General features: G+C 60.3%; 108 protein-coding genes and 6 pseudogenes (2 of these 114 running past the window's edge). 80 read left to right on the plus strand and 34 right to left on the minus strand.

What is annotated here, in order from left to right; genetic code table 11:
* The 21 genes from ACRWA7_RS06775 to ACRWA7_RS06875 all read left to right on the plus strand — a co-directional run.
* Positions 1–747 carry the 3' portion of an ABC transporter permease gene (locus ACRWA7_RS06775; RefSeq protein ID WP_438392006.1) on the plus strand. 54 nt of this gene lie to the left of the window's left edge, so only the last 747 of its 801 coding nucleotides appear in the window; its start codon lies off the left edge, out of view; its stop codon occupies positions 745–747.
* A 161-nt stretch (positions 748–908) separates the two neighbouring features.
* Positions 909–1,820, plus strand: coding sequence for an ABC transporter substrate-binding protein (locus ACRWA7_RS06780; RefSeq protein ID WP_438392007.1), 912 nt, complete (start codon positions 909–911; stop codon positions 1,818–1,820).
* Between the two features lie 11 nt (positions 1,821–1,831).
* On the plus strand, positions 1,832–2,761 hold the full coding sequence (locus ACRWA7_RS06785) for an adenylyltransferase/cytidyltransferase family protein (RefSeq protein WP_438392008.1): 930 nt from the start codon (positions 1,832–1,834) through the stop codon (positions 2,759–2,761).
* A 117-nt stretch (positions 2,762–2,878) separates the two neighbouring features.
* Positions 2,879–4,543, plus strand: a complete 1,665-nt coding sequence (locus ACRWA7_RS06790) for an FAD-binding protein (protein ID WP_438392009.1) — start codon at positions 2,879–2,881, stop codon at positions 4,541–4,543.
* Entirely contained in the window at positions 4,540–4,740 is a 201-nt protein-coding gene (locus ACRWA7_RS06795) for a 4Fe-4S binding protein (protein WP_438392010.1), read from the plus strand. The genes ACRWA7_RS06790 and ACRWA7_RS06795 overlap by 4 nt, the downstream gene beginning before the upstream one ends.
* Complete coding sequence (locus tag ACRWA7_RS06800) at positions 4,737–4,994, plus strand: hypothetical protein (protein WP_438392011.1); 258 nt, start codon at positions 4,737–4,739, stop codon at positions 4,992–4,994. Before ACRWA7_RS06795 ends, ACRWA7_RS06800 begins: the two co-directional genes overlap by 4 nt.
* 660 nt (positions 4,995–5,654) lie before the next feature.
* Positions 5,655–6,431, plus strand: coding sequence for a GntR family transcriptional regulator (locus ACRWA7_RS06805; RefSeq protein WP_438392012.1), 777 nt, complete (start codon positions 5,655–5,657; stop codon positions 6,429–6,431).
* Positions 6,428–8,179, plus strand: a complete 1,752-nt coding sequence (locus ACRWA7_RS06810; RefSeq protein ID WP_438392013.1) for a fumarate reductase/succinate dehydrogenase flavoprotein subunit — start codon at positions 6,428–6,430, stop codon at positions 8,177–8,179. The genes ACRWA7_RS06805 and ACRWA7_RS06810 overlap by 4 nt, the downstream gene beginning before the upstream one ends.
* Positions 8,180–8,190: 11 nt before the next feature.
* Complete coding sequence (locus tag ACRWA7_RS06815) at positions 8,191–8,436, plus strand: 4Fe-4S dicluster domain-containing protein (protein WP_299716525.1); 246 nt, start codon at positions 8,191–8,193, stop codon at positions 8,434–8,436.
* Positions 8,437–8,485: 49 nt separating this feature from the next.
* The gene (locus ACRWA7_RS06820; protein WP_438392014.1) at positions 8,486–9,910 is read left to right on the plus strand and encodes an ABC transporter substrate-binding protein; all 1,425 of its coding nucleotides are present in this window, start codon (positions 8,486–8,488) and stop codon (positions 9,908–9,910) included.
* Between the two features lie 38 nt (positions 9,911–9,948).
* Positions 9,949–10,818: an ABC transporter permease gene (locus ACRWA7_RS06825; protein WP_438392015.1), complete on the plus strand. Its 870-nt coding sequence runs from the start codon at positions 9,949–9,951 to the stop codon at positions 10,816–10,818.
* The gene (locus tag ACRWA7_RS06830; RefSeq protein WP_438392016.1) at positions 10,815–11,612 is read left to right on the plus strand and encodes an ABC transporter ATP-binding protein; all 798 of its coding nucleotides are present in this window, start codon (positions 10,815–10,817) and stop codon (positions 11,610–11,612) included. The genes ACRWA7_RS06825 and ACRWA7_RS06830 overlap by 4 nt, the downstream gene beginning before the upstream one ends.
* A 54-nt stretch (positions 11,613–11,666) precedes the next feature.
* Positions 11,667–12,662 (plus strand): HEAT repeat domain-containing protein, encoded by a 996-nt coding sequence (locus ACRWA7_RS06835; RefSeq protein WP_438392017.1) that lies wholly within the window; start codon positions 11,667–11,669, stop codon positions 12,660–12,662.
* Positions 12,659–12,949, plus strand: a complete 291-nt coding sequence (locus ACRWA7_RS06840) for a gamma-butyrobetaine hydroxylase-like domain-containing protein (RefSeq protein ID WP_438392018.1) — start codon at positions 12,659–12,661, stop codon at positions 12,947–12,949. Before ACRWA7_RS06835 ends, ACRWA7_RS06840 begins: the two co-directional genes overlap by 4 nt.
* On the plus strand, positions 12,946–13,845 hold the full coding sequence (locus tag ACRWA7_RS06845; RefSeq protein WP_438392019.1) for an ABC transporter ATP-binding protein: 900 nt from the start codon (positions 12,946–12,948) through the stop codon (positions 13,843–13,845). Before ACRWA7_RS06840 ends, ACRWA7_RS06845 begins: the two co-directional genes overlap by 4 nt.
* Positions 13,846–13,927: 82 nt before the next feature.
* A complete protein-coding gene (locus ACRWA7_RS06850; protein ID WP_438392020.1) occupies positions 13,928–14,911 on the plus strand; it encodes an ABC transporter substrate-binding protein in 984 nt (327 codons plus the stop codon).
* A gap of 16 nt (positions 14,912–14,927) precedes the next feature.
* Entirely contained in the window at positions 14,928–15,677 is a 750-nt protein-coding gene (locus ACRWA7_RS06855; protein ID WP_438392021.1) for an ABC transporter permease, read from the plus strand.
* A gap of 22 nt (positions 15,678–15,699) precedes the next feature.
* Positions 15,700–17,106 carry an allophanate hydrolase gene (locus tag ACRWA7_RS06860; RefSeq protein WP_438392022.1) on the plus strand — a complete coding sequence of 469 codons (1,407 nt, stop codon included), beginning with the start codon at positions 15,700–15,702 and terminating at the stop codon, positions 17,104–17,106.
* A gap of 502 nt (positions 17,107–17,608) precedes the next feature.
* Positions 17,609–18,019: a transposase gene (locus ACRWA7_RS06865; RefSeq protein ID WP_438392023.1), complete on the plus strand. Its 411-nt coding sequence runs from the start codon at positions 17,609–17,611 to the stop codon at positions 18,017–18,019.
* Positions 17,929–18,426 carry an IS5 family transposase gene (locus tag ACRWA7_RS06870; RefSeq protein WP_438392828.1) on the plus strand — a complete coding sequence of 166 codons (498 nt, stop codon included), beginning with the start codon at positions 17,929–17,931 and terminating at the stop codon, positions 18,424–18,426. Before ACRWA7_RS06865 ends, ACRWA7_RS06870 begins: the two co-directional genes overlap by 91 nt.
* A 1,031-nt stretch (positions 18,427–19,457) precedes the next feature.
* On the plus strand, positions 19,458–20,429 hold the full coding sequence (locus tag ACRWA7_RS06875) for an IS701 family transposase (RefSeq protein ID WP_438392024.1): 972 nt from the start codon (positions 19,458–19,460) through the stop codon (positions 20,427–20,429).
* Here ACRWA7_RS06875 and ACRWA7_RS06880 read toward each other — a convergent pair.
* The 3 genes and pseudogenes from ACRWA7_RS06880 to ACRWA7_RS06890 form a co-directional block, all read right to left on the minus strand.
* A pseudogene (locus ACRWA7_RS06880) lies at positions 20,415–21,110 on the minus strand (IS30 family transposase); the annotation flags it as partial. The gene ACRWA7_RS06875 and the pseudogene ACRWA7_RS06880 sit on opposite strands and share 15 nt — an antisense overlap.
* 22 nt (positions 21,111–21,132) lie before the next feature.
* Positions 21,133–22,310 (minus strand): IS3 family transposase gene (locus tag ACRWA7_RS06885; protein WP_438391945.1). Its coding sequence is split into 2 segments (ribosomal slippage): positions 21,133–22,043 and positions 22,043–22,310, totalling 1,179 coding nucleotides; the frame shifts between segments, so codons are not numbered across the junction.
* A gap of 64 nt (positions 22,311–22,374) precedes the next feature.
* Entirely contained in the window at positions 22,375–22,695 is a 321-nt protein-coding gene (locus ACRWA7_RS06890) for a transposase (RefSeq protein ID WP_438392025.1), read from the minus strand.
* Positions 22,696–22,744: 49 nt separating this feature from the next.
* Between ACRWA7_RS06890 and ACRWA7_RS06895 the strand changes: the two are divergent.
* A pseudogene (locus tag ACRWA7_RS06895) lies at positions 22,745–23,035 on the plus strand (transposase); the annotation flags it as partial.
* 541 nt (positions 23,036–23,576) lie between these two features.
* Here ACRWA7_RS06895 and ACRWA7_RS06900 read toward each other — a convergent pair.
* Positions 23,577–24,686: an IS110 family transposase gene (locus tag ACRWA7_RS06900; protein WP_438392830.1), complete on the minus strand. Its 1,110-nt coding sequence runs from the start codon at positions 24,684–24,686 to the stop codon at positions 23,577–23,579.
* 554 nt (positions 24,687–25,240) lie between these two features.
* Positions 25,241–25,927: an XRE family transcriptional regulator gene (locus ACRWA7_RS06905; protein ID WP_438392026.1), complete on the minus strand. Its 687-nt coding sequence runs from the start codon at positions 25,925–25,927 to the stop codon at positions 25,241–25,243.
* 250 nt (positions 25,928–26,177) lie between these two features.
* Here ACRWA7_RS06905 and ACRWA7_RS06910 point away from each other — a divergent pair, with 250 nt between their 5' ends.
* The 28 genes from ACRWA7_RS06910 (at position 26,178) to ACRWA7_RS07045 (ending at position 61,089) form a co-directional block, all read left to right on the plus strand.
* The gene (locus ACRWA7_RS06910; protein ID WP_438392027.1) at positions 26,178–27,329 is read left to right on the plus strand and encodes an ABC transporter substrate-binding protein; all 1,152 of its coding nucleotides are present in this window, start codon (positions 26,178–26,180) and stop codon (positions 27,327–27,329) included.
* Positions 27,330–27,344: 15 nt separating this feature from the next.
* Positions 27,345–28,583 (plus strand): LLM class flavin-dependent oxidoreductase, encoded by a 1,239-nt coding sequence (locus tag ACRWA7_RS06915; RefSeq protein WP_438392028.1) that lies wholly within the window; start codon positions 27,345–27,347, stop codon positions 28,581–28,583.
* A gap of 54 nt (positions 28,584–28,637) precedes the next feature.
* On the plus strand, positions 28,638–29,939 hold the full coding sequence (locus tag ACRWA7_RS06920) for an LLM class flavin-dependent oxidoreductase (protein ID WP_436181488.1): 1,302 nt from the start codon (positions 28,638–28,640) through the stop codon (positions 29,937–29,939).
* Positions 29,923–30,882: a hypothetical protein gene (locus tag ACRWA7_RS06925; protein ID WP_436181489.1), complete on the plus strand. Its 960-nt coding sequence runs from the start codon at positions 29,923–29,925 to the stop codon at positions 30,880–30,882. The genes ACRWA7_RS06920 and ACRWA7_RS06925 overlap by 17 nt, the downstream gene beginning before the upstream one ends.
* Before the next feature lie 53 nt (positions 30,883–30,935).
* Positions 30,936–31,943 (plus strand): ABC transporter substrate-binding protein, encoded by a 1,008-nt coding sequence (locus ACRWA7_RS06930; RefSeq protein ID WP_438392029.1) that lies wholly within the window; start codon positions 30,936–30,938, stop codon positions 31,941–31,943.
* A 31-nt stretch (positions 31,944–31,974) separates the two neighbouring features.
* Positions 31,975–32,841, plus strand: a complete 867-nt coding sequence (locus tag ACRWA7_RS06935) for an ABC transporter permease (RefSeq protein WP_436181491.1) — start codon at positions 31,975–31,977, stop codon at positions 32,839–32,841.
* A 26-nt stretch (positions 32,842–32,867) separates the two neighbouring features.
* The gene (locus tag ACRWA7_RS06940) at positions 32,868–33,599 is read left to right on the plus strand and encodes an ABC transporter ATP-binding protein (RefSeq protein WP_438392030.1); all 732 of its coding nucleotides are present in this window, start codon (positions 32,868–32,870) and stop codon (positions 33,597–33,599) included.
* 122 nt (positions 33,600–33,721) lie between these two features.
* Positions 33,722–36,019, plus strand: coding sequence for a TonB-dependent receptor (locus tag ACRWA7_RS06945; RefSeq protein ID WP_438392031.1), 2,298 nt, complete (start codon positions 33,722–33,724; stop codon positions 36,017–36,019).
* A 535-nt stretch (positions 36,020–36,554) separates the two neighbouring features.
* A complete protein-coding gene (locus ACRWA7_RS06950; protein WP_436181494.1) occupies positions 36,555–37,244 on the plus strand; it encodes an energy transducer TonB in 690 nt (229 codons plus the stop codon).
* Between the two features lie 75 nt (positions 37,245–37,319).
* Complete coding sequence (locus ACRWA7_RS06955) at positions 37,320–38,237, plus strand: MotA/TolQ/ExbB proton channel family protein (RefSeq protein ID WP_436181495.1); 918 nt, start codon at positions 37,320–37,322, stop codon at positions 38,235–38,237.
* Positions 38,238–38,265: 28 nt separating this feature from the next.
* A complete protein-coding gene (locus ACRWA7_RS06960) occupies positions 38,266–38,691 on the plus strand; it encodes an ExbD/TolR family protein (RefSeq protein WP_436181496.1) in 426 nt (141 codons plus the stop codon).
* 8 nt (positions 38,692–38,699) lie between these two features.
* On the plus strand, positions 38,700–39,128 hold the full coding sequence (locus tag ACRWA7_RS06965) for an ExbD/TolR family protein (RefSeq protein WP_436181497.1): 429 nt from the start codon (positions 38,700–38,702) through the stop codon (positions 39,126–39,128).
* Between the two features lie 58 nt (positions 39,129–39,186).
* Positions 39,187–40,395, plus strand: a complete 1,209-nt coding sequence (locus tag ACRWA7_RS06970) for a tetratricopeptide repeat protein (protein WP_436205383.1) — start codon at positions 39,187–39,189, stop codon at positions 40,393–40,395.
* Positions 40,396–40,507: 112 nt separating this feature from the next.
* On the plus strand, positions 40,508–41,506 hold the full coding sequence (locus tag ACRWA7_RS06975) for a succinylglutamate desuccinylase/aspartoacylase family protein (protein ID WP_436205384.1): 999 nt from the start codon (positions 40,508–40,510) through the stop codon (positions 41,504–41,506).
* A 467-nt stretch (positions 41,507–41,973) separates the two neighbouring features.
* Positions 41,974–42,525, plus strand: coding sequence for a GNAT family N-acetyltransferase (locus ACRWA7_RS06980; RefSeq protein ID WP_438392032.1), 552 nt, complete (start codon positions 41,974–41,976; stop codon positions 42,523–42,525).
* Positions 42,526–42,585: 60 nt separating this feature from the next.
* Entirely contained in the window at positions 42,586–43,545 is a 960-nt protein-coding gene (locus tag ACRWA7_RS06985; protein ID WP_436181501.1) for an ABC transporter substrate-binding protein, read from the plus strand.
* A gap of 136 nt (positions 43,546–43,681) precedes the next feature.
* The gene (locus ACRWA7_RS06990) at positions 43,682–46,180 is read left to right on the plus strand and encodes a TonB-dependent receptor plug domain-containing protein (protein ID WP_438392033.1); all 2,499 of its coding nucleotides are present in this window, start codon (positions 43,682–43,684) and stop codon (positions 46,178–46,180) included.
* Between the two features lie 137 nt (positions 46,181–46,317).
* Positions 46,318–47,319, plus strand: coding sequence for an LLM class flavin-dependent oxidoreductase (locus ACRWA7_RS06995; RefSeq protein ID WP_438392034.1), 1,002 nt, complete (start codon positions 46,318–46,320; stop codon positions 47,317–47,319).
* A 37-nt stretch (positions 47,320–47,356) separates the two neighbouring features.
* A complete protein-coding gene (locus ACRWA7_RS07000; RefSeq protein WP_438392035.1) occupies positions 47,357–48,679 on the plus strand; it encodes an LLM class flavin-dependent oxidoreductase in 1,323 nt (440 codons plus the stop codon).
* A 31-nt stretch (positions 48,680–48,710) separates the two neighbouring features.
* Positions 48,711–50,522: an amino acid ABC transporter permease/ATP-binding protein gene (locus ACRWA7_RS07005; protein ID WP_438392036.1), complete on the plus strand. Its 1,812-nt coding sequence runs from the start codon at positions 48,711–48,713 to the stop codon at positions 50,520–50,522.
* Between the two features lie 44 nt (positions 50,523–50,566).
* Positions 50,567–51,511 carry an ABC transporter substrate-binding protein gene (locus ACRWA7_RS07010; RefSeq protein WP_438392037.1) on the plus strand — a complete coding sequence of 315 codons (945 nt, stop codon included), beginning with the start codon at positions 50,567–50,569 and terminating at the stop codon, positions 51,509–51,511.
* 59 nt (positions 51,512–51,570) lie between these two features.
* The gene (locus ACRWA7_RS07015) at positions 51,571–52,611 is read left to right on the plus strand and encodes an LLM class flavin-dependent oxidoreductase (RefSeq protein WP_436181507.1); all 1,041 of its coding nucleotides are present in this window, start codon (positions 51,571–51,573) and stop codon (positions 52,609–52,611) included.
* A 635-nt stretch (positions 52,612–53,246) separates the two neighbouring features.
* Positions 53,247–55,703 carry a TonB-dependent receptor plug domain-containing protein gene (locus ACRWA7_RS07020; RefSeq protein WP_438392038.1) on the plus strand — a complete coding sequence of 819 codons (2,457 nt, stop codon included), beginning with the start codon at positions 53,247–53,249 and terminating at the stop codon, positions 55,701–55,703.
* 224 nt (positions 55,704–55,927) lie between these two features.
* Entirely contained in the window at positions 55,928–56,272 is a 345-nt protein-coding gene (locus tag ACRWA7_RS07025) for a DUF3088 domain-containing protein (protein WP_436181509.1), read from the plus strand.
* A gap of 84 nt (positions 56,273–56,356) precedes the next feature.
* A complete protein-coding gene (gene argE, locus ACRWA7_RS07030) occupies positions 56,357–57,607 on the plus strand; it encodes an acetylornithine deacetylase (RefSeq protein WP_438392039.1) in 1,251 nt (416 codons plus the stop codon).
* Positions 57,608–57,667: 60 nt separating this feature from the next.
* The gene (locus ACRWA7_RS07035) at positions 57,668–59,029 is read left to right on the plus strand and encodes an LLM class flavin-dependent oxidoreductase (RefSeq protein WP_438392040.1); all 1,362 of its coding nucleotides are present in this window, start codon (positions 57,668–57,670) and stop codon (positions 59,027–59,029) included.
* A 3-nt stretch (positions 59,030–59,032) separates the two neighbouring features.
* Positions 59,033–59,545, plus strand: coding sequence for a GNAT family N-acetyltransferase (locus ACRWA7_RS07040; RefSeq protein WP_438392041.1), 513 nt, complete (start codon positions 59,033–59,035; stop codon positions 59,543–59,545).
* Positions 59,542–61,089, plus strand: coding sequence for an MFS transporter (locus ACRWA7_RS07045; protein WP_438392042.1), 1,548 nt, complete (start codon positions 59,542–59,544; stop codon positions 61,087–61,089). Before ACRWA7_RS07040 ends, ACRWA7_RS07045 begins: the two co-directional genes overlap by 4 nt.
* A gap of 217 nt (positions 61,090–61,306) precedes the next feature.
* Here the strand turns inward: ACRWA7_RS07045 and ACRWA7_RS07050 are convergent, their stop codons facing one another.
* From ACRWA7_RS07050 to ACRWA7_RS07060, 3 genes are all read right to left on the minus strand, one after another.
* Positions 61,307–62,314, minus strand: coding sequence for an adenosine kinase (locus tag ACRWA7_RS07050; RefSeq protein WP_438392043.1), 1,008 nt, complete (start codon positions 62,312–62,314; stop codon positions 61,307–61,309).
* Between the two features lie 159 nt (positions 62,315–62,473).
* Positions 62,474–63,175, minus strand: coding sequence for a riboflavin synthase subunit alpha (locus ACRWA7_RS07055; RefSeq protein WP_438392044.1), 702 nt, complete (start codon positions 63,173–63,175; stop codon positions 62,474–62,476).
* 32 nt (positions 63,176–63,207) lie between these two features.
* The gene (locus ACRWA7_RS07060) at positions 63,208–63,396 is read right to left on the minus strand and encodes a hypothetical protein (protein ID WP_414969240.1); all 189 of its coding nucleotides are present in this window, start codon (positions 63,394–63,396) and stop codon (positions 63,208–63,210) included.
* A gap of 279 nt (positions 63,397–63,675) precedes the next feature.
* Between ACRWA7_RS07060 and ACRWA7_RS07065 the strand changes: the two genes are divergently transcribed.
* From ACRWA7_RS07065 to ACRWA7_RS07075, 3 genes are all read left to right on the plus strand, one after another.
* On the plus strand, positions 63,676–65,007 hold the full coding sequence (locus ACRWA7_RS07065; RefSeq protein ID WP_438392045.1) for an NtaA/DmoA family FMN-dependent monooxygenase: 1,332 nt from the start codon (positions 63,676–63,678) through the stop codon (positions 65,005–65,007).
* 465 nt (positions 65,008–65,472) lie between these two features.
* Positions 65,473–66,021, plus strand: a complete 549-nt coding sequence (locus tag ACRWA7_RS07070; RefSeq protein ID WP_414969242.1) for a glutathione peroxidase — start codon at positions 65,473–65,475, stop codon at positions 66,019–66,021.
* Positions 66,022–66,121: 100 nt separating this feature from the next.
* Positions 66,122–66,904, plus strand: coding sequence for a phytochelatin synthase family protein (locus tag ACRWA7_RS07075; RefSeq protein WP_438392046.1), 783 nt, complete (start codon positions 66,122–66,124; stop codon positions 66,902–66,904).
* Here the strand turns inward: ACRWA7_RS07075 and ACRWA7_RS07080 are convergent.
* Positions 66,903–67,084, minus strand: a pseudogene (locus tag ACRWA7_RS07080) (MetQ/NlpA family ABC transporter substrate-binding protein); the annotation flags it as partial. The gene ACRWA7_RS07075 and the pseudogene ACRWA7_RS07080 overlap by 2 nt on opposite strands.
* 251 nt (positions 67,085–67,335) lie before the next feature.
* On the opposite strand from ACRWA7_RS07080, the gene ACRWA7_RS07085 reads away from it, so the two are divergent.
* The 4 genes from ACRWA7_RS07085 to ACRWA7_RS07100 all read left to right on the plus strand — a co-directional run bounded on the left by ACRWA7_RS07085 (position 67,336) and on the right by ACRWA7_RS07100 (position 71,094).
* The gene (locus ACRWA7_RS07085) at positions 67,336–68,139 is read left to right on the plus strand and encodes an HAD-IIB family hydrolase (protein WP_438392047.1); all 804 of its coding nucleotides are present in this window, start codon (positions 67,336–67,338) and stop codon (positions 68,137–68,139) included.
* Positions 68,140–69,000: 861 nt separating this feature from the next.
* Entirely contained in the window at positions 69,001–69,147 is a 147-nt protein-coding gene (locus ACRWA7_RS07090) for a hypothetical protein (RefSeq protein WP_438392048.1), read from the plus strand.
* A gap of 16 nt (positions 69,148–69,163) precedes the next feature.
* Positions 69,164–69,736, plus strand: a complete 573-nt coding sequence (locus ACRWA7_RS07095) for a 6-pyruvoyl trahydropterin synthase family protein (RefSeq protein WP_438392049.1) — start codon at positions 69,164–69,166, stop codon at positions 69,734–69,736.
* On the plus strand, positions 69,730–71,094 hold the full coding sequence (locus ACRWA7_RS07100) for a dihydroorotase (RefSeq protein WP_438392831.1): 1,365 nt from the start codon (positions 69,730–69,732) through the stop codon (positions 71,092–71,094). Before ACRWA7_RS07095 ends, ACRWA7_RS07100 begins: the two co-directional genes overlap by 7 nt.
* Positions 71,095–71,117: 23 nt before the next feature.
* Here the strand turns inward: ACRWA7_RS07100 and hisI are convergent, their stop codons facing one another.
* Complete coding sequence (gene hisI, locus ACRWA7_RS07105) at positions 71,118–71,585, minus strand: phosphoribosyl-AMP cyclohydrolase (RefSeq protein WP_438392050.1); 468 nt, start codon at positions 71,583–71,585, stop codon at positions 71,118–71,120.
* Here hisI and ACRWA7_RS07110 point away from each other — a divergent pair.
* Complete coding sequence (locus tag ACRWA7_RS07110) at positions 71,584–71,856, plus strand: hypothetical protein (RefSeq protein ID WP_438392052.1); 273 nt, start codon at positions 71,584–71,586, stop codon at positions 71,854–71,856. The genes hisI and ACRWA7_RS07110 overlap by 2 nt on opposite strands.
* A 119-nt stretch (positions 71,857–71,975) precedes the next feature.
* On the opposite strand, the gene ACRWA7_RS07115 is transcribed toward ACRWA7_RS07110, so the two are convergent.
* The 4 genes from ACRWA7_RS07115 to ACRWA7_RS07130 all read right to left on the minus strand — a co-directional run bounded on the left by ACRWA7_RS07115 (position 71,976) and on the right by ACRWA7_RS07130 (position 75,289).
* On the minus strand, positions 71,976–72,497 hold the full coding sequence (locus ACRWA7_RS07115) for a Fur family transcriptional regulator (RefSeq protein ID WP_438392053.1): 522 nt from the start codon (positions 72,495–72,497) through the stop codon (positions 71,976–71,978).
* 48 nt (positions 72,498–72,545) lie between these two features.
* Positions 72,546–73,436, minus strand: a complete 891-nt coding sequence (locus tag ACRWA7_RS07120) for a PIG-L deacetylase family protein (RefSeq protein ID WP_438392054.1) — start codon at positions 73,434–73,436, stop codon at positions 72,546–72,548.
* A 42-nt stretch (positions 73,437–73,478) separates the two neighbouring features.
* Positions 73,479–73,940 (minus strand): SET domain-containing protein, encoded by a 462-nt coding sequence (locus ACRWA7_RS07125; RefSeq protein ID WP_438392055.1) that lies wholly within the window; start codon positions 73,938–73,940, stop codon positions 73,479–73,481.
* Positions 73,941–74,281: 341 nt separating this feature from the next.
* Complete coding sequence (locus ACRWA7_RS07130) at positions 74,282–75,289, minus strand: CobW family GTP-binding protein (protein WP_438392056.1); 1,008 nt, start codon at positions 75,287–75,289, stop codon at positions 74,282–74,284.
* A 101-nt stretch (positions 75,290–75,390) separates the two neighbouring features.
* Between ACRWA7_RS07130 and ACRWA7_RS07135 the strand changes: the two genes are divergently transcribed.
* The 5 genes from ACRWA7_RS07135 to ACRWA7_RS07155 all read left to right on the plus strand — a co-directional run bounded on the left by ACRWA7_RS07135 (position 75,391) and on the right by ACRWA7_RS07155 (position 79,561).
* Positions 75,391–76,380, plus strand: coding sequence for a metal ABC transporter solute-binding protein, Zn/Mn family (locus ACRWA7_RS07135; RefSeq protein ID WP_438392057.1), 990 nt, complete (start codon positions 75,391–75,393; stop codon positions 76,378–76,380).
* Between the two features lie 22 nt (positions 76,381–76,402).
* Positions 76,403–77,206: a metal ABC transporter ATP-binding protein gene (locus tag ACRWA7_RS07140; protein ID WP_438392058.1), complete on the plus strand. Its 804-nt coding sequence runs from the start codon at positions 76,403–76,405 to the stop codon at positions 77,204–77,206.
* Positions 77,207–77,211: 5 nt separating this feature from the next.
* The gene (locus ACRWA7_RS07145; RefSeq protein WP_438392059.1) at positions 77,212–78,123 is read left to right on the plus strand and encodes a metal ABC transporter permease; all 912 of its coding nucleotides are present in this window, start codon (positions 77,212–77,214) and stop codon (positions 78,121–78,123) included.
* 2 nt (positions 78,124–78,125) lie between these two features.
* Entirely contained in the window at positions 78,126–78,941 is an 816-nt protein-coding gene (locus ACRWA7_RS07150; protein ID WP_438392060.1) for a metal ABC transporter permease, read from the plus strand.
* Positions 78,942–79,072: 131 nt separating this feature from the next.
* Positions 79,073–79,561 (plus strand): Fur family transcriptional regulator, encoded by a 489-nt coding sequence (locus ACRWA7_RS07155; RefSeq protein ID WP_438392061.1) that lies wholly within the window; start codon positions 79,073–79,075, stop codon positions 79,559–79,561.
* Between the two features lie 12 nt (positions 79,562–79,573).
* Here the strand turns inward: ACRWA7_RS07155 and ACRWA7_RS07160 are convergent, their stop codons facing one another.
* The 4 genes from ACRWA7_RS07160 to ACRWA7_RS07175 are packed head-to-tail and all read right to left on the minus strand — an operon-like array spanning position 79,574 to position 83,727.
* Positions 79,574–80,302: an energy transducer TonB gene (locus ACRWA7_RS07160; RefSeq protein WP_438392062.1), complete on the minus strand. Its 729-nt coding sequence runs from the start codon at positions 80,300–80,302 to the stop codon at positions 79,574–79,576.
* 13 nt (positions 80,303–80,315) lie between these two features.
* Positions 80,316–80,720: an ExbD/TolR family protein gene (locus tag ACRWA7_RS07165; RefSeq protein WP_438392063.1), complete on the minus strand. Its 405-nt coding sequence runs from the start codon at positions 80,718–80,720 to the stop codon at positions 80,316–80,318.
* Complete coding sequence (locus ACRWA7_RS07170) at positions 80,717–81,352, minus strand: MotA/TolQ/ExbB proton channel family protein (RefSeq protein ID WP_438392064.1); 636 nt, start codon at positions 81,350–81,352, stop codon at positions 80,717–80,719. The genes ACRWA7_RS07165 and ACRWA7_RS07170 overlap by 4 nt, the downstream gene beginning before the upstream one ends.
* A 23-nt stretch (positions 81,353–81,375) precedes the next feature.
* Positions 81,376–83,727, minus strand: a complete 2,352-nt coding sequence (locus ACRWA7_RS07175; protein WP_438392065.1) for a TonB-dependent receptor — start codon at positions 83,725–83,727, stop codon at positions 81,376–81,378.
* A 310-nt stretch (positions 83,728–84,037) separates the two neighbouring features.
* Between ACRWA7_RS07175 and ACRWA7_RS07180 the strand changes: the two genes are divergently transcribed.
* Positions 84,038–84,856: a hypothetical protein gene (locus tag ACRWA7_RS07180; RefSeq protein WP_438392066.1), complete on the plus strand. Its 819-nt coding sequence runs from the start codon at positions 84,038–84,040 to the stop codon at positions 84,854–84,856.
* 321 nt (positions 84,857–85,177) lie between these two features.
* On the opposite strand, the gene ACRWA7_RS07185 is transcribed toward ACRWA7_RS07180, so the two are convergent.
* The 3 genes and pseudogenes from ACRWA7_RS07185 to ACRWA7_RS07195 form a co-directional block, all read right to left on the minus strand.
* Entirely contained in the window at positions 85,178–85,405 is a 228-nt protein-coding gene (locus ACRWA7_RS07185; protein WP_438392067.1) for a GNAT family N-acetyltransferase, read from the minus strand.
* Between the two features lie 580 nt (positions 85,406–85,985).
* A pseudogene (locus ACRWA7_RS07190) lies at positions 85,986–86,162 on the minus strand (helix-turn-helix domain-containing protein); the annotation flags it as partial.
* Positions 86,163–86,280: 118 nt separating this feature from the next.
* Positions 86,281–87,279, minus strand: coding sequence for a LysR substrate-binding domain-containing protein (locus tag ACRWA7_RS07195; protein WP_438392068.1), 999 nt, complete (start codon positions 87,277–87,279; stop codon positions 86,281–86,283).
* A 157-nt stretch (positions 87,280–87,436) separates the two neighbouring features.
* On the opposite strand from ACRWA7_RS07195, the gene ACRWA7_RS07200 reads away from it, so the two are divergent.
* The 5 genes from ACRWA7_RS07200 to ACRWA7_RS07220 all read left to right on the plus strand — a co-directional run bounded on the left by ACRWA7_RS07200 (position 87,437) and on the right by ACRWA7_RS07220 (position 92,327).
* On the plus strand, positions 87,437–88,546 hold the full coding sequence (locus ACRWA7_RS07200; protein WP_438392069.1) for a trans-sulfuration enzyme family protein: 1,110 nt from the start codon (positions 87,437–87,439) through the stop codon (positions 88,544–88,546).
* A 36-nt stretch (positions 88,547–88,582) separates the two neighbouring features.
* Positions 88,583–89,422: an ABC transporter substrate-binding protein gene (locus ACRWA7_RS07205; RefSeq protein WP_438392070.1), complete on the plus strand. Its 840-nt coding sequence runs from the start codon at positions 88,583–88,585 to the stop codon at positions 89,420–89,422.
* Between the two features lie 3 nt (positions 89,423–89,425).
* On the plus strand, positions 89,426–90,076 hold the full coding sequence (locus ACRWA7_RS07210; protein ID WP_438392071.1) for an amino acid ABC transporter permease: 651 nt from the start codon (positions 89,426–89,428) through the stop codon (positions 90,074–90,076).
* Positions 90,073–90,843 carry an amino acid ABC transporter ATP-binding protein gene (locus tag ACRWA7_RS07215; protein ID WP_438392072.1) on the plus strand — a complete coding sequence of 257 codons (771 nt, stop codon included), beginning with the start codon at positions 90,073–90,075 and terminating at the stop codon, positions 90,841–90,843. Before ACRWA7_RS07210 ends, ACRWA7_RS07215 begins: the two co-directional genes overlap by 4 nt.
* Before the next feature lie 320 nt (positions 90,844–91,163).
* Positions 91,164–92,327: a porin gene (locus ACRWA7_RS07220; RefSeq protein WP_438392073.1), complete on the plus strand. Its 1,164-nt coding sequence runs from the start codon at positions 91,164–91,166 to the stop codon at positions 92,325–92,327.
* A 365-nt stretch (positions 92,328–92,692) separates the two neighbouring features.
* On the opposite strand, the pseudogene ACRWA7_RS07225 reads toward ACRWA7_RS07220, so the two are convergent.
* Positions 92,693–93,028: pseudogene (locus ACRWA7_RS07225) on the minus strand (IS630 family transposase); the annotation flags it as partial.
* 166 nt (positions 93,029–93,194) lie between these two features.
* Between ACRWA7_RS07225 and ACRWA7_RS07230 the strand changes: the two are divergent.
* The gene (locus tag ACRWA7_RS07230; protein WP_438392074.1) at positions 93,195–93,731 is read left to right on the plus strand and encodes an MFS transporter; all 537 of its coding nucleotides are present in this window, start codon (positions 93,195–93,197) and stop codon (positions 93,729–93,731) included.
* 642 nt (positions 93,732–94,373) lie between these two features.
* Here ACRWA7_RS07230 and ACRWA7_RS07235 read toward each other — a convergent pair.
* The 5 genes from ACRWA7_RS07235 to ACRWA7_RS07255 all read right to left on the minus strand — a co-directional run bounded on the left by ACRWA7_RS07235 (position 94,374) and on the right by ACRWA7_RS07255 (position 98,734).
* On the minus strand, positions 94,374–94,700 hold the full coding sequence (locus tag ACRWA7_RS07235) for a RidA family protein (RefSeq protein WP_438392075.1): 327 nt from the start codon (positions 94,698–94,700) through the stop codon (positions 94,374–94,376).
* 38 nt (positions 94,701–94,738) lie between these two features.
* The gene (locus ACRWA7_RS07240; RefSeq protein ID WP_438392076.1) at positions 94,739–96,172 is read right to left on the minus strand and encodes an FAD-dependent oxidoreductase; all 1,434 of its coding nucleotides are present in this window, start codon (positions 96,170–96,172) and stop codon (positions 94,739–94,741) included.
* Positions 96,169–96,462 (minus strand): (2Fe-2S)-binding protein, encoded by a 294-nt coding sequence (locus ACRWA7_RS07245; protein ID WP_438392077.1) that lies wholly within the window; start codon positions 96,460–96,462, stop codon positions 96,169–96,171. Before ACRWA7_RS07245 ends, ACRWA7_RS07240 begins: the two co-directional genes overlap by 4 nt.
* Positions 96,455–97,555, minus strand: a complete 1,101-nt coding sequence (locus tag ACRWA7_RS07250) for an NAD(P)/FAD-dependent oxidoreductase (RefSeq protein WP_438392078.1) — start codon at positions 97,553–97,555, stop codon at positions 96,455–96,457. Before ACRWA7_RS07250 ends, ACRWA7_RS07245 begins: the two co-directional genes overlap by 8 nt.
* An 87-nt stretch (positions 97,556–97,642) precedes the next feature.
* The gene (locus tag ACRWA7_RS07255; RefSeq protein WP_438392079.1) at positions 97,643–98,734 is read right to left on the minus strand and encodes a transporter substrate-binding domain-containing protein; all 1,092 of its coding nucleotides are present in this window, start codon (positions 98,732–98,734) and stop codon (positions 97,643–97,645) included.
* A 134-nt stretch (positions 98,735–98,868) separates the two neighbouring features.
* Between ACRWA7_RS07255 and ACRWA7_RS07260 the strand changes: the two genes are divergently transcribed.
* The 5 genes and pseudogenes from ACRWA7_RS07260 (at position 98,869) to ACRWA7_RS07280 (ending at position 102,312) form a co-directional block, all read left to right on the plus strand.
* Positions 98,869–99,825, plus strand: coding sequence for a LysR substrate-binding domain-containing protein (locus tag ACRWA7_RS07260; RefSeq protein ID WP_438392080.1), 957 nt, complete (start codon positions 98,869–98,871; stop codon positions 99,823–99,825).
* 44 nt (positions 99,826–99,869) lie between these two features.
* Positions 99,870–100,046: pseudogene (locus ACRWA7_RS07265) on the plus strand (transposase domain-containing protein); the annotation flags it as partial.
* A gap of 15 nt (positions 100,047–100,061) precedes the next feature.
* Positions 100,062–100,592: a hypothetical protein gene (locus tag ACRWA7_RS07270; RefSeq protein ID WP_438392081.1), complete on the plus strand. Its 531-nt coding sequence runs from the start codon at positions 100,062–100,064 to the stop codon at positions 100,590–100,592.
* Positions 100,593–101,003: 411 nt separating this feature from the next.
* A complete protein-coding gene (locus ACRWA7_RS07275; RefSeq protein ID WP_438392832.1) occupies positions 101,004–101,078 on the plus strand; it encodes a hypothetical protein in 75 nt (24 codons plus the stop codon).
* 56 nt (positions 101,079–101,134) lie between these two features.
* Positions 101,135–102,312 (plus strand): IS3 family transposase gene (locus tag ACRWA7_RS07280; RefSeq protein WP_438391945.1). Its coding sequence is split into 2 segments (ribosomal slippage): positions 101,135–101,402 and positions 101,402–102,312, totalling 1,179 coding nucleotides; the frame shifts between segments, so codons are not numbered across the junction.
* 935 nt (positions 102,313–103,247) lie between these two features.
* Here the strand turns inward: ACRWA7_RS07280 and ACRWA7_RS07285 are convergent.
* The 5 genes from ACRWA7_RS07285 to ACRWA7_RS07305 all read right to left on the minus strand — a co-directional run bounded on the left by ACRWA7_RS07285 (position 103,248) and on the right by ACRWA7_RS07305 (position 108,168).
* A complete protein-coding gene (locus tag ACRWA7_RS07285) occupies positions 103,248–103,712 on the minus strand; it encodes a hypothetical protein (RefSeq protein WP_438392082.1) in 465 nt (154 codons plus the stop codon).
* Positions 103,699–104,280, minus strand: a complete 582-nt coding sequence (locus ACRWA7_RS07290; protein WP_438392083.1) for a nucleotidyltransferase domain-containing protein — start codon at positions 104,278–104,280, stop codon at positions 103,699–103,701. The genes ACRWA7_RS07285 and ACRWA7_RS07290 overlap by 14 nt, the downstream gene beginning before the upstream one ends.
* Before the next feature lie 401 nt (positions 104,281–104,681).
* On the minus strand, positions 104,682–104,894 hold the full coding sequence (locus tag ACRWA7_RS07295; protein ID WP_438392084.1) for a hypothetical protein: 213 nt from the start codon (positions 104,892–104,894) through the stop codon (positions 104,682–104,684).
* A complete protein-coding gene (locus tag ACRWA7_RS07300; protein WP_438392085.1) occupies positions 104,891–107,203 on the minus strand; it encodes a ParB/RepB/Spo0J family partition protein in 2,313 nt (770 codons plus the stop codon). Before ACRWA7_RS07300 ends, ACRWA7_RS07295 begins: the two co-directional genes overlap by 4 nt.
* Positions 107,204–107,334: 131 nt before the next feature.
* Entirely contained in the window at positions 107,335–108,168 is an 834-nt protein-coding gene (locus tag ACRWA7_RS07305; protein WP_438392086.1) for a DUF932 domain-containing protein, read from the minus strand.
* A gap of 765 nt (positions 108,169–108,933) precedes the next feature.
* Here ACRWA7_RS07305 and ACRWA7_RS07310 point away from each other — a divergent pair.
* The 4 genes from ACRWA7_RS07310 to ACRWA7_RS07325 all read left to right on the plus strand — a co-directional run bounded on the left by ACRWA7_RS07310 (position 108,934) and on the right by ACRWA7_RS07325 (position 111,200).
* Positions 108,934–109,059 carry a hypothetical protein gene (locus ACRWA7_RS07310; RefSeq protein WP_438392087.1) on the plus strand — a complete coding sequence of 42 codons (126 nt, stop codon included), beginning with the start codon at positions 108,934–108,936 and terminating at the stop codon, positions 109,057–109,059.
* Between the two features lie 191 nt (positions 109,060–109,250).
* On the plus strand, positions 109,251–109,661 hold the full coding sequence (locus ACRWA7_RS07315; protein WP_438392088.1) for a hypothetical protein: 411 nt from the start codon (positions 109,251–109,253) through the stop codon (positions 109,659–109,661).
* Between the two features lie 630 nt (positions 109,662–110,291).
* Entirely contained in the window at positions 110,292–110,573 is a 282-nt protein-coding gene (locus tag ACRWA7_RS07320) for a hypothetical protein (RefSeq protein ID WP_438392089.1), read from the plus strand.
* Positions 110,574–110,753: 180 nt separating this feature from the next.
* Positions 110,754–111,200, plus strand: coding sequence for a hypothetical protein (locus ACRWA7_RS07325; RefSeq protein WP_438392090.1), 447 nt, complete (start codon positions 110,754–110,756; stop codon positions 111,198–111,200).
* A 765-nt stretch (positions 111,201–111,965) separates the two neighbouring features.
* Here ACRWA7_RS07325 and ACRWA7_RS07330 read toward each other — a convergent pair.
* Together ACRWA7_RS07330 and ACRWA7_RS07335 are read right to left on the minus strand one after the other, a co-directional pair.
* Positions 111,966–112,589, minus strand: a complete 624-nt coding sequence (locus ACRWA7_RS07330) for an RES family NAD+ phosphorylase (RefSeq protein ID WP_438392091.1) — start codon at positions 112,587–112,589, stop codon at positions 111,966–111,968.
* The gene (locus ACRWA7_RS07335; RefSeq protein WP_438392092.1) at positions 112,586–113,554 is read right to left on the minus strand and encodes a hypothetical protein; all 969 of its coding nucleotides are present in this window, start codon (positions 113,552–113,554) and stop codon (positions 112,586–112,588) included. The genes ACRWA7_RS07330 and ACRWA7_RS07335 overlap by 4 nt, the downstream gene beginning before the upstream one ends.
* A gap of 548 nt (positions 113,555–114,102) precedes the next feature.
* Here ACRWA7_RS07335 and ACRWA7_RS07340 point away from each other — a divergent pair.
* Positions 114,103–114,287 carry the beginning of a dUTP diphosphatase gene (locus ACRWA7_RS07340; protein ID WP_438392093.1) on the plus strand. Its footprint extends 472 nt past the window's final position, so only the first 185 of its 657 coding nucleotides appear in the window; its start codon is at positions 114,103–114,105; its stop codon lies beyond the right edge, outside the window.

Below are 114,287 nucleotides of genomic sequence, written 5' to 3' on the forward strand. Positions count from 1 at the left end.
AACATCGCGCTGGCCGCGGGAGTATTCATCGCGCTGCTCGGGTTGTGGGAGTTCGCCGCCCGCACGAACCTGGTCGACCCACTGTTCTCCAGTTCGCCCTCGCGTATCGTCACGGCCAGCTCGGAGATGCTTCGCGGCGGCGACCTGCCGCGTAACCTGGCCGCCAGCGCACAGGTTTTCGGGGTTGGCTTCGGGCTGGCGGTTGCGTTCGGGGTGCCTATCGGCGTTCTGCTTGGGTGGTTCAAGCCTGTCAATCGCGCGTTCAGCCCCCTGGTGTCCGTGCTCTATACCACGCCGCACATTGCGATGATGCCGTTGTTCATCATCTGGTTCGGCCTGGGGCTTGGCTCGAAGGTGGCGCTGGTGTTGCTGAGCGCGATTTTTCCGCTGATAGTCAATATGCAGGTGGCCATGACGAATATCGATCGCGAGTTCACCGCGGTCGGACGCGCGTATGGCGCAACCCAGTGGCAGTTGTTTCGCACTATTGCGCTGCCATCGTCTGTGCCGTTTCTCCTGACTGGTCTGCGCCTCGCCGTTGGCCGCGCATTGCTGGGCGTGGTCGCGGCTGAAGTGTTCGGCGGCTCGACAGGGATTGGCTACATGATCGAATACGACGGGGCGACGTTCAGGATCGACGACGTGTTCGTCGGCGTGGTCATCATCGCCGTCTTCGGTGTCGTGATGAATCGCGCGCTTCATTATCTGAACCGCAAGGTTGATGGCTGGCGCCTGAACGACGCCTGAGCCAGATTTGAGCGGCGCAACCCACTATGAGAATCAGCGTGATATCCAAGACGAAGCTGTTGGCCACATCGATATTAATTTCGGTTTCCTTATGGCCGTTCGCCACTCGCGCCGCGGATGCGCAGGCACCGCTTACGACCATTCGCTTCAGCGAGTTGGGTGTGTCGCTTGGTGACCTGTACCAGCAGATGGCCATTGATCACGGTATCTATAAGGCGCAGGGCATCGACCTGCAGATTGTCCTTTTTCTGCGCGGCGGCCCGGAATCGATCGCAGCCGCGGCCAGCAATCAGGTGGACATGGGCAGCGTCGGTACGCCGATCCTGACCGGTATCAGCCGCGGACTGCACCTCAAGGTGGTCGGCGCGCCGGCATACCGGGCTCAGCCGTTTGTACTGGTGGCACGTCCCGAGATTTCGAGCGTCGCCGAACTTAAGGGCCGCGACGTGGCGTTCGGCGAGGCGGGCGGTGGCGCCACGGAGGCTGCCGCCTACATCTTCAACGCGGAGAAGGTCGATATCAATTCGGTCAGAAATGTGGGGGGCGGGTCGACCGCCACCAGTTACCTGGCGCTGAAGGCTGGGCGCGTAGCGGCCGTGATCATGACCGAGCCCAATGTCACGCAGGCGCAGTACGATCATATCGGCCACGTGCTGGCGCGCGGCGAGGACTACTTCGGGCGTTACGAGCACAGCTATATTTTCGCTACCCAGGCGTTCATCGATGCGCATCCGGATGCGGTGCGGCGTTTCTTCATCGCGAACCGCGAGGCGATCCGTTATGCACGGACGCACCAGGACGAACTCATCGCGCTCGCCAAGACCAAGCTGAATCTCAGCGATGCCGTGATCCGCGCCTCGCTCGCACGTTTGCTGCCCCGCTGGGACGACAGCGGCGCGATCGACCCGCAAGGTTTGCTCAATGCGGTGAAGATCGTCCAGCAACTGGGCGATATCAACAAGGATTACCAACCGTCGCTCGCGCAAATTGCCGATCTGCGCTTCGTAGCGCCTGATTCGGCGCCGACGGTTGCGTTCGAGGCGCCCGGAAAGAGCGCGGCGCCGGCGCGCTGAGTGACGCTCCCATGAAACTTTTTCGCGGCCTGCCGGACAGTACGCAACGCGTGCCGAGCGTGTTGACGATCGGCAAGTTCGATGGCGTGCATCGCGGACATCAGGCCTTGCTCTCCCGCGTATGCGAGAAAGCCGGGGAGATGGGCGCGGCGGCGACGGTATTGACCTTCGAGCCGCATCCACGCGACTTCTTCGCGCAGCGGGAGCATGGCGATACTGTCCGAGCGCGCTGGGCAGTTCCGCGCGTGGCCAATCTGCACGACACGCTCGAAGCGCTTGCCGGGGCCGGAATCGGGCGCGTGATCGTGCATCCATTCGACGCGCACTTTGCGGCGATCCGGGCGGAACAGTTCATCCACGACATCCTGGTGCGGGGACTCGAGGTCAGGTCGATCCTGGTCGGTCATGATTTCTGTTTCGGCGCGGGACGCAATGGTGATCTGGCCATGCTGATACGCGCGGGAAAACGGCATGGTTTTGACGTGCATGCAATCGACCCGATTATGCAGGGCAGCGTGCGCATCTCCTCGTCCGGCGTACGCGAGGCGCTGGCACATGCCGATTTTCCGCTTGCACGCGAACTTTTGGGCCGTTCCTACGCGGTGTCGGGACGGCTGGCGCCGCTCGATACGTGCGATGCACGATACGGCTTTCCGGAGTTGGAGTTTATCGGCCTCGAGCGCAGCGCGCTGCCCGCAGGAATTTACTCGGTATACCTGCATACCCAGGCAGCATTAGCGGTGGCCGCCACGATCCGCGTGAAGCACGATGCGAAAGCGGGCGCGTCAGCCCGCCCGCGAGTGTGCCTGACGGCGCTAACGCGAGAGAGTTGGCCGGCTCACCTGTCGACGCGCGAGCGCGTGCGGGTCGAGTTCGTCTCGTTGCTGAACAAGGAAACCGCTCTGCTCCCACAGCATCTGCGGGCAGGCGTTGTCGCTTGAGCGCGCGCCGCTGAGCACCGACGTGGCGACTTGACAGCATCAGTGAGGAAGAGCGGATGCGATCGAACAGGCGGTCAATCCAGAGGATGTCTACGGTCAGTTCGTAAGGAGAAAACGATGGCGATCAATTCACTTTTGCAATTCAGGCGTCCCACGGACGAGGCCACCTACGACGTCAGCCACGTAGCTGACGTGCTCGTCATCGGCGGCGGTCCCGCCGGCGCCTGGGCCGGCCTTGCTGCGGTGCGCGCCGGCGCGCGCGTGGTGGTCGTGGACAAGGGATATCTCGGCACATCCGGCACTCAGGCCGCGGCTGGAACCGGCGCGTACTACATTAAGCCCGATGACGCCGAGCATCGGCACGGGATGATCAACGCGCGCCTGTCCATTGCATTCGGTTTTGCGGAAACGGCCTGGATAAAAAAAGTGTACGACCAGAGCTTCATCAATCAGGATCTGATGTCCCGCTGGGGGTATGCGTTTCCGAAGACCCAGGACGGCAACCAGGAGCGCTGGGGCGGAATGCGCGCCGGAGATGCGGTCCTGTTCCTGCGCAAGCAATTGGAGAAGCACGGCGTCACGATCCTCGATCACAGCCCCGCGCTCGAATTGTTGTTGAGCGATGGTGTCGCGGCGGGTGCAACCGGCGTGAACCGCAAGACCGGGGCGAACTGGATTGTGCGTGCCGGCGCGGTCGTGCTGTCAACCGGCGGCACGGCGTTCAGGTCGGGGATTGCCGGAGGCAACAACAACACGGGCGATGGTTATCTGATGGCGGCAGAAGCGGGCGCGCAGTTCTCAGGGTTGGAGTTCAGCGGACAGTACGGCATCGTGCCAAAAGGCAGCGCCTGTTCCAAGACCGCGGTGTACGGTAGTGCAACGATGTCCGACGCATATGGCAACGAAGTGTCGCGCGGCAAGGGCTCGACCATGGCCGAAATCAAAACGGGCCATCTCTACTGCAAGCTGGACAAGTATGACGAGCGGGGGAGGCAACGGATCCAGGCTTCGCAGCCCATGACGTTCCAGTATTTTCAGCGTTATCTTCCAATCGACCCGTTCAAGGATAACTATGAGGTCGAGCATATCCTGGAAGGCACGATCCGCGCATCGGGCGGCATTGAAGTGAGCGCCGGCGCGGCGACGACGGTGCCAGGATTGTTTGCCGCTGGCGACACCACGTTACGCGAAAAGCTCATGGGCGCAAATCAGTCCGGCGCCGGACCGGCTACCGCCTGGGCCCTGGCATCCGGATCGTGGGCGGGACATTCCGCGACCCTCTTCGCACGCCGGTTGGGTGAGGCGGCCTCGACGCGCAAGCTGAGCGTTCCGAGCGGTGGCGTGGCCGCCGGGTTGCGTCCCGCACAGCGATATCGCGAGGATCTTGACGTCAACGCCGTCATCACCGGCGTGCAAGAGGAAACCTTGCCGGTCGCCAAGTTCTATCGCCGAGATGGCCAAGTCATGCAGGCGTCGCTGGCTAAGCTCGACGGACTATGGGCCGATGTAAGCGCGAGCCTCGCGGCCGATCCGCAACTGCAGGGTGCCGCTTACGCCCGCTCGCTGATTCGCGCACGAGAAGCGGCGGCCATGGTCGCGACCGCGCGGTTGATTTTCACGAGCGCTCTCGAACGAAAAGAAAGTCGCGGCCTGCATCGCCGCTCGGACTATCCGGCGATGGTCGATGGGCAGTACAGCCATGTGGTGGTCGGCGGTGTCGATCGCATCTGGGTCAAGCGAAAGGCGGTGCTCAACGCCTATGTGGAGGCGAAGGCGTCGTGATCGAACTCGTCCTGGAAGATCGTTGCTCGACGTGCGGCACCTGTGCGCAAATCTGTCCCACCGACGTGTTCGACTGGACCGAGGGACAGGCTCCTATACCGCACGTCAGGAGGAGTGCCACACATGCTACCTGTGTGAGGCGCATTGCCCGTCTGATGCGCTTTTCGTCGGTCCGTTGCGCACGCGTCGCGCGGTGACACGAGAAGAGGTGCTGCAGTTGAACGTACTTGGTAATTTTCGGCGGGCCTTGGGCTTCGACCAACACGAGCCGGGAAGCTACGCCTATGGCGAGCCGCTGATCACCGTCGACGGCCCGGAGGCCGCCGTGCCGCAGCGGCGTGAGACGAGCGGCCCCAATGCGGCGATCTATGCGGCGCCTGCCGTAGCGGCACGAAGCGGCCTGGTCGATATCAGCAAACGCGAGCCGATCAAGCAGGAGGTCTTGTTCTGACCGTATGAGGTCGGCAGCTCAGGGTATTGAGACTCCACTCCGAGATTCCACGCTGCTCAGGCGACGCAAGGGTCCGTTGCGAGAATGTCTGGGTGCTTCTCCAGAAGCTGAACTGCGAGGCGGGGCCCTGCCGCGTCATATTTCCCTGTTCTTCCTTCGCCACAGAACCCCGACAAGACGTGCCGTCGGATGTAGCGGGCGTGAGGATCGCCGGATTGACTGGACCTCGCTACTGTGCGAGCTGATCAGCACATAGCCGATCGCACCAACACTTAACAATGCACCGCCAACGATGAAGCTCCGACGTCCGGTCGATTTAGTATTTTGTTCGGAGGTGCCGAATCCTTGGGATGACTACCACACGTCGGTTGATTCCTTCGAGTTTCTGGTAGGAGCGTGGACACGCGTGTCGGCGTCTGCTTGAAATGCATTTCCGTCAACGCAACGAGGCGCGACGGATGACAAATGTAAACCGGACGGGGAACGTTGACATATCCCAACGACAGATTCGTGAGAAAAATATGACACGGGCATCGCAAGCGCTGTGCGGAAGCTGCACCGAAAATCAACGACTCTGCTTTGATCGATATCAGAAAATCTTGGTTGGTCGGATTTATCGGCGTGTTTAGACTCCATTTCATCTTGTCATAACAAGCCGAAATGACCGCTCCCACTGCCACTCTGCTGCCGCTATCAGCGGCACCGCTATACGCCCGGTTAAAGGAAATGCTGCGCGCCCGCATTCTTGACGGGACGTATCCGCCGCACGGGCAGATGCCCTCCGAGCACGAGCTCTGCGCAATGTTCGAAGTCAGCCGCATCACGGTTCGCCAGGCGCTTGGCGATCTGCAAAAAGAGGGGCTGCTTTTCAAGATTCATGGTAAGGGGACGTTTGTTTCAAAGCCCAAAGCCTTTCAAAACGTAACGTCGTTACAAGGCTTTGCTGAAGCAATGTCGTCGATGGGATATGAAATCATCAATCAGTTGCGCACGTTCAAGGTAGTCAAGGCCGATCGCCACGTCGCGAGCCGTCTGAAGATTGCCGAGGGATCGGGAGTGGTTGAAATCCATCGAGTCCGGCTGCTCAACCGGGCGCCCGTTTCGCTGGAAATCACCTACGTTCCCGAGGCGCTTGAAAAGCGCCTGTCGAATGCCGACCTCGTGACTCGCGACATCTTCCTGATCCTTGAGAACGACTGCGGACTTGCGCTCGGTCACGCCGATGTATCGATCGACGCGATTCTCGCCGACGACGAAATCGGCGCCGCGCTGCAAGTAGAGGAGGGCAGTCCGGTGCTGAGGATCGAACGCCTCACCCACTGCGCGGACGGGACGCCTATCGACTATGAATACCTTTATTTTCGGGGCGATGCATTCCAGTACCGGATGCGTATCGACCGGGAAAAGAAACGCAGGAATGCGAGGAAAGCGCGATGAATACACATGTTCTCGAATATGACGTCGTGGTGGTGGGCGGCGGAACGGCGGGACCCATGGCCGCCGTGAAAGCGAAGGAACGCGATCCGTCGCTCAGGGTGCTGCTGCTGGAAAAGGCCAACGTCAAGCGCAGCGGCGCAATCTCCATGGGCATGGATGGACTCAATAACGCGATTGTTCCCGGGCACGCCACGCCCGAGCAATACACGCGGGAGATCACCATCGCGAACGACGGTATTGTCGATCAGTCGGCGGTGTACGCCTATGCGCGGCATAGCTTCAAGACGATCGAGGAGCTGGATCGCTGGGGTGTGAAATTCGAGAAGGACAGCACGGGTGACTACGCGGTCAAGAAGGTGCATCACATGGGTTCTTATGTGCTGCCCATGCCGGAAGGGCACAGTATCAAGAAGGTGCTTTATCGTCAGTTGAAACGCTCCCGTGTCGCCATCACCAACCGGATTGTCGCGACACGGCTTCTGACCGATGCAACGGGACGGGTCTGCGGTGTCATGGGCTTCGACTGCCGCACTGCCGACTTTTATATCGTTCGTGCGAAGGCTGTGATCCTGAGTTGTGGCGCCGCGGGTCGGCTGGGATTGCCGGCATCGGGATACCTGATGGGCACTTACGAGAACCCGACCAACGCAGGTGACGGCTACGCCATGGCGTATCACGCTGGCGCTGCGCTTTCCAACCTCGAGTGTTTCCAGATCAACCCGCTTATCAAGGACTACAACGGTCCGGCTTGCGCGTACGTGACCGGACCGCTTGGCGGCTTCACGGCGAACGGAAAGGGCGAGCGCTTCATCGAATGCGACTACTGGAGCGGCCAGATGATGTGGGAGTTTTACCAGGAACTGCAAAGCGGCAATGGGCCGGTGTTCCTGAAGCTCGATCATCTGGCAGAGGAAACGATCAAGACGATCGAAGACATTCTGCATACCAACGAGCGTCCGAGCCGCGGGCGTTTCCATGCAGGACGAGGGACGGATTACCGGCAGCAGATGGTCGAGATGCATATTTCGGAGATCGGCTTTTGCAGTGGGCATAGCGCGTCGGGCGTGTATGTCAACGAGCGCGCAGAGACTACGGTGGCGGGTTTATATGCAGCGGGCGACATGGCCGCGGTACCGCACAACTACATGCTCGGGGCGTTCACTTACGGCTGGTTCGCCGGATGGAACGCGGCCGGCGACGTCGCGGGCCGCGAGTTGTCGCCGCTAGACGATGAACAGGTTGCAGCAGAGCGGCAACGCATCTATGCGCCACTCGAACGCGAATCCGGGCTTGCGCCGGCGCAGGTCGAATACAAGCTGCGGCGCATGGTGAACGATTATCTGCAGCCACCCAAGGTCACGCGAAAGATGGAGATCGGGCTGCAGCGGTTCAAGGAGATCAGCGCGGATATCGGCGAGATGAAAGCTGACAATCCGCACGAACTGATGCGCGCAGCAGAGGTGCGGGCGATCCGCGATTGTGCGGAAATGGCCGCACGTGCGTCGCTCTTCAGGACCGAAAGCCGCTGGGGGCTTTATCACCACCGGGTGGATTATCCGCAGCGTAACGACAGCGAGTGGTTCTGCCATACGCACCTCTACAAGGATGAGTTCGGCAGGATGACGAGCGTGAAACGCCCGGTCGAGCCCTACGTGCTTCCGCTCGACAACGACGAAAGCAATGCCTATCAAAAGTTGCGCATCGGCGAGCGTGTGTCCACGGATGCAGCCGTGCCGGAATCTGCCTGAACGGAGCCTCCATGTCCTATACGACCCATGAAATTTTTCAGCGCAGCACGGCGCCCGTCACCGTCGATGAAGACAAATGCATCGCTGACAAGGGCTGCACCGTCTGTGTGGATGTGTGTCCGCTCGACCTGCTGGCTATTGACGTCTCCAAGGGCAAGGCCTACATGAAGTTCGATGAATGCTGGTACTGCATGCCGTGCGAACAGGACTGCCCGACCGGTGCGGTCAAGGTCGAGATTCCTTATTTGCTGCGCTGACGCGGTGTTCAGAATCGCGGCGTACCCACTCTCTACTCGGGGTTGAGCAATGAACTGTCGGAAACTGATTCGCGCTTCCATAGCGCTTACGTTCGTCATGGCGTCATTAAGCGCGCGGGCGGAAACCATCCGCGTGGCTATCGGCACGCAGGACACCACGATCAATTGCGCAACCGGCGGCCTCATGATCCGGGAGCTGCATCTGCTCGATAAATTCCTTCCGCACGATGGAAAATACAAGGACGTCCAGTACGACATCCAGTGGAAGGACTTCACATCCGGTGCGCCGCTGACTAACGAAATGGTGGCGGGCAAACTCGATTTCGGCGCGATGGCGGACTTTCCCGGCACGCTCAACGCGGCAGCATTCAAGAAAGCGGGTAAGAAGAGCGAGTTCATCACGGTCTTGTCCGGGAGCACTGAGGGCAGCGGCAATGGCATTGTTGTCCCGACCGGGTCACCGATTCGTTCTCTTGCCGACCTGAAGGGCAAGACGATCTCCGTGCCGTTCGCATCGACTGCGCACAGCATGCTGCTCCGTGCGATCAAGGCGCAAGGCTGGGATCCGGACACCGACGTCAACATCATCACGCAAGCGCCGGAAGTGGCGGGCAGTGCGCTGAAGGCGCACAAGATTGACGCGCACGCCGACTTCGTTCCGTTCGCTGACCTGTTCCCGTACCGCGGCTTCGCGACCAAGATCTATGACGGTTCACAAAGCCACGCACCGACCTTCCATGGCGCGCTCGTCGACGCGGACTACGCAAAGAAGTACCCGGAAATTGTTGTGGCCTATTTGCGCGCGACCATCGAGGCAAATCGCCTGATGGCGCAGGATCCGGAAAAGTACAGCCTGTTGATCGAGAAAGTGACGGGCATTGAAGCACCGGTCGATTACCTGTATCACGGGCCGCTCGGCTTGCAGACCCGGGACCTGACCTGGAAGCCGGAGTATCGCCAGGCAGTGGCGAGCGCGATCGACACACTCAAGCTGCTGAAAAAGACCGACGTCGAACTCGATGCGAGCAGCATTATTGACGACCACTTTATCCGCGAGGCGTTCAAGCAGTCAGGCCTCGACTACGACGCCGCGCTAAGGAACAACGCGAAGCAGCCGTTGACGGCCAATGACGCGCAAACGGGCAAGCGGATCACCGCTTTCAACGATGTCGCGCAAGTGTGGGTCGAAGGTGAAGACCCCGTTCGCAGTTACGCGCAACCGCAAGAAGCTTTCAGCGCGCAGGAAGCATTGACGAAGGAAGGCAAAACCGTGCGCGCGGTGTTTGTGCAGGATCACGCGAGCGGGCTGAAGCTATTGGCCGGGCAAGCCTGGTATGTCCGCTCGGGCAAGGGGCAGATTGCAGCCTTCCTGCTGCGCGCCAGTGCAGATGATTTCGCAAAAAAGGTCAGCGGCCAAGTCTCGGACTATGCGTCGGTTCGCGCTGATGCGGCTCAGGCCGTGGCCGCACGCTGACGCGTAGCGGGTCCGACGTGTTCTACAGGAAATCGATAATGGCCACTTCGTTCGAAAGCACCGAAAGCCGCGACTTGCCGGCGCTTGACCGAGCGCGTTCGTCGGCGGTGTCTGAGGTGTCGAACCGCACGCCTGTCAGCCGTTCGATCTGGCGTTGCGCGTCACTTGTCGCCTGCCTCGGTCTGTGGCAGATCGCGACGCAATACAAGATCTCGCTCGGCTTCGTGACAATGGCGAATGTGCCCGCACCGACGGATGTCGCGCAGGCCTTCTGGCACCTGTTGCATTCACCCAAGCTGCCGATGCACTTGTTCGCTAGCATCGTGCGGGTGCTGGTTGGATTCAGCGCGGCGGCTATGGTGGGAGTCGGATTTGGCTTGGCCATCGGCCGGTATCGCGCGTTCGAAGATTCGGTGCTGCCCTCGCTGGAAGTGCTGCGGCCCATTCCTGCCGTAGCATGGATTCCGTTGGCGATCCTGATGTTTCCATCGTCGGAGATGAGCATGATGTTCATCACGTTCATTGGCGCGCTGTTCCCCATTTTGCTCAATACCATTCACGGCGTGGAAGGTATCGACCCGCGCCTGGTCGCCACCGCGCGAAGCCTTGGCACGATACGCTTGTCGCTATTCAGCGAAGTGATTGTGCCTGGCGCGGCTCCGGCCATCCTGACGGGTTTGTCTATCGGCATGGGCACTGCGTGGTTCTGCCTGATCACGGCCGAGATGATCGCGGGACAGTACGGGATCGGCTATTTCACGTGGGAGTCGTACACCTTGCAAAACTATGCGGATATCGTCGTCGGCATGCTGCTGATCGGCGCGCTTGGCATGGGCAGCAGTGTGCTTGTCAAGAGACTCGGGCTGGTGCTGATGCCGTGGTACCGGCTGAGCGAGGCACGTCGATGAGTACCGTATCAAGTAACGTGTTGACCGGAGCGACCCTGGGTCGTGTGGATGTGCGTTCTTTGAGCGTTGACGTGGGCTTGTCGAGCGAACGATTTACGGCGCTGGACCATCTGGATTTCACTATCGTGCCGGGCGAATTCGTCTGTGTGCTTGGACCGTCTGGTTGCGGCAAGTCGACCTTGCTCGGCGCTGTCGCGGGACATGTGACCGCAACCCGCGGCGAGATCGCGGTCGATGGCGAACGGGTCGCTGGCCCGCATCGAAACCGTGGTCTCGTGTTTCAGCAGCACACGTTGTTTCCGTGGAAGCGGGTGATCGACAACGTTGCGTTCGGACTGAAGATGAGTGGGCTCGGCCTGGAGGAGCGGCATCGCGAGGCGCGTGCGCTGCTCGAACTTGTCGGCTTGCAGGGATTCGAAGCGCGTTATCCGGTGCAACTGTCGGGTGGCATGCAGCAGCGGGTGGAGATTGCGCGCGCGCTGATCAACCGGCCGCACATCCTCCTGATGGACGAACCGTTTGGCGCACTCGACGCGCAAACGCGCCGGATGATGCAGAGCCTGTTGCTCGATGTGTGGGCGCGCATGCGCACGACGGTGATGTTCGTGACTCACGACATAGACGAGGCGTTGTTCCTGGCCGATCGCATTCTCGTGCTGTCGCGCCGGCCCGCGCGAATCGTCGCCGATATCGTGGTGCCGCTCGCCCGTCCACGCAATGACGAGAGCACGGTCGCGGCCGAGTTCGTCGACATCAAGCGCCGTTGCCTTGCGCTGCTGCGCGAAGGGACCTGATCTTGCGTTCCACGCAATCCCGATTGTTCAATGCTTCAAAAGAAAACTTGGCCCATGACTGCTTTCTCTCCGCTGACTTTCGACCCCGACGCACTCGATCCCGAAGCAACGGTCCTGCTGCCGCGCCTGTCCGATGCCGACCCTGTGGTCCGCCGCATCGCGCTCCTTGAACTCGCGGATCTGGAGGATGAGAACCTGTTGCCGCCGATTGTCCAAGCGCTTCGCCATGACGATTCGGCTGATGTCCGCCGCGAGGCGGCGCGTGTGCTGGCGGCCTGGGAAGGAGCGGAGGTTGTCGACGCGCTGTGCCAGACTCTTCTCGACCTCGATGAAGCGGTGCGCCTCGCGGCGGCTCAAAGCCTCTCGGAACTCAAGGAAGTGACTTCTGGCCACGTGCTGCTCGAATGGGTCGCCAATCCAGACTCGTTTGTGCAGGCCGCGATACTCCGTGCATTGCGTGAGTTGCGGCTAGCCGATGCCCTGGACCCCGCTTTGCGAGCACTCTCGCATCCGCTGGCGTCGGTGCGTCTGGAGGCCGTCGGCGTCGCAGGCTGGCTCAAGGACGAGCGCGCACTCGCGCAGCTCGCCCAGGTAGCCGCAGGGGACGCCGATCCCGACGTGCGCCGGGCCGCAGTGGGTTCTTTGGGACTGGGCTCGGAGCCTGCGGAAACCATCGTCGATGCGTTGCTCAGTGCGTTGCGCGACGACGCCTGGCAGGTGCGTGAGGAAGCCGCCGCGACGCTTGGCAAGCTGCGCGCTGGCCAAGCCCGCGACGCGTTGATCGCGTCGCTCGACGATCCTTACTGGCAGGTCAGGCTGAAGTCCGCGCGAGCGCTCGGACGGTTGCGTGACCCGGGCGCGGGAGCCGCGCTTGGCCGGCTGCTGTCGCATTCCATCAGCAATCTGCGCAAGGAAGCGGCGCTTGCGCTCGGCGAACTCGGCGACCGTAGTTTGCTGCCGGCCCTGCAAACGGCCCAAGGCGACCCTGATCCGGAAGTACGCAAGGCTATTCGCATCGCGCTGCAACAGATCGAAGGTCTTCCGGCATGAACGTACCCGAACGCATCGACCTTGATTCGCGGGCGCATACTCTAACGCTCCACTGGCCGGACGCGCCGGCGCAGTGTCTCAGTGATGCGGCCTTGCGCCGTGAATGCCCATGCGCGGCGTGCCGTCGCATTCGTCTCACTGCGGGTTTCGTGCAGGCAGCCGAGGACGTCAAAGTCGTGGACATTCATTCGATGGCGTATGGCGTGCAACTCATCTTCAGCGACGGTCACGGGCAAGGAATTTTCCCTTGGCAGTTTCTCGAAGAACTTGGGACAACTTTGGAATGACACGCGCTCTCGGACACCTTCTGGTTGACAGGCTCTCGGTCGAATTCGCGCCACGCGCGGGACGCTGGCCGTGGCAGCGCGCAGGCGTAGCGACGCGAGTACTCGACGACGTTTCTATAGAAGTCGCGCCTGGTGAATTTGCCGTCGTGGTAGGGCCCTCAGGGTGTGGCAAGTCTTCGCTGCTCAACGCGGTCGCTGGATTTCAGACACCAGCGTCCGGCAGTGTCAGCATTGACGGTGAGCGTGTGATATCGCCGGGAGCCGATCGGGGTGTCGTGTTCCAGCAATATTCGCTGTTCCCCTGGATGACCGTACGTTCGAATGTCGAGTACGGCCTCAAGCTAAAAGGCGTGCCGTCGGCGCAACGCTTGGAACGCGCCCGCTCGTTACTGGCGATGGCCGGGTTGTCGAACATCGAGACGTATTTCCCCGAGCAGCTTTCGGGCGGCATGAAGCAGCGCGTGGGCATTCTGCGCGCGCTGGCGACCACGCCGCGTATTCTGTTGATGGACGAGCCGTTCGGCGCCCTTGACGCGCAGACCCGCACGATCATGCAGCAGTTGCTGACGACCATGTGGCGCAAGCTGGACTTGTCCGTACTGTTCATTACGCACGACATCGACGAAGCGGTGTTCCTGGCCGATCGAATTTATGTCATGACTGCTCGTCCAGGACGCATCAAGGAGATTGTGCCGGTACCGCTTGCCCGTCCGCGCAATGAAGCTACCCTGGAGTCGATGGAGTTCTTCTCGATCCGGTCCCGGCTGCTTTCGCTGATCCGGGAGGAAAGTCAGAAAGCATTCGAGACGGAGGCTCAGATATCGCTGCCGGGAACGGCGGTAGGCGAGGGCATTGAGGCAAGTTCATCGTCGATCCTGACAACGACGCTTGACTGACGCACCGTTTCTCGCGACAAATGCTTACTGTCCCGCTTTAAAGCAATGACACCTGTACCAACGCCATCGGGAAATTTAATATATGTTCAGTATCACAAAACAATTGTTCGTCTCGGGAATTTTAATCACCGCTCTGCAAGTGACGGGCAACGCGGCCGAGACTGTTCGACTCGCTCAAAATCTGGCTCCTATATCCGGCCTCGTGATCATTGCGCAGGAACAGCATTTCTTCGAGAGGAACGGCCTCGATGTCCAGGTCAGCAACTTCAGCAGCGGCCGGCAGGCACTGGAAACCGTGCTTGGCAACGGCGCCGATGTGGCCACCACCGCCGAAGCGCCTATTACGGCGGCGGCGCTCGCCGACCAGAAGATCGCACTGCTCGCAAGGATGGAATATTCCGACGACAAGACGCTTACCCGCAGCGCCGCGCGGATCACAACGCCAGCCGATCTCAAGGGCAAGCGCATCGGGTTTTCGGCGGGGACTGGCAGCGAAATCTATACGGGCATGCTGCTCAAGCGCGCAGGACTAACCCCGGCGCAGGTTCAGTTGGTGAACCTGCGTCCTCAGGACATGCCGGCTGCGCTCGCCGGGGGCAGTATCGACGCTTACAACAGCTGGGAGCCGTTCATCGCGAACGGCAAGAAAGCGCTCGGTGACGCTGCCAGGGAGCTTCCGGCCAAGGGCGTCTACGCCGAGACGTTCAACCTTGTCGTTCAGCAAACTTATCTGCAGGCGCATCCCGCAGTGGTGGTCGCGTTCCTGCGCTCGGTCGTCGAGGCCGAAACGTGGCTGAAGGCGCATCCCGATGATGCCATCACTTCCATCGCGCAGGCGACCCATATGGAACGCGCCGATCTTGCCTCGATCTGGCATGACTACGTGTTTGATGTGGTGCTCGACCAGCGTACGCTCGACACGCTCAAGCAACATGCTCAGTGGCGCCTGGCAAGCGGCAACGCGCCAGCCGGGGCGACGCTCCCGGATTTCCGCAACATCATTTTCAGTGCGCCCCTGGCCCAGGTGGACAAGACGCGGGTCCGGCTGCCCGCAGCGTCGGAATAGGCCGCGGATAACCGGGATGAAACACGCTCCATTTGCCGCGAAATTGATTTCGCTGCCCTTATTCTTGCTGCTATGGCAGGCGCTGTGCCAGGTGGATCTTGTCAATCCTCTGTTGTTTCCTCCGCCGACGCGCGTGATTGCCGCGTTATATCGCTATCTCGGTGCAAAGGAAGGATGGACTGATATTGGCGCTAGCGTCGAGCGAGCAGTTATCGGTTACGCGGCCGGCGCGTTGTCCGGTATCGCGATCGGCTTGCTTAGTGGTTCGAACCGTATTGCGGCGGGGTTGCTCACCCCCGTGTTCCAATTGCTGCGCCCGGTCCCGCCAATCGCTTTCGTGCCGATTGTGATCGTCTGGTTCGGACTGAGCGAACTGGGGAAGTGGTTCCTCGTGTTCTGGGGCGTGTTTTTCACCGTGTGGCTTGCTACGCATCTCGGTTTGCAACGCGCAAATCTTACCTATGTGCGGGCGGCGCAGGCACTGGGTGCGACGCGTCGCCAGGTGTTGTGGACCGTGCAGTTACCCGATGCACTGCCGTTTGTGTTTGTCGGGTTACGCACCGCGATCACAATCGCCTTTTATGCGCTGGTATCGGCGGAGCTGGCGGGTGCGTACGCGGGCGTCGCCTACCGTCTTGAGATCACGCAACAGAACCTGCAGATCGCCACGATGATGGCGGGATTGCTGGTCCTGGGATTTTTATCATCGCTGGCGGATCGTCTTTTCGAGATGATTTCGCGCCGTGTCGTTCACTGGTCTTCCTGACTCTTCCCGCCCCGAGCCTTTAATGCATTCTTCGTCACTGAGCCTCGATTTCAACAGCCTGAAGCGCGCCTACGCCGATGGTTCCTGGACGCCGTCGAGCGTAATCGATGAGGTCTATGGACGGCTGGCACATCGTGCCGGCGATCACGTCTGGACCCATGTGGTGCCGCGCGAGGTTGCATTGGCCGCTGCGGCCCGGTTCGAACGCTCGCGGGCCGGCGGCTCGAGCTTGCCGTTGTACGGTATCCCGTTCGGGGTGAAAGACAACATCGATGCAGCCGGATTGCCGACGACCGCAGGATGCCCCGCGTTCGGCTATGAAGCCACACAGTCGGCGGTTGTTATCGAGCGTCTCGAGGCCGCGGGTGCCATCCTGATCGGCAAGCAGAGCATGGATCAGTTCGCCACGGGTTTGGTCGGCATCCGCTCATTGTCAGGCTACTGCCGCAATCCGTTCGACTCCCGCTACATCCCGGGCGGTTCGAGTTCAGGCTCGGCGGTCGCTGTCAGCACGGGCCAGGTCTCGTTCTCGATCGGGTCGGACACCGGCGGCTCCGGTCGCGTTCCAGCGGCGCTGAACAACATCGTCGGGTTGAAGCCGACGCCGGGGCTTGTCAGCATGCGTGGATTTGTCTATTGCAACCGTAGTTTCGACGTCGCGCCGGTATTCGCGCTCACCGTGCAGAACGCCGCCGATGTGCTCGACGTCATTGCCGGATCCGATCCGACGGATCCATTCTCGGTCGACCATCCGTCAGCCACAGCGCATCGTGGAACGACGCCCTTGCGCTTTGGCGTGCCACACGCCGAAGACCTGAAATTCTTCGGCAATGATGCGGCCCATTCGTCGTATCTTGCATCGCTCGACGTGCTTCGCTCTCTAGGGGCGCAAGAAGTCCGGATTGACTACAAGCCGTTCGTCGACGCTGGCCGGCTTGTGTTCGGGAGCGCATTCATCGCCGAGCGCTGGCTTACGTATCGCGACGTGATCTCCCGCTATCCCGACTCGGTTCACCCGGCGGTGCGCGCGTCGATCGAGGCGGCGCAAAACTACAGCGCCGCCGATGCGTTCCAAGCGCTCTACACGCAGCGAACGCTGACGCGCTACGCGGCGCAGCTGTTTCAGACTATCGATTTTCTTGCGCTGCCTACTGTCCCGACCATTTACCGTTGCGATGACGTCGAGCGGGACCCGCAAAGCCTGAATGCGAACATGGGATATTACACGTACTTCGCGAATCCGCTCAACCTGGCGGCAATGAGCGTGCCGGCCGGTTTTACGCCGGACGGCCTGCCTTTCGGCTTGTCGCTGGTCGGCCCCGCATTCAGCGAACGCGCGCTGGTATCGACTGGGCGTCGAATCGAAAAGGCGATCGCGGGATCGCTTGGAGCGACCGGTTTGCATGTAGCACCCAATCAATACGATTAGTCGGGCAGCTTCACCACTGACGCGCGGGTCTTGCCGACGGCGTTTAACGACATCATGGAGCTCGCGAAGCGCACGCCGGCAGACCATGTAAACACGCTGCCGGAATGTGGCCCGGCCAGACGCGAAGGCGTTTTCAGAATCACCGACGCGGTGAACTCAAGGTCCCGACTGCGAGCACGATGAAAGTCAGGATGTGCACTCGCTCAAGGGGGTATAGAAATGGTGAATTGGGCGGATGGGGAAATAGCATTTCGCCGGGGCGAAAAAATGAACTATCCATACAAGTCGATCGTTTACCTGAACAAATCAGGAGCGTCGCGACTTTCTCGCTACGCGTCGCCTGACCGGTGTTCTCAGCGACTGCGGTGCTTCATTGGCAAGCATTCGAGATCTTGCGTTTTTTACACAAAGGGCTAAGAGGGCAGTTCAAAAAGAGCTCGGAAGGGCTGTTTACTTTTCCACGAAACGGTTAACCTTGGATACCTGAACAACGGATCAAGGAATGCCGGCACCTATCATCGATGACCAATTGTGGGCACTGATCGAACCGCTACTTCCACCGCCCAAACCGCGACGCCAGCGATACCCTGGAAGGTTGCCGGTCTCGGACCGTGCAGCACTCAATGGCATCCTGCTTGTGCTGAAGACAGGAATGCGATGGAACCATCTGCCGACCCGGTTGGGCTTCGGCTCTGGAGCGACTTGTTGGCGTCGGTTGCACGACTGGCAGCAGGCCGGGGTGTGGGACAAGCTGCACGGGCTACTGCTCGACAAGCTGCGCGAATCTGGCCAGCTCGATTTCTCATATGCGGCTGTCGATTCATCGTCCGTGCGAGCCGTTGGGGCGGGCCAAAAACTGGGCCAAACCCCACCGATCGCGCACGACCAGGGTCCAAACACCACGTCCTCGTAGACGCGAACGGCGTTCCTGTCAGCGCGATCGTGACCGGCGCGAACCGCAATGATGTCACGCAACTGCTGCCGCTGGTCGACGCTATCCCGCCGATTCGCGGCACACGCGGCCGACCGCTTCGCAAACCCAAGGTCATCTACGCCGACCGTGGCTATGACTCCGACTCGCATCGCCGCCAACTTCGCGAGCGTGGAATCAGACCGGTCATCGCCAGGCGCCGCACCGAACACGGCAGCGGTCTCGGCAAGTTCCGTTGGGTCGTTGAACGGACTCATTCGTGGCTCCATGGTTTCCGGCGTCTTCGCATTCGCTTCGAGCGCCGATCTGACATTCACGAAGCATTCCTCAAACTAGCCTGCTCACTCGTCTGCTGGAACATCTTCAGCCGAACTGAGCAGCCTTTTTGAACTGCCCTCTAAGTTTTCAGCTCCCGTTTCAGATCGGGGCAACCGGCGGCTATGCTGTCAATGCATTTAGACAACCGTCATCAGTCGTGTGGTGCAGTTTTGCTGGCACGTGTTGATGTCCGGGAATGTCCGACTTTTTTCGCGGTAGCGCGCACATGGATACCTTACATCATGCTCCGGGTACTTTGCACCCATCGTTCATACCACCGAAGCTGGTGCCTGAATTGCTGGTCGCGGATTTAAATATACGCCTGTGGCTCTGGCGGGATCTCTGCAGCTTCGCGGTCGTAGCTGGATAACGGCTTGCGCTGGAGACACTGCTCGGGCGAAGTGCGAACTTCCAGATCAGCGTAGGGACGCTTGCGCCGATACTCGAAGCGTTGGGAAGTGTCGACTGACCTTATTCCTGGCTCCCGAGCAAAAGTGGTATCGCACTGGCGGAGTTGAGGTGGGAGCGCATCAATTCCTGGTTCACGACTTGGACGGCTATCTTGTGCGACTCTCGGCCATCCTGGACAGCGACAAGTTCGAGGCGCGACCAACGAATAACGCAAGCGGTGCCGGGTTTTGCAGGGCGCACGCGCTAAGCGCTGTGGCGCGGCCAGTTCACCATCTTCGATAACCCGTTCCGCTATTACGCAAAATCGCTTCGCAAGAGAAGGAGCGTGTTGAATTCCAGATACACCCCATTTCTCCGACCGAGTTCGATCAACTGATACTTCTCTGACGCCACCTGCACTCAGCGGGTGAGTCGTTCCCGGACACATCGGTCATCCGCTCAGTATGGACCGAGCTCATGGACGGTCCTGGCCATGCCTTGTTCGATGGCGATAGGATGGCGAGTTGATTTCCAACTGCACTCTGACTGTCATACCAATCTCACACATGGCTGCAGGCGCTAGGGCGGCTTGGAGAACGTCGGGACTCTGGCGCTCGTCGCAGGAATAGCTACGGCAAAGCAGTGCTTAGTACCACTGTGTTACAAAATAAGGCATTATTCGCTTATCTTCAAGCACATTGTGAGGAGAGCGATGGAAACTACTTCGAAGAGATTCGAGGAGTATGTGTCCCTGATGGCTCAGTCGCTTGGGCACGCTGATCGTGTCGAGCCTTTTCGTGGCTACTGTACGGGCTTGATGTTGCCGGTCAAACGCAAGAGCGTTGAGCCCATGGCTGCGCATCTGTCACCGGACCGGGTGCGCTCGGAACACCAGCGCCTGCATCACTTTGTAGCCGATGCACCGTGGTCTGATCAGGCGGTGCTTGATACGGTGCGCGGTTACGTACTTGAGCGAGTAAGCCGGCGCGCGGGTTCGCCTGAGGCGCTGATTATTGACGATACCGGCTTTCCGAAGAAGGGCAAGCACTCGGTCGGGGTCGCTCGGCAATATTGTGGCCAGCTCGGGAAACAGGACAATTGCCAGGTCGCAGTCAGCGTCTCGCTTGCAAATGAACGCTTCAGTCTGCCGGTGCGCTATCAGCTGTATTTGCCGCAAAGCTGGGCCGATGACGCAGACCGGCGCAAGGCGGCCAAAGTGCCTGAAGCGCTTGAGTTCGTCACCAAACCGGCGCTCGCCTTGCAACTGCTTGAAAACCTCGTAGAGGTGCAACCCCTACCGCAACTGGTTCTGGCCCATGCCGGTTACGGGGCGAGCACCGAGTTCCGCGAGCAGCTCACGCAGATGGGCTTCACGTATGTGGTCGGGGTGACAGGCGCGGTCAGCCTGCAGACGCAAGCTCAGGCGCCGCTGCAGGAAAAAGAGCTGGCCACGCAGTTGCCGTCGCGGCGCTTTCGCACCGTCACATGGCGAGAAGGCACCAACGCTGCCTTGTCGTCGCGCTTTGCAGCAATACGGGTGCACTGCGCCTCGCGCGCAGCCCAGCCATCTGAGACCGCCGAGGAACAATGGTTGCTCGTCGAGTGGCCCAGAGAAGAGCTGGAGCCGACCAAATACTTGGCGGTCTCAAGTCGAAGTGCAACAACTGGTCTAATGTTTAGATGACGTTGCGAGATCCGCTGCTTTTAGTGTCGCGGCAAATACCTCGAAGGGTGAATGAAACGCATGCGTAGCGCGAGGGCGGTTGTTCAAGCTGTCTGCAATGACGTCGAGGTCGGCCTGACTATGGACGGAAAGGTCGGTGCCTTTGGGCAAGTACTCGCGCAACAGGCCGTTGGTATTTTCACAAGTTCCTCGCTGCCACGGGCTGTGTGGATCGCAAAAATAGACATTCACGCCTGTTTGAGCGGCAAGTTCTTGATGCCGTGAGAGTTCACGCCCCTGGTCGTAAGTGAAGCTGTGACGCAAGTGCTCGGGGATCGAGTTGAGCTTGGCGGAGAAGCCAGCCAGTGCAGATTCGGCTGTGGCATCGTCCATCTTAGACAGCAGCACTAGACGGCTGGTTCTCTCCACCAACACGCCCACTGAAGAGCGATTGCCTTCGCCTTTAATGAAGTCGCCCTCCCAGTGCCCGGGCATCACGCGATCCTCTATTTCAGGTGGGCGCACGTGAATGCTGACCATATTTGGAATTTGCCAGCGGCGATCACTACCCCGTGTCCGCGACATACGGGCGCGATGAGCACGACGCAAACAAGCGATGAGTTGACGCCGTAGTTCGCCGCCTGGGTGGGCGTAGATAGTGGTGTAAATCGTTTCGTGCGAGACCTGCAAAGTCGGATCGTTTGGGAACATACGCTTGTGGTGGTCAAGTTATTTCGGACAGGTTGTTAGGTACTTTTACTGTCATTTTGGCCTCGTAGGCGCTGGGCGACAGATAGCCCAAAGTCGAGTGCAAGCGCACCGGATTGTAGAAAGCGACGATGTAGTGGTTGATGTCGCGCCGTGCCTCATCGTGGTTGGCGTACTGGCTCTGCCACACGCGTTCCATCTTCAGGTTCAGAAAGAATCTCTCCATCACAGAATTGTCCCAACAATTGCCTTTTCGACTCATGCTGCAAACCACGCGATGCTGCTTGAGCAAGGCCTGGTACTCGTCGCTTGCGTACTGGCTGCCACGGTCCGAATGGAGTATCAATCCTGGCGCTGGGCGACGTTGCTGCAAGGCTTGATCCAGTGCCGAGACGACCAATCCAGCCGGCATGGTCGGCGCCATCGCCCAGCCCACCACCTTGCGTGAATACAGGTCCAGCACCACCGCCAGGTAAAGCCAACCTTGGGCGGTGCGGATGTACGTTATGTCGGACACCCACGCCAGGTTGGGCTGTGCCACCTCAAATTGCCGGTCCAGCACATTCTCGGCCACTGGCAGCGTGTGACGACTGTCGGTGGTCGAAACGAATTTACGTTTCCAGTTCGTACGCAAGTCCATTTCGCGCATGAGCGTACGCACGCGATGACGCCCAATGCGCAGTCCCTTGGCTCGCAGCGTATGCATGACACGTCTGCTACCGTAGTTCCTGCCGCTGGCGGCGAAGGCCGCCCTGACGTGTGTTTGCTCTTGCACACGCTCGGGGCTGGGCCGCGCCTGCCGGTGTGTGTAATAGCCCGAGCGACTCACCTCCAATAGCCGGCACGCGTGACTGACCGAGACGGCCTTCTCTTGCAAGTGAGCGACCACTCGATAGCTCACTTCAGTTCCCGTGCAAAGAAGGCCGACGCTTTTTTTAGTATGGACACGTCCTCGCGCAATTGCCGGTTCTCCATTTCGAGTTGCCGGATGCGTTGTTGTTCGGCCGTCAGCGGCTTACCCTCTCCGGGGCCGCCGGCACGCTCCGCGTCGTACTGGGCCACCCAGCGACGCACGGCTGTCTCAACAAGGTCCATCGACCGGCAAACCTCGCCCACCGATAACCCTTGGTCCCTTACCATACGTACCACTTCCAGCTTGAAGCTGGCGTCAAATTGTCGGCGCCTTTTTGTCATTTACTCTTTTCCCTCATCGATTCAGCATTGTCCGCCTATCGACCTGTCCGAGGAAATTAGACCACTACAGCTTGAGGACTCCAGAGATTTGCTGAGGCGACCAACGCCACTCCAGCAGCGTGAGGACGACCCTCCAGCAAGCGCTGTGAGGCCCGAGTTTGGGCGCGACCGCACTGTTGGATCGTCGGGCCGAACTGAGTGCGTGCGCCGCTGCTGGGACATAACCAAGCACAGAACTATTGCGCCTGAGTTCGCGGCTAAGGGTAGAGGCCGAGCGCCCGAGTATTCGGGCCATGGCCCGAATACTAGAACCCCGTTGACGTAGGCTCGCAATCTCCAAACGTTCCTCAGCTTGCAACTGCTCGTACTGATTTGCTTTATGCATTACAACACCTTATACGCTTTGGTGTTGCGCTTCAATTTTGAGCCCGCCCTTCCTCAGCACGTTGCCGGCTGACACGCCGATCAAGGAACTCGTGCGACTTGCAAAACTGCGCTGGCGCATTGAGCGCGATTATCAGGAGCTCAAGCAGGAACTCGGCCTGGGGCACTTCGAGGGACGAAGCTGGCGCGGCTTTCATCATCACGCGACGCTGTGCATAGCCGCTTATAGCTTTCTCGTCACCGAACGCCTGGTGGCGCAAAAAAAAACTCCAGCCCATCGGCTACCCGGCGAAGTGCCTTCCTTACCCGAGGGCTTCCGGCCCCGGGGCGCCCCTGCGTAAGCAACGCCATGTGCCGGACTCCATTACAACGCTGCGACTGAGCTTGCTGCCGCGCTGCTTGCCCGTCTCGAACGGTGCCCGTGCTGCGGCCGGAAAATCGAGTAGTTGTTAACACAGTAGTATTTCTATGGGGCATTGAAAGTCAAGCCCTTAGCGATCTGTTTCCCGTGGGTCAGTTACCTCCTTTGAGGGTACTGCAAGTTGTCCACGGCCGACCAGCGGGTCGCCTCACGACCACGACGCTGGCCGGCGGTGGACAACTTGCACGAGCTAGTGTGTCTGATTCATATTCGGAGTCCTTCTTATAAAGCCACACTTCAACACGAGTTAGGTCGGAGTGTTTGATGTCCGGGCAACCGCCCCCGGACTAACTTCTATCCGTGCCGGCGCCAGGCCGGTCACCTCATACCACATGCGCACAGCGCTGGAACCACTCCGTTACCGACGCGCCCCATCTAGAACTACGATTACCCGCCGGGCAACCCTACTACTGTCCGGGCGCGCTGACCTTCAGGCCCTGTCGTCGATCGATATTCGCCGCTCAGCTCGCAACCGTGTTGCCGCCGTGTGACTTGAGTGTTGCCCCGCGCGGAATCTCACCCTGTTCCAGATAGCGCCACAAGGCGATCGACAGACGGCGCGCAAGCGCTACTATGCCGATGCGTCGCATGCGCTTGCCGCCTCCCGCGAAGCGCTCGTTGAACCACTGGCTCAGCTGGCTGCCCGGCTGGAAGCGCAGCCAACTCCAGGCGAGTTCCACCATCAGCCATCGCGCCCGTTTGTTGCCGGCCTTGCTGATACCCTGCTCGACCTCACTGGTGCCACTTGCGTAAGGTGTCGGCGCCAGACCCAGGCAGCCGGCGACTTCACGGCGGTTATGAAACTGTCGCCAGCCGAACAGTTCCTTGACCAGGGTCCACGCACTTCCGGTGCCGATACCCGAGAGCCGTGACAGCACCGCGATTACGGGTTGTGCGCCGCTGCGAACCTGTTGCTTTTGCTGCGCTTCAAGCATCCTGATCTGCCTGGCGACAAGCGAGAGCCGCTCGAACTCGCGCTCGATCTCGGCCCGCAAACCCGGCAACAGTTGCCCGGCCTGCTGAGCCCACCACGGCGCCCACGTGCGCCCACCGATGCGCTCGCCCCGCAGATTGTGCAGCACCAGCAGCGAGCGGATCCGGTTGCTGTGTGCGGTGCGCTCCTGCCGCAGGCGCTCGAGTTCCCGATGCACGCGTCGCTCATCTTCCTGCTCGGGTGTCGGGATCCGTGCGATCGCCCACACCCGCCGCTCACCTCCGTAGTAACGCATCAGCATTGACAGCAGCTTGTCACTGTCGAGTCGATCCGTCTTCGCACGGCGTGCCCGCCGATTTACTTCGATACTGGCCGGATCCACCACCAGGTTGACAATCCCGTGTGCGCTCAGCCAGCGGTGCAGCCAGAAGCCGTCTCGCCCGGCCTCATAGCAACTGCGAACCGGGGCATCGGCTGCCAGGTGGCAGCGCGCCCTGGCCTTGGCGATCGCCCTCAGGACCGCTGTCGTATCGCCGGCCGCCACCGTACACCGGCTCGGCGCGCGCACCCCGTCACCCAGTGACAGCTTCCAGCTCCTATCACCTAATTCGAAGGCGACATACAGCCGGCCAACGATCGTTGTATCTTGCCCTCGAAGGCCGTGTTAGGCGCGTCCATTTGCATGCTCCTTTAGAAAAACGAGTGTCAGAATCCTCGTTTTACTCCCGGGAGCTTGCTTTCGCTGGCCCCTTCCATAGTATCTAGGGGATTGGCATCCAGTTGATCGACTGGTTATTACAAGGTCATGCTGCTTACAGGAAGAAAGGCTAGAACGACTGACTGCCCGACATCAACATGTTCGGTGCCGTTATTCGTCAGCGAGCGGATGGCTGTATCAACAAACGGACGGAATACGCCTCATGATCCCGCGAACAGCCGACAACGGCACGAGTCGACAGCGGGGGCAGCAGCGGGAAGGCGCCGTCCCGCTGTGCAGATAGACCAGTAGCTTCGCGATCTTTGAGCCAGTACGCGCCCGCGGCCCTACCTGATACATCCCCGTTGCTACAACCATGACGGCATCAGATGTGGCCCCCGAGTGGATGAGCGATACCCACGCGTTGAGGTGCCGATACTTGATCGAACGATCTTTGCCCGGTCCATCACTCGCTCATGCCTGGCATGCCGGGATTAAAGCAAACTACCTCGCCACACGATCTTCCCGACAACTTCAATTTCGCTAGTTGAGGCGTCGCTCACGGCATAGTTCGGGTTGTCGCTGAGCATGCGTACCCTGTTGCCCAACTGGCGCTGCATACGCTTGATCATCAGCGCTCCCGAATCCTTGATCACAAATAAGTCGCCGTCGGATATTTCGACCTGAGCCTGATCCATCAGGATCGTATCTCCATTGCGAATCGTCGGTTCCATGCTGTTTCCGCAGACGTAGAGCGCAGAAAGCTCTTTTGCGTCGAGCCCGTGCTGACCGAGCCACGCCCGACAGAACGCCAGTCCCGACAACTTGCCGTTAAGTGCAAGTAATCCTTCCTTCCTGGGCACGTCGTTGGCGTTGAACAGCGGCAGCCGGGTCAGGGTCGTCGGCGTCGCCGGCTTGTCGCTCAACATGCCTTCGCCGGTCATCAGCCATAGCAAGCTGACGTTGGCCGCCTCCGCCAAGGCGATCAGGATTTTCCGGGTCGGCTCCCCTCCATTGAGATAACGCTGAAGACCACTTTGCGAGATATTCGCTCGCTTCGCGAGCGCACTGGCGTTCCCAACCAGCGTAATAGCCATCTTCAGCCGGTCGACAAACGTCTCCGGCGACTCCCCGATATTCAGATCTTCTGCTTCATCCAACTCGGCAATGCTCGATTGCATTCTTACTCCTTTTACCGTGTACGAATAACCATATCCGAATTTAGTGTTATGGGACCCATTACTGCCATTCTATACTGTCGTCTGCTTTATAGAGTTCAATTATTAACGCTATAGAGCATATCACGGTGCGCCAATTGGTGTTCCTAGTATAAAGGGTCACGCTAAACGTGACACAGCCAGCCGAAGTGTTTCGGCTGATTCAATTCTATGGACCCGCTAGTGGAACTGGCTTTGCGAGATGGGGTAAAAAATGAGCGAAGTGGTGGAGCGACATCCGGACAGCCCGGATGCGACCGGCGAAAAGACATCGCCGATTGCGTTGTGGTACACCCGATGCGGCGTGCCGACGAGCTTCGGTATCGCGGTACAGCGCGGGTTGTTCGATGAAGAATTCGCGGATGGCGCGGCAACGCTCACCGCGTTGCAGGATTCGAGTGATCCCGTTGTGCTGCAGTCGCATTTCACTCATGCGCATGAGAACCTGTTCCGGCACGGCAGCAACTATCCGGCGATCTGGGCGCAGGCTAACGGCGCGAACACGCGCGTGCTCGGACTGTCATTCCTGCGGGGTGCCCAGACGCTGCTCGCCTTGCCCGGATCAGGCATCATTGGACCTGCGGATCTGAAAGGGAAACGGCTTTTGGTACCGCGGCGGTCGCACGAACAGCTCGACCATACGTGGGCCAACACGCTGCGTTTCTACGACGTGGCATTACGATCAGCAGGCCTCACGCTCGGCGACGTGCAACTGGTTGAGCGTGAGGTGAATCGCCCGTTCTTCGTCGACCGGCGCACTCCCGACGTCAAGGGCAGCGCAGCCAGCGGTCCTGCGGCGTTCCGTGCGAAGCGCAAGGCTGGCCAATGGAGCGAATCGGTGTTGCCATTGATTGGCGGCGAGGTTGACGTCATCACGTCGGGCGGTGGGATCGGTGCATCGTCGCTGCAATATGAATATCTGCTTGGGCTCGACGTCGTGTTCGACCTGGACTGGGTGGACGACGATGCAGAACGCGCAAACCTCAGTACACCCCTCGTGTTTGCGGTCAAGGCGGATCTGTTAGACGCGCACCCGGAACTCGTTTCGAGGGTGCTCTATCGCACGCTCGATGTGGAGGACGAGGCGCGCCGTAACCCGGCGGCGCTGGTGCGGCATATCGCCAATGAACAGTTCGTGCCGGAGTACCTCGTGCATCAGGCGTATGGCGATCAGGTCGGCCGCAATTTCGAACTGGACTTCGCACCGGCCAAGATCGCTGCGTTGCGCTCCCAGGTGGCATTCTTGCGCCGCATTGGTGTAATCGAGCGGGAGATCGATGTCGACGCATGGCTTGCGCCAGCGCCGCTCGAAGTGGCGAGGCGTCAGTGGGCGGCCGATCGTGGTATCGCCGCCGCTGCAGCCTGAACAGGGACACGCGACATGGCTAACCCGATGCAGATCCTCTGGTATCTCCGCCACAACGACGGTCCGTATCCCTGGAAGCCCGAGGGTGCGTTTGAACCCGATCACAACCGAGTCGTCCATCTCGCCAAGACCGTGGACCGGCTCGGCTTCTATGGCGCGTTGACAGTCGGCGAGAGTCCGTTCATCGAGACCGCGACGCTTGTGCCTTTGACCGAACGCATGCGTTTTCTGATTCCGATCTATCCGGGCGTCTACCCGCCGGCGTTGCTAGTCAAGCAAGCCCAGACATTTGACGAACTGTCGGGCGGGCGGCTGCTGTTCAACCAGGTGAACGGCACGGACTCGATCCTGCCGCAATTCGGCATCTATGAGTCTGGTGCCGGACGCTACAAGATCAGTGCCGAATACTGGAAAGTATTCAAGCAGCTCTATGCAGGAGAAATTGCGGAATACGACGGCAAATTCTTCAAGTTCGGTGCACCTCCGCACGCGCGCACCCTGACCGAAGGCAAGCCCAGGCTCGTCCAGTATCCGCATACACCGGTCTGGGGATCGGGCGCATCGCCCGGCGGGATACGGCATGCAGGCGAGGTGCTGGATACCTATCTGACCTATTTGCACGATCCCGCGAAACTCGGTAGACAGATCGCCGCCGCGCGCGAAGTGGCGGCATCGTTTGGCAGGACGCTGCGGGCGGGGACGCTGGCGAACATCATCGTCCGCGAAACCGAAGAGGAAGCGTGGGATCACGCACGCTGGCTGCTCGAGCAAACAGGTGCCGAAACGATTGTGAAGCAGATCGATGCAAGGCTCCGGCATCGGGAATTCGACGCGGGTGGATTTGCCGGTCTGCAGAGCGACGATCCACTCATCCAACGGCGCATCGACGCGCTGCGCGCCGGCCGGCTGCCAGACGTCCGTGAACTGGAGTCCGCGCCGAATATCTGGTCGGGACCGGCCTCGTGGTCCGCCGTCGACATCCTCGACAAGGGATGGGGCGCCTATCTGGTGGGAAGTGCGGAGAACGTCGCAGCACGCATGAAGGCGTTGCAGCGCGACATCGGCATCGACGTATTCATTCTGGCTGGCTGGCCGTTGACCGAGGAGGCGGAGCGGATCGCGTCGCTGCTGCTGCCTCTGCTCGAACTGGACACGTCACTACCGGACTTACGGCCCACGGCCCCGGCGAAACAATTTACCTCGTCCGCCGAGTCCGTGGCGATCCGGCATGCTTCGGCTCCCGTCGGTGGCTGACGGTCACACGTTTTTTCCGATTTACTCGCTTGCGACATTCGATATGGACTACTTATGAGTCATCCGATGCAGGTCCTCTGGTACATCAATCCAAACGATGGCCCGTTTCCGTGGAAGCCCGAAGGCGCGCGCCCAGCGCATTTCGATCAGGTGGTTGAGCTGGCGAAGACGATTGACCAGTTGGGCTATTTCGGCGCATTGACGGTCGGACGGAACCCGTTCGTCGAGACGGCGACGCTGATACCGGTCACGAAGCAGATGCGGTTTTTGATTCCTATTTATCCGGGTTCCTACTCGCCGGCGATTCTGGCACAGCAGGCCCAGGTGTTCGACGAACTGTCGGGTGGCCGACTGCTGTTCAACCAAGTGAACGGGACGGACAAGATACTGCCTCAGTACGGTATTCGTGTAGGCAGCGACGAGCGCTACGAACTGAGCGCCGAGTACTGGACGCTGTTCAAGCAGCTCTACTCGGGTGAAGTTGGCGCTCATGAAGGACGGCATTTCCAGATAGGTGACCCGCCTCCCGTCCCGCTCGTGTCGACCAAGGGGGAAGGGCCGCTCGTGCAGAATCCCCACACGCCAGTCTGGGGGTCGGGTGCATCACCAGCAGGCATTCGGCACGCCGGACAGGTGCTCGATACCTACCTGACCTATCTGCACCGGCCGGACAGACTGGGCGCACAGATCGCGGCTGCGAGGGAGGTGGCAACAACTCACGGCCGCACGCTGAAGGTCGGTACGCTCGCCAACATCATCGTCCGGGAAACCGAGGCCGAAGCGTGGGAGCACGCGGAGTGGGTGATGGAGCAGACCGGTGCGGCACACATCGTCAGTCAGATTGAGCGACGCCTTAACCTCGGGCGCTACAACGTCGCGTTCGGCGCCCGGGACACGAAGGGCTTCGACTCGTTGGAAAGCGACGACTCGCTGATTCAATCAAGAATCGACGCGCTGCGCGCTGGGAAACTACCACCGGTCCGCTCGCTGGAATCCGCGCCGAATATCTGGTCGGGGGTGAACGCCTGGGGGGCGCTGGACCTGTTCGACCAGGGCTGGGGTGGCTACTTCGTCGGCAGTGCGAAGAACGTGGCCGAAAGAATGCGCGAGCTGCAGCGCGATCTCGGTATCGATGTATTCATTCTTGCAGGCTGGCCACTGGTGGAGGAGGCGAAGCGCGTCAAGGAGCTGCTGTTCCCGCTTCTAGATCTTGATCATTATTCCCCAGCGCTTGCGCCGCTGCGCCGGTTCAACCGGAGCGCCGCGCCCGCGAATGTGGGAAGCACCGGAAGCACTGAAGCCAACAACCCCCTTCATCTCCAGACATCGGAAGAAAAGCATGTCACTCATTCTTGAACGAACCAATGCCGTGCGCGAGGCGATCGCGCGTATCAAAGCCGCGGGGCTCGGCGACGACAATCACGACGACGCGCAGATTGAAGCCGGGCGGGCAGCACTGCTCGCACTGGCCGCCCGGACCGAGCTATTTCCGGTTGCGCAGTTTCCCTATTTATATGCGCAGCGCAGCGGCTTCTATCGTCTGGCGGAGGACGCGGACCACCGCAACGCGCTGTACGTGCAGGTGAGCACGAACGAACATGGCGGAAACTCGCCTCATCAACACCCCTACTGGGCAATCATCGCCGGCGTGCGGGGCAACGAGCACAACGTGCTCTACCGGCGAACCGACGACGGGCAGGTCGAGGGCCGGGGGCAGCTCGGCAAGGTCGGGGAAGTATCGGTGGTGTCCAGTGAGGCGCTCTACATTCCTCACGATACGTATCACACGATCGGCACCCGCGGCGGCGAGGTGGGCATCCACTTGCACTTCTACCGCATCGGAACCGATACGCCCGAACATCGCGGCGCGCCGCGGTTCGCTTCACCGGAGAGCGACGTGGTGGTTGCCCGGGCGGGAACGATCGATCCGGGCGAAATCGGGGTGCAGCGCGTCTGGTTGCGCGACGTCCAGGCCGGCGATGCGTCCGGGAACCCGCTGTCTGTGCTGCAGGCCGGCACAATTGAAACGCCGTTGCCGGAGCCGCTGCGCGGGGCTCGCCGGATCGATCCCGAAGGTGGGGCACCGGCCGGACTGCCGGAGGACAGTGCAACTCCGATCGTGCTGGCCGGCCACGGCCGCGCAGTACGGATCGCTGCGACGAAACTGGCCCGACTCGGGTATGCGCATACGTTCTGGTTCGATCCAGAGCAGCCTTCCGGCCGTGAGGGTGTCGCCTCGGACGCGCACCACGACGTTACCCGGGTTCCCGCCGCTGAGACCGCGCACGCGGCTTCCTGACTTCTTTTATACGGTTGACCCTAATGGTCTTATTCTCACGGATGCGCTTGTGGATGGTTGTCGCCGGGCTCGTGGCGCTGGCGCGCGGCGCCGTGGCACTCGCGGTACCGGCCGATGGTGCTGCCGTCGCGCCGCCTGCCGCCGGTGCGCTGCCGACACTGCGAATCACGGTTTTTGCGCCACCGTCATACAGCACGTGGCTACCCGCCATCATCAAGAAAAATCACCTGGACATCCTGCACGGCTTTCGTCTCGAGGTGACGCCCAAGGTCGGGCAGGTCGCCTACGTCGATTTCGCGCATGGGGTGGACAAGGTCTGCTTCTGCGTGGCGCCGCAGACCTTTACACAGTTCGTCGAACAGGGCGCCGACATCTCGATGGTGTTCAATGTGTTCAAGTTCACGAATCTCGTCGCGGTCTCCGATCCCTCGATCAGGACAGTCGCAGACCTGCGGGGCAAGACGCTTGGCGCGGCGATCGGAACCGGAAACTGGTCGGTGACGTCGTTTCTGCTGAAGCAGAGCGGCCTGGACCTCTCCACCGTGAAAATCCATTCGACCGAGAGCGCCACTGAAGTCGCCGAGTTCGCGATGGGCAGGCTGGACGCGATCTTTCCGGCGCCGGTCGAAATTGCGTCGGTGCAGACCCAGACGAGTCGCTATCACGTGATCTCGATCTTCGATCAGGCCAAATGGCAGGCCTATTCCCATAGTCCGGGCATTCCAAGTATCGCGCTCGGCGCGTGGCGGGACTGGCTGGCCGTGCCCGCGAATCTCGATCTCGTGAAGCGGCTGTATGCGGCGACCCAGGACGCGGCTGATTTCGCGCGCGCGCATCCCGACGATGCCGCCACCATCGTCAGTGACAGCACGAAGATGGATCGGGCGGCGGTGACCTATGTGCTCGCGCATTATCCGGAGATCCTGGACGTGAGGCCGATCGGAGCCTACAAGGGTGCGATCAAGGTGCTCTCCCAGCGACTGATGGTGACCGATGACGTGCTCGAGCGCCCCTTGACCGACGCCGAGATCGATCGATACGTGGCAAATTTTCAGCCCTAATCCTGCAGAACCAATTCACGAGGTAATCCTGATGTCTGAAGTCGTGGCGACGCGAAAAGAAACAGCGAGCGATGTCTCGAGGGAGGCGTTCATACCCCGGCCAAAGGGACGTGCACCGCTGGAACTCGTCGAGGTGCTGGTGCGTCGTGTGAATTGGGAAGGCATCCTGATGTTGGGCGGCGCGGCGATCGCTTGGGAAGTGGCGGCCCATTTTCTACCCCCCTTCCTGTTTCCATCGATCGGACGAGTTGCGATCGGCGTTGGCAAGCTGTTGTCTCGCCCGGAATCCTATCAGACGATCTGGGCCACATTTGCACGCATCATCATGTCAGTGATGCTTGCGTTCTCTATCGGCTCCCTGTTCGGCGCGGCGGCGGGGCTGAATGAACGGGTTGAGCGTTCGCTGTTGCCGATCATCAGGCTGAAGCAGGGAGTACCGGGAATTTGCTGGGTTATTTTCTCCGTACTGTGGTTTCGGGACATGGACTTCCGGGTGGTCTTCATCGTGATGGTTACGACTATACCCAGCTTCTTCTTCCAGGCACGCGACGGCGTGCGCGCCGTGCCACACGACCTGTGGGCAATGGTAAAGGCGTGGCGGCCCACGCCTTGGCAGATGGCTCGCAAACTTATTTTACCGGGCATGCTGCCCTCGCTGCTGATCGGGTTGCGGGTCAATTTCGGGATTGGCACTCCGGTGGCGATCACGACCGAATTGCTGGCGGGCGACAGTGGCATCGGCTATTTCCTGCGTAATGCACAGGAGCAGTTCCGGATGGATGTGGTGATGGCATGGACCGTCGTGCTGGCGGTATTCGTGCTGTTGATCGATTGGGTGCTGTCCATGATCGAGCGCCGCCTCGTGAATTGGCGCCAGGTAATGGGACGCAGATCATGAGACATCCAGCTATCCGGTTTGAAAGCGTGAACAAGCAGTTCACCCGAAAATCCCGAGTTGTAACTGCGATTTCCGACTTGTCGTTTGACGTGCAATACGGGGAATACGTCTGTGTGCTGGGACGTTCCGGTTGTGGAAAGTCCACCTCAGTCAATCTAATCCTCGGGCTCGACTCTGCAACCAGCGGCACGGTTCGTGTGCTGGGCGTCGATCCGTGGAAGGATTTTGGAAAACTGAAGGGCCAGATTGGGTGTGTGTTCCAGGGCGACCGCATGCTTCCCTGGCGCTCGGTGCTGGACAACGTGCGTTTGCCGCTTGAGATACTCGGCATCGACGAAAGCTCGTTGGACATTTCCCCTGTCGAATGGCTCGTCCGAATCGGCCTGGGGGACTTTCTGCATGCGTATCCATATGAACTCTCCGGCGGTATGAGACAGCGCGCGGCGATGGCGCGTGCACTGGTCAGCGACCCGGTGCTGTTGCTGGCGGACGAAGCGTTCGGCAACCTGGATGAGGTGACGGCCGCAGCCTTGCGCGGTGAATTTCGCCAGATTGCCAGGCAACGGAGCAAGACTGTGTTGCAGATTACACACTCGATAGATGAGGCGCTTGCAGTGGGCGACCGGATCATCGTGCTCGGCAAGCCAGGACAAGTGGCGGGGATCATCGAAAACGTGAAGCCAAGCGACGTGGCGGCGCGGGAGCGGACCCGTTCGACGATCCTTTCCCTGATCGAGGACGCCGTGACTGTGTCCTGAGCAGGACGAGACCGGAACACCAGCAGGAACACGTTGGACCAGTGTTGGGGTATTGCGGTTGAACAAACCATTTACTCCACTACCATATATTTAGGAATGCTTTATATATAACGGAAATGACGATGAAAAACAAAAGTGGGTTGAGGGGATGGCAGCGCAGCAAACGGCATGCGCAACAAGCGCAAAGTATGCGCCGCCATGGTCTGCGTACGGGGCTGCGGTTTTGGCAGATGATGGGTTATGGTGTTTTGTCTTCGTCGGTGATTACGCCGTTGGCACACGCTCAGCAAATCGCCGCACCGGTTCCGGCCACGGCAAGCGATGCTGCCGGGAACCCACCAGCACCAGTCGTTTCTCAGACGGAGGGCGGCGCTTCTTCCGCAGTGCTTCCCGACGTCATAGTCACGGCGGAGCGACGTAGTACCTCTGAGCTGAAAACCCCGGTGGCCGTCACGCAGATCGCGTCACGGCGGATCCAGGAACAAAAGATCCAGCAGATAGCCGATCTTGCCGGGACCACACCGGGTCTCTCGGCGCCGGGCGCCACCTACAACATGCAGTCGGTATTTATCCGCGGCATCGGCACGACCGACCCCGGCGTGCCGAGCGCGGTTGGTACGTACGTGGACGATGTCTACATCCCACGTACCTTCGGCACCGGCTTGTTCGACCTGCCCGATGTGGAGAGCATCCAGGTGCTGCGTGGCCCGCAGGGAACGTTGTACGGCGAGAACACCAGTGCGGGGGCGCTCAAGATAACGACGCGGACTCCGAACGACCAGACCGAGGCATCAGTAGACATGCTGGGGGGTACGGACGGGAACTTTCAGACGCACGAGTATGTGTCCGGTCCGATCATCCCGGGCGTGCTGGCGGGTAGTTTCGCCTATGCGCATCGTCAGAACAGCGGCACCCTGTACAACGCGTATCTGCATAAAGATGTCAATGCGATCGATACTGATCAGTTTCGCGGGAAGTTGAGCTTCACGCCGACCAAGGACTTGCAGGCCGTGCTTTCGGTAGACGGAACACGCGATTTTTCGGACAATCCGACGCTCGTTCCTCTCAACTATCCGGGAGGAAGCCCCAATACGACCTATGCGGCGTTCAATCCCCAACTGAGACGATACCAGGGTGGCGGCTCACTGAACGTGACCGATCGTTTGAACGATCACTATTCTATCAAGTCCATCACCGCGCTGCGGGGCTTCTCCGATCATCCCTCTCCGTGGGAGATGGACGGAACGCCATCCAATAATTATGGTTTTTCGCAGGATATTCACGAACGGGAATTTACTCAGGAACTCCAGCTCCAGGGGAAATACGACCGCTTCAATTTCACTACCGGCGTCTTCTTTTATCACGAGCTTTTCGATTTCACGCGGGTAAGCTGGTTGAACGGCAACTATAGCGGGATCGCAAGCGATACCAACACGTCAAGTGTCGGTCTGTACGGCGAGGGCACGTACAACCTGACCCGCAAGCTGGCGGTGACGGCCGGTGTGCGATACAGCTACGAGGTCCAGCATTTCAACAGTGCCGGGTATATCGATTCGCCGCAAGGCGTGCCGCTCTCGCAGACCTATTCTGCAAACAACCTGCGTTCGAGCTGGAATGCGTGGACGCCCAAACTGGCGTTGACGTATCAATGGACCGATGACCTGATGACCTACGCCAGTTGGACAAAGGGGGACAAGAACGGTGGATATAACCGCTCCGCGGCCACGTATGCAATAGCGGCGGCGCCGGTCAATCCCGAGACCGTTACGACCTACGAACTGGGCGCGAAGGCCCGACTGTTCGAAAACCACCTTCAGACCAGCGTCGCACTTTTCTACAACGTCTATAACGGATATCAAGCGTCGATCTCCAACCCGATCATCAATGGACAGTTGATTCTTGGCAGCGTGATTGCGAATGCCGCCAAGGCGAAGACGGAGGGCGCGGAGGCGCAGGCAACGGTGGCGCCCATCAAGGGCATGCTGCTCAACGTATCGGCGGCCTATACGTACTCCCGGTTCGATTCGTTTGAAAACCCCACCGGTGCCGCCAATGCTAACTACACGGGAAATAGCCTGCCGTTTGCCCCGCGTTTGAGCCTCGGCGCCAGCCTCGATTATGCAGTCCCGATCGCGATACCCGGCAAGATCAACTTGAACGCCAACGTCAATTTCCTGACGCAGACCTTCGACGACGCGGCCAATACCCCGCAGCTTCGCATTCCATCGCAGCTCTACGTCAATCTCAGTGCTCATTATGCGTTTCCGGATCGGCACTGGACCGCCTCGGTGTGGGTCGACAATCTGTTCGACAGGCGTTATCCGGTGGGCGAGAAATTCTATCTACCGTCCGCGAAAGTCTATGCGTCGGACTTCAATCCTCCTCGGGAGGTGATGGTCGGCCTTCGTTATACCTATTAGTGAGATTAGCGGTCATAAGCCGCCGCCGGCGCCGGATTCGCTTGGGCGGCGCGCCGGCGACCGATCTCCTTTCTCGCCGGATTCGGCGATGACGCTGCCACAGGGGAACCGCGTCAGTCTATTGGCTAGCTTGCGGAATCAATCGAACGGCTTGGCCAGATCAAGGTGGGAGTGAATGTCGGAGATCAACTGAGACTATCTGAATCCGTAATTTTTAAACGTCCTGTTCCAGACTACTGAGTATCGGTTCTCCGGCATGACATGAACAAAACATGCAATCACGGAGGTCAAAATTCACTGGGATCTTTCCCATGTATCGACAGGAATTCAAATACGGAATTCTTGGTTCACTGAAATACCGAATTTCATTAACGTAGAGCGTTGCATTGCGCTTTCGCGGAGACGGTATTCGACTCGGCTTCCCGTTGTGCTTAGGCGCAGCAGGGTAGTGCGGCCCAAAAAAAGGGGCCAAGTTTTTGTGCGATTTCAGGAGGGCGGTCGTGAGCGGTATAGGTCACAGTTATCGGAGTGAAGTATGTCGTCAGAGGTGATTTCCAGGTCGATCCGGTTGGCGGGGCGGCCACCCGAGTATGGGCGCCCCCAGCAGAATCCGGTGCGCCGCTACGCTGGTATCGCCGTGGTCGTGCTCCTGCATATCTTTTTCATCTGGGCGCTAATGAACGGCCTTGCGAACAAGGTGGTGCAGATTGTTCAGAAGCCGATCGAGACGAAGATCATCGAGCCAGTGAAGCCGCCACCTCCGCCGCCGATGCCGACAGTGCAACTGCCGCCGCCGAAGTTCGCGCCGCCACCGCCGCCGTTTGTGCCGCCGCCTGAAGTGCAGGTCGCGCCTCCGCCTGCGCCGACGATCACCCACCAGTCCGTGCCGTTGCCGACTCCGGTGGCACCACCGCCCCCTGCGCCCGTTGCGCCGCTGGCGCCTGCGAAGCCGGTCAGTCACGTCGTTGGTGTCGTGTGTCCGAACTCGGATGAGGTTCGCCGCTCGATGGGCTATCCGCAGGAAGCGCAGGATAACGACATTACGGGCGACGTGATGATCTCGTTCGTCGTCGACCCGCAGGGGCATGTGACCGACGAGAAAGTCGAGCAGTCTGCCGACCCGATCCTCGACCGCGCAGCCTTCAGTACGGTGAGGAAGTTCAACTGCATTTCGCAAGGTCAGCCGGTCCGCGTACAGGTACCGTTCTCGTTCAAGCTGAACTGAGTGTTGCTTGCACAGTCCGAGTCTGCCTTGATCCAAACCCGTTCGATATCGATGGATGCACCCTCTGGAGCATGTATGAAAAAGCGTTCCTTTGCCGCCGCGGCGGCCAGCCTGCTGATCTCGGCCACGGCCGTCAGCGTCCTCGTTGGTGTCCTCGCTACTCCGCAGGCCGTCCTGGCTCAGACGAGCGCACCGGGCGCCAGCAACGCACCGGCGACGGGCGCGGACCAAGCCGCGGCGCCGCCGCAGACGGCACCGACCGCCGACCAACCCGTGCCGCCGCCGCTCGCGGCCGCGAGCACCGAAGTGACGAATCCGTACGGTCTCGGCGCGCTATGGGCGAACGGTGACTTCGTCGCGCGCTTCGTGCTGATTCTGCTCGTGATCATGTCGATGGGAAGCTGGTACATCATGATCACCAAGTTCCTCGAGCAACTGCGTGCAAACCGCCGCGCGAGAACGGCCGAGGAGCAACTGTGGAGTGCGCCATCGCTCGCGCAGGGTGCGGAACAGCTTGACGCGAACTCACCGTTTCGTTTCATCGCCCAGACGGGGATCGAGGCCGGCGCGCATCACGACGAAGCGTTGCTCGAAGCGGTGGATCGCAACACGTGGATCGACGTGTCCATCGAGCGGGCCATTACCAGCGTGTCGAACCGGCTGCAGGACGGGCTCGCGTTCCTTGGCACGGTGGGCTCGACGGCGCCGTTCGTTGGGCTATTCGGCACGGTGTGGGGAATCTATCACGCGCTCACCGCGATCGGCATCGCCGGCCAGGCGTCGATCGACAAGGTAGCGGGCCCGGTCGGTGAGGCACTGATCATGACGGCGATCGGCCTTGCCGTCGCGGTGCCGGCGGTGCTTGGCTACAACTTTCTCGTGCGTCGCAACAAGTCGGTGATGGAGCGTGTACGTGCATTCGGCGCGCAACTGCATACGGTACTGCTGTCGGGCACGAAACGTCAGGTGCGCGCGGTCGCGAATGCGAAGTAAGCAACCAGCATAGGCGGAGCTAGAAGCCATGGCCATGAACGTTGCACAGGACGGTGACGAGGACGAAGTCATCGCCTCCATCAATACGACCCCTCTCGTCGACGTGATGCTGGTGTTGCTGATCATCTTCCTGATCACGATCCCGGTCGTCACGCACACGGTGCCGGTGCAATTGCCGAGTCAGACGGTGAACCCGCTGCAGACCAAGCCGGACAGCATCGAGATTGCGGTGAACAAGGACGGTTACTTCTTCTGGAACGAGAAGCTGGTCGATGCGTCGACGTTGCTTGCGCGGCTGAAGGTGGCGTCAGTAAAATTGCCGCAGCCTGAGGTGCACGTGCGCGGGGACCAAGCGACGCGCTACGAATTCATTGGGCGAGTGGTCACCGCGTGCGAGCGTGCCGGGATTGCGAAGGTTTCATTTATTACTCAGCCGCCGGCGCGCGGCGGCTAGGAGTCCGAATGGGAATGAACGTATCGTCGGGTGGCAGCGGCGAACCGGAGGTGATGGTCGACATCAACACGACGCCCCTGATCGACGTGATGCTGGTGTTGCTGATCATGCTGATTATCACGATTCCGATCCAGATGCACTCGGTGAAGATGAACCTGCCGGTCGGCAATCCACCGCCGCAGGCTGTGCCGCAGCCGGTCGTGCAGATCGACATCGATTTCGACGGGACGATCACGTGGAACGGCACACCGGTTACGGCCGGTGCCGATCTGGAGAAGCACATGGCCGACGTCGCGGTGCAGTCGGACCAGCCGGAGATCCACCTCTTGCCGAACAAGCTTGCTCCGTATAAGGATGTGGCCGCTGTGCTGGCCGCTGCGCAGCGCGAAGGTGCGACGAAGATCGGACTGGTCGGCAACGAGCAATATATGCAATGAGCGCGCGTGAGCGGTACGCGCGACAATCACTACAGTCAGGCAAGGACGTGGGGGCACAATGATTTTTCGTAGCGTGAGGCGTGCCGCAGCAGCGGCAGCACTCAGTGTTTTTTTTGCGCTGGCGGGGTGGCCCGTCGTCTCTCACTCGGCCGACACGCTGCGTCCCGAAGTAGCAAAACCGTTGAACGACGCGCAGAACCTGTACCGCGCGCGCAACTATCGCGGTGCGCTCAGCAAGATTTCACAGGCCGCAGCGATACCGGGCAAGACGTCCTATGAGACGCGCGTGATCGAGGAGATGCAGGGCGCGGCGGCAATCGCCTCGGGAGACACCGGCGTCGCTGCCGGGGCTTATGAAGCGCTGCTGTCGTCGGGCGCGCTCGACAGCGCGAGCGCGCAGCAATTCTCGGCGGCGCTCGCCGGAATCTACTTCCAGCAAAAGAACTACGCAGCAGCGATCCGCACCGCGCAGCGTTACCAGAAGGCGGGCGGCACGGATCCGCAGATGCGCGAACTGCAGCAGCAGTCGTATTTCCTGTCTGGTGACTGCGTCAATGTCGTCGCGACGCTGAAGCCGGGCGTCGACGGCGCGCTGAAGGGTGGCCGCGCGCCCTCCGAGTCGCAGTTGCAGATGCTTGCGCAGTGCGCACAGACAACGAAGGACGATAGCGCGCATGGTGAGGCGCTGGCCGCACTTGTTGCGTACTACCCGAAGCCCGCGTACCAGGAGCAGTTGTTCGATACCGTGCGCAGCAAGCCGGGCTATTTCGCATCGCTCGATCTTGACATCTACCGGCTGCGGCGCGCGACCGGCACGCTGACGACAGTGGATCAGTACATGGAGATGACCCAACTCGCGCTCGTCGCCGGGGTACCCGCCGAGGCGAAGCAGGTGATCGACCAAGGTTTTGCGTCGGGCGTGCTCGGGCACGACGCACAGGCCGAGCGTGAGAAGCGTTTGCAGGCGCTTGTCGTCCGGCGTCTGCAGGGGCAGCACGACCCCAACAACCTGCCGGTGGATCCGGTAGATGGTGCGTTGAACCTCGTATTTGCGGGGCAGGCGCAGCAAGGGATTGGTGCGACCTCTGCCGCGGTCGGCAAGGATGCTGCCCATCCAGATGCGGCTCGCCTGCGTCTGGGTGAAGCGTATTACTACGCGGGACAGAAGGCACGCGCGGCGCAGGTGTTCGGCACCGTGAAGGGCGCCGATGGCTCTGCCGACCTTGCGCGCCTGTGGGCGCTAGTCTCGAATAAACGGAGTGAGTAGTTTGCTAATAGTTATCGGTCGGCTACGGGACGCTTATCCGGCGATAATCCGACTTTGTCCGGCCACATGACCAACCGTTTGGCTGGATAGCTCACGTAACGAAGGAAACCTGATGAGCTCCATCCACAACGAAATTGACTTGGATGCCGACGGTCGTCACGTCGGCTATCTGCGCCTGCCTTATTCCGTTCATCGTTCCGCGTATGGCTGGATTCCGATTCCGATCGCATCGATCCGCAATGGCGACGGTCCCGTCGTGCTGCTGATGGGAGGCAATCACGGCGATGAATACGAAGGACAGGTGCTCGTCTCCAGCCTGATCCGCGAAATTGAGCCGCAGTGGGTACGCGGGCAACTGATCTTCCTGCCGATGGCGAATTTTCCTGCCGCGGCTGCGGGCCTGAGGACTTCGCCACTAGACGGTGGCAACCTGAACCGCAGTTTTCCCGGCGATTCACAAGGCCCGCCGACGGCCGCGATCGCAGACTATATCGAGCATACGTTGCTCACCCGCGCACAATATCTGATCGACCTGCATTCGGGCGGCAGTTCGCTTCTCTATGACGGCGCCAATATGCTCGCCATCGAGCCGCGAGACCACGAGGAGGAGGAACGCCTCAAAGTATTGCTCGCGGCCTTCGGGTTACCGCGTGCGTTTCTGCATCGGCCGAATCCGGTTCATGCAGCGACCGCAGCGCGTCGGCAGGGCGCTATCTCGATCCTCACCGAACTCGGCGGCGGCGGTACCGTGCAGGCGAGCCTGCTGCGCGATGCGCGACACGGGCTGCTGAATCTGCTTGGTTTCATCGGACTGCTGAGCGGCCCGCTCGTACCGGACGGCCCCCCCGCGCAGACGCGCTTCTTCACGGTCTCCGGCTCGCGCCATTACGTGTATGCCTATGATCGCGGCGTTTACGAGCCGCTCGTTGATCTAGGCGACCAGGTGGTCGCGGGCCAGCCAGCGGCGCGCATTCATTTCCCCGACACGCCGTTACGTGAACCGGTCACTACTTTCTTTGCGGGAACGGGCGAAGTTGTCTGCAAACGCGTGCCGGCCGCGGTTGAGCGTGGCGATTGTCTGTTTCATCTCGCCGAGGCAGTCGGAAAGTAGTGCCAAATAAATTTTTCTGCTGATACCGTGGAAATGCACATGTCGCATCGACGGGGAAACTGCGCCGTCGCGTCATTGATTGTAATATTAATTACATATATGAAAGAATAAGAAAATAAATCAGCGATCGAGATGTTCTTTAGATTCAAATATTTAACCATAAGGCAGAATTTAGCTGCCGGTGTCATTATTTATATCTGTTTTATATTTGAAAGAAATATGAAATAAATTCGTGATGACTATCCTGGAAATTCGAATGTTTCGTCAGCGACGGAAACCGCGTGTCTGCAGAGTGATTAATGACGTGAATTATATATACGGTTTTCTTTGAATAACGATTCGTTAAATGTTTGGTTCATTCCCCATCGGCTGCCTGTTATCGTATTTTCAGTTCGGCGGAGTACGGGCCGGACGGAATAGAGATTCAACAACGAGATAAACAGGGGCAATCGATTCCCTTATCGGCCATGACCTACACGATTATTGATACCACATTGCTGGATCCAATTGCGCGACCCCTCTTGGATGCGCTGCAGGTCGAATACGCGAGCCGTTATCGCGAGTTTCGGCCCGACAGCTCAGCATCGGCAAGTGAGGAAATGATGCGTTACCCGGCCGAGTCGTTCGCGCCGCCCGATGGGGCATTCATTGTGATCGTGCGTGACGGGGAGACGGTCGGCGGCGGTGCGTTCAAGCGCTATGACGCAACCACTGCGGAGCTCAAGCGGATCTGGACGCATGCCAGCCAGCGTCGTCAGGGACTGGCCCGTCTCGTCGTGCACGAACTCGAGGTGCGTGCGTTGCGCCAGGGATATCGCCGCGTCTACTTGACCACGGGCTTCAGGCAGCCGGAAGCAACTGGACTTTATCTCAATACGGGTTATGAACCTCTGTTCGATCGTTCGATCGCGCCGGAGATCCATTTTCGTCTTCCGTTTGGCAAGGATTTGCTGGAACCCGGCCGCGTCGATTCGTTGCAAGACCTGGTTCAGTCCGAGCCGCTCGGCCTTCCGAAGTAGTGCGTGAAACGCATCGCTTAAACCGCCTATACCAACTATATCAACGGGACATATCAAGTCATGAAGCAAGGCCGGAATATTCTGTCGGCAGTGGCCACAACGTTCGTCGCACTGGCGGTGGGTTTAGCCAGCACAGCAATGGCTGCAACCTCAGCCACGACCGTAAGCACATTCAATCTGAGTCCGGATCAGCACGACCGTGTCCGAGCCACGCCAGACGCCGCAGCAATCAAGGCCGTTCCCGCTGCGTTTCCGTTCGCCGAGAAGGGTGAACTGGTTATCGGCATGGCAGTGGCGTGGCCGCCGCTCGGTGTATACGCAACCGATAACGAGACGGTTGTCGGCTTCGACCCAGACCTCGCGCAACTGGTGGCCGACGGTTTGGGGCGCAAGCTGAAAATCGTGGTGCTCGCATGGGAAGACTGGCCGCTTGCCCTACAGTCGGGCAAGGTCGACGCAGTGTTGTCCAACGTGACTGTGACAGAAGAACGCAAGCAGAAATTTGATTTCTCGACCTATCGACGCGACGTGCTCGGGTTCTACGTGACCAATTCAAGCCCGATCAAGGCGATCCGTGAGCCGAAGGATGTCGCCGGTCTGCGGATCATTACCGATTCAGGAACGAACCAGGAAAAGATTCTGCTCGAATGGGACAAGGAAAACGTCGCGCATGGGCTGAAGGCGGTGCAGGTTCAGTATTACGACGATCTTGCCGTACGGGATGTGGCACTTCGCTCGGGACGCGCGGATGCGATCCTGAGCGTCAATTCGGGACTCGCGTATGAAGCTGCGCAGAAAGGCGGGATACGCGCAGTCGGCACGATAAGCGGGGGCTGGCCGATTCAGGCCGACGTCGCGATCACCACACGCAAGGGTAGCGGACTTGCTGCGCCACTCACGCTGCTGCTGAACGATCTCATTCACAGCGGACAATACACTCAGGTACTCGACCGCTGGAATCTGGGTTCCGAAGCGATCGATACGGCCAAGACGAATCCTCCGGGATTACCCAAGAGCTAAGGCATCGAGGCAGCGGTCGCTGCTTCGATGATGCTCAGTTCTATTTCATTAGTATCACTAAAAATACCTTGGCGCATGGCTTAAATCAGCCGGTGTGCTGCAGCATGGTATCCACTCATAACCAACGGGATAGTCGATGCGCGGGGCAAACAGGAAGAATCGGGCCGAACAGCCGGTCAATGGGGTTCGCAAGAAAATGCTATCGGTTGCCGTGCTGGCAATCACGTGCAACGGCGCGGCGTGGGCGCAGGACGCGCCTGCACAGGGGCAAACGTCGCCGGCCGCAGAGGCGCCTGCGGTCAATCAAACGACGCCACCGGCATCTGCCGCGACGCAGTCTGGCTCTGGGGACACGGTGCGGCAGGACACGGTGGTCGTGACGGGCACGCGCACCGATACAAAGGCAAGCCAGAGTCTGACCCCGATCGATGTAATCAGCGGCTCGCAGTTACGCTCTACCGGGCAGAGCAATTTGCGCGATGCGCTGGTCCAATTGTCGCCGTCGATCTCGCGCGAGAGCTATGCGGGCGACGCCGCAGTGCTCACCGACGCGTTGACGCTCCACGGCCTGAGTCCGGATCACGTACTCGTGCTCGTGAACGGTAAGCGTCGCCACACCACGGCAAATATTGCGCTCGACGGCGGATTGAATCAGGGTTCGACCGGTGTCGATATCGACATGATTCCGGTGGGACTGATCGATCACATTGAAGTCCTACGCGATGGAGCCGCGGCGCAGTACGGCTCGGATGCCATCGCGGGCGTCATCAACATCATCCTGAAGAAAAATTCACACGGGGGTGAACTGCAGTCGACGAACGGCCAGACCTATGCCGGCGATGGCTTCAAGACCAGCAATTCCGCGAGTGTCGGCCTCGATCTGGGTGGTAAGGGGTTTCTAGACCTGAGCGCAGAATATGATCGCCAGAACCATACGATACGTACCGGGCCTGACGATTATTTCGGCACCTTCAAGCCGGGGCACGGTTATTACAACCCGATCGAGGGCGATCCCGCCAGCACGCGCGAATCAGTCGGTTACAACGCTGGGTATTACCTCGGTGACGACGTCGAGTTGTATGGCTTCGGAACGTATGCGCATCGCGATGCGCAGGCCTACCAGAACTATCGCCCGCCTTCAGTACTGCCGACGGTCTATCCGGGTGGGTTTGTGCCGAGGGAGACGATTAACGAAAACGACTTTTCCGTTACTACGGGTATCAAAGGTCAGAATCTGTTCGGATGGTCGTGGGATTTGAGTACGACCTACGGCGGCGATCATGACGTCGTCGGATTGGAAAACTCGGCGAATACGGGGTTATACGCGTCGCAAGGATATACGCCGTCAAGCTTCCATCTGTCTACGGTCAGCAACACGCAACTGACGAACAACCTCGATTTCTCGCGGGCATTCCAACTGCCGCTACTCCCGGCGCCGGTGAACGTCTCGTGGGGTGTTGAGCAGCGTCGCGAGACCTATTCTGTGGGAGCGGGCGATTACGCCTCCTATATCGATGGCGGTGCGCAGGCGCTGCCGGGTCTTGCTCCGGTCAGCGCGAGTGACAACTCGCGCAACGTGGTCGGCACGTATATCGATCTATCGACACATCTGGCACCAAAATGGACTGTTGATCTGGCCGGACGCTTCGAGCATTACAGTGACGTAGGCAGTACGACGAACGGAAAGTTCTCGACACGCTACGATTTCACGCCGGCTATTGCTGTGCGTGGCAGCGTCAGCACCGGATTCCGTGCCCCGTCGCTGGCCGAGGAATACTACAGCAACGTGAATGAATCGCCGGCATCGGTCAGTGGGCTGCTCGCGGCAAATTCGGCGGCGGCTAAGCTGATCGGCGCCCAGCCGCTGCAATCGGAAAAGTCGACCAACTATAACGTCGGCCTTGTGCTAACGCCGGCGAAGGATCTTCACGTGACGCTGGACGCTTATCAGATCGACATCCGTAACCGGATCGTCGAAGGCGGCACGGCGTCGGGCGATGCTGCGATCGCAGCAATGGAGGCTGCGGGCCTGTCAGTGCCAGGCTCGGTCCCCGCGTCAGCGGTATCGGCGAGCTACTTCACGAACGGCGCGAGCACGCGTACCCGCGGGATCGACCTGACAAGTACCTACCATACAGGCTTCGGCGCGTATGGGCAGGTGGACTGGGACCTGGGCGTCAACATCAACAACACCTCGGTCACGCATGTAGCGAACGGACCGAACGGACAGCCCGAACTTAACGCGCAGCAGGTCGCCTGGCTGAGCACATCAACGCCAAAGAACAAGATCATCATTGGTGGGACGTGGCATCGAGACAAGTGGGCTGTGACTTTGCACGAGACACGTTTTGGTTCCACGACCAGTCAGGAAACCTACATCGTTGGGGCAAATGCATTCTCGACCACCCAGTTCCTCCAATTCAAGAATGCAGCCAGATATATAACCGATCTCGAGGTTCGCTACGATGTGACGAAGAAGTTCCAGATCGCGCTGGGGGCGAACAACCTGTTCAACGCGTACCCGAGCAAGCTGCCCTTCGAGGCTCAGCTCGAGGGTGCCCAGTACGACGCATTTGCATCGACGATCGGCGAGAACGGTGGCTTCTACTATCTGCGCGCCCGTTACCAGTTCTGACGTTTTCTTTATATGCATAGCAAGATTTGCTCGAACGATTCTCTACCCTGATAGCCATAATGGGATACGGGTGTTGTTCAGAAAATTCCCTAAAACTTTTTCCCGATGCACCCGCGGGTGCGCTGGAAGGGCCTGATATGTCGTATTCACTTTCGATTCTCGACAAGAGTCCGATCGCCGACGGAACAAGCGCCTATGACGCGCTGCGCTTTACCGTCCAGCTTGCGCAGCGTGCCGAGGCGTTGAATTACAAGCGTTACTGGATTGCCGAGCATCATGGAGCGCCGGGGCTCGCTAGCTCGGCGCCGGAGATTGTCGTGTCGCATCTGCTCGCACATACCTCGCGTATCCGCGTTGGTTCCGGTGGCGTGATGCTTCAGCATTACAGCCCTTTCAAGGTTGCGGAGTCGTTCCGGGTGCTGGCATCGCTCGCGCCGGGTCGCGTAGATCTTGGCGTTGGCAAGGCGCCGGGCGGCCTGCCCTTGACGACTCGCGCGTTGCAATGGTTTCACGACAAGGAAAAGAAACCCGACTTCCGGGGGCAGCTCGCGGAACTCGACGCGTTTCTGAAGTCGGGTGTTGATGAAGATCATCCGCTTGCTGGAGCAGTTGCGTTTCCTGCGCCGCCCGAGGCCCCGCAGGGCATCCTGCTGGGCGCCAGCCCCGAGAGCGCCGCGCTCGCAGCAGAGTACGACTGGCAATTCTGTTACGCCGGTCATTTCAATCGCGATGAGGTCAACCTCCAGCGTTCGATCGACACCTATCGCAACGCGACCGGTCGCACGCCGTTGCTTGCGCTTTACGCCTTTGCAGCGGAGTCGAAGGCTGAGGCCGCGCGTCATGTCGGACCGCTGCGGATTTTCAAGCTGCAGCTTGCAACCGGGCAGAGCGTCAACCTCCCCAGTCCGGAGGCCGGCGCGGAGTTCGCCCGGCAGGTCGGCGTGACCGACTACCAGATCAACGAGCTGCATCCCCACCTCATTACCGGCACCGCGGACGATGTGCGCCAGGAACTCGACGCATTGCATGAACGCTTCGGTATCGAGGAATTCGTGATCGACAGCCCGGTTGCGGATTACGCGCTGCGCCTGGCTTCAGTCGAAGCGCTGGCCGGTGCGCGGCAGACCGCCCGCGTCTGATTTTTTTGCCCCCCATTCCCGTTTAACGGATCAAAACATGACTCAGCGAAACCTCACTTTCGGCATCATGCTGCACGGCGCAGGCGGCCACATGAATTCATGGAAGCATCCCGCCGGCCCTGCGGATGCGAGCGTCAATCTCGATTTCGTCACCGGTATCACGCAGAAGGCCGAGGCTAACGGCGTTGCGTTCGCGTTCGTGGCCGATGGGCTGTATATCAACGAGAAGTCGATTCCCCACTTCCTGAACCGCTTTGAGCCTATCTCGATCCTGTCGGCGCTCGCTACCGCGACCTCGAAGATCGGTCTTGCGGGCACGCTTTCGACTTCGTACAGCCATCCGTTTACGGTGGCGCGCCAGTTCGCGTCGCTCGACCTCATCAGCGGCGGCCGTGCGGGTTGGAACGTCGTGACGTCGCCGCTTGAAGGTTCCGCGAAGAACTATGGCGGTGAGCATCCTGATCACGAACTGCGCTACGAGATTGCCGACGAATATCTGCAAGTGGTGCAGGGACTATGGGACAGCTGGGACGACGACGCATTTGTGCGCGAGCGCGAGAGCGGGCGTTTCTTCGATCGCGACAAGCTGCATACGCTCGATCACAAAGGCAAGTTTTTCCAGGTCGCCGGGCCAATCAATATCCAGCGTTCGCCGCAAGGCCAGCCCGTGATCTTCCAGGCAGGCGCGTCGGAGTCGGGGATTGCGCTCGCCGGCAAGTACGCGGACGCGGTGTTCACGCCTTCGCCATCGCTTGAAGAAACGCGTGAATTTTCGGAGAAGGTACGTCAAAGCGCGGTCGAGCACGGGCGCGCGGCAACCGATGTGAAGATCTTTCCGGGTATCGGCCCGATCGTCGGCACGACGGCAGAAGAAGCCGACGCGAAGTATCGCGCGATCCGCGACTTGCTGACCATCGATGACGCGCTTGCTTATCTGGGGCGCTTCTTCGAGCACCATGACTTTACGCAATACGCGCTCGACGAGCCGTTCCCGGATCTGGGCGAGCTTGGCACGAACAGCTTCCGTTCAGCGACCGATCGCATCAAGGCTGACGCCAAGCGCGACGGCTCTACCCTGCGCGAGGTTGCGCTGGAAGTGGCGACGCCGAAGTCGCAGTTCATCGGCACCGGGGAGCAGATCGCCGACGAGCTGATCCGCTGGTTCGACGCTGGCGCGGCCGACGGTTTCATCCTCGGCTTCCCGGTGCAGGCAGAGGGATTCGCCGATTTCGTCCAATACGTGATCCCGGCGCTGGAGGCACGCGGCCGCTACAGCCGTACGCTGACCGGGACAACGCTGCGCGATCACCTCGGCTTGCCGCGCCGCGAGAGTCGCTACGCGAATGCGGAAACGGCATAACGAAGGGCTCACAACCCACGAGGAACGGATTATGAGCGATACCACCCAGCAGCTTGCCAGCCACGTCGTCCACTCGGGCCATCCGAACGAAGACGCCGCAGGTCGTGACTACGCGCACTATCGGATCGTCCCGGCAAGGCATCATGCACGCACGGCAGGAACGGTGCTGGCGATCGTGCTGATTGGCATCGTACTGAATTCGGTATTGGGTAATCCTCGCTGGGGCTGGCGGGTCTTTGCGGAGTGGTTTCTCGCCGGGCCCGTACTCTCGGGCCTCGGCCGGACGCTCGTGCTTACGGCGCTCAGCGCGCTCTTTGGCTTCGCGCTTGCAATCCCGCTTGCCTTGGCGCGGGTATCCCGTTCGCCGTTATTGGCCGGCTGCTCGTGGGCGTTCATCTGGTTGTTCCGCTCGATCCCGCCGATTGTCCTGCTGCTCCTGCTGAACAACCTCGGCTATCTGTACGAGACGATCTGGATCGGTGTGCCGTTCACGCACATTGCACTACTGAACGAATCGACGACGAACCTGATCAGTCCATTCTTTGCGGCAGTGCTCGGGCTCACGCTGAACGCCGCGGCATTCTCGGCCGAGGCAATTCGCGGAGGGATCCTGTCCGTCGATCACGGGCAACGTGAAGCGGCCGCCGCACTCGGCTTGCCGGGCGGCCGTCAGGTGCGGCGCATCGTGATGCCGCAAGCGATGCGTGCGATCCTGCCGACCGCGTTCAACGACGTGATTGGCCTAGCGAAAGGCACATCGGTCGTCTACATTCTCGCGATGCCAGACTTGTTCTACACGGTGCAGATCATCTATCACCGCAATCTGGAAGTCATCCCGCTGTTGATGGTCGCAACCATCTGGTACCTGGTCATCCTGACCGTGCTGTCGGCGATCCAGGTTCATATCGAACGGTACTTCGCGCGTGGCGCGACACGCGAGCAGGTCGTGCACTCACGGCTGACCGCGCTGCTCGGCCGGTGGCGTCGCGCGCGCGCGGCACGCAGGGAAAGTGCGGCGCAACCGGCGGGGCAACATCGCACGGTAGCCGAAGCGGGCGCGGCCGGCTGGGCTCAGCTGCGTGTCGGCGGCAAGGTGGGTATCCATAACGTCTCGAAGAGCTTCGGCACGCTTAAGGTGCTCGATGACGTCTCGCTGGCGTTTCCTTCGGGAAGCGTCACTGTGATCCTCGGCCAGTCGGGCTCAGGCAAGTCGACCCTGCTGCGCTCGATTAACCACCTTGAACGCGTTGACGACGGTTTCATCGACATCGATGGCGAACTGGTCGGGTACCGCCGGGATGGGCGCACGCTCTACGAGCTCAAGGAAAGGGACATCCTGGAGCGGCGCCGCGCTGACGTCGGGATGGTGTTCCAGAGCTTCAACCTGTTCCCGCACCTGACTGTGCTCGACAACGTTGTCGAAGCACCGCTGGCGGCAGGTGTGCCGCGCGCTCAGGCTGAGGGGGAAGCGCGCACGTTGCTCGCGCGCGTGGGACTCACGGGCAAGGCTGACGCGTGGCCGCGCCAGTTATCCGGAGGCCAGCAGCAACGCGTGGCGATTGCTCGCGCACTTGCGCTCAAGCCGAAGGTCCTGCTTTTTGACGAGCCGACATCGGCACTCGATCCGGAGCTCGTTAACGAGGTGCTGGACGTCATTCGTCAGCTTGCGCGCTCCGGCACGACGCTGATCATCGTCACGCACGAGATCGGGTTCGCGCGCGAGGTCGCCGACACGATTGTATTCATGGACGCCGGACGTATCGTGGAATCCGGATCGCCGGCCAGCGTGCTTGGCGACCCCGCTCATCCCCGCACCCGTGAATTCCTCTCAAAGGTGCTGTAGCACTTTTAGCACCTTGCAACTATTGATACCAGAATATCCCGACGATGACAAAGCGAAGAGTATTCCTAACCAATGTAACGGTATTTGCCGCCGCTACAATAATCTGGCCGGCCGGGCGCGCCTTGGCCGGAACCCGGTCGTTCGACTTCAGCCCGGAACAGCGTGGACGGTTGCGGGCTCCAAAGAATCCGTCAGCTGTCCGGCTGTTGAGCAATGGCTACCGTCCTGTCGAGGCGGGCGTGCTGACGGTTGCCGTCGCGCCATTTGCAGCACCGCTCGCAACCTATGCGACGGACGCACGCACCATTGTGGGTTCGGATCCGGATTATGCGCTGCTAGTGGCCGATACTTTGGGCCTGAAGCTGGAATTCGTGCCTGTCGCATGGGCGGATTGGCCGCTGGGCCTCACCTCCGGCAAATACGACGCAGTGATCTCGAACGTGGGCGTGACCGAGCAGCGCAAGGAGAAATTCGACTTTTCGACCTATCGGCTCGGCTTGCACGCGTTCTATGTACCCGTGGCCAGCTCGATCCAGTCGATACGCATCCCAAAGGATATCGCTGGGCTCCGTATCATTACGGGTTCGGGAACAATCCAGGAGCGCATCCTGCTCGAATGGAATAACCAGAATGTAGCCCAGGGGCTCAAGGCTGCGACGCTCCAGTATTTTGATGATCTGGACTCGGCATCGCTCGCGCTGCTGTCCAATCGCGCCGATGCGACTTTCAATCCCCACGCGCCACTCGCCTACGCGGCGGCAACGCAAGGAAAAATTCGCCTGGTGGGCACCGTGAATGCGGGTTGGCCACTACGGGCCGACGTAGCGATTGCATCGCGCAAGGGCTCCGGACTCGCGCGGGCGCTGACCGAGGCGACTAATCGGTTGATCGCCGGAGGTCAATATAGGGCGGCGCTCGCCCGGTGGGGCCTCGAAACCGAAGCAATCGAGCGCTCGGACACTAATCCGCCAGGATATAAGGATTCCTGATCAAGTGGGAAAAGGTGACTTATCCAATAAACTAATACGCGTCAAGACAAAGGTTCGACATGTGCGCGGCACGCATTGACCATATTGCATTTCTGACACCTGGGAATTATCCGGATGAAAGCCCGGAGGCGGGATTCGAGCGAACGCTCGAACTGTTTGGCGTGGGTGAGGCACTCGGCTATGACAGCGCCTGGGTGCGTCAACGTCATCTCGAGCGTGCCGTGTCATCCGCCGCGACCTTTCTTGCCGCAGCAAGTCAGCGTACCACGCGAATCGGGCTGGGTTCGGCGGTCATCCAGATGGGATATGAGAATCCATTCAGGCTGGCGGAAGACCTGGCAACCGTGGACGTGCTGTCGAAGGGGCGACTCAATGTCGGGCTCAGCGCGGGTGCGCCGAACCACGGCGCCTTGTTGAGTGAGCGGCTGTTCGACACGGATCCCGACCTGATCGATTTCTCACATGAGCGGGTGGCGCGCTTGCGCCGGAATTTGTCAGGGGACTGGCTCGGAGACGAGGACACCTTTGTCGAATCGGCGGCCGGGCGGGTTCGACCGCGCGTATCGCCGTACGCGCGGGGGCTGACTGACCGGCTGTGGTATGGCGGTGGCTCACGGCGATCGATCGAATGGGCAGGACGTAACGGCTTCAATCTGTTGATCGGCAACATTACTACGGGCGAGGGGACCGACGATTACCGTGAAGCCCAATTGCAACAACTTGATCTGTTCCACTCTAACTGGAACGAAGTGCGTACGCCGCGTGTCGCGCTGGGGCGTGTCATCGTTCCCGTAGATGGCGCCGACGTCCAGACACGGCAACGCTATCAGTCCTTCGCGGAAGGACGCCACGCACGTACGCTGGCCCCGTTTGGCGAGCGGCGCATATTGTTCATTCCTGATCTCGTGGGGACCGCGGACGAGATCGTTGAGCGCCTGCTCGCGGATCCCGTAGTGGCGGGAGTGCGGGAGCTGCGTCTTGAGTTGCCCTACGATCTACCGTTCGAGAACTATCATCAGATTCTGGAAGATTTCGCTACTCGTATAGCACCCCATCTTGGGTGGAAGTCGTCAGCCGTGCGGGAGGCTGTGACGACATAAGTGCGGCCAGGCGGCTCGGGACGCGGGTGTCGACGAGGTTACCGCGACGGGAATATGGCCTCGTGATCAATGCTTCTCACGCTGCGCATATTGATGCTGGACCTGGCTGCGGCTCCCACAAGGAATGTTTTCGTTCGCACGCGCAGAGGCGAACCTGTTGCCCAGCAATGCGGGTTTCGACATGTCTCTGATCGCTTTATATTCGATCAGCCATCTTCGAACCCGGCTAACTCAACATCGTCGTTGAGCGATCGTCTCTGTCGGCTACGACGCCTTCGATATCTATCTCACCGCAGGCCAACATGTTTGTCGCCGTCCAGGTCCGCCAGGCGTGGCTGGATATCTGGTCGTGCGCCTATGGAAAGGCGACGTGCCAGTTTCGCTGTGACGATGTCTTGCCACCTTGGCGGTTTTTATAAAAACGCCGAACTGCGCATGGGATTTCATCGCCCGCGAGGCATCGAGACATATGCATATACGTCTTTAAATTCATGACTATCTCGGAATTAATTGGTTGAAGGATGTGACTTTGACAGATCAGTATCTGCTCGCTTAACTAACTAATTCAGACACTTTCTCGCGCAATGATGCGTGCGCCGCACAGGGTGTTAATTTTTCCCACGGGGTCGATAATTATGCATGGAAGACGTTCAGCAAGGCTGGGTTGTGGGCCTATTGCGGGTTGGCGGCGCAAGACAATTTCGCTGGCGGTCGCCACCTACGCGTGCAGCGGTGCCGCCTACGCGCAGAGCGAGGCCGGGCCGTCTGTGGCGCAGCCGGCTAGTACTGCGCAGCAATCGCGCGAGCAGGATGGCGTGCAGGTTCAGGATCGGGTAGTGGTGACGGGAACGCGTACAGCGACGAAGGCATCCAAGAGTCTAACACCGGTGAATGTGATTACGGCCGAGCAGTTGCAGAGCACTGGCCAGACTGATCTGCGCGACGCACTGGTTTCCCTGTCGCCGGCAATCCAGCGTCAGGCCATGGGTGGCGCGCAAGCCGCTCTGGTCGACGTACTTACGTTACATGGCCTGACGCCTGACCAGGTGCTGGTACTCGTGAACGGCAAGCGCCGGCATTCGACCGCGACTATTTCCCTTAACCCCGGCCCGCAGCAAGGTTCCACGGGAGTCGACATCGACCTGATTCCCGTGAGTGCTGTCGACCATGTGGAAATCCTGCGTGATGGTGCCGCCGCACAGTATGGTTCCGATGCGATCGCGGGGGTGATTAACATTATTCTCAAGTCGGACACCAAGGGTGGTTCTATCGAAACGTCGACCGGGCAAACCTATCAGGGCGACGGTCTCCATCAAGACGAGTCCGCCCGTTACGGACTTGCCCTCGGACCGGGCGGGTTCCTGGATCTGAGCGCAGAAGTGTCGCATGAGAATCATACGGACCGGACCTCTCAGTATGCTCACACCGGAGCGCTCGCCGGGTCGGTCAGCAACATCTATTTTGGCGATCCGGCGAGTACGCGTGAGGTTGTCGGCTTCAACGCCGGTTATTACCTTGGTGACAATGTAGAACTTTACGGATTCGGTACCTATGCCCACAAGGACGCGGCCAGCTATCAGTCGATCCGGGGCTCCGGCGTCTTGCCTGCAGTTTATCCGGGCGGGTTCATACCGCAAGACCTGCTTAACGAAAACGATTTCTCGGTCACGGCCGGTGCTAAGGGCGACAACCTGCTGGGCTGGAAGTGGGATTTGAGTACGACCTACGGCGGCGACTACGCTCATTTCAGCCAGGCGACGTCGGAGAATCTAGGCTTATATCAGGCAACGGGCCAGACGCCGACCAACTTTTACATCGGCAATCAGCAGAACACCGAGTGGACCAATAACCTTGATTTCACGCGGCCGTTCAATGTTCCCCTATTACCGGCACCCGTCACCGTGTCGTTCGGCTTTGAGCAGCGCACCGAGGGCTATTCGGTCGGCGCGGGCGAGCCGGATGCGTATCTGTACGGAGGCACGCCGGCGTTGGTTGGTTTGACCGCCGCGAGCGCGAGCAACAATACGCGCGACGTACTCGCCACCTATATCGATCTGGCGACCAAGATCACGCAACAATGGCAAGTCGATCTGGCAGGACGTTTCGAGCACTATAGCGACGTGGGTGATACGACGAACGGCAAGATCTCGACCCGTTACGATTTCACTCCATGGCTCGCGCTGCGCGGTAGTGTTGGCACCGGGTTCCGTGCACCCACGCTCGCAGAGGAATACTACACAACGATTAGCCCGACGCCGACTTCGGCGTTCGCATTGCTGGCTGCGAATTCGGCCGCGGCAAGATCGCTCGGTGCGCAGCCCCTGAAGCCCGAGAAGTCGACCAGCTACAACTTGGGTCTCGTGTTGACTCCGACGCGCGATATCAACGTGACGGTCGATGCCTATGAAATTGATATCCGTAATCGTATTGTCGAGGGCGGTTCGCAGGCGGGCCAGGCAGCAATCAACGCCATCGGCCTGGCGGGCTTCTCAACCCCACTGGGCATTCCGGCGTCAGCTATATCGGCCAGCTATTTCACCAACGGCACAAATACTCGCACCGATGGCGTCGATCTGGCGGCGACCTACCATACATACATCGGGCAATATGGCACGATTGATTGGGACGTGGGTGTCAACTTCAACAACACGTCGTTGACGCATCTCGCTGCGGGAGCCAACGGCCAGCCGCTCCTGAATGCCAAGCAGATCGATTACCTGACGAGTGGGACACCGAAGAGCAAGATCATTATTGGCGGCATTTGGAATTGGGGCAAGTGGGGAGTATCTCTGCATGAAACGCGCTTCGGTACCACGTCGGCGGAGGAGTCCTATAGTACCGGCCCTAATGCAGGCTCGGTCTCCGTATTCATACCGTTCAAAAACAAAGTGGAATACACCACTGACCTTGAGACTCGTTTCGAAGTAACGAAGCACTTCGAGGTGGCGGTAGGCGCGAAGAATCTGTTCAATGAATATCCCAACAAGTTGCCCCTGGCTGCTCAATATGCAGGGGCTGATATCGATCCCACGACGTCCGCGATTGGTATGGACGGTGGCTTCTACTACCTGCGCGCGAAGTACCTGTTCTAGTGCCGTTTGACCAGGAAATCTGGGCATTTTAGCTGGTCACAGGAAACATGTTCCGTACGCGACGCAGGTTCATGGCCGCTGCGCCGCAGGGCGGGCTCCGTCAGCTCTCGTAATCGCTTATCAGAACCATTCATATTCCTGGATCAATTTCTTCGTGGCTATTCCGGTACAGGACCGGGAGAATCTTTTGCTTCTATGACCAGACTACAGGAGGATTGTTCACCATGAGCCGAGATTTACTGCTGTTGCTGGAACCGGGCTTCGCCGATCCCGCTCACCCGGGCGAGCGTTTTGTCTGCCCACATGGCGTGGCGATCGAAGGGTTGCTCGCGAGCGACCACGCCCGCGTTGTGCGGCTAGACGTGAAGCACATTCCGTTTTTGCGGCCCAGGCGCGACGTGATCGCGGCTCTCGACGATGAGCATCAGGGGCTGCCGGTACTCGTGCTAGGTAACGAGTATCCCATACCCGACGACGCTCAGACACTCGGCGACAAGCACTTCGTCACCGATACGAAGCGGATTCTTGCGTTGCTGGCCGAGCGGCACGGCTTCCCGAAGGTCCATTAAATCCATCAAATCTGTTGACGCGCCGTGCTAGTTTGCGGTGCGCGCAACTATGTTGATCACTCTCATTATTTCCAGGAGGTAATGATGTCCACCCTGGATACGGCCTATATTCCAACCAGTGGGCAGCCCGGGCAGACTACCCTTGACTGGATCCGCACTCTCGTATCGATCGATACGACAAGCCGCTTGCCGAACCTCGGTTTGATCGAAACGGTACGCGATGAACTGAGGCGCCATGGTATTGACGCGACGCTCATACACGACCAGCGCGACGGTTGGGCAAATCTGTTCGCTACCGTACCGGCACACGACGGTTCGACCGATGGCGGGATCGTGCTTTCGGGCCATACCGACGTGGTGCCGGTCGTGGGCCAGCAGTGGGACAGCGATCCGTTTCAGCCCGAGATCCGCGACGGCCGGCTCTATGGCCGGGGCACCTGCGACATGAAGGGTTTCATCGGCAGCACGCTTGCGCTGCTGCCGGAGATGCTCGACGGGAAGCTCCTGCAACCGGTGCACTTCGCGCTGTCGTACGACGAGGAAATTGGCTGCGTTGGTGCCCCGTACATGGTGGCCGATCTGAAAAAGCGTGGCCTGCGTCCGGCAGGCTGTATTGTTGGTGAGCCCACCGGCATGCGCACGGTGATCGCGCACAAGGGCATCAATACCTACCAGTGTTGCGTGCGCGGCCACGCCGCCCATTCGTCACTGACGCCCAATGGGCTGAACGCGATCGAATACGCGGCGCGGCTGATCTGCCACATCCGGGACATCGCCGATCAGTTCCGCGCGCAAGGACCGTTCGATGAGTTGTTCGACGTGCCCTTCACGACCGCGCAGACAAGCCTGATCGAAGGGGGCAACGCGATCAACACGGTGCCGGCCGAATGCCGCTTTTCATTCGAGTTCCGCAATCTTCCGGCGCTCGAGCCGCAACAGATCATCGCCCGGATCGAATCTTATGCGCGCGATACGCTGCTGCCGGCAATGCGCTGCGAGCATCCGGACGCCGCGATCGAGTTCCGGCAGATGTCGTCGTCGCCGGGGCTGGACGCCTCCGAAGAGGCTGCGATCACGCAGCTTGTGCGCGCACTCACGGATGACCGGCAGAAGCGCAAGGTTGCGTACGGCACCGAAGCCGGGCTGTTCGCCCAGGCAGGCATTCCGACCATCGTATGCGGGCCGGGTTACATCGAGCAGGCGCATCGCGCCAACGAGTATGTCGAGCTCGGGCAACTGGCGAGCTGCGAGCGTTTCGTGCGACGGCTCATTGGCAGTCTGAAGGAGCCGTATGGCGTCGATGCGCATATGGAAGGCGGACGATCCGCTCCATGACCGGCGTGCCGCCGTCGTTACAGACTCGCACCTCTTTCGTCAATGTCAGGTGACTACCTTATGAATCAAGTGCATCAAGCGAACCGGGCGACCTCCGCTTCCGTTGCCTCACGGCAGATTCACCTCGGTGCTGTTATTGGGGGGCCCGGCGGCCACTACGCCGGCTGGCGGCATCCCGATGCGGTCATCGATGCAAGCATCAACCCCGACTTCGTCAAGGACGTGGCGCGCAAGGCCGAAGCCGGCAAGTTCGACTTCGTGTTCGTCGCCGATGGACTTCACATCAACGCGAAGTCGGTTCCGCACTTTCTCAACCGCTTTGAACCGCTCACGCTCTTGTCGGTGCTAGCCGCGATCACTGAACGGGTCGGCCTTGTCGGCACCCTGTCCACGTCTTACAGCGAGCCGTTCACCGTGGCGCGCCAGTTCGCGAGCCTTGACCATCTCAGCGGCGGCCGTGCCGGCTGGAATGTCGTGACTTCGCCTCTGGAGGGCTCGGCACGCAACTTCTCGCGAGAGAGCCATCCGGAACATGGCGAACGCTATCGCATTGCGGCTGAGTATCTCGACGTCGCGAAGGGCTTGTGGGATTCATGGGAGGAGGGCGCGTTCATCCGGGACCGTGCTAGCGGCGCCTTCTTCGACCCGGCCAAGCTGCATACACTGGACCACAAGGGCAAGTACTTCTCGGTGGAGGGCCCGCTCAATGTCGGGCGCACTCCGCAGGGGCGGCCAATCCTGTTCCAGGCGGGCGCCTCGGAGGATGGCAAGCACCTCGCCGCTGCTCACGCCCACGCTGTATTTACGCATCATGAGACGCTCGCCGAGGCCCGGACGTTTTACGCCGAATTGAAACGCGAGCCGGACGGCATTGGCCGGGGCGAACACGAGCTGAAGATATTTCAAGGGGTGGGTGTGATCCTGGGCGATAGCGCGCAAGAGGCGGAGCGCCGCTATCAGGAAACACTGGAGCTGATCACCATCGACAGTGCGCTGGATCATCTTGGCCGCTTCTTCGAGCACCACGACTTCAGCCAGTATCCGTTGGATGAAGCGTTTCCCGACATTGGCGAGCTCGGTAGTAACAGTTTTCGTAGCGGGACCGACGGCATCAAGCGTAAAGCCCGCGAGCGCGGCTTGACGCTGCGCCAGGTCGCGCTGGAGTCGGCCGCACCGCGACCGCGCTTTATCGGCACGCCCGAGGTAGTGGCAGACGGTTTGCAGGAGTGGTTCGAGTCTCGCGCCGCGGACGGTTTCATCATCATGGGCGGCACGCCGGGCGCGTTCGACGAGTTCGTCGAGCAGGTGGTGCCTATCTTGCAGAAGCGCGGTCTTTATCGCACGGACTATCAGGGCAGTACGCTACGGGAACACCTGGGCTTGCCGTATCCCGCGAATCGCTACGCGCAGGCACAGGGGTAAGAGATGGCAGCCACATACCCGTCAACCGGGCAGGATGAGCGTTTCATCTATGTTTCCGTGCATGATCCATTGGCTCGCCCTTTGTTCGACGAACTGATCTTCGAGTACAGCAGCCGTTACGAAGGGTTTATCAAGCCGGGCGAGATCGAAGACGAATTGCGGCGCTATCCCCCCGAGGCGTTTGCTGCACCGCATGGCGCCTTCCTGTTGCTGCTGCGAGACGGGCAAGCGATAGCGGGAGGCGCACTCATGAAACATTCCGATCCTGGCACCACCGAGTTCAAGCGCATCTGGGCCAGCCGCAACCATCGCCGTCAAGGCCTTGCGCGGCGCGTGCTGGCCGAACTCGAGGCGCAGGCTTTACGCCTGGGTTACACACGGGTGTTCCTCGGTACTGGTCCGCGTCAGCCCGAGGCCATCGCGCTATACCAGACCAGTGGCTATACGTTGCTGTCGGCACACGACTTCGGTGAGGAGGAGCCGCCGGGCTTCCTGTTCGAGAAACAGTTGTCGTGAGGCTACTGCATCGGCAATTGCACAAGACGGGCGTCAAGACGCCTGCGCAGCCCGGCGGCAACGCAAGCGTCGTTCTCGGCATCTGCGTCGCGATGGGCTTCACCACGCTGCTCGACCAGGCAATCTTCGCACTGGCCGTTCCCCGGCTGCGCGATGATCTCCATGCGTCAGCGTCCCAGTTGCAACTGATCATATCGATCTACTCGGTGGCCTTTGGCGTAGCGCTGGTCCCGGCCGGGCGCTTGGGCGATATCATCGGGCGCAGATCGCTGTTCCTGATCGGGTTAGCGATGTTTGCCGGCTTCAGCGTGCTGGGAGGGCTAGCCTGGAGCGCGGAAACGGTCATCGCAGCGCGGCTGCTGCAGGGGCTGGGAGCGGGCATCATCAACACGCAGGTGCTGGGGCTGATTCAGGACCTGTTCCAGGGGGAAAGCCGCGCGAGGGCGCTGGGCCGCTACGCTTCGGCTGGCGGGATGTCTGGCGCCGTCGGGCCTCTGCTTGGCGGGCTGGTGCTCGCATTTGCACCGCCGGATATCGGCTGGCGCCTGCTGTTTTTGATCAATGTTCCGTTTGGCGCGGTTGTCTTTTTCCTCGCGCTGCGGCACTTGCCCAGGAGCCGGCCGCAGTCCGGCCGGTTCTCCCTGGATCCAGGCGGGCTGGCGTTGCTGAGCGTCATCACGCTGGCGCTGATGCTGGCCACCCTGGTCGGCAACGCGGGCTCCATTCCCGCCCGAGCCTACCTCGCCGCCGCGGCGGCCGGCGTGCCGCTGTTCGTCTGCTGGGAGGCGTACTACCAGCGTCGCGGCGGTTCTCCGATTCTCGCGCGCGGCCTCATTCGTTCGCCTGGCTACGTGCTGGGCACCACGGTGGCTATGTTCCAGTTCGCCGCTGGTCTCACGTTAGGCATTGTCAGCGCGCTATTTTTTCTGGACGGACTGCGAATAGGGCCTTTGCTGTTTGCGGCCCTATCGGTGTCTTCAGCGCTGGGCATGCTGGTGTCGTCCACCAGGAGCTGGCGTTTCGTCAGCCGTTTCGGCCGCGCCGGTGTCGCATCCGTGATTGCCGTCTATGCCGTCCTGATTGCATTGGAGGCCGTGGCGATCCTGTTGCTGCCGGTAGCGGGAATACTCTTCGTCTATCCGGTCATCGGGCTTTTGCAAGGGGTCGCGAGCGGCCTGATCCACGCACCGAACCAGGTGATGACGCTAGCCGAGGCAGGCGAGGGCGAGGGGCGTGGACTGGCGGCCGGATTCCTGCAGTTGTCCCAGCGTCTGGCCTGCTCGATCGGGATGTCGTGGGGGGCGGGCATCTTTCTCGTGAAGCTGAGCAGCGGAGCCAGTGTGGCGTTTTATCGTTCGGCGTTCGTGGCCTCGCTGATTCTGGTTCTCGCCCTCACTGGAGGGGCGCTGCTCGCCGCTCTGGCCGATACGCTGCGCAGGCGGTTGGCGATACCGCCTGATGAGGGGCGATACGGCGGCTCGACTGCACCGGTGGCGCTGCCCGGGCACACGTTGGGTGGCACTCTGGATGTCAGTGAGCCATAGGAGGTTGGCTTGGACGGTTCCGAGCCCGGTTCTTCAGCGGTCTGAACGCGCGAGACCGACCGCGCCCGCGCCTATGAGTCGCGCTGACGACACTCTGCAGTGCCGGCAGTCAGCGTCGATCAGGATTGCTTCTGAATAACCGTCAACCGCAGTCCTCTTCGTCGAATCATTTTGCTTCGGCGGAGCGTGTGTCTATTGACATGGCGATTCGGGTGAATCAGGAACTTGTGTTCTGCTTGAAGTGGGCTTTGATTGCCAGCGTCCTGTCTCGCGTTAAACGGTTACCGTATTGACGGACCACCTGACCGGCGGCCTGATTCGCCAGCCGCGCCGCGTCGATGTGGCTGTAGCCATGCGTCACGGCATAGAGGAACGCGCCGGCAAACATGTCCCCGGCGCCGTTGGTGTCGACCGCCTTTACCTCGTCCGCGGCCACGGAAGTTTGCTGGTGGCGTTCCAGTAGCACACAGCCTTGCGCGCCACGAGTCAGGCAGACCGTGCGAGCCAGTTGGCTGATCTCGCGATATATCACAGACGGATCCTGCGTCCCGCACCAGGCTTGAGCTTCCTCTTCGTTGCAGAACAGATAGTCAAGCTGCTCGCCAACCATGGCAGCAAGGCCTCCCCGGCAAAAATTGATCATGCTCACGTCGCTGAGCGTGGTGGCCAGCTTGAGGCCGGCATCCCGCGCTATCTGACGGCCTTGGAGCGCGGCCTGCAGTCCGGTGGGCGAAGCGGCCAGATACCCTTCCATGTAATAGACACTGGAGCTCACGACGTCCTGCTCGTGCAGTGCCGTAGCATCCAGTTCGGCTGTCGCGCCGAGAAAGGTGCTCATGCTTCGTTCTGCATCGGGTGTGATCAATACGATGCAGGTGCCGGTGATGCCCGCCGCGGAGGGTGTGCGAGTCAAGTTGGTGGCGACGCCGTTCGCAGCCAGATCCCGCATGTAGAACTCGCCCAGTTCGTCGTCAGCCACACGGCACGCGTAAAACGCCCGACCGCCCAATTGCGATAGTGCGACCGCGGTGTTACCGGCCGATCCGCCACCGCTGCGGCGCGCAGTGATGAGTTGCAGGTCACGCAGCAGCTCGGCGCGCCGGTCTGCGTCGATCAGCGCCATATGGCCTTTGTCCACGCGCAGGGCCTCGAGCTGAGCGTCGCTCACTTCGTATTCGGAGTCCACCAAGGCGTTGCCGATGGCGTAGAGGTCGTAGTTTTTCATCGAAAAGGAGGTAGGTGCGTACAGGAATGTAAGGCGTCAGCGTGGTGAGCTATCCGCCGGAAGCCTCGCTGGTTTTTGCTGTGCAATGCGGCATTTCTCGTGATCGGGCACTTGCGCTCATCGACGCACTATCAAGCAACAGTGCGCCCTTGGACACACTCATTTCAAGGCCGGTGGATATATGAAATCTTCAAGGTTCAATCCACGTTCCTGGAGGACAGCGTCAAGCTGGGGCTTTAGCTTGCCCAGACTTGTTTCCACCGCCTCTCGTACGGTATCGACCATGACTTGCGTACCGCGCTCGATTTCCATATTGAGTATGTTGCCGGCCTGCTTTTGCTCAAACACCGTCACACGCCTGGTTTCGGGAATCAACCACACCTCGAACCAGCCCTCATTGCGGTTTACTTCGGAGACGGTAAGGCTGGCTCCGTTGATCGCAATATAGCCCTTGGCAAATACATATTTGCGAAACTGTGGCGGGATACCTATGCGAAGCAAACGATTATTTTCGGAGGCTTGTACCGCTATGATTGGCGCTGAAAAGTCGATATGTCCGGAAATCGGGTGGCCGCCGATTTCTGTACCGTCCTTCGCGGCGCGCTCGACGTTCACAGTGGCTCCCACGCCGTAACCTCCAAGAGCCGTAATCGACAGACTTTGAAGGATCACGTCGAATCGAGCAACATCGGTAGACACGATTTCCGTCACGGTAAGGCATACGCCATCGACGCAGACGCTCGCGCCCACTACCAGATCACGGCAAAACCCTGACGAAAACTCAATGGTGAACGTGCGTAGTCCTTGATAGTCAGAAATTTCTGAAAGAGAGGCAGTGCCATGAACGATACCTGTGAACATAAAGCTCCTGATGTGGCGAGTCCAACACCTGGTCATTTTCTTGCCGGGTTATAGAGTGAAAAACGTCGGCCGGCTTTGGTCAAGTCGAAGGCGACCACGCTTCTACGCACCAGCGTCCAGGACGAATTTCCGCCGAACGCGAATTTGATGTTGTCCAGCACGCCCAGCATGAAGGTGAAGTTCGCCGCATTCTGGCCCGGCTGGTTGGCTTGAAATGTCATTGCTTCGAAATCGAATATAGGACGGATAAATCGAAATCGACATTTCAATTCGGGGCTCGGGGATTATTTTTCGTTGAGCATCGAGCGGTCAAGCAATGAAGAAGAATATGGAAAGCCGAAAATATTGTTCTGGCCAGCGGGGTGGGTCGCGGTATCGTTCGCGAATCTAAAGGAACTCTTTATGCACGAACGAAAGGATCGGCGCGCTGGCTTCGATATCGACGTTATCGCGATATCAGCCTTTGCGACGTGGTGCGGTTTGAATGGCTGGAGCGCAGCATGAGCGTCGCGCGCAGACGATTAAAGACGCTAGTTGGCGCGGGCAGCGTGTTATATGCGAGCGGCGACGCGGAGGTGGCGCAGGGCATCCGCCGCGCAGCGGCACTCGCGCGTAAGGCGGAAGCTGAAAAAATCACGGGCCTCTTTACGGCCGACCTGCTGCAGGCCGACCCCGCTGGGCTAGCTGGCAATACCGGTAGCCAAGAGCCGATCGTCGCGCTCGCTGCGCTGAGTCAAGCGACGTCGTACATCGGGCTCGTCGCGACAGTGTCGACCACCTACCACCATCCGTACAACATCGCGCGGTTGATTGGCACGCTCGATCATGTAAGCGGCGGCCGAGCTGCGTGGAATGCGGTCACGTCGTCGGTCGGCGAGGAGAACATTGGCAATGACGCGCTACCCGATCCGGAGGACCGCTATGCACGTGCGAGGGAGTTCGTTGAGGTTGTCAACGCGCTGTTCGACGCGAACGACGCGGCGGCCGCACGACGCACGCCTGCGGGCTCGGTCTCGATTGACTCACGCAAGCTCGGCGCGATTGACTATCGCGGCGAGCATTTCCACGTTCAGGGGCCACTCAACGTGCCGCCGCCACCGCAAGGGCGGCCGGTTCAGTTCCAGGCTGGCCAGTCGGCGAGCGGCGTGACGCTGGGCGCGCGTTACGCCGAAGTCATCTATACCTCGCAGCCGACGCTCGACGACGCGCGTGCGTTCATAACCGAACTGCATCGTCAGGCTGTTGGCTTCGGTCGCGCGAACCGATTGCCGTTCGTAATGAACTCGTTTCATTCAGTGATCGGCGAATCGCCCGCGGACGTCGCGCGGCGACTGCGCGAGAAGCACGAACGGATTGACTACGAGCAGGGCAGGCTGAAGCTCGCCGACATGCTCGGTGGCGCAATCGATCTGACCGGTCTATCGCTGGACCGTCCGTTGCCCGAGACGTTGCTACCCACGATCGAGAGCGTGAACCGGCGGCGCGGGCGTGTCGCGATCTTTCGCGCTTATGTCTTGCGGGGACTCACGTTGCGCGAGCTGATTATCCGCGCGCAGGATACCGGCCACTGGTCCGTCGCCGGCACGCCGGAGCAACTCGCCGATGCAATCGAGGAACGGTATCGCGCGGGGCTGGTCGATATAGTTTCGCTGCACGGGCTTGGTCAGCCGGATCAGGAAGACCTTCTGCTGAATGGACTCCTGCCGGAACTACGCAAGCGCAATTTGATCGACACTGATTACTGCGGTGGCGATCTACGGTCGAATCTCGAATTGCCCCCGCTGCAGACGATTTTAGCCGGAGACGGACAGCACACGGCGAATGGGGGTTGATCTGCAGCGCTCCTCTATTCGCTGACGCTCACGATCCGCACAGGAGACTCGGAATGTTATTCGACGACGCATTCATGGCCGACGCCCGAACCATCTCTGACTAGCTCGGCGGCTCACCGGACGCGGCGTCGCGCGCCCGAGGTCGGATGCTGTTGCACGATCAGCTTCACTTTCGAGAGAGACGACCGTTTGCGGTTTCTGCGTGACCCCATTTTAACGTTCTTACCCGATAAAGAATGACTTAGACGACGGGCCGGTTGCACGAAGCTGACGCGATGCCGGTCGTGCTGACGCTCAGGATATTCGTTTCAAGTCAGTTGCCGTATAAAGGGATCAGAAATACGGATAAGAGACGTGCTTTGGCGGTGCTACTGTCGAGGGTCGCGGGTGGCATACAAGCTTGCTGTCGCGAATAATCCAGAGTGTGACTAACCCCATGAACCTTCATTTCAAGCGAGCCAGACAATGAGCCAAACGATCTACGATGTTCCAGTGAAATCCATCGATGGTGCGTCGCTAACGCTGGAACAGTTCAAGGGCAAAGTATTGCTGGTGGTGAACGTGGCTTCAAAATGCGGACTGACACCACAGTACGAAGGCCTGGAGAAGCTGTATGAGGATAAGCGGGCAGAGGGGCTGGAGGTGTTAGGTTTCCCTGCAAATAACTTTAAGGGACAGGAGCCGGGTAGCGACGCGGAGATCCTGGCGTTCTGCAACACGACCTACGACGTAAAGTTTCCCCTGTTTTCCAAAATATCCGTAGTTGGCGCGGACCAGCACCCGTTGTACCGGACGCTGACGACCGCACAGCCGGATGCTACTGGCGATGGCCCCTTTCGAGAGCGTCTCAAGGGTTACGGGGTCGAGCCCAACCCGGTGCCCGACGTGTTGTGGAATTTCGAGAAATTCCTCGTGAACCGTGATGGTCAAGTAGTAGGGCGTTTCGCTCCCGACGTTACAGCAGAGGATGCGCGGTTGCTCGATGCTATTCAGGCGGAGCTTGCGCGGGCGTGATGCGCGCTCGTTCACTCTCACAACAGCGTATAGGCATCGTTACGATGCCGTGTACGGTTGGATCAACCGCTCCGGCCGAGTTCGCACAGGTGGACTGACGATGCTTTTCACGCTACGGCGCGCAGGTCGCGCTGCGTGGCCGATTGTTGCGCTGGCCTTTGCATTCACTGCATGTGCGCCGTTGCCGCCCATCGCGAGTCATGCTGTTGCGCCAAGCGCAATACATCGAGCCGATGGCCCATTGCCTGTTCCGCCTGACCTCATCGCGCTGACTGAAGCCGGGGGACAAAAGCGGTTGATCTCTGCTGCCGCCAACCAGTCGTACTGGCCGCTATCAGAGTATTTCGAAACCCAGAGAAATGAGGCCTACTGTTCCGTCGCAACCTCTGTAATGGCGCTGAATGCCCTGGGAATCCGCCGTCCCGAGTCTACGCAATACCCTGATTTCCCCTACTTTTCGCAGGAGGACTTCTTCCGCGGCGTTGATCCACGAGTGGCCAATGCCGATCGAGTTGCGAAAGAGGGCATGACGCTCGATCAGCTCAGCGCGGTCTTGAGCGAATTTCCAGTTGACGTCGAGAAATTTCACTCCGCCGACTTGACGCTCGCGCAGTTTCGCAATTTGATTCTCGACACCGCTGGTCGTAGCGACCGCTTCGCGCTGCTGAACTTCAGGCGTGTGGAGATTGGCGAAGTCGGCGGCGGTCACTGGTCGCCCATCGCAGCGTTCGACGTTGCCAGCGATAGTGCGCTCGTTCTCGATGTTGCACGATACAAGTATCCGGCCGTGTGGGTTCCAATAGCGAAGTTGTACGCAGGGTCGCAAGCGGCGGACTCAGTGAGCGGGCTTTCCCGAGGCATCGTGACCATCGGCAGGCAGTAATAAGCCCGTTCGCTTGCAGCAGCAACAGTGCGCGTCCTTCGTTGCTGGATCGTTGGGCACACCGATCGTCGCGTTTTGCGGTAGCGCGTCGATCGATTTTACTTTCCGGGAGTACACGCCGATCGGCTGAACATAAGTGAAACCATCCGGTACGATGGTGTAGCGGCGGGCCTGAATCTCCATCGGATGCTCTGGAGCAACTCGTCTTTCTCTTGCAGATTAACTTCTGACGATAACCAACAGCCAGAAGCCAGCCGTTTCCAGTCGTTGGCTCGATTCGCGACCGCGTCGGCACGTCCGAAGCGGCCGTTGGTGGCCAGCCGAGTTACTCAACGCGTCTTTAGCCATCTTCCTGATAAACATTCCAGAAACAGGAAGAACAAGTCTCGCGTCAACCTTCATAATTGGCTGGCAATCATTCGACAAAGATCATGCAGAGATTGTCTATAGCGCCGCCCCATCAGTTTTCTACCGTCCAATTCGTACTTACCGATATGGATGAGACATTGACCTATAAGGGGCGCCTGGCCGCAGCCACATACCTGGCGCTTGAGCGGTTGCAGGCGAGCGGCATTCGGGTCGTGCCTGTTACCGCCGCGCCTGCTGGGTGGTGTGATCAGATGGCACGCATGTGGCCGGTTGATGGCGTCATTGCCGAGAACGGCGGGCTCTTTCTTAGTCGTGAGCCCAACGGACACAGCGTCGAGCGGAATTACTGGCATCCTCAGGGACGCGTTACCGACATACAGAAGCAACTTCAGGCGATCGCCGGGACCGTCGAGAAGGCTATCCCCCAGGCTCGACAGGCCGACGATCAAGCCTTTCGGCTGACCAGTCTTGCCTACGAGCGTACCGGGACCGATATAGATGACCGAATTGTCGAAGCACTCGTTGGCGCGGGGGCAGATGCAACCATCAATAACCTTTGGGTACTCGGATGGATTGGTGGCTACGACAAGTTGTCGATGTCGATACGAGTGCTTGCCGAAACATTTGGGATCAGTGCAGAGGTCGCCACCGAGTTGGTTGCTTATTCCGGCGACTCAATTAACGATGCACCGATGTTCGGCTTCTTCAAACATACGGTGGGCGTGAGCACCGTTGTTGATTACCTACCTCAATTGCCTGTTCCGCCCGCGTGGGTCACCAGCGGTCCGGGAGGCGCTGGTTTCGTCGAATTTGCGGACGCGATCCTTAGAACTCGCTTCAATGCGCCTAGCGTGGCTATTGCATAAATCATTTGTCCGGCACATCAATCCCGCAGTGGTTGGACTCTTCTGCCACCACATCCTGCGTTCACCTTCGGTGAACGACAAGATAGAGGAGTCACCCTCCGGCATGTCGTAGGTCAAGAACTCCCGATTTTGAAGGGACACCTGGCTGGCTTGAGTTGCTGCTGAACGCATGCGACGCGCAAATGTCCTCTATGGATGAAATCAACTGACCCCTCCCGGCCGGCGTTCTGTCGAACGACACCTAGGGTGAATGGCACTTACTTAAGCCAGCATGGAGGAGAAGACGCGGGTAAGTACTTGAAGAGAAGCGGAGGAGGCTGATCCAGGGATTGATAGGATGGTTGTTACCAGGCAAACACCCGTCTCATTCCAAGGACCAGCCCCCATGGATCGTAATGCACGAAGTCATCACAGGCAAACACTAGGCGGCGTTCAATGCGGGGCACGCAGGGCCCAGGCGGTTGACTACTTCAACATACTGACGAGCCCGGAGCTGTTGGACATAACGGAATTACCGCTACAGCTACCGGACGGCGAGTGGGTTCTCGCGGTCGAACAATATTTCGTCGCGCACACGGGCACGGAATTTATTTCGCGACGGCTGGACCGCGCAGGAGCGCGAAGTAATGGCTGAGCACCGATGGTGGGGCTTGGACGAACTGCGCTCTACCACCGAGACGGTCTATCCGGAAGGTCTAATCGAAATGCTGAGCGAGCCGGGTGTTTTCGGCAGATGAGCGACCTCTTTGGAGCGCACCGGGTGACCGGAGCGGGTCGCGTTCTCGCCGATAAAGATAAACCGGCCAGAGGCGGTCGTTGCAGAATGTTGCGACAATCGGCAGTGCATAGCATCTTTTTTGGTTGCCGTCGACCCAGCGAATCGGACCGGGTACGGATCTGTCGACCATTCCGAAGGTGACGGCCAGCGCGTCGGAGTTCTCGGAGGACGTCGCCCAGACCAATGTCAGGCTCGTTCAGGGATACCGCCGCATCGCGAACGAGCTTTGAGTACAAGGAAATCCTGATGCTGATCCGCAAACTGTTTTCGTTCGAGGGGGCGCACGTCGTGCGGCATGCGTCATCGCACCGCTGCGCATGGTCGATCCACGGCCATTCCTATCGTGTGGAGATCATTCTCGAAGCCGATGCGCTCGATCACGGACAGATGGTCTATGACTTCGGCCTCCTCAAGGGAGAGGTCCGCGAGATTGTCGATGCGTTCGATCACACGCTCGTGTTCTGGGATCACGACAATCCCGCGTATATCGACATGTGCCGTGGCTACTCGCAGCGGTGGATTGCGCTGCCGGTGTCGCCCAGCGCCGAGCAGCTCTCGCGGGAGTTCTTCGTGCTCGTCGATGCCGTGATTTGCGCCATGCCGATGCGCAATGGCGAAGCCGATGTTACGGTCCAGTCGGTCATCGTCCACGAGACGGCTACCGGCTACGCACAATGCTTCCGCCGCGATGCCTACAACCCGCGCATGGGACTTGTCACGCCCGCGCTGATCGGGTTCTCGGAAGCTGTGCGCCCCGAAGCGGCGACCGGCATCCTGGACGAGCTGGCCAGCACGTCAGCGTGCGCACCGGCATGCTGACGGCGAAGGGCGCAACCGGGCGCCATGCCGATCTGCTGGTGCGGGGCGGGACCGTCGTCACACCGGAAAAAAGCGCACAGGCAGACATTGCGTGTGTGGATGGCCGCATTGTCTCGCTCGACGCACGCGGCTGGAGTGCCAGCGAAGTTGTAAAGGCGGACGGGCTTCATGTGCTGCCTGGCGTGATCGACACGCAGGTGCATTTCCGCGAGCCAGGGCTGGAGCACAAGGAGAATCTCGAAGCGGGCACGCGCGGCGCGGTGCTGGGCGGCGTGACGGCCGTGTTCGAGATGCCGAACACCCATCCACTGACGTTGCACCGCGCGGACCTCGAAAGGAAGCTCGCGGCGGCCTCCGGGCGGGCGTGGTGCGATATCGCGTTCTATATCGGAGGCTCGTCGGTCAACGCCAGCGAGCTGGGCCATCTCGAAACCCTGCCAGGATGCGCCGGCGTCAAGGTCCTCATGGGCAGTTCGTTTGGCGACCTGCTGACCGACGACGACACCGTGCTGCGGCGCATTCTCGCGCACGGCCGGCGGCACGTGGCCGTGCACGCGGAGGACGAAGCCAGGCTACGCGAGCGGCGCGCGATAGTGGAAGCCTCGGGCGATGTGCGGGACCATCCACGCTGGCGGGACGTCGAAAGTGCGCTCAAGGCGACGCGCAGGATTGTCGGAATGGCGGCCGAAGCGGGACGGCTGCTACATGTGCTGCACGTTTCCACGGCAGAAGAAGTCGCGTTTCTGGCTGCGCACCGCAGCCGGGCGACAGTCGAGGTGCTGCCGCATCATCTGACGCTGTGCGCGCCCGAATGCTATGAACGGCTCGGTACGCTCGCGCAGATGAATCCGCCGGTTCGCGATGCGCGGCACCGCGAGGCGCTGTGGCATGCACTCCGGGAAGGACAGGTGGACACGCTCGGCAGCGACCACGCCCCGCATACGCAGGAAGAGAAGGCGCGCCCATACCCGCAGCCGCCCAGCGGCATGCCGGGCGTGCAGACGCTGTTGCCAGTCATGCTTGATCACGTCAGCCAGGGCCGGCTGTCGCTGCAGCGTCTGGTGGAACTGACGAGCGCTGGTCCCGCAAGGGTGTTCGGGATCATGGGCAAGGCCCGCATTGCCGTGGGTTATGACGCGGACCTGACGCTCATCGATCTGAAGGCAAGGCGTGAAATCACGAACCGCTGGATGGCGAGCGTGTGCGGCTGGACGCCCTACGACGGCATGCGCGTGACGGACTGGCCGATGGCGACGATCGTGCGTGGCCAGGTGGTGACGCGCGATGACGCCGTGCAGGGGCAACCAGTGGGCCAGCCGGTCCGGTTCTGCAACAAGATGGCCATTACGCCTGCATGATGCCATGCATACCCTGGAAATTTTCAGAGCTGCGTGGGATTGGGCGCGTCGCCATACACGGCGACCGGATCGAACGTCTTCGCACTTTCCGTGAAGCGCAACGTTGATTCGGGCAGATCCACAGCCCGGTAAAAGCAGCTTCGGTAGCCGACATGGCAGCTTGCGCCGCTGCCCGCCACCTCGACGCGGATCCATAGCGCGTCCTGGTCATCGTCGATGCGCATCTCGACCACGCGCTGGGTCAGACCGCTCGTCGCGCCCTTGGACCAGAGCGTGTCGCGGCTGCGGCTCCAGTAGTGGGCGATGCCGGTTTCGATGGTGCGAGCAAGGGCTTCCCGGTTCATGTAGCTGACCATCAGCACGTCGTCACGCGCGGCATCGGTGACGACGCAGGGAATGAGCCCGTCCGGGCCGAATTTCGGGGAGAGCGAGCGGCCTTCCTCAACCTCGGCGACGGTCGTGCGCGGAGCGAACTGCAGTGGAGTGGTCATGGCGAACGTTCAGTTGAAGAATACGGGTCCAGTCGCTGGTGCAAGCCACGTTTCAGGCCCGCAGCGACGTGTTTTCGAGGGCGATGGCGAACCAGTCCACGATCCGCTGCCGGTGTGCTTCGCCGTACAGGCGCGCGAACCGCTGCGTCTCGGCATGGGCAGTGTCCCCGAGGATGGCCAGGCGTTCCTGAATGAACGCTGGGGTCAGCGGGATGCCGCACTCGTGCTCGATGCAGTACTGCCAGGCATCGAAACGCTGGAGAATCGGTGAGCTCATGGGTACGGCACGTCGGAAGAAAATCCCATGTTAGCAGGGTTGGTCATTAATGCAACATTGTTGCAGTAATGACAAGCATCCGGTACTGGAACAGGCGCAGGGATCCTGCGCGCCTAGACACCGTGGGCCGAGCAGTCGCGACAGGTGCCGTGGATGGTGACGGCGGAGTTGGTACTGTGGACGCCACGCCGGCTGAGCCGGCGCTCGATGCGGGCGAGCACACCGGCGAGTTCGGGATCTTCGGGAAGCGTGGAGATGCTGTGGCACTGGTCGCACTCGAAATAGCCGGAAGCGCTCTGCGGCTGCGCAATGGCGTGGCGCCAGGCGCGGTCCGATCCCTGGATGCGGGTGACGAGGCCGGCCGCTGTCAGCCGGTCGAGGATCCGGTACAGGGTCACGCGGTCGATTTTCCCGGCAACGGCTGCGGCGCCCAGATCGCGGGCGAGCTCGTCATGAGAACGGGGCTGACGGGCGCCCTCCAGGTGTTCGAGTACGGCAACGGTGAGCGCCGTGCAGCGCAGCCCCGCCTCGCGCAGGCGCGATGCCCAGTCGGTAGCAGCGTGGGGCGCAGGCGTGCGCGGGGAGTGGCGGGTGGGCATCGATGAACGTAGTTGACCAGTGATGAAATGATACATCGTCGCGTTGCCAGCGCGGGCAACGCCATTCAAATGAGATGGCCACGGTCACGGACGTGGCGGCACGCCTTCGTCGAACAGTGCCTTAAGACTGTCCTGCCCGGCGATGGCGAGCGGACGACCGGTTGTGGCCGGGTGGCCGTGTGCCCACCGTTCGAGCCGGTACAGCGCGCCGAAGTCGAAGGCGGGCGGCTGCGTTCCGGCGCCGAAAACGGCTTCGCCGCCGCGCCGCACGCTGTCGGCGAGCCATGACATCAGGCGCAGGTGATAGGGATTGCGGGCAACTTCGCCGCGATGGCAGGTCAGCGCGCCGATCAGGGCGGCGACGTTGGCGCTCCCCAGTTCAACGAGTATGCTGGGGTGCTCGAGGGTTCCCCAGAATTCTGTCTGCGCGAGCCAGATGGCATGTGCGTGGTGCTGCAGGGCGTCATGCACAAGCCAGTGGACGCCGATGTGTGTCGCGGAACCATCGCGCGCGTGCGGGCAGAAGACGACGCGAGGCCGGTATTCGTCAAGGAGCGCCGCGAGGCGGTCGACGTCGCGGGCCCAGCCCGTCGGATCAGCCTGGCGTCGTGCCGGCGTGACCGGCTCGCGGCCCTCGAAACCCGGATCGAGAAGCGCGAACCCGAGCCGGTCACAGGCATGACACAGCTCGTTCCAGCGTTCGCTGCGTCGCTCGCGGTTGCTGCCCAGGGTGGCAGCGACGTTCAGCACCTCGAAGCCCGCCTCCTGCCGCAGTCGCAGCGCAAGCCCACCGGTTAGGCATTCATCGTCCGGGTGCGGCGAGACGATCAGGGCGAGGGGGCGCGTCTGGTCCACCGCGCGCGGCGTTGGCGCGAGGGCGGGAAGTTGGGGAATCACAAGCGGGTAATGCAACAGGGCACTGAAGGACTGGACGTAGGCGGCCAGGCTGTTCTCGTCAGGAGCGGGCGGGGTCATCTCAGAGGTGCTCGAAAGTCGTCAGGAAGGCATCTTGGGGGTTCAGCCGGGAGCCAGCATGGTACGACGGCAGTTCCACGAGCGGCAGCGGCACAGATAATTGCGCCGGTCCTCATCGGTGACCGGATGATCGAGATGTAACTGGTAATCGAAGCTCAGTTCGTCACCCGCACGGATCAGGCGCTTTGCGTGAAGATACACGCGCAGGGTGCCGTCGCGGTCATGTTCTTCCACGGCTTCACAGTTCGGTGCGCAGCGATGATTGATCCAGCGCGCAGCATTGCCATCTGTGCCGCCATCGATGCAGTAACGACCGTCGCTGAGTGCGAACAGGAACGTGTGAAACGGCTCTTCGGGGTTGGGCGCATGCAGACGCCGCGCAGCCGCATGGGTGATGCGCCTGCCCCTGTATTCGAGGATGCGGGTACCACGAGGGATATCGGCAAGAGCGAACACCCCCTTGCCGTGGACGGCGCTTCGCCGGATCTGGATTCGACGGGGCATGACGTGAGTTGCCGGGGGGATAGTGAGCGGTGGCCGAGTATAGCGTGACGGCGATCCATTACTGCAACCACGTTGCGTTAAATCGCTGTCGGGCGGGCAGCGTTTCGCGTGACCATGGAAGGGGCTGCGGGGCGATGAGGCGACAGGTTGCGCGACAGGCAGTGTGCTGTTCGCCTGGACAGATGCGGGGCATGCCTGCCTGCCGCCCCGGACGATTTGCGGATCGGCATGGTCACGTCGCTCCCCGGCGGCGCATGGCCTCTTCTGGCCCATACGAAGGAACGCACGGACTTAAGGTCTGTGGGCAGGCAGGCGGCTGGCACGTCTGGCAGGAAGACCGGTCACACAGCGGGCCGTCCGATCTGCAGGCAACCGTCAAGCCCCGCCTTGAAGACGTTCGCAGGCAGCTGCTTGCCGATGAAGACGATTTTCGTTTCACGCGATTCGCCCTCGCGCCACGGGGCGCCCAGGTCCGCGCCGAAGATCATGTGGACGCCCTGGAAGACGAGGCGCCGGTCCAGTCCCGCGACATTCAGCACACCCTTGTAGCGCAGCATCGACGTGCCGTAAATCGAGACTATCGTGCTGAAGAAGGCTTCGAGCTTCTCCTGGTCGAGCGGCGTCGTGTTGCGGTAGACGAACGAGGTCACATCGTCATCGTGCGTGTGCGAGACGTCCTGCAGGAAATCCGGCTCGATTTCGACAATGGCATCGAGGTCGAAGCTGCGGGTGTCGAGCAGCTGGGTGAGGTCGGTCTTGCCGAAGTGGGACTCCCGGATGGGCGCACGCGGGTTCATCTGGCGCAGCCGCTGCATCAGCGCCTGAGTTTGCGCTTCGCCCGCGAGATCCGCCTTCGAGACGAGGATGCGATCAGCGAAACCGACCTGCTCCTGGGCTTCATGATGCTCGTCGAGCTGGTCGGCGCCGTGGCGGGCATCGACCACCGTCACGATGGCATCGAGCAGGTACCGCTGGTGCACAGCATCGTCGACGAAAAAAGTCTGGGCGACCGGTGCGGGATCTGCAAGACCGGTGGTCTCCACAATGACACGGTCAAATCCGAGTTCACCCGCATCGCGCCGGGTCGCCAGCGTCGAGAGGATTCGCACGAGGTCGCCGCGCACGGTACAGCAGATGCAGCCGTTGTTCATTTCGATGATCTGCTCGTTGCCGTCCTGGACCAGCAGTTCGTTGTCGATGCCGGCTTCGCCGAACTCGTTCTCGATGACGGCTATCCGGCCGCCATGGTGCTCCGTGAGGATGCGGTTCAGCAGGGTCGTTTTGCCGGCACCCAGGAAACCGGTGAGGATGGTGACGGGGATACGTGGCACTTCGGCAGCGACTTGCATGGCGGACTCCGGTCCGGGTGAGAGTAAAAAGTGTTTCGTCGGTGAGTAATGTTATATCATTTCATAAATTGGCCACTAACTACTGACGAATGGAAAAGAAGATGAAAGAAAACGATGTGATCGACGTGAAGACAACCCGGAGTCTTCCGTTGCGCGCCAGGGTGACAAGAGGCCGGGTACCGGCCATTTCGTGCGCGGTCATCGCTGCGGCTGTACTGCTGGGCAGTGCCACCGCGGCTTCGGCGGCCCCCGCTGTGATCAAGGCAGTCGGCGTGGAAAACGAGTACGCCGATGTCATTTCCCAGATCGGCGGACAGTACGTCGAGGTGACGGCGATCGAGACGGACCCGAATACCGATCCGCATACGTTCGAGGTCAACCCGAAGGTCGCCGGTCAAATTGCAGCGGCCGATCTCGTGATCAAGAACGGCATCGGATATGACGCATGGGCCGACAAGATTATCGCGGCCGCACCGAACAGCAAACGCAAGGTGATCGATGTGCAGCACCTGCTCGGTCTGCCCGACAGCACGCGAAATCCTCACCTGTGGTACGACCCGAAGACGATGCCCGCCGTGGCAGAGGAGATCGCGGCTGATCTGTCCGCGCTGAATCCCGCCCAGGCGAGCTACTTCCAGGCAAACGAGAAGAAGTTCGATGCATCGCTCAAGCCCTGGCTTGATGCGATCGCCGCATTCAAGGCCCACCATCCGGGCACGCCTCTCGCCGTGACGGAGCCCGTCGCCGACTACATGCTGGAGGCGGCGGGCGCAGACATCCAGACGCCATACAGCATGCAGGCGGCGATCATGAACGGCACCGACCCGTCGCCGCAGGACGTGACGAAGCAGAATGCCCTCTTCACGGACCACAAGGTGAAGGTGTTCGTCTACAACCAGCAGGTCACCGACGCGCTCACGCAATCGTTCCTTGCGCTGGCAAAGAAGAACGGTATCCCGGTCGTGGGCGTCTATGAGACCATGCCGACGCCGGGCTTCACGTACCAGTCGTGGATGCTGGAGGAAGTCAATGCGCTGGACAGGGCCGTGACCCGCAAGGTTTCGACCGAAGTGCTGCACGCAGGGAAGTAGCGCAATGTGTCACGGGAGTGAGGTGCTGGGCGTCGAGGGGGTAAGTGTCTCGTTCCCGGGGCATACCGTTCTGCATGATGTAGGTTTCACCGTGCAGGCGGGCCAGTTCTGCGGGCTGATCGGCTCGAACGGATCGGGCAAGACAACGCTGCTGCGTACGATCCTGGGATTCCAGAAGCCCGAGGCGGGCCGTATTCGCGTCAACGGAGCAAGGGGGGCGGCCTCCATCGGTTATGTGCCGCAGAAGATCCTGCTGGATCCGTACCTGCCCCTGCGGGCCCGCGATCTGGTCTCGCTCGGACTGGACGGGGGGCGTCTCGGCCTGCCATTTCCTTCGAGGAAGCGGTGGACGGCGGTCGACGCCATGCTCGAGGCAGTCGAGGCAGGGCCTTTCGCGGACCAGCGCATCGGTGACCTGTCGGGTGGCCAGCAGCAGCGGGTGCTCATTGCGCACGCACTGATCCGAAGGCCCAGCCTGCTGCTGCTCGACGAGCCGCTGGCGAATCTCGATGTGCGCAGCGTCGCCGGCATCGTCGCGCTGCTGCATCGGTTGTGCATCGAGCAGGGGATTGCCGTGCTGCTGTCGGCGCACGACATGAACCCGCTCTTGCCGGTGATGGACCGCATCGTGTATCTCGCCAACGGGCACGCCGCAAGCGGCTCGACGCAAGAGGTCGTGCGCAGCGAAGTGCTGGGCGGACTGTACGGCTACCACATCGATGTCATCCGCGTGCATGGTCGCGTGCTGGTCGTTGCTGCCGGCAGTCCGGAGGACAGCGGGCCGTTGCACGCGCACGACCCGGTGCACGTCGCCCGGGTGCCGTGATGATCATGAACATTTCAGTCCAGTCGATCGTCGGGCCGGGTTTCCTCACCAGTGAGCCGGTGCATACGGCGGTGGTGGTCGGAGGCGGTGCCGCGCTCGTGTCCGCCGTCATCGGCGTCTTTACGGTGATGCGTGGACAGTCCTTCGCCGGGCACGCACTGGCCGACGTGAGCAGCGCGGGGGGCGCGGCATCGTTCCTCCTCGGGATCAATCCGCTGCTGGGTTTTCTGGTCATGGCGGTGCTCGCGGCTGCCGGCATGGAAATGGTCCGCATCCGTCGTGCGCGCGAGCGCGATCTCGTGACCGGGGTCGTGCTCGGTGCGGGCCTGGGGCTCGCGGCGCTCTTCCTCTATTTCGACGTCACGTCGCACAGCACCACGGGCGCAGCCATCACGGTGATGTTCGGCTCAATGTTTGCGATTCCGGCCGCGATCGTCCCGGCCGCGCTGGCGGTCGGTGCCGGTTCGCTGGTTCTGGTTGCCGTGCTCTACCGCCCGCTGCTGCTCAGTTCATTCGACCCGGAGCTTGCTGCCGTTCAGGGCGTACGTGTTCGGCTCGTGGGGCTGCTGCATCTGCTCGCGCTGGCGCTCGCGGTTTCGCTCTGCGCCATCACGGTGGGCGCCATCCTGTCGACGGCGCTCCTGATCGGGCCGGCCGCGATCGCATTGCGCATCGCGAAACGGCCGGGGCGCGCAGTGCTGCTCGCCGCGCTGATAGGCGTGTTCGTAACCTGGACCGGGATTCTTCTTGCCTGGGACAGCTATTACTGGACACCCGGGCACGGTTGGCCGGTGAGTTTCTTTGTGGTCACGCTCATCTTTGCGCTGTATGTCGCAGCCGGCTGGTGGCCGCGAAGCCCGGTACGGGTCCGCGACGTTGCCGTTACGCTGGCGGCGCCCGGACGGGGGGAGGTCTGACGATGTTTGCGAGTTTCATGATCAACACCTGGCTCGTTGCGACGATCGTGGCCGTGGTCGCGGGCCTGGTGGGTTTCTTCGTGGTCGTCAGGGGCGCCGCGTTTGCGGCCCACGCGTTGCCGCTCGGCACGTTTCCTGGGGCGGCGGCAGCGAGCCTCCTGGGCGTCAATCCGCTTGCCGGCCTGGTCGTTGCCGCCGCCGCCGGAGTGATCGGAATCAGCTGGCTGGGTCGTCGCGGCCGCCTTGAGGTTGCGACCGCGTTGTGTCTCGTGATGCTGCTCGGTCTCGGCGCACTGTTTCTGAGCATGACGACACAATATTCGCAGGCGGTGTACGCGCTGCTCTTCGGCGAGGTGCTGGGCGTGAGCAACCGCGATCTCGTGTCGGTTGCGCTCATCAGTGCGACATGCGTGGTGTTCATCGCGCTGCTGTTTCGCCCGCTGCTGCTCGGGTCCGTGTCTGCCGAACTGCTCGAGGTGCAGCGGGTATCCAGTCGGCACATGGAATTCGCGTTTCTCGCCATCCTCGCACTCGCCACGGCCATGGCATTACCGGTGGTGGGCGCGCTGCTGGTCTTCAGCCTGATGGTTGGCCCAGCCTGCGCCGCCCGCTCGCTGAGCCGCCGGCCGGGGACGGCGGTGCTCCTCTCGGTTGTGCTATCGCTGCTGACCGTATGGGCCGCCATCGCGCTGTCGTATGTCTCGGACTGGCCCATCGGATTTTTTGTGGGCGCCATCGGGGCACTCCAGTACGGCCTTGGCTGGGCGTGGAGGCGAGCACGGGGACAACACCCGGCTGTCGGTGCTGCCGCCCGATAGCAGTATTGTCTACGTCCCCGAATGTGTCGTGCAGATTTCCGGCCCTGGATCGAGCGCGACAGTGCATGCGAAAACTGATGGGCGTCAGGACAGTCGTTCTCCATTGACTGAATGCGCGGATCGCCTGACCTATGCGACACGTGATTGAAGAGATTCACCGGCTGAAGGGAACGGGCACTGCCGGGGACGTGCAGACATGGCTTGCACTCGCCCGGGCGCGCTGCGAGCAGCGGGGAGTCCGGCTTACGCCGCTGCGCGCCGCGGTGCTGGGGGCGCTTCTTCTGCGGCAGGAGAAGTTTGTCACGGCGTACGAACTGGTGGACAGATTGCGCGAGCACAACCAGATCGTGCCGCCCATGACGGTCTACCGGGTTCTCGACTTTCTGATTGCACAGGGCCTGGTCCACCGACTCGATACCGTGAACGGCTATGCCCTCGTGCGTGACATTCCGGACAGCGGTCGGTATCTGATCGCGATCTGTACCCGGTGTGCAAAGGTCCGGCAGGTCGACACAACGATTCTCGGCGAGCAGCTCGACGAGGAGCTGGCCCGCGCCGGTTTCACATGCAATAGCAGCATCGTCGAGGTCCGGGCGATCTGCGATAGCTGCCGTTCATGACGCTTTGCCCGGTTACCCGACGTTGAAATGGACCCGGATGTCCTGTTCACTTTCGACTGGATGCCCGTCCTTCATGGCCGGAAAGAAACGCCAGTTTCGAAGCGTCTCCAGCAGCAGCTGGTTCAGTCGCGGGTTCTGCGTCGGTCTCACGAGCGCGACATCGACCGAGCCGTCCGGATGAATGGTAAAGCGGGCGAGAGCCACGGCCTGATAGGCGAACTCGCGCAGGTCATCGGGAAGCACCGGCAACGGCCGGAGGATCGGATGGGCGCTCGCGTTGCCGGACGCGCCGGAGCTCGCGCCAGTCGAAGGACCTGTCGACGACGATGAGGTGGCTGCCGTTTCCGCGGTACCGGGGCGGTTTTCCGTCGTGGCTGATGGCGCGGCGACAGGTGCGGGGGCCGGAGTTGCAGAACGAGCCGGTAACGGTGAAGGAGCCGGGGCCGGTTGGCGGACCATTGGGCGAACCACATGGGTGGGACGAGCCGCTGCGGCGACGTGGGACACAGATCGTGCCGCCGCAGGCGGAGCTGCAGGCGCTGGGCGCGCTGGCGGGGGAGGCGCAGGCGTGATTTCCACGAGGCGCGCGTCGAGGGTCAGCGGCCGGACGGGTTCCGGGCTTTCCGACAGCCCGTCCACGAAGCAGTCGATGAAGACGGACCACAGCGCGACTGCCAGGACGAACGCGATGATCGCCCGCGTGCCGCGCGCATCGAACAGTTTTAGCAGGCGCAGTCTCACGAAGCCCGCGAGGCTATGGGTTGTCACGCTGGAGCGCAATCAGGAAATGGCCCGCTCCACCCTGGCGGGCCTGCAGCATGGCCTGGACAACCAGCCCGTTCGGCGCGCCGGCGTCTGCCGCGACCACCACGTTGCCATCGGAGGGCAGCAGCCGTTTCACGGTACCCGCAACTTCACTGAGCTGCACGTTCTGACGGTTCACCTGGATCTGGCCGGAATGGCTGATGCCCAGTGTCAGCGGCTGCTGTTCGGCAAGCGGCTGCGCGGCACCCTGAGGCAGATCGATCCTGACGGCGTCGAGCCGCTGCATCGCGAGCGAGGCGAGCATGAAGGTGGCGAGCAGGAAAAACATCACGTCGATCATCGGAATGATCTCGATACGGCCGCGTTTCGATGCACGGGAGCGGCGCAGCTTCATGATGTTTCTGTCTGGCGTTCCTGCTCCAGCCTCAGGTCGCTCAGCCACGCACTGGCGCTCGCTTCGAGTTCATCCACCAGCCGGTCGATGCGGCGGGAAAAGTAGTTGAAGGCAAAGAGCGACACCAGCGCGATCACGAGACCGATGGCGGTGGCAACCAGCGCCTGCGCCACGCCGCCCGTCACACCGCCCGGGTTGACCAGACCGTTGTTTCCGATAAGACGGAACGCGTGCATCATACCGACGATCGTGCCGAGCAGGCCGAGAAGCGGCGCGGCCGTCACGATCGTCTCCAGCACCCACAGGCCCTTTGACATGTCTCGCTGGACCTCGAGCGCGAGCGCACCGGCTCTCGCCTCGATCCACCACGCGGGCTTTGCGGCGTTACGGATCAATGGATCGAACAGTCTGCGCAGCGCGTGCTGCGCGGGAAGGTGCCGGAACGCTGCGGTGTGACCGGGATCGCCGGGCACATTGCCGTCCGCGTCCGGGCGGGGGATGGCGGCAAACCGCCAGAACACCCAGGCGCGATCGAGGATGATGACAAGCGCGATTACGGCCAGCAGCGTCAGCGGATAGACGACCCAGCCGCCAACGCGTGCAGCCTGCACAATTCCCAGCCAGTCTTGCATGAAGGTATCCGGTTATTGTGGCGTCAGAAGTATTTGGTGACGCCAGCATAGAACGCGCGATACGGACCGTATTGCGGTGCGAACACGCCGATGCCGGAGCCGTCACGCAGTTCGTACGTCCTGCCGAAAGCATTCACCACCACGACACGCCCGTCGACCTTGCCAATCATCGGCAGGTTGAAATGCTGGATCACGGCGAGATTGAACTGCGCATAGAGCGGCAGCTTGCCCGTATTGGCGAAGCCCTCGCGCAGGCCGCTGCCGACCGTCCCGTCCATCGTGAAGGTGGTCTGGTGCCAGTTGTACGCCCCGCCAAAGGAGGCCGTCACGCGCTGGTCATGGTCGAGGAACACCCAGTGATCGGAAATGAAGGACAGTTCGTCCGCGCCGAAGTTGAACTGGGCGGAATTGACATTCTTGCCCTGCGCGCGGCTATAGGCGAGATTCAGGTAGGCCGAGACGTTGTCGTGCTTGTAATTGGCTGTGAATTCGATGCCCCAGACGCGACCGTACTGGTAGTTGAACGGCGTGTACTCGAGAGCCGCGCCGAACTGGCCCAAATCGAGCAGGTTGTGCGCCTTCTTGTAGTACGCGTCCAGCCCGAGGGTGAGATCGGAACCGACCTGCTGCGTCACACCCAGGTCGAAGTAGTCGTCACGCTCGGGCTGGACCGGATCGTTCTGCGTAACTTCGCTCTGGTTGGTCGTGCCGGCGAAGCGGCTGATCGTTGAGCTGGACACGAGCTCCATCGATGGCGGCGTGAAGTACCGGGCGTAGCCGGCGTGGAACGTGGTCGTGGGTGTGACCTTGAGCACCGCGCCGATGCGCGGACTCAGCTGGTTTGCCTGCACGTACTGGTCCATGCCGTCGTAACGCAGGCCATAGTTCACCGTCAACCGACTGTTGATCTTCCACTCATCCTGCAGGTAGGCGCTGTACAGGTAACCGGTCTTGCTGCTCGAGTCGGCGATATTGAAGGGCACATCTGACGTCTGGTTGCCGTCTTCGTCAGCCGGGAACACGGATACGTTGTCTCGGAACTGCGCATGCTCCTGCTGGAAGAACACACCGGCACGGATCGTGTGGTGGTCGTTCAGCCGGTAGGTGGTATCGGCCTGAAGGCCGTTAGCCGTGTCGTTATGGAAATCCTGGGAGGCAACACCGTTGAAGATCAGGTCGCCGATCGGGTCAGGATTGAACTGCGTGCGCGTGTAGCGTGTGAAGAGGGACACCTGGTAATCGAGCGCGCCACCGTTGGTTCCCTGCAGGGCGACGACCGCAAAGTTATTCAGTTCCGACTGGTTTTCGTTCAGGTTCGCCGAATTGAAATTCGGCACGCCAGCAAGCGAGAAGTTGGGCGTGAGGCCCGGCGTGTTCGGGATTTCGAACTGGTTGGCGGCCGTGCCGAACATCACACTCACGCGGGTGAGCGGGTTGATGATGTACGACATGTAGCCGAACGCATTGCCCTGACGCGTGCGATCGTGGATCGGGTCGGGCGACGATGTGGGCGCTTCGATGCCGAGATTGTTGGCACCCACCGAGCCGCTGAAGAAGTAGGTGAAATCGCCCTTGCTGCCGTAGACATCGGCGCTCGTTTGCAACGTTCCGCGCTGGCCGCCGTAGACGTCAATCGAGCCACCGTTGCCGAGGTCGCCGGACTTGGTTCGGATGTCGACAATGCCGGCGGTGCGGTAGCCATATTCGGCCGGCAGCGCGCCGGTCAGCAGGTTGACCTGATCGATGATGCGGGTGTCGAGCGACTGGCCGAAGCCGCTGATCGGCTCGGGAATCAGGATGCCGTTGATACGGTACTGCAGGTCTGCGTGGTCGCCGCGCACATGCAACTGGCCATATGAATCGTCCGCGACGCCAGGCGCCTGCAGCAGCACCTGGTTCAGCGGGGTGTTCTCGCCCTGCGGCATGGCCTGGATGTCGGCCTGAGTGATCCGGTAGATGCTGCTGCCCGTCTCAGGAAGTAGTCCGTTGCGTGCTTCGTCGAGCCGCTTCGCGTTGACCTGGACATCGAGCGTGGTGTCCTTTTGCAGGACAACGCTCACGCTGGCCGGTGTGGCCGACGCCGTGGTTGCGATCTGCGAGGTGGCGGCGAAACCCGGCGCCGTCACAGCGACCGCATAGGTGCCGGTTGCGATGTGCTGAAGCGCGAAGTGGCCGGTCGGGTCGGTCGTGGTCTGTCCCACCGTCGAGCCGCTGGCGTCCTTGAGCACGACGGCAGCATGAGCCACCGGCTTGCCGGCGGCATCGTTGACTGTTCCACCAAGCGTGGAGTCGGTGTCTGCGGCGCGAGCCTGCGCGGCGGCGGCGATGGCGAACGAAACGAGCGCCGCATGGGCGATGAATGTGCGGTGGTTCATGATCCCGGAGCAAGAGGTTTGTTTTTAAAGACGGTTCTTACAACGCAGATCCGTCCGCGGCGCATCCGGTGGTCGTTCCAGTTCCGCACGGATAGCGGGGGCAGCGGGCGGCTTGAAATGAAATGATATAACGTTACGTTTCAGATGTGACGCATTATTTCACCTGAAATCAGGGATGTCTATCGAAGCTATTTGTAAGCTTTGAATGGATGGGTGAAGACTGGTTGCCGGGGGGATGCCAACGATGTCGTCGGCCTGGGTCGTCTCCGTCGGGAGATGCAGTGGCCATTCGGGGGCACGTCGTTTCGGCATGCTCACGAATGCACAGCGTAGAGATCGTTACTCAAGGCCATTGCGTGAGGGAGCGTGCGCTTTAACGCCTGCCCGGTTCGAGAGGCAGAGGACACGGGATGCGCGAGATTCTGTAGTCGATAAAGTAAGATCGGCATTCGCCGGGAGAAAAACGCGCATGAAAAATCAAGAGCACAGCTATGAAGAGAATACCGGAGCGATGACCGGAAGTCTGGCCGATCAGCGGGCAACGTTTGTTCTGGATAATCTGGGCTTGCTAGTCGCCGAGGCCCTTGGGGCGACGCGATGCATCGTTTCCACTTCGACCGACGAGCAAATCGCCGAGGTATGCTCCGGCCATGTCGCGTCGTTCGGCGAAATCCATGCTTCGGGCAAGACGCCGATCATTGGATATTGCGAGTCGCGGGACAGGATGTTTTCCGTCCTTACGCTACGCGGCAAGTTCATCGGTTTTGTGCAGGTTTCAGGTCCGCAAGGCAGGCCACAGTTCAGTGAGCACGACCTGAACGTACTGCGGATTTTCAGCGTATTCATTGCGACGGCGATCGAGGCCGACCATCTGCAAAAGCTCAGTGTTTCGCCGTTCACCCAGATAGCCCTGGGACAGCCGTCCGACCAGACGATCGGCGACATCGTCACTCAATCGATAGGAAATCCCGGTCAGGTATCGAGGATTCTTGCGAAATCGTTCTATCGGGAGATGACGCGCGCGGGATTCGACTTCAGTCAGATCATCGGCGCGGCTACCGAGATCATCTCCGAGTTGACCAGCAATCTGCGCAAACATAGTGATCGACAAAAGAAACTCGGAGGGTGAAATCATGCGCGTCATCAGGCGGCGTTATCGGCGTGTAGTGCGTTCGAAAGCGCCCGCCTGGAACTCGTTCGACCGTGCCCCGATGCGCCGGGTTATCTTTTCGCCAGTTAAGCGCGCCCTGTTGGCATCCTGCCGTATCGCCTCGAGTCAGTCAGGCTCAGCCCGAAACTGGCTACTGGCGAAACCGGGCCCGCGACTGATCAGTAATTCCCTGTACGGGGGCGACTGGCACATCCGTTTGTCGCCTTGGCTGCTCAGCAACATTATCCCCTGCCGAAAGCCTGTGCCGTGGTCTCCAGCAGCGCTGATGTTCGGGTATCCTTAGTGCCCGATTTCTTTCGAGAGTCTCATTCCGTCGCGCAGAAAGCCGTGTTTCCTGTAAAAACGGTGTGCATCCGGAGGGCGATCGCGGCTCATCACTTCCAGCTTCACACAACCCGTAGTTGCGAACCAATATTCGGCCGCAACGGTCGAGGCACGTCCGAAATCGCTTCCCAGATGGCGCTCGTCGACGATCATGCTTGTGATGCGCCCCAGGTCCAGCCGCATGAAACAGCGGCAGGGAGGTTGCCAGTTGCGCCGCAGAATGTCCTCTTCCTGCGAACCAGTGTTAGTCGCCAACATTAACCGCAGAATCCGGATATGTCTTATTGACGGCGAGAGCGAAGCCGATGACGAAATGAGCCCTCGGTACCGCATTCCGCTGTACCCGAGTGCAGTCCGTCGCAACCGCATCGGCGGCGCGACGGCGCAGCCACTCGTCAGAACCTGGTACGAATACTGACGCGAACGTCCAATTGCGTGGATGCGTCGGAAACCGGCAGATAGCTGCTGGCGCTCGAGCCGATCTGCGCCTGCAGGGCGGCGCCGGTCGCGGTCTTTCCCATAGAGTCCTGGAACACGCCCAGCAGGTATCAACGCGTCGTGACTACTGATTGAAGGGCGCTACCACGGGCTGGAAAATCTGTTCGATGGAAGAGAAGGTGCGTTCAGGTTCGCTGGCCGGGTGCCTGCTGTTGGGCCGCCTACAGCAGTAAATCAGTGTATTTCTTTCACCCGTTCCGAACGTGCGTTTAGCGCGTACAGGGAAAGATGCATCACGAGACTCAGCCAGACGCTTACAAACGCGAAGCCGGTCGGACTCGCGTTTGACCACCCCGTAGCATTCGCACACCCTCTTCTCCAGCTCAGGTCGATCCAGCACCTCGATGTGGCCGGAACTGTAGCGGATCAATCCCGCATCCTGAAGCGGCGCCGCTGCTTCTGTCACACCGGATATGCGAATGCCCAGCATGTTGGCAATCAGTCCCTAATGGTGCGCGACAATTGGGAAGTCAGCGGAAGTTGCAGTTTTGGTGAGTCAATGCGCGCTCGTTGAATGTTAGTCGGTCGGGATGCCCACTAAAAGCGGATTGCCACTTGCACTATTCCTGGTCCGCCACGCGACCGCGTCGCGAGCGGGCCGCATGAGTCTTCTTTGGGCTCGTCGATGCCATATCCACTGCGTCGGACGAGGCCATCGCCTGCTCCAATGCTTTCTGATCACGTCCGAGTTGCAAACGCATGAACCGCAGAAAATGCTTGGCGTTTTCTGCGAGCGGCGTTCCGGGACGAAACACCAGGACGCCTGTAAACATCACCTCCACATCAATTCGCTTGATCACAAGCCCGCGTGCAACGAAGTCAAGCGCCACGATAGGGTGCGCGATGCCGACACCCACGCCCGCCAGCGCAAGTTCGCAGACAGTATGAGAATAGGGTGTCTCGACCAGCGGTTTGAGCGTTATGCCTAACGCGTCCAACTGCGTCTCTAGTCGCAAGCGCGTGCTGTCTTCCGGGTTGAGCGCAATAAAGGGCTTATCGACCAGATCTGTGGCTTTGATGCTTGATTGCTTCGCAAGCGGATGATTGGTGCTCATGACGGCGACGCCAGGAATCGTGATGAAGGCCGAATGCTCAAGGCCGGCCATGGACATTTCGTCGGACATGAGTCCAAAGTCGACTTGTCCTGCGGAAACCTTCTCGTGCACCTCACGTGAGCTCATCACCTGAAGCGATATCTGGACTTTGCGCGCGGCGGCATCAAACGCTGCAATGACTCTCGGAAAGAACCCGGTCCCCAGCGCGGGAAGCGATGCAATCGCCAGGCGCCCTAGTCCGTACGATCGAAGGCTGCGAATTCGATGCTCGATGACCTCGAACCCTAGAAAATAGCGGTCGACGTCGCGCATCAGTGCGACCGCCTCTTGAGTCGGGACAAGTCGGTTGCGTACGCGTTCAAACAGTTTGAAGTCGGCCATCGTCTCGAGTCGTCTAATCGATTGACTCACCGCCGGCTGTGAAATGCCGAGAAGGCCTGCCGCCTTGCTGGTACTCCCGGAAGTCATAACTGATCTGAAAACCTCAATATCCCGGATTCTCATAACCCTGCCTTATCGACCTAATTGTTTCTGATGTTGTCGTAATTCTACGCGTAAGTAGACTGCAGGCATCGAATCTGCATCCTGGAAACTTGAAGACAGACATATGGAACATACAAAGCAAGCGCAACAGCCCTTTCGCAGCCTGTCGCCCGCGGTCATGCGCGCGTCAACCGTGGTGTTCGATTCGCTCGCGGATTTCACGCGCCGCAAAGAACGCCAACCCGACGGTTTCAGTTACGGGATCACAGGGACGCCTACCGCGAGGCTACTTGAGCACCGAATCGCCGCACTTGAAGGCGGGACACACTGTGTGGTCACACCATCGGGGCAATCCGCTCTCATGACGGCGGTGATGGGTTTCATTCGTGGTGGAGACCATCTGCTCGTCTCGGCGGCATGCTACGGCGCCCTGAAGACGTTCGCTCAAAAGTGGCTAGCCGGTTTCAATGTGGAGGTCGAGATCTATCCTCCGGCAATCGGTGCTGACATCGAGGCGTATATAAAACCCAACACGAAGATGATTTGCATGGAATCGCCGGGCACCGTGACGATGGAGATGCCCGATATACCGGCGATCGTCAAAGTCGCGAAGCGCCATGGTGTCATGACCATGACGGACAACACCTGGGCAAGTCCCCTTGCGTTCCGACCACTCGAGCATGGCGTTGATCTGAGCATCGAAGCTGCGACCAAGTTGTTCGGTGGACACTCAGATCTTCTCCTGGGATCGATCAGCATGAACGACTTCAGCTATTACGAGATTCTTCGCGAAACGCAAAGCGTCCTGGGTCAGCAAACAAGTCCTGACGACTGCTTCCTGGTATTGCGTGGCCTGGAAACGTTGAAAGTGCGGTTTGATGCGCAAAGCGCGACTGCCCTCCAAATCGCCAGAAAACTCGAAGATCACCCGTCCGTAGAAAAAGTCCTCTTTCCCGCGCTCGAATCCGATACGGGCAACATGATCTGGAAGCGGGACTTCAAAGGCAACGGCTGTCTGTTTTCTCTGATCCTTCGTCCGTCCACAGACACCGCGTACATCGCGTTCTTCGACGCGCTAACGCACTTTGCCATCGGTGCGAGCTGGGGTGGCGTGCATAGCCTCGCTGCGTTCTACCCGGCGCCGCTGCAGGCGGATCGGCGTTTTCCGTTGACTGACCAGCCGATTATCAGGCTCTCGATTGGTCTCGAAGAGGGCGATCTGTTAATGAGTGACCTGCTTGGCGGTTTGGACGCATTCGACAAAGCGTCAGGCGCAACCAGCACCTGATCGCCGGCGACTCAAATTTACCGATAGAGGCTGATCGTGAAACACCACCATTTTCGAATCCAGTTTGCCGGCGCCACGCTATTGCTGATGCTTGCCGGTACAGTGTGCACGGCGTCTGTGGCACAGACTCCGGACCTTTTAGCCAAGGCCAGGGCCGCAGGCGTAATTCGTATCGCGAACACGCAGAGCAGCCCACCCTGGACCTTGCTCGACGATAAAAATCGACCCGCCGGATACGATATCGAGGTCGCCAAGGAGGTCGCGAAACGCATCGGTGTGCCCAAGGTTACGTTCGTAGCGGATTCGTTCAAAAGCTTTGTCGAGGGTTTGAAATCGGACAAGTACGACATAGTGATGAACGACCTCACGCCGACACCGGAACGCGCGAAACAAGTCGATTTCGCAGCGCCTTACGGTGTAGAAGACTTCCGGATCTTCGTGCGAACTGAAAACACGGACATCAAGGACCGCCCGGATTTGAAAGGCAAGCGGGTAGGCGTGACGACTGGCTCGACCAATGAATCGTGGGCGCGCTCCAACCTAAAGGATTCGGATATCCGGACTTATGACAACGGTGGCCTGGTCTTCAGTGATCTCGGGAACGGTCGTATTGACGCTGTGATCATCTCCCACTTTGGAGGGATGAAGTACGCGAACGTCAATCACTTACCCGTGAAAGAAGTGGGCGAGCCGCTGATCTATCAATTGTCTGCCCCCGCAATCGCGAAAAATCAACCTGCGTTACTTGCCGCCGTTAATAAAGCGATTGCCGACATGTCTGCCGACGGCACGCTCGAGCGGCTTGCCAAGCAGTGGGTCGGTGCCAACTACGACATGGTTGGAACAATCGCGAAAGCGAAAACGCAAAAGGAGTGAGATGTGCTTGAACTCTTCCTGCGCTCGCTGCCTCTGCTGAAAAGTGCGGTGCTCATGACGATTTGTTTGGGCCTGGGTTCGTTTATCCTTGGCTCGACGCTTGGATTGTTCGTGGCGCTCGCGCGCATCTCCAGCATCCCCGCTCTTCGGTGGCTCGCCTTCGCGTATGTCTCTGTTTTCCGGGGTACGCCTTTGCTTGTCCAGATCTTGCTGCTGTATTTTGGTCTGCCGCGGTACGGCGTAGTGCTCGATCCTGTGCCCGCCGCCTTGCTTGCATTGACGCTCTTCTCAGCAGCGTATCTCAGCGAGAATTTCCGTTCCGGTATTAACGCGGTCGATCGTGGTCAATGGGAAGCCGCGATGTCGATGGGAATGGGCTATTGGAAAGCCATGTCGAGAGTGATTTTGCCACAAGGATTGCGCATTGCGATCCCGTCGGTGGGTAGCCGAATGATTGCTTTGATCAAGGATACGTCGCTCGCTTCCACGATCACTGTCGTGGAATTGACGCGTGTGGCCGATCAGATTGGTGCCTCGACTTTCCGTTATATGGAAATGTTCTTGATGGTCGGCTCCATCTATTGGCTCATAAACCAGATTCTCACCATCATTCAGACAATCCTCGAGAATCGACTGTCGAGGCGCTTTCAGTGAATACTATACAACCTAACCGAATTGCCGTACGGGGACTCAAGAAGTCGTTTGGTGACAACGCCGTTCTGCGCGGCGTCGATTTTACCGTTCGATCCGGCGAGGTCGTGGTAATCATGGGCCCGTCTGGTTCCGGAAAGACCACCTTGCTGCGCTCGCTCAATTTTCTTGAGCTGCCAGATACTGGCACGATCGAGGTCTCTGGCGTTCAGGTTGTGCGTAATGGGGGAAAGCTCACGCGCGACGATCAGAAAAAGATCAGGGCCATTCGTCAGCGCACGGCCATGGTCTTCCAATCGTTTAACTTGTTTCCCCATCGAACGGCCCTTGAGAACGTGACCGAAGGCTTGACGAGCGTAAAGGGAATCGACAAAGCACGCGCGCAGCAGCGGGGCATGTCGTTGCTCGATCGGGTAGGTTTGGCTGCCAAGGCCAATGAATATCCGGGTCGGCTGTCCGGTGGGCAGAAGCAACGTGTTGCCATTGCGAGAGGCTTGGCCATGGAGCCGGAAGTCATCTTGTTCGACGAGCCGACTTCAGCCCTCGACCCGTCTCTACGCGAAGATGTCCTCGTTGTGATGCGAGAGTTGGCCAAGGAGGGTATGACGATGCTAGTCGTGACCCACGAAATTCGCTTCGCCCAAGATGTTGCTGACCGCGTGGTATTTATGGATGGCGGAGTAGTGGTCACCGATACGTATCCAGCGTCGTTCTTCAATAGTCCCGCAAGCCCGCGCGTTCGGGAATTCCTACATCTCATCGATGGCTAAGGTGAACTGAATATGAATTGCCGAGCTCGAGTTTTGGTCGATGCACAGCGGAGATTGAACGAAAGAGCTTAACGACAAGAGCTAGGCCTTTCGCAGTTTTGAGCGATTTAGAAGATGCACTCCAGTAGCGACAGACTGTCGTAATCTAGACAGCTGCTTACTCATTCCAAAACCATTTTGTTAGTTAGTTAGTTAGTATAACGATATAAATAAATATCGACAATTATTGTCGGGTCGACTGGTAAGAGTTGTCTGAGAAATTCAGCCGTTTTTTCAAGATTTACCATAACTAGCACTACGACTCCTGGAGAACCGAAACTATGAAGCGGAAAGTCACTTCAATGATGGCATTGGGATCGATGGCCGTTGCCGTCAATGCATATGCGCAAAGCACCGTCACTTTGTATGGGGTAATTGACGCAGGTATCGCCTATGTACACAACGTCGCGGCGAGTGGCGTCAATCAGAGTACGCTGGTCAAATTTTCTAGCGGCAACTTGTCTGGAGGACGATGGGGGTTTCGGGGAACGGAAGATCTAGGCGGCGGTTCCAGCGCAATATTCCAACTTGAAAATGGTTTTAACGCTGGTACGGGTGTACTTAACCAAGGGGGGCGCGAGTTCGGCCGAAAGGCGGTGGTAGGGCTGGTAAATAACAACTGGGGCACGGTCACACTCGGCCGACAATACGATCCTGTGCTGGATGTGGTTCAGCCACTAACGGGTGACTCTTATGGTGAGACCTTCGGGACACCCGGCGACGCGGACAACTACGACAATAGCGTGCGGATCAGCAACGCGGTCAAGTACGTCAGTCCCAACATGCATGGATTAGTCGTCGAAGCACTTTATGCCTTTGGCGGCACGGCAGGGAGCACGGGAGACGGACAAACTTACAGTGCGGGCGCGAGCTATTCGCAAGGGCCGTTGGCTTTGGCCGCCGGCTATTTTCATGCGAACGGCGGCCGTACGGCAAGCAACGGTGTGCGGATGTGGACCAGTTCCGCGGACTCTATTTTCAACTCGGTCGTGAACCAGGGTTATGGGTCGGCGAAATCGATTCAGATAGCCCGCGCGGGGGCCCTGTACACGATCGGGACGCTCTCGCTCGGCGCCTCATATAGCAACATTGAGTACGCTCGTGATGGTCTTTCGAATTTTGGCAAAAACGAGAAATTCAATAGCGGGGCGCTTTTCGTGAACTACCAAATCACGCCAGCAAGTCGCGCCGCAATGGGCTACAACTATACGAAGTCGGACGGCTCGGCATCAGCGAAATACAACCAGTTCAATTTGGGATACGCCTATTCGCTGTCAAAGCGTACGGACCTCTACGCACTCGCTGCCTACCAAAGAGCGAGTGGCACGACGCTAAGCACTGCCGGGAAGATCATTGCCGCCGACGCCTCCATCGGCGACTACGGTGCAAATTCGGGCTCGAATACCCAAGGCCTGGCAATTGTCGGCATTCGCCACAAGTTCTGATGCCGTGGCGGCAGTGCAGGATGATACGACTGCCGCCAGCGGACTACCGTAGTACAACATCCCGTAAATAGGTTTAATAATTATCTGGCTGCAAATAAGGCTCCAGGAGCGTAACGACGAGTTGAGCGATCTCATCGAGCGGGCGTGAGCCCGGCAGAGGTTCCCATCGCCCACTATGGCTGCGAAAGGCTGCACCGTAAAGATTGCGGCCGGGCTCGCTCAGACGAGCCACAACAATCGGATCCTGACCGTCCAGACGTTTGATCAGCAGGTGAGCTCCGTAGGCTTGCGTAACGATCTGATCATGGCCCAGCAGAGCGCGCAGTTGGCGCTGCAGTTCGCCTGCATGATGTTTCGCGGTTAAGGTACGCGTGCGCCACGCTCTCCATGAAGGTCACCAGATCGTCCTGCGTGCGCCGCTCGCGGCAGCTCCCCAGCACCTGTTCAGTATGAACATCGAGCACGGCAATCAACGCCTGGCCATGACGGATATATTCAAACTCACGACGACGCAGCCGTCGCGGCCCGGGCGCGCGTCCCGGATACTTGCGCTCGATGGCCTGAATGCCGGTTTTCTCGTCGATACTCAGCACTACCGCGTTTCTGGGTGCGCGGCGATACAGTTTGCAAATCACATTGACCTTCTCACGAAAGGCCGGATCCGGACTGTGCAGCCATTGTTGGACCCGGTGCGGGCGAATAGTGGAAGTGTGTGTCACGAACACAAGCGAGGAGCTTGTGATGCTGTACTGAAGATGGAAGTTGGCCTTCCGAAGCCGGCCTGCAGGGGCAGGCTTCAAACCGCCCCGTGCTGCTGCGTTCGAAAGGCGTGGTAGTGAGCGACCGTGGAAAAGTCAGCCGTTGAGGATGGCAGGTATCTATCTCGTAACAATCTACCTGCAGGAAGTGCTGCATTTGGGACCGTTCACGACCGGCCTGGTGTTCGGCGTTCCGGGACTCGCATCGGTCGTTGCGGGCATTCTCACCGGCCGGATCGTCGCTCGGCGCGGCGCGCGTCCCGTGCTGCTGGTGGCTTTGCTCGTCCAAGGTGGCTTTACCGCACCACTGATCCTGCTTGGCTCCGGCACGAACTCGATGTGGCTGTTGATACCGGCACTGTTTATAGGATTCTTCGGCCATATCACGGCTGTTGTGGCAGCCACCGTTGCCGCGACCACGGAAGTTCCGGAGGGCAGCAAAGGACTTGCCTCCGGCCTGCTGACAACGAGCCAGCGCGTTGCATCCACCATCGGCATCCCGGCCTTGGCCGCCGTGATGGCCGTTCGCGCCAATCTCCTGGGCGGAATTCATATTGCGCTAGCTGTAGATGTACTTCTCACGGTGATTGCAGTGGTTCTCATCGCTGTCGGCTTGAAACAACGCCGATCCGCTGCAACCGGATAATCGTGCGGAGGATATCCGCGCGTAAAGCGCAACCATCGCAGCTTTGCTCATCGTCCACCTCGCTAGAGAATCGCTCTCCTGGTCGTTGCGGACCGCGTCGCGGAAGTCTGGGCCGTTGCGCGTGCTTCGAAGGGATTGATCTACTCGTACGCTTTTTGCAACTGTTCCTGGGCGTAGCGGTTCGGCTCGAAGGCCAGACGTACGCGCCAGTTTTTACGTCCTCGGGTCATCGCTGCACCTTCCTCTCAGCGGGAGCGACCGTCTCAAGGACGAGATCCACCTAGGTCCTACCTGCCCTGTATTACACTCAAATACCGCCGCAACTCTGGACGCTCGATCCGTTCCTACAGCATCGTGCCTTGATACCGCTTTCAAAAGCAGCTTTCCAAGCTTCCATCAAGGAGCTAGACGCGGAGTCTGTAGCAGGTAGTGAGCTCCTTCATGGACCAACGCATTTCTTGCCGCTTTGAGAGACGACGATTCATCAACATATTTATGGCGGACTCTGCGGACGCCGACAACACCCGACGTCCTCCCAATCTGGCGCGCTAATAGCCGACAAGATCTTTTCTGTTGTGCTCGAGGGGTCGATGGCCAATGCGTTTGGACGTGCGTTCAAGATTACGCGTCTTAAAGCAAGGCTTAGTCCTTAGCAATAGCGATCACACTAAACTCGACCAGCAGTTCCGGCAAGCCGAGTATCGCCTGCACCGTACAACGCGCCGGCAGGTGATCGGGATCGACCCACCGCTGCCACGCCGTGTTCATTCGATCGAAATCATTCATGTCTTTCAGATAGATGGTCACAGACAGCAAATGTCGCTTATCGCTGTTCGCCTGCTCCAGCAGCACGTCGATCCGGCTGAACACCTCCAGGCACTGTTCTTCGATCGAGCGTGCCTGCGCTTGCCCCGACGACGTTTGTCCGGCCAGGAACAAGAGATTTCCAAAGCGCACTAGCTTGCTCATACGCGTATTGCCGGGCGTTCTGACTATCAACGCATCACTCATTTCGGGACCCATTCGGTTGGTTTCGCTGCGTTTTCATCGGGGATATAAGAGACCGCCAGATCCCCCAGGCTCACTGGCTTAATAGGCGGGCGGATGGTGTAGTAGCCCGTCTCGTTCATTCGCTGCCTGTTTTGCTCGGCGAGCAGTTCCGACACGGTCAGACCGCAGAGACGCCCCTGACATGGACCCATTCCGCAACGCGAAAATGATTTGGTTTGATTGGGGCCGACGCAACCGAGGCGGGCCATTTCACGAATTTGGCCGGCCGTTATCTCTTCGCAGCGGCAGACGATTGTCGTGTCTGTTGGACGCCGAAAGGGCGCAGCCGGGCGATAGAGCGCGTCGAGAAAAGGGCGCACGCGGCTGTGTCGATTACGCTGGCGGTCGAGCGGCGCCGCGTGCTCTGTCAAAGATTCGGTGCCCAGCGCTCCGAGGCGATGCGCGATGGCAAGCCCGACTCGCTCGCCGCTGATCCGTGCTCCGATCGCACCGCCGATACCGGCGCCGTCTCCGGCCGTGAAAATATTCGACACGGAGGTTTCGCCCCAGCTGTCAGCGCTCGGGCGCCAACATAGCTGCGCATCGTCCCAGTCGTGTGCGCAGCCGATCGAGCGCGTCAGTTGCACGTTAGGCACCACTCCTTGATGCAACAGAACGAGGCCGGCCGCGATCGTGGCCGAGTGTCCGCCTGACCGGTAGCGGATCCGCTCTGCGCGCACGTCGCCTTCGATGGCGAGTTCGTTGATATCGCGAATGTGGGCGACGCGCGCTTTCCCGATGGCGCGTAGCAGCTTCATGCCTTTCAACAGGTAGCCCGGGCTTCGCAATGCGGAGGGCAGATGCTTCAGCGCACGACGGTAATTGGCACCGGGCGTGGTTTCCAGTATTGCGGCGGGCGGCCGTCCAGCTCCAATCAGTTGCCAAGCGAACAGGTAGAGCAGTGGGCCGCTGCCTGCCAGCACCGTCGGCACGTTCGGCAGCAGGCCCGCGGTTTTGAAGAGTGTCTGAGCCCCGCCGACACCCATGACCCCGGGCAACGTCCACCCCGACACGGGAAAGGGGCGCTCGTACGCACCGTTGGCGATAACGAGGGCCCTAGTGCGTATCTGGCCGCTGGCCGTCGTCTCGTTTCGACGCGTAAAGCTGACTTCCAGCGAGTGGCTCACCTGCCATACCAGCGTGTCTGGCCAGTAGGTCACGGAGGACATGTCGAACTGCTTCACCAGCTCGGCGCCGTCGGTATAATCCGCACCGAGTCGCGCCGGGTCGGGCAGCGGCGAACGGCTGACGTTGCGATAGATCTGCCCGCCCGGCAAGGGATTTTCGTCCATCACCAGCACTTTCAGACCCAGGGCATCCGCGCGCAGCGCGCACGCCATGCCGGCGGGCCCGGCACCGATCACGACCAGGTCGACTGATTCGATCGTCATTGAATGTCCCTCGCACCGTTCATAAAGCTCACGCGCATGCCCTTCCTGACCTTGACCATGCAGGATTGTTGGTTGGGCTGATCGTCGATTTGGACGAGACAGTCGAAGCAGACGCCCATCATGCAGAACGGCGCTCGCGGCGCATTGCCAACCGGCGTTCGCAGGAAAGTGTGAACGCCAGCAAACAGCAGCGCGGCGGCCACCGTCAGCGAATCCGGTACGTCGACGGACTTGCCGTCGATCTCGATCCGTATCAGCGTCAGTGCGCTCCCTTCCAGGAGGCTAAACATGGAATCGCTTTGCATGGAAATAATCGAGAATAGGGGGAAGCTGGCCGCCCAGTAGCCATGGCACCAGCAGTTCGCAGTGAGCGGCGGCGAGCGTGACGCCGCTGTGGCAGGTCGTGAGGAACGCGCCGGGACACGCGTGCGATTCGTCGTAGATCGGCATGCTGTCCGGCGTCATCACGCGCAGCGCGCCCCATGCCCGCACCACGTTCACACTGTGCAGAAGAGGGAACGGCTTGATGGCTTTACGAGCGATGTGTGCAACGATATCCGCGGTCACGCCGGCGTCCAGGCCCACGTCCTCCGCGGATTCCCCGAGCAGCACCGAACCCTCGGCAGTCTGCCGCACCGACAGAGTAGGATAGTGAAGAAACGGGCGGACGCGCTCGGTCACGAGGATCTGGCCACGCAGCGGAACAATAGGGGCGTCAAGGCTGACCATCGGCGCGAGATCGCGATTACCGAGGCCGGCGCATAGTACGAGCTTTGCGCTGCAGAACGTTCCCAATGCCGTGTCGAGACGGAAGCCGTCGCCGCGCCGTTCAATCGTGCTGACGGCTGCTTTCGGCACGTAGTCGCCGCCGGCCTTCGCGAATGCGGTGAACAGAGCGCGAAGCGTGTAAAGCGGGCTGACATGGCCGTCGTTTTCGGAATAGACCGCGCCGACCACGTCGTCGCCGATGTCGGGTACCATCCCTCTCAGCCGGCCACCATCCAGCACGTCGTACGTGAGCCGGGCGTCCTGGCGATACAGGTAATCGACGTTCTCAACGCTTGCCGCGAGCGAGTCCTCGGTCAGGGCAATGTTCAATCCGCCCGGTCGTGAATAGCCGAGTTTTAGGCCCGACGCGTCTTCCAGCTCTTCGGCGAACGTGGGCCACAGTCGCGACGACTCAAACGACCAGCGTCCGTAATCCGGCTCCTTTCGGCCCTTGCCCGAGACCCAGACCAGACCGAAGTTGCCACGGGCGGCGCGAAAGCTTGCATCTTCGCCGTCCAGTACTGCGACGGTCTGGCCGCGCTTCGCCAACCCATATGCGATCGCCATACCGACCAGTCCGCCGCCGACGATGGCGAAATCATAGGTGTTCTTCATTCATGGCTTCCATGGTTGCCTAGAGACGGCCGACGGTAAATACGCTATATCCGGCATGACTATTCCGTGCGCGTTGGCTGTCATGCGTCAGTGCGGCGTCAGATCGGTTTTCATGTACAGCAGAGAAAGTCGCGACAGCGTGCCGTCTGCCTTAACTGACGCAATTGCCTTGTCGAACGCGTCGCGCAACGCGGTGTCGGACTTTCGCAGCCCCATGCCGACGCCTTCGCCCCAGATCTTCCCGCCAATGACGGGCCCGATCAGCGAAAGATCATTGTCTGCGTTGTTCAGCAGATAGACGGTGTTCTCGACCGACGCATCGATCCGCCCGCTCTCCAGATCGAGATCGCGTTCCTTGGAACTACGGTATTCGCGGATGTCGGCGATGTCCGCGAAGTTCGTGCGGACGAACGGCACGTAAGTGGTGGCTGCCTGCACGCCGATCACCTTGCCCTTGAGCGCATTGCGCAGCGCGGCGAGCGCGGTTTTCGCGTCGGCATCGGAATCGATGGTCGTAAGTCCGCTTCTTAGGTTGCCGAAGTCGGCGGTGCGCCCTTTGGCAGTCACGAAACTCGACGTGACGGTGGCATAGGGAATACTGAAATCGATCGCTTGTTTGCGCGCCGTCGTGATCGCCATGCCGTCCATGATGACGTCGAATTTGCCGGTGTTCAGTGCCGGAATCATGCTGTCCCAGTCGGCGGCGATCTGCTTGCAACTGAGATGGGCTCGTTCGCACAGTACCTTGGCCAGCGCCGGTTCGAATCCGCCGAGCGTGCCGTCAGGGTTCGAGGAATTCCAGGGCGTATAGCTGCCCTCGAACGCAATCACGACATCTTTCGCTTCGGCAAGCTGAACAGTGGCCAGCGCGCAGAGGCTACCGATCAGACACACCGCGCGTTTCAATATCCTGTTGTTCATCATTTCCGGTTCCGTGAATCTCGGCCTGGGGTGGCAGGCTGACGCCAGACGCTGCGTCGTGCAGCGGTGAATCATTGTCGGATCGGCCGGTAGTAGACTCAATTGCCACAAAATTCGCCGGTCATTCCAAAAAGGTATGAACCGTTGCGGCAAGGCCCTTCGCCTGGTGAGTCTGTGGGTCCGGCTCTCGCCAAGAGTTGCGGATCTGCGCAACGACAGATGCAGAAAAAACGCGGAATCGGAGTGGAAATTCTGCATGCACGGGGCGTACGCCCCGTTGCATTATTTCAAAAGGTTATGATTGGATCATCCGACGCTGTGGGGCGGCAGGCGCCCGCGATGGCCACGCTGGACTGGCGAGCATGCAAGCCACGGACTTTAAGGAGTGTTATGTGAGCGATTTTACGTTGCGCGAGCTGGAGGTTTTCGCCGCAATCATGCAGCACGGCACAGTCACAAAAGCCGCGGATTTTCTCGATATCGCTCAGCCCGGCGTCAGCAAACTGCTTGCTCGCCTAGAGGCCAAGGTGGGCTACAGCCTATTCAGCCGACAGCGGCAACGCCTGATTCCGACGGCCGAAGCGGTATCGCTCCACGCCGAGGTGGAGCGCTCGTTCATCTCGACGAGAGAAATCATGCGACTGGCACGAGATCTCGGCGATCTTCGGGCTGGCCGCCTGAAAATCGGCATTCTCCCCGCGTTGGGAAGCGGCTTAATGACGGCCATCATCCACAGGTTTCAGGTCGACCATCCGGGCGTCCGGATCACGGTCAATATCCGCTCCACCCAGACCCTCGTGGAGTGGGCCGGGCGCAATCAACTCGATCTCGCGATCGGTGTGACGACCAGCATCGAGCATCCAGCGGTCGTCCGGCGCACGCTGCCGGACGTGCCGGTGGTCTGCGTGGTGCCGGAGGGCCACGCGTTGGCGGATGTCGAGGCGGTCACGCTACAGCATCTGGAAAAGGCGACCTTAATCTCGTTGCTCGCATCCGACCCGCTCGTGCAGCAGATCGAGCGGCACGCAGCGCTGGCGAATCTTAGAATCCCGGTCGCAATCGAGACGAATCTGGCCGCAACTGCTATCGCTTTCTGTCAGGCCGGGGCGGGCGTCACCGTCGTGGACTATCTTTCCGCCAGCGCGACGGCGGCGAAAGGTGTGGTCATAAAAAAATTTGAACCGATGCTGTCAATCAACTACAGCATCTATCGGCAAAAAGGGAGCAAGGCATCCGCGTTGACGGATGCCCTGATCGAACGGGTTGTCGACGAACTGACCCGGGAGATTGCAAAGTTCGAAGTCGTCACCGGCGCGCGGCCAGCGCTCAGAACCGTTAAGACAAAGTGACTAGCGCCGTCGACGGTGGGCTTGGCATCAACGTATGATCGAAGTGGCTGTTCGCTGGTTCTCCACGCGGTGCCCGTGCGGCCGCAACGATGTACTCACTCATCGGAACGGCTCGCCTTAATGGTATCGAGCCCTACGCGTCGTGGCTTGAGCGAACGCTTGAGCAACTGCGGTCATATCCCGCCAATCGCGTGCACGAGCTCTTGCCGCTCGCCCGTTAAAAACACCTCAACACCATGGACATTCTCGACTCGCTTCGGCAAGCGCCCAGTGCCGAGCTATATCGCTTCTATCTTGCTATCGGCAAAATGCTTGATGACCCCCGACGTATTCTCGAAATACGTCAACGCCTGCACCTGGGGATGGCCGTCAACTACATCGGCGACAAACCGCTTGGACCGCCGGCGCAAGGCGACATAGTTGAACTTCGTCAGACACAGGCCGTGGTTCAAGACAGCGTAACTCGACGCCGTTGGGGCGTGCTCTACGCAGCGATCCTCCCAGAAACTTTGAGTGCTCAGTCTCACGTCGAACCGACACCGTCGCCGAGAACGCAGCGTGAAGAATTCTTCATCGGTGACACAGTTAGCTTCACTGACAAGCACCTAAGCGAGCGCGTCGGAGTCGTCGTGAGGCTGAATGCCAAGACCGCGTCGGTCGCCGTTAATGACACTGATGGCCACCGGCTCGTTTCGTACTCCACCGGCTCGTTTCGTACTCTCTACTGCGAAAGATCGTCGACATTTAGCCGCGCAAAATCGCCCTAACGGGTTCGGCTGACGGATACTGTGAAAAGCGTGTCCAGCTTGCCGCGAAGATCCTTGTCCAGCTTGGTGTGAAATACGCAGTCTCCTCAGGGATTTTTGAACTGGCCTCTTAATCCGCGTACTTTGAGGTGCGGCAGGTCCATACATGATGTCTAGTTTTCCCCTTCGATCTGGGTGGTGTCAACACGGCATCTTCACGGTAAGCCAAAACCGTGTGCGAGGCGCTCACCACGGCATGGTGCCCAAAACCGGCGGTAGCCTATCCTGCAATAGATGAAGAAAGTAGTGTGTAGTGGTCTAATTTCCTCGGACAGGTCGATAGGCGGACAATGCTGAATCGATGAGGGAAAAGAGTAAATGACAAAAAGGCGCCGACAATTTGACGCCAGCTTCAAGCTGGAAGTGGTACGTATGGTAAGGGACCAAGGGTTATCGGTGGGCGAGGTTTGCCGGTCGATGGACCTTGTTGAGACTGTAGTGGTCTAATTTCCTCGGACAGGTCGATAGGCGGACAATGCTGAATCGATGAGGGAAAAGAGTAAATGACAAAAAGGCGCCGACAATTTGACGCCAGCTTCAAGCTGGAAGTGGTACGTATGGTAAGGGACCAAGGGTTATCGGTGGGCGAGGTTTGCCGGTCGATGGACCTTGTTGAGACAGCCGTGCGTCGCTGGGTGGCCCAGTACGACGCGGAGCGTGCCGGCGGCCCCGGAGAGGGTAAGCCGCTGACGGCCGAACAACAACGCATCCGGCAACTCGAAATGGAGAACCGGCAATTGCGCGAGGACGTGTCCATACTAAAAAAAGCGTCGGCCTTCTTTGCACGGGAACTGAAGTGAGCTATCGAGTGGTCGCTCACTTGCAAGAGAAGGCCGTCTCGGTCAGTCACGCGTGCCGGCTATTGGAGGTGAGTCGCTCGGGCTATTACACACACCGGCAGGCGCGGCCCAGCCCCGAGCGTGTGCAAGAGCAAACACACGTCAGGGCGGCCTTCGCCGCCAGCGGCAGGAACTACGGTAGCAGACGTGTCATGCATACGCTGCGAGCCAAGGGACTGCGCATTGGGCGTCATCGCGTGCGTACGCTCATGCGCGAAATGGACTTGCGTACGAACTGGAAACGTAAATTCGTTTCGACCACCGACAGTCGTCACACGCTGCCAGTGGCCGAGAATGTGCTGGACCGGCAATTTGAGGTGGCACAGCCCAACCTGGCGTGGGTGTCCGACATAACGTACATCCGCACCGCCCAAGGTTGGCTTTACCTGGCGGTGGTGCTGGACCTGTATTCACGCAAGGTGGTGGGCTGGGCGATGGCGCCGACCATGCCGGCTGGATTGGTCGTCTCGGCACTGGATCAAGCCTTGCAGCAACGTCGCCCAGCGCCAGGATTGATACTCCATTCGGACCGTGGCAGCCAGTACGCAAGCGACGAGTACCAGGCCTTGCTCAAGCAGCATCGCGTGGTTTGCAGCATGAGTCGAAAAGGCAATTGTTGGGACAATTCTGTGATGGAGAGATTCTTTCTGAACCTGAAGATGGAACGCGTGTGGCAGAGCCAGTACGCCAACCACGATGAGGCACGGCGCGACATCAACCACTACATCGTCGCTTTCTACAATCCGGTGCGCTTGCACTCGACTTTGGGCTATCTGTCGCCCAGCGCCTACGAGGCCAAAATGACAGTAAAAGTACCTAACAACCTGTCCGAAATAACTTGACCACCACAGTTGGTGCAGGTAGGTAGCGAGGGCGGTGGGCGTAGTGGCTGCCGGGGCAAGGGCTTTGAAGACTGGATTGGCGAGCCGCAGGGCGCCTAGTTGAGCAGATCGATAGAGGTTGTCTCAACACAAACTCCGGGATCGTGGGAAATGGGTGCCCAGGCGACCCGAGTTCTGGTTGTGCGCTAACGATCGGTGTTGTATCGACACAAGATAGGCTGCGACGAGAAAAACCGCAGCGGTGAGGCGAGGGATGTCGCGGGAGACCTTGTGTGAAAACAAGCCTTACAGCAACGGATGAGGATGCGGTGGCGCTGGCGATGCCATTGATTCAACACAAGGCGTGCGGCGATGATTCTTCGGGCGGCGTCTTGTGCGAAAAAAGGCTCGCGTGACGGGGTGAGGGCGCGACGGCAGGGTTATCGCGTTGTATCGACACAAGGCGCGCCGCGAAGGAACAAACCGTAGCGGCGAGGCGAGGGCCGTCGCGGGTCACGTTGTGTGAAAACAAGACGCGCGTCAACGGTTGAGGATGTGATGAAACTGTTGTTCGCGTTGTATCGACACAAGGGTGCTGCGATGAGGAGGCGTTGGGGGTGGCTTGTGTGAAAACAAGGCGCGCGCAAACGGGTGCGGGTGCGACGGCATGGGTGATCGCGTTGTATCGACACAAGGTCTGCTGCGATGGGGGTCGTCGAGGGTTGCTTGTGTGAAAACAAGCCTTGCGGCAATGAATGAGAGTGCGGTGGCACCGGCGATGCCATTGATTCAACACAAGGCCGTGGTGCGACGGGACAAGCGTTACGGCGAGGTGAGGCTGGCAGGGGATGGCTTGTGTGGAAACAAGGACCAGAGGACTAGCCGATGAGGTCGCGGGGCGGAGGGATGCCTCACCTTATCCTCGCAGCAGGGTCGGGGTACCGGTGACGGACTGCTCAGGTTCTCGCGACCAGATCGGGATGATGCTCTTTCGGCCATTCGGACACCGTGGACAGAATGCTGTTCGACAGTTGCAACGCGTCGTTCAGCGTCTGCGCATCCACGGACTCAAAACCGTCGTATTTGCTGTTGCGAAGGTCGAGCAGCGTTTCGAGTTCGTCATGCACGCCGCTGCTCAAACCAAGCGTACCGGCGAGTCCTTCCAGTGCGATGCGGTGATGACCGGGTCTGGAAGCGATGCGAAATCCCTGTGCAGCAAAGACCGCCAGCGCGCAGAAGAGAATTGCATCATAGGCAGCGTCGAGCCGTGTCGGGCCTGACACGCCTGTATGCTGCGCATCCCGGTATTTCTGTACTGCGGCGCGCAGTTGTGACTGGATGGTCTGCCGGTTTCTGGTGCGCTCCTGGCGGACCAGATCGGGTTCGTCCTGGGACAGCGAGAGCGGGTTACGCACTGGCATAGGTGAACTCCCCCTTTAACGGGATAAAGGGGCTCGACACGACATTGCTGGCAAAACCTTCGCCGTCAGCGAGCTTCTCCTCGAAATCCCGGCGTGAAGCGACGGTTGCATGAATCTGGCGATGGTGTTTGCGTCCGACCGGTTTCAGGCGGGCATTGACCTTCAGGCTGCTCAGGTGGTCACCCAGGACCAGCACGTCAATATCGGAGCGGGCCGATTCATCGCCTCGGGCAACCGACCCGAACACGACAGCCGCCTCGGCCTGCTCGGGCAGGGCGTCTGCAATGTCGGCCAGTACTTCGTCGCTGCGGCGGGCCATGTCAGTCAGTCCCGCCAGCAAGGGGTCGTCGCCTGCCTGGTAGGTGATGTGCTGCCCCTGCGCGACCCGCTTTGCCAGCCCGAGCTCGGTCCATCTGCGCAGCCACCTGGAAACGTTGCCGCGATCAGCGCCCGCCATGCGGGCCAGTTCAACCGTTGTGTAACTGCGCGTTGGGTCCTGATACAGGGCGCGAAGCAGGGCAAAGCGTTGTGCCCCGCCGAACAGTTCACTGAGCATTGCGTTTTTCATAGTCATCTCGATGTGCGATATACATCATTGATGTCTAATGTACAGCGAGGGAGTGTTCATGTCAAGATGTTCAATGTACATCACTCATGTGCATTACACATCTTCCTGCCGTATGTTCGAGTTCAGCGAGCGCCCGGACTGGCGCGACGTGGTGCCGGTCGAGGAAGGTGAAGGCCAGAGGGCGCGTTAGGCCCGTTAGCCACGTGTCGCGTCATTCAGCGCGCCGCACGTTTCGGGCGTTGTGTCAAAGCAAAGGCGTAACCGGTACAGGGGTTTTGTCAACACAACGGGCGTGCGGGGATGATCAAGCTGGCGATGAGCAGGCCGGTCGCGTGCAGGCGTCGGTCAGGTCTGAGCGGTCCCGGCGTGCCCTGCCGGGACCGCTACTGCCGTTACTGCAGTTACTGCTTCGTCTCGATGATCCACCATACCGAGCGAGTCAGTTGCTCTCCGCTGATGGGATGGATATCGGTGATGTCGGCGACTGCCGTCCAGCCGCGAGGCGGACGATATCCGCGCACGTCACCGTCGCCATGCCAGCGCCATGCGCGGACCGTGCCAGATGCATAGGTGGCCGCCCTGCGCGGGCGGCGCTGTACGGCTCCTGCGGTCACGCTGCGCCTCGGGCTACCGGCTTGCCAGAGGCTGTGGCGGCGGTCGGGAACGGCCATGCGGGTCCTGCGCCGCTTGGCGTCGTTCCCGGTGCGTCGGCGCTGGTATCGTCGCCATCGGCACCGCGCCCCGCTGCCTCTCGGGCGGCCTGACTGCCGTCCGGTTCGCTGTCCGTGCCGTTTGCTTGCGCGCCGGTGTCGTCATCCTCGGGCGATCTGTTCCGCGTGTCGCCTTCGTCGCCATCGTCGGCCTCGTCGTCATCGGGATCGTAGTGATTGATGACGGGCGGAGCCTGAGAGGTGAGGATTTCCGGGACCCATTTCACCTTGGCGAGACGCAGTTCGGCTGCGGCTGCGGCGTCGCCTTTCTTCATCTTTTCAAGATCGGCGGCGGCCTTGGGCGAGATGGCGCTGGCGAGCACGTCTATGATGCGGGCCTTGCTGACGTGGTCGAAGTACGACGCGCGCGTCGGGGTCCAGTAGCGCGTCATGTCCAGTTCCAGTACCTGAGTCAGGGCATTGACCGTGTGCGGAGCCTCGGTGCCCGTGATGCCGTCGATCAGGGAAGCCGTGCAGAACGCCAGCAGGTCGAGCAGGGTCGTGCCGGGGTCCTGGTCGATGAGCCACGGCAGCAGGTCGGCGCGTCGTGCGGGCAGGGTGGCGGTCCACTGCTGGCGCTGTGCGTCAATGGCTGTCCATGCGACGCTGGCGGGCATGTCGTCGGCGGCTTTCAGCAGCTTGTCGTGGCTGCTGGTCGCGTTCAGTTCGAGGTAGGACGCGTCCCACCCTGAACGATAGCGCTCGGCAAAGGCAACCGGCACGAGCCGGTGCAGCAGGACAGCGAGCGCCACGGACGGGCGTTTCGTGAGTTCGGCCTGTACGGCAGCGGTGCGGTGCGCGGTGAGGCGCTGGCAGAGCGCTGCGCTGTGGACGGGTCTTTCTTTCGGGGCGGCCTTGCTGTTGCCGGTGGATGAGCCGGTCATGTCCGTGCTGGCCACACCGGTGACCACTGCACCATCACCTTCGAGTAGGGCAAGGTCTTCCAGCTTCACAAGTCCCCGGTCGATCATCAGTTCGCCATTCGGCCCGACCGTGACGAATGCCCCTGCCTGTGCGACATGCGCGGCATCCCCCCACACCTGCGCGCGCTGCGCGAATGTCCCGATTGCCCTTTCGATGGCATCCATCGCCGCTTCGAGGTTTTCGGCTTCCTCGTACGCGTTCTCGTCGCCTTCCTCAAGGGCGTCGAATTTCGCGACGATTTCGTCGTGCTGCGCCTTCAGCGCGTCAAGCTCGCGCTGCTCGTCCTCCGTGTAGGGCCGTTGGATCGGCTGGAGCCTGCCGAAGCTGTTCATTTCGCTGTGATCGCGCTCGATGCGGGTTTCGACCCAGCCGAACCCTTCCGCACGCACGGCTTCGGCGGCGGCTTCGAGTTTTTCGGCAACGAGCCGTTGCAGCAAGTCGGCGTCCGCGACATACCCTGCGTTCTGCTCATCGCTGAACAGATCGCGCCTCACGTAGCCTCCAGCCGCCTCATAGGCGTCGAGCCCGACGAACTTCACCAGACGGCTGCGGCTCGCGTCGATTTCGGCGCGGGTGATGGCCTGCCGCAGGTAGTGCGCCGCGCGTTGATAGTCATTGGGCGCGTCGAACCAGACGCGTTCCTGCGTGTCATGGTCGTCCACGAGTGCGAGGGCGGCGAGCTGGTCAATGCTGATCGCGTCCTCACGCAGCAGGGCGAGCAGCTTCGGGGAGACATGCGCGAGTTTCAGGCGGCGTTTCACGGTGAGGGGCGACACGTCGAACAGGGTCGCGATATAACCGATGCTTCGCCCTTCGTCGGCAAGGCGTTTGAAGGCGAACACGGTATCGAAAACATCAAGGTTTTCCCGCTGACTGTTCTCGATCAGGCTCGCGGCGAATGCATCGCCTTCGCTGACGATGCGCACGGGCACCGGATAGTCGGCGGGAATGCGGCCATCCTTGTACAGCAGGTCGAGGGCGGCGAGCCGCCGCTGACCGGCGCACACGCCGAGCTTGGGCTGTTTGCTGCGGGAACCCTTGATGAAATGGACCACCAGGTTTTGCAGAAGGCCTTTTGCCGCGATGTTATCCGCCAGTCCGGATATCCCGGAAAGGGGTTTGGTGCGGACATTGAGCGGTGAGAGACGAAGGCGCGAATACGGGACGTGTTCGACCGGCTGCTCCTTTCCGAAATCGGTTTCCAGTACGGCGGTGGCTTCGCTCGCGCTGGCGTCGGTATCGGTTGCGCCCGACAGTTCAGGGGTTGGTGCGATGACTTGCGATTGCATGACAGACTCCAAAAGAGAAAAGAAAGGTCCCGGGTCCGGTTTGTTGCGAAACATCATGAGTCCCGAATCCGGGTAGGAGTCCTCATGATGGGATGCGCGGTGAGGGCCGGAACGGACCGGCCCTTCCGGTCTTATGCCTTCATCGTCCGCATCGCGTCAGCGAGCATCCAGAGGGCGCGGTTCAGTTTCACGTTCTGGTCGATGCCGGTCACCGGGCGCGTGGACATGGAGCGCCCGCTGCGCGAGCGTCCATGCAGGCCGCCCTTGGTCAAGTGCTCTTGCACTTTGTTAAAAACCGTCCAGAGATCGTCGCGGCGATCCTCGAAGCGGCGCGGGGCGAGCAACTGGCTTTCGGTGATCGGGGCAGGGGCCTCCGCGTCGGTCGGGTCGTAGCGCAGCGCGAGCGCGGAGCGCGCAAAGGCGTGCTGTTCATCGCGGTTGAGCGTGAGGGCGCGCATGCCATCTTTCTGCTCGCGGATCAGGCCGAAGCCGTCGAGCACGTCGAAAGCACCGTTGATGACGTTCTGCACCACGTTACCTTTGTGATGCACACGGATATCGCGCACGGTGTCCCCGGCGACCATGCCGTTGTGGCAAACAAATCTGAAGGCACCAGCCAGTAATTGAAAACTGCTCGAGCCATCGTGCGAATTGAGGAGGATGATTTCGTTGACGTCCTCACCCGTGATTTCGGTGCCTGGGCGAAGACGCAGCATGTGTTTCGTGTGCTCGCGCTTGTCCAGGTCGCGCACGCGGGTCTGGCAGACCATAAAGGGCTGGAAACCTTCGTTGCGCAGACCGCGCAGCACGTCGATGGTCGGAATGTAGGTGTAGCGCTCGGAACGGCTTTGGTGCTTGCCATCCGCGAAGATGGACGGGGCGACGCGGTGAATCTGGTCATCCGACAGGGGGGAGTCGGAACGCAGCATCGGGGAGCCGGAACGGAAAGAAGAAGCGAGTTGCATGTCAGTCTCCAGAGAGAAAACCATCAAAAAGGGTTGATCGGTGTTGCGCTGACCGGGCTCCAAGATTCGCCCCCGCCGTAGGGGTTGGTTTCATCCTGGTCGAAGCCAGGGGTTGGCTTTGCTGCCGCCAGTCTCCTGAGTTCGCGCCCGTGCGACTCAAGGAGCCGGCGCCGGGTGGGTGTCAAGGAAAGAAGTGAGGGGTTGGTGCGGGACGGAGCGAAGCGGAGGACTCGGCCCCGAACGCCTTGACACCCACCCGGTGTCGGCTACTGTCGCGGGTTAGGGCGGGAACGGTGGAGACTGGTGGATGCGAAGCACTTCGCTGTTCGGGCAGGATGAAACGCCGCGCGGCGAGCGCGAATGTGGAGGCCGCTTGCGGCCTTCACCTGACTGGGGTTTTAAGGGTTTGAGGGTTAAGGGTTTGAGGGTTAAGGGTTTGAGGGTTAAGGGTGTGAGGGTTAAGGGTTTGAGGGTTAAGGGTGTGAGGGTTAAGGTGTTGCGCAAGGGATTGAAGCCCGCCAGGGTCGAGACGCGTACGCGGCTCGATGCGCAAGCACGAAAGCCCGGTCACGGAGCGCTAGCGGAGGGATGCGCCCCATGCCGTTGACGTCAAGCCTGACGGAGCAGGCTGTACCGGGAGCAGGCCCCGGGACGTCGCAGACCGGCGCCCCCCGAGGGGAGTGGCATTCCTGCCTGCATGATCGTGGCCTGTTGTTGCAGCAGAGATGTCCCCGATCATCGTTGAGCAATCAGGATGCCGTAATAATGAGCGCACAGCGATCTGGCAACGCGAGCTTGACGGGGATGCCGGAAGAAGCGCCGCTTGGGGCGATTCGCGTCAGAGGAGAGGCGAAGCTCACTGACATCGTGCGCGCCGCCATTTATTGCTAAAGTAGAGGCAATTTCGGCCGCGGGCCACGGTTTGCCCGGCCCGGGCCATTGGGCCCAGGCCGGCGAGCCGATGTGTCCGTTGGGCCGATGCCTCTCGCGGGAACGCCCGCTCCAGTCGCTGCTGCTTTGAATTCATGGTTCGTACTCGCCGCTCCTCCACAAAAGTCCGCAGAAAGCCCCTCACGAGGGACATGCTCTTACCCCTGCCGGTGACGAAGGTCCGGTCGATGGCGCTTGAGAATCATCTTGCTCTCGCCACTCTGCGCAGCGGCCACGGCGGCAGCCAGCAGATGCTCTGCCTGCTGAAGGTTGTCTATCTCGCATATTTTCTGCGGGAGAAGGGACGACAGGGCGGTGAGATCGAGCTATTCCGTGCGGCTGAACTCGCGCTTCAGCAGAGCATCAGCTGTGCGGAATGCGGCAAGACGTGGTCGTTATCTGAGGCCGGCCAGATTGCGCTCGAGTCGATTCTGGCCCTCCATGACCAGCAACTCGGGACGGCGCCGGCGCACGTGTATGAGGCGGCCTGGGAACGGCTTCAGCGCTTCGTGCAGAGCGACGTGAGATCGCCGATACAGGCTGCCACGACCGATTTGCCCTGAATCGGGAGTAGTCGGGTCACGGCGTCCTCAACGGTCATACTCGGCGGGGCGAATTCACGAAGGCACGCTTCCTGTTGTCCGCGTGACGAAAATGGCGAGGCCATTGTATTAACACAAGGTGTACCGCGATTAAAAGAAGGTGTACCGCGGCGGGGCAACTGCGGCGGCGCGGTGAGGGCTGTCGGGATGGCTGCCCGGAGGGGGCTTGTGTAAAAACAAGGCCCACGCCAGCGGGTCAGGTCGCGGGAGGTGGTGTGCCTTATTCTCGCGGCCCATTGGGGCGCCGGCCAGGGGCGGCTCAGCGACCCGCGAGCAGATAGGAATGGTGTTCTTCCAGCCTTTCCAGGACCGGCGATACCAATGAGGGTGGCGGGTGATCAGCGGGAAGTCGTTTTACGGGTAGCCGGAGAAACGGTATCCAGAGGTTGGGCAGGGTCAACCGTATTATGCTGCGGCGGGCATCGCGCGCGCTGTGCTGCCCGGGGGTTACGGCAGGCTCATGGTGAATGACATGCGAGCACGCCCAACGCCGCTTATACGGACGTCGTCTTCGGTGCGGGGGCATGATACGACTGGGTTATCGGAGCGGCGTGCGATAATGGGCGACTGTGACATCCGGGGGAATACGCGATGAATATGCTTGCGACGAACGTCGGGCCGCTTGCCTTTACAGAGGCGTCGATTTTCCAGGACGCTGCAAGCTGGTTCTCGGCCTACGGGTTCGGCTGGGGCTACTGCGCGTTTTCATTGCCGGTTAGCACGGTGTGCGAAGAACTCGGCGCGGCCGACGCCACGCCCGGGCAGTTGAAGCTGGCATTCGAGCTGGGCAGGAAGCGTATCTCAGGAGCGGTTGGGCACGTCGAGATCCCGCGCACGGGTGACCGGGTGACGCTCGATGACCTAGCGCCTTGATTGCGTGAATGGCCAGGACGGGAAGCGGTTCATGCTCGCCGGGCCTGCTCGAGGGCAGTCGCCCGGATGGCCGCTCGTGCCGCCGCCTGGCATCGCTACCGCCTATCGTTACCGCACCCGGCCGGGAGGCCGCGTTTCGGGTCGGCGGCACGGAGAATCAATGACTCTCGGCCGGGCTGAATGACCATGCGTGCAAGACTGGATCCGGAATGCAGCACCGCGGACGTCCTGGCGGTGACGGACACCAGCTTCGCCCGGCTGCTGCCCTGTGAGTTGGTTGTCGCCGCGTTTGACATCGATATCGTCTATGCCTCGTTCGAGGACGACTTCACGGCGCCGCGGCTTGATCACGTGCGAGGGCTGCTGACCCGTGATGATCCCTGGGTCGCGTTACCGCTGCTTGTCTGGAACGGCAACAGCCAGCGCGCCGGCCGGCTTCTGGCGGGGCGGCACCGGACAACCGTGCTTTGGGAACTGGGCAGGCGCACGCTGCCCGTGCTGACAACGCGGACGATGGCGGAAGCGCTCATCGGCACGTACGGCGTGAACGCCACCGGTCTGCTGACCGAATATCATCTTGAGCCGTGCGCAAGTGCATTGCCGCTCATTCACCTCCGGAGCAAATGATGGGCTACCAGTCTTCACGTCTGCTCACGTTCGTATAGACGAAACCGGTGAGGATTCCTGTAGTGATGGTCGTATGACTCAAAGGCTTCGCGGATGCTTCCTTTTGTCATGAAGAGCTTGTGATAGAAGAGATAGGCAAAGAAGGTCGCGTTGGGAAATTTCGGTTCCCCCGCGGGACCGATAAAATACCGGCAACCGAGCTGCTCCGTGACGTACTGCCCGAAGCGCTTACTGCCGGACCTGCATGCCGTAGTGACGATCGCAGTCGCCTTGACCTTTCCAGTAATGCCCGCCAATTTTGATCTGGTCGCGGTGCTTTTCGGCGTCCACCACCCGCGAAATCGATTGCTTTCGTCATCGACTTCGCCATGAGCTGAAACATGGACATACTGGAATTTCGAGGCCGCAATGGCACCGAGAAGTTTATCGACAGATCCGACCGGGAATAGGAAGAATCCACCTCCATGAGGTCGAAAACATGCCCGAGACAGCGTCCCTCGGAGCCGGGATCGTTTGCGTCGAGACGCTCGATGATTTTAATGCCGCGCTTCATGGCTGAGTCCTGTCGTTCAATGTTCGGTTATCTATTGCTTGCACCGCACAGCGTATCACGCCAAGGGTTGCCGTATTCGGTATCGGATGATTCCCATGGGGCAGGTGAGAGCGTGACGCAACGTGTCGGGGCAGCGTGTCCGACCGCATCACAGTGAATTGGCAGACTCGCTTGATCCGATTGCGGGTGACGGTGCGTATTGCGTCGGGTATTCAGATGGGCACGACACTGTAGCGTCGCATGATCGATTGGGCTTCTGTCGACGCCGCGGGGTCGATGCTTCTCGCGTTCGTGAATGTCAGCCCTCTGGCGGCAATAGCGCGCTCGAACAGCGCGATGCAGAACTGACCCGAGCGGAACCGGGACCGGTAACGCAGGCCGTCGACCCGCGGGTTGGCATGCGCATGCAACAACGCAGACCATTCCCGCGTCCGGAGATAGCTGTCCGCCATGATGTTCGAAGCGGAGTCGCCGAGGTCGATGAGCGGTTCGTCGGCAAAGTGGGCGAGCACCAGAGGATCCTGTGACGAAATCTCGCAGGCCCACCTAGCGGTCATTTTCGTGCGCGGGATCTGGATGGACGTCCCTGCCGGTCGAACCATGTTTTGACGAACAATGGTTTCCATCCAGCAGGTCGGCAGGTCGTACCCGAGATAGAGAACGCCAAACCGGTCCGGTACCGGCACCGGGGGAGGACAGTCATAGCGATTGTTTCCGGCGACGCTTGCGCTCAGGGGATGCTGGCCAGACCAGTAGACCCTATGAAACGTCTCTCTGGGAACTGTTTCAGTGGCAAGAGAAAAGCCGGCATGGAGCGCTGGCAAGGGATCGCTCATGCCTCCTGTCCCTCCGTGAGTTCAGACACCCATGCCTGTTTCACGGTCTCCAGCAGTGAAGCACCCGGGGACAGGCCCAGATAGGCAGCGAGTTCGTCCCGGAGGGCTTGCCTGGGCAGTGGCAGGTTCTCACGGGAGATGAGGCATTCGAAGGGCCGGAGTCCGTTGAGGCCACCGTTTGGCGTCGACAGGAAGTGATAGAGATGCCACTCATCAGCTGACCCGGCTTCGGCAAGCAATGCAGCCGTTGGGGCACCGGCCAGCCTGGGGTCCAGCGCCCATGCGGGAATGCGATGTTCTCCGTCGGCAGAAGTCTTCAGGGCGAACAGCTTCTGCTCCCTGATTCGCTTGCGCACCGCAGCTTCTTTGATGCCCAGCAGTTTGCCGGCTTCCGAGGTTGTCTTGAACTCTGCTGAGCTCCACAGCGACGCCTTGCTCCTCAACCCACTTTCCAGTAGTTCCTGCCAACCTTGCTCCACGGGTACCTGCTGAGCCCCGGCATCCGCCTTGACCGCCAGTGTCTCTGCGACCTGCCGGATGAACTGGCCTGCGGTCAGCTCGCCCGCCTGCTGCTGATGCACCTCCTTCACGGACTCGAGCGTCTTTTCAAACACCGAGCGGAACAGCGCTTCATCCAGGTGCGGTGCAGCGTCCCTGTTCACGCGAGCGGGTCTCCCACGGAGGGTTGCCTTCTGGGTCGGAAGGTCATAGACGAGGAGCACGCCGGCTGTCGGCCGGATGGCAATCCTGTTCTTCCTTTGCGCATGAGACACGGCCGCGTCGGCGGACTGGTCGGCATGGACGAGCAGTTGCTCAGCATTGTGGGGATCCAGACGCTCAACGCTCATCACGCTCAGGTTCGTTGGATCGACGACCAGCGGGAGAGCGATGCCGCGCGCGGCCTCTTCCTGTTTGGCGCGCGACTTCGCTGACCGGGATTCCTTCGATGACGGCGTAATGGCCATAGCATGCCTCCACTCGGTGCCAGACGATCTGGGATGATTATCTTAGTTATATAGGTTACGTCAGTTACGTTGGTTACGTCAAGTGGACGCGAGTGAAAGTAATACGGAGGGGCGGTCGGGCCGGCGCCGATAGCACGGGCAGTCGTCGGGTGAGACCGTGCCAGTTACGCGTCGCTTCCGAACGGATCGGGCTAACAATGCACTGAGGGCAGTGCACTAGCGGCTGACGCTAGATAGGAGCGAGACGCGGGACGTGGATCGACGCGCAGCGCGAAAGCCCTGCCTCTGCGCCTAAGCGTCGGGAGACACCGGGATGGACGGCCAAGATTGGCAGCAGGTTGCGCTAACTAGATGGCGCTATCCGAAGAATTTCGCAGGTGGGATAATCTGCGCGAACCGACCTTGGGTGCTCGAGCCGAGTTGGCGCACAGTTCCTACCGGCTGCACGTAAGCGTTCCTTGATGTCTCCGCATCGGGCGCTCGCGTCCGCGCATTGGCGGCAATCAACGGATCGTACGAATAATAGGGACGGAACAATGCAAGAAATAATGTCGCTCTCGAAAGGCAGGCTCGAGTCGATGCTGGCGCTCCAGGACGGCATCAACAGCAGGATTAACGGCGATTGGCGCAGGGCCGGAAATCCCTGGTACCGGGCGATATGGACGGAGTGCTCGGAGTTGATGGACCACATAGGGTGGAAGTGGTGGAAGTGTCAGGAGCCGGACATGGCGCA

The organism is Caballeronia sp. DA-9 (genome assembly GCF_051615025.1).
In the GTDB taxonomy this organism is placed as follows: domain Bacteria; phylum Pseudomonadota; class Gammaproteobacteria; order Burkholderiales; family Burkholderiaceae; genus Caballeronia; species Caballeronia sordidicola.

Coding starts and splice junctions, on each gene's coding strand:
- ACRWA7_RS06785 (WP_438392008.1), top strand. CDS start 1,832: ATGAAACTTTTTCGCGGCCTGCCGGACAGTACGCAACGCGTGCCGAGC.
- ACRWA7_RS06790 (WP_438392009.1), top strand. CDS start 2,879: ATGGCGATCAATTCACTTTTGCAATTCAGGCGTCCCACGGACGAGGCC.
- ACRWA7_RS06805 (WP_438392012.1), top strand. CDS start 5,655: ATGACCGCTCCCACTGCCACTCTGCTGCCGCTATCAGCGGCACCGCTA.
- ACRWA7_RS06810 (WP_438392013.1), top strand. CDS start 6,428: ATGAATACACATGTTCTCGAATATGACGTCGTGGTGGTGGGCGGCGGA.
- ACRWA7_RS06815 (WP_299716525.1), top strand. CDS start 8,191: ATGTCCTATACGACCCATGAAATTTTTCAGCGCAGCACGGCGCCCGTC.
- ACRWA7_RS06820 (WP_438392014.1), top strand. CDS start 8,486: ATGAACTGTCGGAAACTGATTCGCGCTTCCATAGCGCTTACGTTCGTC.
- ACRWA7_RS06825 (WP_438392015.1), top strand. CDS start 9,949: ATGGCCACTTCGTTCGAAAGCACCGAAAGCCGCGACTTGCCGGCGCTT.
- ACRWA7_RS06830 (WP_438392016.1), top strand. CDS start 10,815: ATGAGTACCGTATCAAGTAACGTGTTGACCGGAGCGACCCTGGGTCGT.
- ACRWA7_RS06835 (WP_438392017.1), top strand. CDS start 11,667: ATGACTGCTTTCTCTCCGCTGACTTTCGACCCCGACGCACTCGATCCC.
- ACRWA7_RS06840 (WP_438392018.1), top strand. CDS start 12,659: ATGAACGTACCCGAACGCATCGACCTTGATTCGCGGGCGCATACTCTA.
- ACRWA7_RS06845 (WP_438392019.1), top strand. CDS start 12,946: ATGACACGCGCTCTCGGACACCTTCTGGTTGACAGGCTCTCGGTCGAA.
- ACRWA7_RS06850 (WP_438392020.1), top strand. CDS start 13,928: ATGTTCAGTATCACAAAACAATTGTTCGTCTCGGGAATTTTAATCACC.
- ACRWA7_RS06855 (WP_438392021.1), top strand. CDS start 14,928: ATGAAACACGCTCCATTTGCCGCGAAATTGATTTCGCTGCCCTTATTC.
- ACRWA7_RS06860 (WP_438392022.1), top strand. CDS start 15,700: ATGCATTCTTCGTCACTGAGCCTCGATTTCAACAGCCTGAAGCGCGCC.
- ACRWA7_RS06865 (WP_438392023.1), top strand. CDS start 17,609: ATGCCGGCACCTATCATCGATGACCAATTGTGGGCACTGATCGAACCG.
- ACRWA7_RS06875 (WP_438392024.1), top strand. CDS start 19,458: ATGGAAACTACTTCGAAGAGATTCGAGGAGTATGTGTCCCTGATGGCT.
- ACRWA7_RS06890 (WP_438392025.1), bottom strand. CDS start 22,695: ATGCATAAAGCAAATCAGTACGAGCAGTTGCAAGCTGAGGAACGTTTG.
- ACRWA7_RS06905 (WP_438392026.1), bottom strand. CDS start 25,927: ATGCAATCGAGCATTGCCGAGTTGGATGAAGCAGAAGATCTGAATATC.
- ACRWA7_RS06910 (WP_438392027.1), top strand. CDS start 26,178: ATGAGCGAAGTGGTGGAGCGACATCCGGACAGCCCGGATGCGACCGGC.
- ACRWA7_RS06915 (WP_438392028.1), top strand. CDS start 27,345: ATGGCTAACCCGATGCAGATCCTCTGGTATCTCCGCCACAACGACGGT.
- ACRWA7_RS06920 (WP_436181488.1), top strand. CDS start 28,638: ATGAGTCATCCGATGCAGGTCCTCTGGTACATCAATCCAAACGATGGC.
- ACRWA7_RS06925 (WP_436181489.1), top strand. CDS start 29,923: ATGTCACTCATTCTTGAACGAACCAATGCCGTGCGCGAGGCGATCGCG.
- ACRWA7_RS06930 (WP_438392029.1), top strand. CDS start 30,936: ATGGTTGTCGCCGGGCTCGTGGCGCTGGCGCGCGGCGCCGTGGCACTC.
- ACRWA7_RS06935 (WP_436181491.1), top strand. CDS start 31,975: ATGTCTGAAGTCGTGGCGACGCGAAAAGAAACAGCGAGCGATGTCTCG.
- ACRWA7_RS06945 (WP_438392031.1), top strand. CDS start 33,722: ATGAAAAACAAAAGTGGGTTGAGGGGATGGCAGCGCAGCAAACGGCAT.
- ACRWA7_RS06950 (WP_436181494.1), top strand. CDS start 36,555: ATGTCGTCAGAGGTGATTTCCAGGTCGATCCGGTTGGCGGGGCGGCCA.
- ACRWA7_RS06955 (WP_436181495.1), top strand. CDS start 37,320: ATGAAAAAGCGTTCCTTTGCCGCCGCGGCGGCCAGCCTGCTGATCTCG.
- ACRWA7_RS06960 (WP_436181496.1), top strand. CDS start 38,266: ATGGCCATGAACGTTGCACAGGACGGTGACGAGGACGAAGTCATCGCC.
- ACRWA7_RS06965 (WP_436181497.1), top strand. CDS start 38,700: ATGGGAATGAACGTATCGTCGGGTGGCAGCGGCGAACCGGAGGTGATG.
- ACRWA7_RS06970 (WP_436205383.1), top strand. CDS start 39,187: ATGATTTTTCGTAGCGTGAGGCGTGCCGCAGCAGCGGCAGCACTCAGT.
- ACRWA7_RS06975 (WP_436205384.1), top strand. CDS start 40,508: ATGAGCTCCATCCACAACGAAATTGACTTGGATGCCGACGGTCGTCAC.
- ACRWA7_RS06980 (WP_438392032.1), top strand. CDS start 41,974: ATGACCTACACGATTATTGATACCACATTGCTGGATCCAATTGCGCGA.
- ACRWA7_RS06985 (WP_436181501.1), top strand. CDS start 42,586: ATGAAGCAAGGCCGGAATATTCTGTCGGCAGTGGCCACAACGTTCGTC.
- ACRWA7_RS06990 (WP_438392033.1), top strand. CDS start 43,682: ATGCGCGGGGCAAACAGGAAGAATCGGGCCGAACAGCCGGTCAATGGG.
- ACRWA7_RS06995 (WP_438392034.1), top strand. CDS start 46,318: ATGTCGTATTCACTTTCGATTCTCGACAAGAGTCCGATCGCCGACGGA.
- ACRWA7_RS07000 (WP_438392035.1), top strand. CDS start 47,357: ATGACTCAGCGAAACCTCACTTTCGGCATCATGCTGCACGGCGCAGGC.
- ACRWA7_RS07005 (WP_438392036.1), top strand. CDS start 48,711: ATGAGCGATACCACCCAGCAGCTTGCCAGCCACGTCGTCCACTCGGGC.
- ACRWA7_RS07010 (WP_438392037.1), top strand. CDS start 50,567: ATGACAAAGCGAAGAGTATTCCTAACCAATGTAACGGTATTTGCCGCC.
- ACRWA7_RS07015 (WP_436181507.1), top strand. CDS start 51,571: ATGTGCGCGGCACGCATTGACCATATTGCATTTCTGACACCTGGGAAT.
- ACRWA7_RS07020 (WP_438392038.1), top strand. CDS start 53,247: ATGCATGGAAGACGTTCAGCAAGGCTGGGTTGTGGGCCTATTGCGGGT.
- ACRWA7_RS07025 (WP_436181509.1), top strand. CDS start 55,928: ATGAGCCGAGATTTACTGCTGTTGCTGGAACCGGGCTTCGCCGATCCC.
- argE (WP_438392039.1), top strand. CDS start 56,357: ATGTCCACCCTGGATACGGCCTATATTCCAACCAGTGGGCAGCCCGGG.
- ACRWA7_RS07035 (WP_438392040.1), top strand. CDS start 57,668: ATGAATCAAGTGCATCAAGCGAACCGGGCGACCTCCGCTTCCGTTGCC.
- ACRWA7_RS07040 (WP_438392041.1), top strand. CDS start 59,033: ATGGCAGCCACATACCCGTCAACCGGGCAGGATGAGCGTTTCATCTAT.
- ACRWA7_RS07050 (WP_438392043.1), bottom strand. CDS start 62,314: ATGAAAAACTACGACCTCTACGCCATCGGCAACGCCTTGGTGGACTCC.
- ACRWA7_RS07055 (WP_438392044.1), bottom strand. CDS start 63,175: ATGTTCACAGGTATCGTTCATGGCACTGCCTCTCTTTCAGAAATTTCT.
- ACRWA7_RS07060 (WP_414969240.1), bottom strand. CDS start 63,396: ATGACATTTCAAGCCAACCAGCCGGGCCAGAATGCGGCGAACTTCACC.
- ACRWA7_RS07065 (WP_438392045.1), top strand. CDS start 63,676: ATGAGCGTCGCGCGCAGACGATTAAAGACGCTAGTTGGCGCGGGCAGC.
- ACRWA7_RS07070 (WP_414969242.1), top strand. CDS start 65,473: ATGAGCCAAACGATCTACGATGTTCCAGTGAAATCCATCGATGGTGCG.
- ACRWA7_RS07075 (WP_438392046.1), top strand. CDS start 66,122: ATGCTTTTCACGCTACGGCGCGCAGGTCGCGCTGCGTGGCCGATTGTT.
- ACRWA7_RS07085 (WP_438392047.1), top strand. CDS start 67,336: ATGCAGAGATTGTCTATAGCGCCGCCCCATCAGTTTTCTACCGTCCAA.
- ACRWA7_RS07095 (WP_438392049.1), top strand. CDS start 69,164: ATGCTGATCCGCAAACTGTTTTCGTTCGAGGGGGCGCACGTCGTGCGG.
- ACRWA7_RS07100 (WP_438392831.1), top strand. CDS start 69,730: ATGCTGACGGCGAAGGGCGCAACCGGGCGCCATGCCGATCTGCTGGTG.
- ACRWA7_RS07110 (WP_438392052.1), top strand. CDS start 71,584: ATGGCGAACGTTCAGTTGAAGAATACGGGTCCAGTCGCTGGTGCAAGC.
- hisI (WP_438392050.1), bottom strand. CDS start 71,585: ATGACCACTCCACTGCAGTTCGCTCCGCGCACGACCGTCGCCGAGGTT.
- ACRWA7_RS07115 (WP_438392053.1), bottom strand. CDS start 72,497: ATGTATCATTTCATCACTGGTCAACTACGTTCATCGATGCCCACCCGC.
- ACRWA7_RS07120 (WP_438392054.1), bottom strand. CDS start 73,436: ATGACCCCGCCCGCTCCTGACGAGAACAGCCTGGCCGCCTACGTCCAG.
- ACRWA7_RS07125 (WP_438392055.1), bottom strand. CDS start 73,940: ATGCCCCGTCGAATCCAGATCCGGCGAAGCGCCGTCCACGGCAAGGGG.
- ACRWA7_RS07130 (WP_438392056.1), bottom strand. CDS start 75,289: ATGCAAGTCGCTGCCGAAGTGCCACGTATCCCCGTCACCATCCTCACC.
- ACRWA7_RS07135 (WP_438392057.1), top strand. CDS start 75,391: ATGAAAGAAAACGATGTGATCGACGTGAAGACAACCCGGAGTCTTCCG.
- ACRWA7_RS07145 (WP_438392059.1), top strand. CDS start 77,212: ATGAACATTTCAGTCCAGTCGATCGTCGGGCCGGGTTTCCTCACCAGT.
- ACRWA7_RS07150 (WP_438392060.1), top strand. CDS start 78,126: ATGTTTGCGAGTTTCATGATCAACACCTGGCTCGTTGCGACGATCGTG.
- ACRWA7_RS07155 (WP_438392061.1), top strand. CDS start 79,073: ATGCGACACGTGATTGAAGAGATTCACCGGCTGAAGGGAACGGGCACT.
- ACRWA7_RS07165 (WP_438392063.1), bottom strand. CDS start 80,720: ATGAAGCTGCGCCGCTCCCGTGCATCGAAACGCGGCCGTATCGAGATC.
- ACRWA7_RS07170 (WP_438392064.1), bottom strand. CDS start 81,352: ATGCAAGACTGGCTGGGAATTGTGCAGGCTGCACGCGTTGGCGGCTGG.
- ACRWA7_RS07175 (WP_438392065.1), bottom strand. CDS start 83,727: ATGAACCACCGCACATTCATCGCCCATGCGGCGCTCGTTTCGTTCGCC.
- ACRWA7_RS07180 (WP_438392066.1), top strand. CDS start 84,038: ATGCTCACGAATGCACAGCGTAGAGATCGTTACTCAAGGCCATTGCGT.
- ACRWA7_RS07185 (WP_438392067.1), bottom strand. CDS start 85,405: ATGCGGCTGGACCTGGGGCGCATCACAAGCATGATCGTCGACGAGCGC.
- ACRWA7_RS07195 (WP_438392068.1), bottom strand. CDS start 87,279: ATGAGAATCCGGGATATTGAGGTTTTCAGATCAGTTATGACTTCCGGG.
- ACRWA7_RS07200 (WP_438392069.1), top strand. CDS start 87,437: ATGCGCGCGTCAACCGTGGTGTTCGATTCGCTCGCGGATTTCACGCGC.
- ACRWA7_RS07220 (WP_438392073.1), top strand. CDS start 91,164: ATGAAGCGGAAAGTCACTTCAATGATGGCATTGGGATCGATGGCCGTT.
- ACRWA7_RS07230 (WP_438392074.1), top strand. CDS start 93,195: ATGGCAGGTATCTATCTCGTAACAATCTACCTGCAGGAAGTGCTGCAT.
- ACRWA7_RS07235 (WP_438392075.1), bottom strand. CDS start 94,700: ATGAGCAAGCTAGTGCGCTTTGGAAATCTCTTGTTCCTGGCCGGACAA.
- ACRWA7_RS07240 (WP_438392076.1), bottom strand. CDS start 96,172: ATGACGATCGAATCAGTCGACCTGGTCGTGATCGGTGCCGGGCCCGCC.
- ACRWA7_RS07245 (WP_438392077.1), bottom strand. CDS start 96,462: ATGTTTAGCCTCCTGGAAGGGAGCGCACTGACGCTGATACGGATCGAG.
- ACRWA7_RS07250 (WP_438392078.1), bottom strand. CDS start 97,555: ATGAAGAACACCTATGATTTCGCCATCGTCGGCGGCGGACTGGTCGGT.
- ACRWA7_RS07255 (WP_438392079.1), bottom strand. CDS start 98,734: ATGCAGAATTTCCACTCCGATTCCGCGTTTTTTCTGCATCTGTCGTTG.
- ACRWA7_RS07270 (WP_438392081.1), top strand. CDS start 100,062: ATGGACATTCTCGACTCGCTTCGGCAAGCGCCCAGTGCCGAGCTATAT.
- ACRWA7_RS07285 (WP_438392082.1), bottom strand. CDS start 103,712: ATGCCAGTGCGTAACCCGCTCTCGCTGTCCCAGGACGAACCCGATCTG.
- ACRWA7_RS07290 (WP_438392083.1), bottom strand. CDS start 104,280: ATGAAAAACGCAATGCTCAGTGAACTGTTCGGCGGGGCACAACGCTTT.
- ACRWA7_RS07300 (WP_438392085.1), bottom strand. CDS start 107,203: ATGCAATCGCAAGTCATCGCACCAACCCCTGAACTGTCGGGCGCAACC.
- ACRWA7_RS07305 (WP_438392086.1), bottom strand. CDS start 108,168: ATGCAACTCGCTTCTTCTTTCCGTTCCGGCTCCCCGATGCTGCGTTCC.
- ACRWA7_RS07310 (WP_438392087.1), top strand. CDS start 108,934: ATGAGCGCACAGCGATCTGGCAACGCGAGCTTGACGGGGATGCCGGAA.
- ACRWA7_RS07315 (WP_438392088.1), top strand. CDS start 109,251: ATGCTCTTACCCCTGCCGGTGACGAAGGTCCGGTCGATGGCGCTTGAG.
- ACRWA7_RS07320 (WP_438392089.1), top strand. CDS start 110,292: ATGAATATGCTTGCGACGAACGTCGGGCCGCTTGCCTTTACAGAGGCG.
- ACRWA7_RS07325 (WP_438392090.1), top strand. CDS start 110,754: ATGACCATGCGTGCAAGACTGGATCCGGAATGCAGCACCGCGGACGTC.
- ACRWA7_RS07330 (WP_438392091.1), bottom strand. CDS start 112,589: ATGAGCGATCCCTTGCCAGCGCTCCATGCCGGCTTTTCTCTTGCCACT.
- ACRWA7_RS07335 (WP_438392092.1), bottom strand. CDS start 113,554: ATGGCCATTACGCCGTCATCGAAGGAATCCCGGTCAGCGAAGTCGCGC.